Here is a 115,343-nt window from a genome sequence, read left to right on the forward strand (position 1 = left end):
GCCCACCTTGCGGCCAATCCCAAACAAACCGTAAAAACCCTGTCGATCCGCTTTGAGGGGCCAGCCCATGACGGACCTTCGACGGGTGAATGGGGGGATGTGACGGTCTATTTCAAAGCGGACTCGCGTAAATTCACCCAGACGCTCTATTGTTCCACATACGCTGGCGCACGCCATTGTGGTGTGGAATGCGACGGAGGATCCGCCGCCTTACGCTGGACGAATGCAGATACTTTGCTGTTAAAAACCAGCGGGTTTATTGTGTCAGGCGGCTGTGACGGGACTGGCGAGATCACGCGGATGGTGAAGGATGCAGGCGCAGAGACTACAACCTTTCGCCTGAACCGCGCAGCCATGTCGGCCTGCCCGCCGCTAGACGCTCAATAGGGCTGAGTTTGACTTTAGCCCCTTGGATTATTTCAATTCAACCTCGACAAAACACATGGGCGTGTTGCCGTTGTTGATGACATTATGCTTCACACCTTCCATCCGACGATAGGCTGTGCCTGCGGGGACTGTGACCTCATTTCTCTCATCATCGGGGAGTTCCAGCAGCATGTGGCAATCTGTGATCGCGGTAATCACGTAATCGAAACCGTGTGTATGCCAACCGGTTTCTGCACCGGGCGCAAAGTCAAAGCGGGTGACACGGGTGCGGGCATCGTCAATCAGTTGGGTGGCTGTGGCTTGGGGGCGGGTCATCTGTTCCCTCCTTTGAGTATTTTAGGAACATTGAAGCAGGTGTTTTGCGAACAGGCAAGCCATTCAAAAAACCCGTTCACCCTGCCCTGTTGATCGCCTAAACTGACGGGAAGTACACTTAAAGGAGCAGGGTATGAGCAGCCGTTTTGATGAGGATCTCTTTCTAAAAGGGCTAGAGCAGCGCAAAGCCACTTTGGGCGCGGAATATGTCGAGAAAAACCTTGCAGCCGCGGATGAATTCACCCGCCCGTTTCAAGAGGCGATGACAGCCTGGTGTTGGGGGTTTGGCTGGGGGGATGATGTCATTCCGGCCAAAACACGGTCCATGATGAACCTGTCGATGATCGGCGCGCTGGGCAAGATGCATGAGTGGGAAATCCACTGCCGGGGGCCTTGAACAACGGCGTCACCGTCGAAGAAATCCGCGCGATCATTCATGTGATCGGGATTTATTGCGGTGTGCCGCAATCCTTGGAATGTTTCCGTGTCGCACGCAAAGTGTTGGAGGAAGAGGGGCTATTGTAAGCACAGGCTTTCGATTTGCTATTGCCCGCTGTTTCGGATCAAAGCCCGCACCGGCTTGTGCCTTATTTTCCAAAGGAAAATACTTGGCGAATCACACACGGATGAATTTTGATTTTATTTGTGATCACATAATTTTCGCGTGTGATCACAAAACCATCAAATTGCCGTGCAAACTGGAAAATTGTCGTTTTTCCCTTCTAACGGGGCGCTTAATGTGCGACCAAAAGGATGAATTATTCGCCTAGAGGACAGCTCGCATGAACATTCACGAATATCAAGCCAAGCAACTTTTGAAAGAATATGGGGCTCCGGTGTCGGACGGTCGTATCGTCTTGCGCGCCGAAGACGCCAAATCAGCCGCCGGAGAACTGGACGGACCGCTGTGGGTTGTCAAAGCCCAGATCCACGCTGGTGGACGCGGAAAAGGCTCTTTCACCGAAGCTGCTGCTGGCGATAAAGGCGGTGTGCGCCTGACCAAATCGGTTGAAGAAGCCGCCGAAGAAACGCGCAAAATGCTGGGGCGCACGTTGGTGACACACCAAACCGGCCCTGCTGGCAAACAAGTGAACCGCGTTTATATCGAAGACGGTTCTGGCATTGAAACCGAATTGTATCTGGCCCTGCTGGTCGATCGCGTCAGCAGCCGCGTGTCATTTGTAGCCTCGACCGAAGGCGGCATGGACATCGAAGAAGTTGCGGCAAACACCCCTGAAAAAATCGTGTCTTTTTCCGTTGATCCGGCATCTGGCCTGTCTTCGTTCCACGGCCGTCGCGTTGCCTTTGCTTTGGGTCTGAAAGGCCCGCAGGTCAAACAATGTGTGCAGTTGATCAGCAATCTTTACAAAATGTTCATCGAACGTGACATGGAGATGCTGGAAATCAATCCGCTGATCGTGACCGACAAGGGCGACTTGAAATGTTTGGACGCGAAAATGGGTTTCGACAGCAATGCGCTGTACCGCCAAAAGGCCATTCTGGACCTGCGCGACGAGACCGAAGAAGACCCCAAAGAACTGGCGGCCAGCAAGTTCGACCTGAACTACATCGCGCTGGATGGTGAAATCGGCTGTATGGTGAACGGTGCCGGTCTGGCGATGGCCACCATGGACATCATCAAACTTTACGGCGCGGAGCCTGCCAACTTCCTGGATGTTGGTGGCGGTGCGACCACTGAAAAAGTGACCGAAGCGTTCAAGATCATTACCTCTGATCCCAACGTCAAAGGCATTCTGGTGAACATCTTTGGCGGTATCATGCGCTGTGATGTGATCGCCGAAGGTGTGGTTGCGGCTGTGAAAGAAGTCGGCCTGCAAGTTCCGCTGGTTGTGCGTCTTGAAGGTACAAACGTGGCAGAAGGCAAAAAGATCATCAACGAAAGCGGTCTGGATGTGATCGCGGCGGATGATCTGGGCGATGCTGCACAGAAAATCGTAAAAGCCGTAAAGGGCTAATGCTTGGCGGGGGCTTTCCCCCGTTTCGCAAGACCGGCGGCGTGAACCCCGCCCTACGCAAATTACCAAGGGACCAAACATTATGGCCGTACTCGTAAACAAGAATACCAAAGTCATCTGTCAGGGCATCACCGGCTCTCAGGGGACGTTCCACTCGGAGCAAGCCATTGAATATGGCACACAAATGGTGGGCGGTGTGACACCTGGCAAAGGCGGCACAAGCCACCTTGGCCTGCCCGTTTACAACTCTGTCCACGAAGCAAAAGCCATGACCGAGGCCAATGCCAGCGTGATCTACGTTCCCCCGCCTTTCGCGGCAGATTCCATTCTGGAAGCCATTGACGCGGAAATGGAACTGATCGTTTGTATCACCGAAGGCATTCCTGTGCTGGACATGATGAAAGTGAAACGTGCGCTGGAAGGGTCCAAATCCCTGCTGATCGGGCCGAACTGCCCTGGCGTTATCACACCGGGTGAATGTAAGATCGGTATTATGCCGGGCCACATCCACAAAGCCGGTTCTGTTGGCATCGTTTCCCGTTCAGGCACGCTGACCTATGAAGCGGTTGGTCAAACAACGGCTGCGGGTCTGGGCCAGTCTACGGCGATCGGCATCGGTGGTGACCCGATCAAAGGGACTGAACACCTGGATTGTCTGGAAATGTTCCTTGCGGACCCTGACACACAGTCCATGATCATGCTGGGCGAAATTGGCGGATCTGCCGAAGAAGAAGCTGCACAGTTCCTGAAAGACGAGGCCAAACGCGGTCGTTCCAAGCCTTGTGCCGGCTTTATCGCTGGCCGCACGGCGCCTCCGGGCCGTCGTATGGGTCACGCCGGCGCGATTGTTGCCGGTGGTGTTGGTGGTGCCGAAGACAAAATCGAAGCGATGAAATCTGCGGGTATCATCGTGGCTGACAGCCCTGCTGGACTGGGCGAAGCTGTTCTGAAAGCGATCGGCTGATGTCACCCTGCCCCGTAGGCTGCGTGACTTCCACGCGCCATTCTTTACACGGCGGCACATCTACCGCATGGCGCGCCCGTCGCGCCATGCTTGGTCTCTTTTTTGCATCTCTGGCCCCTGCTGCCTTTGCAGCCTCGGCCAATGCGTTTGAAGCAGACCCCTGTCTTTCCCCCGCCCATCACATTAGCGTTCTGGAAAACAGCTTTGCCGAACAGGGCTGGGCTGTTGTGGATACGCCAAACGCCCCCGTGATTGACGCACTGGCCTGGATTGGCATGCCCCAGTATTTTGCGGGCGACAGTGGCGGGCAAACCAAAACCTATGTTCTGGACCTGAAACGCAAGACCGCTGCGGGGTATTTCCGCAAGAAAGACCTGCCAAACGCCCAGACCCGCATTCTGAACCGCAAAACCGATGCGGGCCCCGAAGTGTTGCTGGTGTCATGGCTCAAAACCTCGTTAGAGCATATCAACATCACCTGCGATTTCGCGGTATCCCCCGATACAGCCTCCGAAATCCGCGCCAAACAACCGCCCCCCGTTTACAAAAGCGGTTTTTCCCGCCTGCCCACAGTGACTGAAATCTCGATCAACCGCAGCAGTGCTGTGCAAATCGTGTTTCTGGACAGGGCCGCGTTGGAAAAACAGCTTAATACCAAAGTCCCTGCCTCCGCTATCGTATCAACCTCCCTGAGCTATAATGCAAAGGACATCAAACCATGACCGAACATCCCTCTAACGACCAGTTCCATGCAGAAAGCTTTCTGCAAGGCCATAACGCTGAATATATCGAACAGCTTTATGCGCGTTACACCCAAGACCCTACGGCCGTTGATGCGGCTTGGGTGGATTTTTTCAAATCCATGGGCGACGCGACGGGTGATGTTCAGGCTGAGGCAGCCGGACCAAGCTGGGCGCGCCCTGACTGGCCACCGCAGCCAAATGATGATCTGACAGCGGCGCTGGATGGGCAATGGGGCGTTGACCCAAGCGTTCACGCAGAGAAAAAGATCACCGAAAAAGCGGCTGAAAAAGGCGTGGTGGTGTCTGAATCCCAAGTGCGTCAGGCGGTGCTTGATTCCGTGCGCGCCTTGATGCTGATCCGCGCGTATCGCATTGTGGGCCATCTGGCAGCAGACCTTGATCCGCTGAACATGCGCAAAACCGGTGATTTGCCGGAATTGCAGCCGCAAAACTATGGCTTTAACGAAGCCGACATGGATCGCCCGATCTTTCTGGACAACGTTCTGGGGCTGGAAACAGCCACCATGCGCGAGATCCTTGAAATCGTGAAACGCACCTATTGCGGCACATTTGCCCTGCAATACATGCATATTTCCGATGCAGAACAGGCCGCTTGGTTGAAAGAACGGATTGAAGGCTACGGCAAGGAAATCCAATTCACCAAAGAGGGCCGCAAAGCCATTTTGCAAAAGATGGTTGAAGCCGAGGGATTTGAAAAATTCCTGCATGTGAAATATTCAGGCACCAAACGCTTTGGTCTGGATGGCGGCGAAAGCCTGATCCCTGCCATGGAACAGATCATCAAACGGGGCGGCGCACTGGGTGTGCGCGATGTAATCGTTGGCATGCCCCACCGTGGGCGTCTGAACGTTTTGTCCAACGTGATGCAAAAACCTTTCCGTGCGATCTTTAACGAATTTCAGGGCGGCAGCTTTAAACCCGAAAGCGTTGATGGTTCAGGCGATGTGAAATACCACCTTGGCGCGTCGTCCGATCGGGAATTTGACGGCAATTCGGTTCACCTGTCCCTGACAGCCAACCCGTCCCACCTTGAGGCGGTGAACCCTGTGGTTCTGGGCAAGGCCCGCGCCAAACAGGAACAGCTTAACGATACCGAACGCACCAAGGTTCTGCCGATCCTGTTGCACGGCGATGCGGCTTTTGCTGGTCAGGGTGTTGTTGCAGAATGTTTCGGCCTATCCGGTCTGAAGGGTCACAAAACCGGCGGCACAATCCACTTGGTAGTGAACAACCAGATCGGCTTTACCACAGCGCCCCATAACTCGCGGTCCAGCCCCTATTGCACCGACATCGCCCTGATGGTCGAAGCGCCGATTTTCCACGTGAATGGCGACGATCCCGAAGCGGTGGTTCATGCGGCGAAAGTGGCCACCGAATACCGTCAGAAGTTCCACAAAGATGTGGTGATCGACATCATCTGTTACCGTCGTTTCGGTCACAATGAAGGCGACGAGCCGATGTTCACCAACCCTGAAATGTACACACAGATCAAAGGTCACAAAACCACGCTGGCCGTGTACACCGAACGACTGGTGCGCGACGGTCTGATCCCTGAAGGAGAGATCGAGGACCAAAAAGCCGCGTTCCAAGCCTATCTGAACGAAGAATTCGAGGCGGGGAAAACCTATAAACCCAACAAGGCCGACTGGCTGGACGGGCGTTGGTCCCATCTGGACAAACGGGGCGAGGATTATCAGCGAGGGGCAACTTCGGTTGATGAAGACGCGCTGCGCAATGTGGGTGAAGCCCTGACCACCCTGCCCGAGGGTTTCAATGTGCACCGCACTGTCGCGCGGCTGCTCGAAACCAAAAAAGAGATGTTCTCTAGCGGGAAAAACATCGACTGGGCCACCGCTGAGGCTTTGGCCTTTGGTTCGCTGCTGCGCGAGGGCTATCCTGTACGCCTGTCGGGGCAGGATTCCACCCGTGGTACATTCAGTCAGCGCCATTCGGGAATTATCGACCAGAAAACCGAAGAACGGTTTTTGCCGCTGAACCATATTTCTGACAAACAGGCGAAATACGAAGTCATCGATTCAATGCTGTCGGAATATGCGGTGCTTGGCTATGAATACGGCTATACACTTGCAGAACCGAACGCGCTGACCCTGTGGGAAGCCCAATTCGGCGATTTCGCCAATGGTGCGCAGATCATGTTTGACCAGTTCATCAGCTCTGGCGAAAGCAAATGGCTGCGGATGTCCGGTCTGGTCTGTCTGCTGCCCCACGGCTATGAAGGTCAGGGACCAGAGCATTCCAGCGCCCGTTTGGAACGGTTTTTAACCATGTGTGGCGGCGACAACTGGATTGTGGCCAATTGCACAACCCCTGCGAACTATTTCCACATTCTGCGTCGTCAGATGCACCGGACCTATCGTAAACCGCTGATCCTGATGACGCCGAAATCCCTGCTGCGTCACAAAATGGCTGTGTCTACTTTGGCTGAAATGGCCGAAGGCTCCAGCTTCCACCGTGTGTTGTGGGATGATGCCCAATACGGCAATTCCGACACAAAACTGGCCGCAGATGATAAAATCAAACGGGTGGTTCTGTGTTCGGGCAAGGTCTATTATGATCTGCTCGAAGAACGCGACAATCGGGGTATCGACGATATTTACCTGCTGCGGGTCGAACAGTTCTACCCCTTCCCCGCCCATTCCATGGTCACGGAGTTGCAGCGCTTCCCCAATGCAGATTTCATCTGGTGTCAGGAAGAGCCTAAAAACCAAGGCGCTTGGTCGTTTATCGAGCCAAATATCGAATGGGTGCTGACCCGTTTGGATCACACAAACAAGCGTCCTGTCTATGTGGGTCGCAACGCCTCGGCGTCGCCAGCAACCGGACTGGCCAGCCAACACAAAGCAGAACAACAAGCGCTGGTGAATGAAGCGCTGACAATAGAGGATAAATAATCATGGCCGACGTAAGAGTACCCACCCTAGGCGAAAGCGTAACCGAAGCAACGATCGCCACATGGTTCAAACAACCCGGTGACAGCGTGGCCGTGGACGAAATGCTGTGCGAGTTGGAAACAGATAAAGTCACCGTCGAAGTACCCTCGCCAGTGGCGGGCACTTTGGGTGAAATCGTCGCGGCCGAAGGGGAAACAGTGGGCGTAGATGCACTGCTGGCCGTGATCAGCGAAGGCGGAGAAGCAACCGCCGCCCCCGCCAAGGACGCCCCAGAAAAAGAGCCTGCTAAGGACTCTGCCCCGGCATCTGATGCGTCTGACGAAGGCGAACATGTGAATGTGATGGTTCCAGCCCTTGGCGAAAGCGTGTCCGAAGCCACGGTTGCCACATGGTTCAAAGCCGAAGGCGATGAAGTTGCCGCCGATGAAATGCTGTGCGAGTTGGAAACCGATAAGGTTTCGGTCGAGGTTCCAGCCCCAGCTGCCGGTATCCTGTCAAAAATCTACGCCGGCGACGGAGTGACAGTTGAAGCAGGCGGCAAACTGGCGCTTATTACCAGCGGCGGTGCAAGCCCAGCGGCGAAACCAGCAGCGCAACCGGTTGCAGCAACAGCCGATGCTAAAATCACCAAAGACGGCATGAAAAACGCTCCATCCGCTGAAAAAATGATGGCAGACAAGGGCCTTAGCGCTGATCAAGTCACCGGCACAGGCCGCGACGGGCGTATTATGAAAGAAGACGTGATGAAAGCAGCTTCCGGCGCTTCGGCCCCTGCAAAATCCCAAGCCGCCCCTGCTGCGCGCGCCGTTGCCCCTGCTGCACCCGTTGCCGCAGATCAGGCAGCCCGTGAAGAACGGGTGAAAATGACCCGTCTGCGCCAGACCATCGCGCGCCGCCTGAAAGAAAGCCAGAACACCGCCGCCATGCTGACCACCTACAACGAGGTGGACATGACCGAGGTGATGGCCCTGCGCAACGAATACAAAGACCTGTTCCTGAAAAAACACGGCGTCAAACTGGGCTTTATGTCCTTCTTCACCAAGGCCTGTAACCACGCCCTGCGTGAAGTGCCCGAAGTGAACGCTGAAATCGACGGCACGGATGTAGTGTACAAAAACTACGTCAACATGGGTATCGCAGCGGGTACGCCTACGGGTCTTGTTGTACCAGTTGTCAAAGACGCCGACAGCATGTCATTCGCTGAAATCGAAAAAGAAATCGCCCGTCTGGGTGGTCTAGCCCGTGACGGCAAACTGTCTATGGCCGATATGCAGGGCGGCAGCTTTACCATTTCCAACGGTGGTGTGTACGGCTCGCTGATGTCCTCGCCTATTCTGAACCCGCCGCAATCGGGTATTCTTGGGATGCATAAAATCCAGGACCGCCCTATGGCGATCAACGGAGAGGTCGTGATCCGTCCAATGATGTATCTGGCCCTGTCCTACGATCACCGCATCGTGGACGGCAAAGGCGCTGTGACTTTCCTTGTACGCGTCAAAGAAGCCCTAGAGGACCCACGCCGCCTGCTGATGGATTTGTGATTGTGGCGGGATGAACTGCGCCCTACCGTAAAACGTAGGGTGGGGTTCATCCCACCACTTAACCCAAACCAAGGAGAAGACCCATGACCTCCGAACTTTCAATCCTCGCACTCTATGGCCTTCTTGTTATCCTGGTCCTTGTTGTTCAGGCGCTTTTCGGTGCGGCACAATTGGGGCTGCCGTATCTGGCAACCGCCCGTGATGAAGGGCGCAAACTTTCTGGCATGGGGGCGCGTGTTGAACGCAGTCTGAACAATTCTATCGTGGCGCTGGCGCTGTTTGCTCCTGCGGTTCTGATCCTGACGACCACATCGGCAACCACAGCGAACAGTTTGCTGGCGGCGCAAATCTTTCTGATCGCGCGGGTGATCTATGCGCCGCTTTACTGGTTTGCGATCCCGTGGCTGCGCACCGCGGCTTGGGCGTCCGGATTTATTGCAACCATTTATCTTTACCTTTTGGCCGTCTAAACAAAATCATGGCCTACCTCGACCCGAAAACCCTGCGCTGTCCCAAATGCGACTATCAAACTGACGTGACAATTGTTGTCGGGGTCGGCCCCCACTCCAAATCCGGTGATACCCCCTACAGGCGGCACCAGCGCAGCACTTCAGGGGTTGAGGGGAACACAATCACCTGCCCCAACGACGGCACCGTCCTTTGGACAGATATTGCAGGACACAGCGCATGAGCAGTGAAATTACCATTCTGACCTATGCGGCCCTGCTGCAAGTCATCCAGTTCGCGCTGATGTCGATCACCGCCAATCTGGACGTGGGGCCTGCGCGCACCCTGTCGCCGCGCGATCCGTCGCGCCTTGGCAAACCGGTAAACGAACTGTTATCCGAAAAACCCGGACGTCTGTTTCGCGCCTTTAACAACCATTTTGAAGCCCTGATCATATTCACCATCGCGGTGGTGGTTGTGACCCTTGGCAATCAATCCAGCCCTGTGACCGTGACCTGCGGCTGGATCTATCTGGGCGCGCGGGTGCTGTATATTCCCGCCTATTACTTTGGCTGGACGCCGTGGCGATCCGTGATTTGGTTTATCGGGTTTGGCGCAACTGTGCTGATGCTGCTGGCAACATTGGTATGATTGCGCTGGATCATATCGGGCTGGCGGCAACCACGCTGGAACAGGGCATTGCTTATGTGTTTGAACGCACTGGCATAACCGTGCCCTTGGGCGGCGCGCACCCCGGCAAAGGCACCCATAACGCGCTGACCGCCACGGGCGATAGCAGCTATCTTGAAATCATCGCGCCCGATCCCAGTCAAGCTGAACCTGAATTTCCCCGCATGTTCGATCAGGATTCCACCGCTACAAAAGCCGCGCTGATGGACGGGCCACGCATCCAGACCTATCTGCTGCGCACCGACAATATTGAACGGGACATGGCAATTTACCGCGAACACGGCTTTGATTTGGGCCAATCGGTTAGCGCGGCACGAGGCGCCCTGCGCTGGCAGATCGCCCTACGGCCCGATGGCAAGTTGAACGCACAAGGCGCGGTTCCCGTGCTGCTGCAATGGCCCGATGGTCCCCACGTCAGTGATGGTATGGACAATCAAGGCCTGCGCCTGCAAAACCTGACCCTGCGCACCCCGCAGGCCGCCAAAATATCCGCGCTGTTCGCAGCGCTTGGATTTCACGACACCCGCATTTCAGTGACACAGGATGCAACCCCCCTGATCACTGCGACCTATCAAACACCCAATGGCCAACTGGTTACATTGGGCGACTGACCCTTAGAAGGAGATCTCACATGGCAGACTATGACGTAATCATCATCGGCGGTGGCCCGGGCGGCTATGTCTGTGCCATTCGCTGCGCACAACTGGGCCTGAAAACCGCCGTTGTCGAAAGCCGTTCAACTCTTGGCGGCACCTGCCTGAATGTAGGGTGTATCCCCTCAAAAGCCCTGTTACATGCGTCACATATGCTGCATGAGGCCGAGCATAACTTTGCCAAAATGGGTTTGAAGGGCAAAAGCCCGTCTGTCGATTTCAAACAGATGATCGCCTATAAGCAGGAAACTGTAGACACAAACACCAGCGGCATCGCCTTTCTGTTCAAAAAGAACAAAATCGACCACATTCATGGCTTTGGCAAAATCACCGCAAAGGGCGAAGTGACCGTCGGGTCAGATGTTCACAAAGCCAAAAATATCGTGATCGCCACTGGCTCCGAACCCTCAACTCTGAAAGGTGTTGAAGTGGACGAAAAGGTCGTTGTGACCTCCACCGGCGCGCTGGAACTTGGCAAGGTTCCCAAAACCCTAGCCGTGATCGGCGCAGGCGTGATCGGGCTGGAACTTGGCTCTGTTTATGCCCGTCTTGGCAGTGAAGTTACGGTGATCGAATATCTGGATCACATCACCCCGGGCATGGATAAAGAAACTGGCAAAGCCCTGCAACGGATGCTGAAAAAGCAGGGCCTGAACTTTGTCCTGAACGCGGCTGTGCAAAACGTCGAGGCGACAAAAACCAAGGCCAAACTGACCTATGAAGACCGCAAGAAAGGCGACTCTGTCACCATTGATGCGGATGTAGTTCTGGTGGCAACAGGGCGTAAACCCTTTACCGACGGTCTGGGCTTTACCGAACTGGGCGGCGAAATGACAGAGCGGGGCCAGATCAAGACCAACGCCACTTGGGGCACCAACATTGACGGCATCTACGCGCTTGGGGATGTTATTGTGGGGCCAATGCTGGCCCATAAAGCCGAAGACGAAGGCATGGCTGTGGCCGAACAGATCGCGGGCAAACATGGTCATGTGAATTACGGCGTGATCCCGGGTGTGGTCTACACCACCCCCGAGGTGGCATCCGTGGGTAAAACCGAAGAACAGCTGAAAGAAGAGGGCGTTTCTTATAAGGTTGGCAAATTCCCTTTCATGGGCAATGCGCGGGCCAAGGCAGTGCATCAGGGCGACGGCTTTGTGAAACTGCTGGTGGATAAAGACACAGACCGGATTTTGGGCTGTCACCTGATCGGGCCATCCGCAGGTGATCTGATCCATGAAATCTGTGTGGCAATGGAATTTGGCGCCTCGGCGCAGGATGTGGCCATGACCTGCCACGCCCACCCCACGTTTTCAGAAGCCGTGCGCGAAGCTGCACTGGCCTGTGGCGACGGCGCAATCCATGCGTAACCGCCGATGGAATTAGCCTTTTTAGCCGCCGGCGCTCTCGCCGGCGGTTTTGTGAACGGGCTGACTGGATTTGGCTTTGCGTTAATGTCAGCGGGATTCTGGCTGATCATTTTGCCGCCCACCACAGTGGTGCCCCTTATGGCCGCCTGCATGACCTGCAGCCAGCTGATGACCCTGCCCCGTGTCTGGCGGATGATTGATGCCAAACGGGCGGTTCCCATGACGCTGGGCGGTTTGTTAGGCGTACCCATTGGAATCGCCATTCTGCCGCTGGTGCCCCTGCCTCAGTTCAAATTCGGCGTGGCCTGCCTGATCTGCCTGAACCTGATCTATGTACTGACCCTGCAATCCCGTTTAACCCTGCCCCGAACCGCGGAAAAATACCACTTTGTCACCGGTTTTATCAGCGGCATCTTTGGCGGGATTTCTGCATTGTCGGGCGTCGTCACAACTATCTGGGCGGGGCTGTTTGGCTGGACCAAACAGGAAAAGCGCGGCGTGTTTCAGGCGTTTAACCTGTCGATGGGCGCATTTTCCCTGTGTCTGTTCGGCTATGGCGGCTATCTGGACCGCCAGTTCGTCTATACCGCATTGATCGTCGTGCCGATGACCCTGCTGGCAGCCACTATCGGCCTGCGGGTGTTTGAACGGATGGGCAATGCAGGGTTCACCAAACTGATCAACATCCTTTTGGGCCTGTCTGCGCTGAACCTGTTTATCTCGGTCCTGTTTTAACGGGGTTAATTTCCCAACATTCGCAACCCTTGGGTCACATCTGCGCGAATGGCCAGCTTCAGCCCCGGTTCATCCCCCGCCCGCAGCGCGGCAATGGCAGTGCGGTGGTTCCCCGCCGCATTGGGCCGTTGCAAGCGGGCGTAAAGCGCGCTCATGGTCGGGCCAAGCTGCAGCCACACGGTTTCCACCATGGCCAACATGGCAGGCGCTTGGGCGCGCAAATACAGCGTGCGGTGAAATTCCAGATTGCTGCGGATATAGCCCACAGCATCCTTTTTCACGATCATCTGCTCAATCGTGATGTTGATATTCTGCAACCGTTCAATCAACGCCAAATGCGCCCGAGGCTGCGCCCGCGCCGCCAGTTCCGGTTCCAGCAAGGCACGGATAGAGGCCAGTTCCTCAATCCGTTCAGTGCTGAGTTGCGGGGCCGAGACACGCCCCGTTTTGGACAGGGACAAGGCCCCTTCGGCTGTCAAACGCCGCACGGCTTCACGCGCTGGGGTCATAGAAACACCATAAGTCTGGGCAATGCCCCGAATGGTCATGGCCTGCCCGGGGGTGATTTCACCGTGCATGATTTCCGATCGCAAAGCGCGAAAAACACGTTCATGGGTCGGCCCTGACAGATCGACAGGGCGTTCGGGGGGCCGTTCAGCTGGTGGCGTGGGTTTGTTCATGGGGTTTTGTGATCACAGTTTAGGCTTCTGTCAACGGCAGAAATGGCACCGCCTGCGTTCAATCGACCAAAGCCCTATAATACAAATCGATGCAGCCTTGGCCCATTGTCCCGTAACCATTGGCGCTGTGCCTGATAATCAGGGTAGATCGCCGCCACTTGCGCCCAATACGCCGCCGAGTGGTTCATTTCCACCAAATGACACACCTCATGGGCGGCAACGTAATCCTGCACTGCACGGGGGGCCATAACCAACCGCCACGAATACATCAGATTGCCGTCACTGGTACAAGACCCCCAGCGGGACCGCGTATCGCGCAGGGTGATCCGCGACACCTGCCGCCCGACTTGCGCTGCATAGCGTTCTGACGCCTCGGCCAGCCGATCCCGTGCCAGAGTTTTGAAATAGGCCCGCAGCTTTGCTGCAAGCTGATCCTGTGATCCGGGTACATACAAATCAGACCCGTCCAACATGACACGCCGCCCCTGCCCCTGAAGCAAACGCACGTCACACCCGTCCAGCAGAATCATCCCGCCAAACACCGGATGCAACCGTGCGGGCTGGCGTGACAGGTTTTGGCGCAGCCAGCCTTCCTGGGCCTGTGCAAAAGCCAGCGCATCCCGTTTGGCGGCCCGCAGCGGCATGGTCAGACTGACCACCCCGTCCACATTGGAAATCCGCAATGAAAACCGCCGTGCCCGCGCTGATTTTTTCAGCACGACAGCAATGGGAGGGGCACCGATTTCATAGGTCTCTGACATGACCATATCCTTACTATTCCCCACAAAAGAGGCAATCCAAAAGCAAGCCAGCACAAAAAAGCCTATTCAACCTTTGACAAGCCTGCATCTCTATGGCAGTTGGCTTCGATACTCGAAAAAACAGTGTACCAAGGGGTAAACTATGCCAAAAGAAGAATGGGGTGTGAAACGTGTTTGCCCGGAAACCGGTAAACGCTTTTACGATTTGGGCAAAGACCCGATTGTCAGCCCCTACACCGGAAAAGAATATCCGCTGTCCCATTTTGTTTCGGATAAATCCAAAACAACCATGGCCGACAAGGAAGATAAATCCGCGATCAAAAAAGCCACTGAAGATGACGAATCTGATGACATCGACGTGCTCGATGACGATGATGACGTGGATGTGGATTTGGGCGATGATGTGCTTGAAGACGATGACGACGACACAGTTCCGCTCGAAGAAATCGCCGATGTTGCGGCACCGGACGACGACACGTAATAAAGTTTATCAAACATTGGATTTTCCGCTTGCAAGCGCGAGCGGGTTTTCCTAAATACCACAAGCGCACAGAAATGAGCGCGATGGGGCCTTAGCTCAGCTGGGAGAGCGCTTCGCTGGCAGCGAAGAGGTCAGGAGTTCGATCCTCCTAGGCTCCACCAAAACCTTCCTATATTTTGATAGCGTTTTGAGTGGGTTACAGGGTGGCCAGCACCCTTTCCCATGTGTTCGCTCCCCCCCTTTGGCCTGACACATCCAGTTAGAAAGCTGCATGAAAGCTGGTGATGCAAAGGCCAGTTCAGATCTTTTGTAAACAGTTCCGCGCCACTCCCGTAGTTACTGGTGATGCTTAATCGTTATTGTCGTTGATACAATTAGCAGCCTTTCATCGCGGCCTTTCAAAATGCCCATTGGAAACTGTCTTCTCCAGAGTGATTCTCAGATTACCCGCCACACACCCTAGCCTGTTCAGCCGCTAAAAGTCATCGAAATCGGGCACATTTCCGATCCGGACGATGAACTCCGGTGAACTAGTTTCACCTGAAAGGAGATCTTCTACGATGATGTAGGCATCAGCCCCTGCGCAATCATCGGATTGGCTGGCCCGTTCGGCACGGCTTTGCGCCTCTGCTGCGGATGAATACTGAAATTGTTTGTCAATTTTCACCCCCGCTTGCGCACCTTTTGCCCCTTTGGTCTGGACGTAAGTCTGACAAATATAATGAGTCTTTGAAGAGTCGTTGTCGTTTGACATTGTGTGATCCTAAATGCGTCTTTGGAAACATAGACAGCAATACGCACAGCTTTGAAAGCCCGCGATTCATCACAACCCCAAAAGGGCAGCACTTAATACATAATGAGGCTTAGGCTTTCCGTATTCGGGCATTTGGGCTTTGGCGGCCCGTTCAGCGCCCCTTTTATTTTGACGCTATTCTTTATCTGCTTTCACAAAGCCGCCAGAGGCATTAGGCATCGCTAACTTTGCAATTCCAGGAAAAACCATGGCGCAAAAAGCCACTATTTATAAAGTAGAACTGTCTGTCTCGGATATGGACCGTCATTATTATGAGACCCATAAACTGACCGTTGCCAAACATCCGTCTGAAACGGACGAACGCCTGATGGTGCGCCTTCTGGCTTTTGCGCTAAACGCCCATGAGCAGTTGGAAATGACCAAGGGCATTTCTACCGACGATGAACCGGACATCTGGCAGAAAAGCCTAAGCGACGAGTTGGAGTTATGGGTGGCTTTAGGGCAGCCGAGCGAAAAGGTTGTGCGTCAATCCAGTGGCAAGGCCGATGCGGTGATTGTCTATTCATACGGGGGTCGGACTGCTGAAATGTGGTGGGATAAGATCAAAAACAGCACCACCCGTTTTGGTAATCTTCAGGTAGTAAATTTCTCTGAAAACGACACCAGCGCGCTTGGAAAGCTGGCGAACCGCTCTTTGCGGATGCAAGTGAATATTCAGGACGGCGATGTTATGGTCAGCGTTGATGATACCATTGTTTATGTGACGCCAATTATTTGGAAAAATGCGGATCAGTAACCGCAGCACAGCGCCAAGGCACAAACAGCGTCAAACCCCTAGTCATCCAGGGCTGGATCATCCGGCGTGGTGTTCAGAAAGATGCGCCCGATTGATTTCACCAAAGGTATGTTCACAAAGACAACAATGCCCGCAGAGATTAGAAGTCTGAGCCATATGCTGACCGGCATCGGGTCCGTTTCATCCGCATAAAGCATGATGATGAAAGTGATCACCACAAACCAGACGGCCAAGGCGCACAGGTTTCGCAAAACGAACTGCTTTGTAGTTTTTGACACGCTGCGTCCCCGATGAATTGATCTTTCCAATGCAACTATCCAAAGACTATGCCGCGTCGCAAGGTTGATTTGATATTGGCGGCTAAATTTCGTGCGTCTGGTCCAGTTTATGGACACATGGATCAGACTAAATTTTCAATTCCGCTACCTGACGCAACCGCTGCAAAATCTAAAACTTGATCTTGCGGCATTCTTTTGCGACTAGGGCGTTTGACGTTCCATAAGCGCGGTCCTGCGGGTCGCCTTTCCACCAGATTACCTTTCGGAGTGCCCCTATGACCATCACCCACCTTGTCACCCATTCCGGGGGCTTTCATGCGGACGAGCTGCTGTCTTCTGTTGTGCTCACCCGTCTGTTCCCGCAGGCCGAATTGCGCCGCAGCCGTGACCCAAAGTGGGTCACCCCCGCAGCAGACAAGATCATTTTTGATGTAGGCGGCCAGCACGATGCTGAAGCGCAGATCTTTGACCACCACCAACGCCCCAGCCCCCTGCGCGAAGACGGGCAACCCTACAGTTCCTTTGGCTTGATCTGGGCCCATTACGGGCAAAAGTATCTGGCGGCGCTGGATGTACCTGCGGATGATATTGATGCCATTCACACAAAATTCGATGCCAAATTTGTGCTGCCCATCGACCTGCTGGACAATGGCGCGATGGAACCATCGGTGGCGGGGCCGCTGTCTATCCTGACCCTGCCGTCCTTGTTGGGCAGTCTGAAACCGGTTTTTGACGATGCGTCGCCCACCGCGGATGACGATGCGTTTTTATCTGCTCTGCCCATCGCCCGCACCTTTGTAGAAGCGCAGATTCGCAATCTTGCGGCCAAAGCCCGCGCACAAAGCCTTGTGCAAGAAGCTATTGAAAAGGCTGGCACCTCGGCCATTCTTGAACTGCCCATGGGCATGCCCTACCGCTCGGCGCTTGATAAGGCTGCGGCCGATCACATTCTGTTCGTGGTTAATCCACGCGGTGACACATGGACAATTGGCGGCATCAAACTGTCAAACGACACCTTTGAACAGCGCGCCGATCTACCCGCCGCCTGGGCCGGATTAAGTGACGCCGCGCTCGAAGAAGCAAGCGGCGTCAAGGGCGCAAAATTCTGCCATAATGCCCGTTTTATAGCTGTGGCCAACTCCCGAGAGGCCATTTTGAAAATGGCCGAACTGGCGGTTCAAGAGGTTCAGCAAAGTCAAACCGCCCCCCTTACCGCCGCACCTTAAACCATTAGTTAAAGCGCCCGATCCTGTTGCAGATCGGGCGCTTTACGTTTCACCCCAGCAAGGCATTCAAAAAGATCCGCGGCAGCTTTAAGATGCTGGGCCGATGTTGAAAACGGGTCAACAACATGCCTACTTTATGCTGTTTTTTGTTTGTCACAAACCACGGCGGTTTTGGCAGCAGGGTCATTCCCCCAGACAATAGATTGCGGGGAAATGGGCGCCATGGGGCTTGGACGATCACCCGCTCTGCGGCGTCAAACATATAGGTGTTATGGGCAAAGCCGATACCGCTTTGCACGTCTTGCAAGGTGTGCCCGGGAAACGCTCCCCACGGGCAGGCGGGGGTCAGAAAGCCAAGACCGCTCCATGTGTTGATGGCGATTGTTCCATAGTGGAAATCTGCAATGATTTCATCAAAGCGTTTTTTGCCGATCTGTTTGATGGTTTTGGGGTGAATAATGATATTGCTGCCCAAAGTCCCGTAAAGGCTTTCATTTGCAAATTTGATTGCTGCCCGCAAATAGGCTTCGGGGTCTGATTGCGCGATTTCATGGGTGGTCATGGCAGGAGCAAAAACCTCTTCCATGCGGTAGGTGCTGTCCGACGACGAGGTGTCAGTGCCGACCAGACAGGCGGGAACCGGACCACGGTCGAACCGGACCACATTGTCTGCGGTAGCTTCGAACTTTGACAGCCGATCCGCCGCGCCCGGATAATAGGGCTGGCGCGGGTCCATACTGCCAATGATTTTTTGAATCGTGTCCAGCAGGCTTTGCCTTTTGTCCCAACTTTTGGGCAGGATCAGCATCTGGCAGGCCACACAGTTGAACCCTGAATTGTGCATCTTTTGCGTGGCAATGTTTTCCGCCTGAAATTTAAGATCAGCCGCCGTCCATGGACCGGGCACTACGATTGTCGGGCAAACGGCACCCAGTTCTGATGTGATCGGCTTGGTCAGTTTGGGCGTATTCGCCGCTTTGTTTCGCGCGCCCTCTTCGCCACGCCCCCAAACGATCATGTCATGGGATGCGCCTGACCCTGTGATGTGGATTTCGTCAATATCGGGGTGGTCGCACAGATACCCCCCCACATCCGCTCCGCCTTTGACAATTCGCAAAGCGCCGAAATCAATCAAAGGCTTAAGCGCATCTGACAGGAAATCCGCCAGATATTCGTTCACGGGGTTCATTTTCAAAATGGTCACGCAGTGATCATTGAACAGCTTTTGCAGCACGTCCAGCGGTGCGATGGCTGCGATATTGCCTGCCCCCAACACCAGTGCAACCTTGCCAACACGTTCACTGGCCGGTGCGTCGTAAGCCTGTGCCGTATTCTGTGCAAGGTTCTGGGATGTAACGCCTTTTTCCATCCACACTTCGGCCGAGACTCCCGATAACAACAAATGATCCCAGATTGAATGGGGCAGCACCTGCACAGCAGTCTGGCCACTTGCGGTTTCACGTTTCTTAAGGGAATTAAGAAAGGTTTTCCCGTCCATCTGTGACAGGGTTTGCAACAACCCGTTGCAAGCTGACATGACGGTATAGGGGCCGGAAATCCATTCCTCCCCCACCAGTGGGGAATCTTCGGGGATGCCTTTCATTCGCGCAGCCGTTTCGGCCCAATCTTTGGACAGGGGCAGCAATCTGTCTTTGATTTCACCCAACAGGGCAATGCGTTCTGGGGTGCTGGTGCGCGCCCATTTGTCTTTGGCTGCGGTCAGGTCAGCAAGTGCTGCATCCATCGTTGGATTTTGCGGGGTCGCTTCGGATGTCTTGGGGTTAAGCATTGCTTTTTTGTCCTTCCATAAGGCGATTGCCGAACTGTTTGCGCAGTTCATTCTTTTGGATTTTTCCTGTGGCCCCCATAGGCAGCGCATCTACAAAAATCACGGCATCGGGCACCTGCCATGTGGGAATCTTACCTTTGTAAAATGCCAGAAGATCAGACTCGGTTAGGGTCGCATTCGGCGTTTTGATCGCAATCACAATCGGGCGTTCATCCCACAGGTCATGGCGCGCGGCGATAGCAGCGGCATTGGCTACTTCGGGATGGGCGATGGCGATGTTTTCCAACTCGACGGTGGAAATCCACTCACCGCCAGATTTGATGATGTCTTTAGATCTGTCCCGAATGACCATATAGCCATCCGCGTCGATTGTGGACACATCGCCCGTATCAAACCAGCCATCGTCCGTCAGCGCATCAGTGTCTTTGCCAAAGTAACGTTTCACAACCCAATGGCCCCGCACTTGCAGATCGCCTTGGGTTTTACCGTCATGGGGTAAAATCGCACCGGTTTCATCCAGCAATCGCAGATCCACGCCGTATAAAGGCCGTCCCTGCCCTGTGCGCAGTTCGGTTTTTTCTGTGTCAGACAGTTGTTTGTGACGCTGCAAAAATTGGTTCAGTGTGGCCACGGGGGATGTTTCGGTCATACCCCAAGCGTGCAATAATTCAACGCCGTAAGCTGCGAATTTCGGGATCATTGACGGGGGTAAAGGAGCACCGCCAACCACGGTGCGGGTCAGGCTCGGCAAAGTTGATTCTGATGCTTCAAGTGCAGCAAGCAGGTTCATCCAGATGGTTGGCACCCCCAGCGCCAGAGTGGTTTCGGTTTCGTCAATCAGGTTCAAGATCGCCTCACCGCCCAAATTTGGCCCCGGCAGGACCAGCTTACACCCGTTCGCCGCCGCGATATAGGGCACGCCCCAAGCGTTGACGTGGAACATGGGCACCACAGGCAACACCGTGTCTTGCGCCGAAATGGCGATGCCATCTGGCTGATTGCCGACCAGAGTATGCAGCACAGTGGATCGGTGCGAATACAAAACGCCTTTAGGGTTTCCTGTGGTGCCAGATGTGTAACACAGGCTGGACGCGGCCCTTTCATCCACATCAGGCCAAGGCGCATCTGCGTCCCCTGTTTCAAGCAGTTCATCATAAAACAACAGTCCCGCGATCTGATCAGCTGCAGCGTCATCACGCGCGCCCATCAGCACAAAGTGCTTAACGGTGTTCATCTGGGATTGAATTTTCGCGATCAGAGGTAAAAAGCTCTGCTCAAAGAATATCACCTGATCCTGTGCATCCTCTGCCACAAACACCAGCTGTTCGGGGGCTAGACGCGGGTTGATTGTATGACAGACCATCCCCCCGCCCGACACACCGAAATAGATTTCCAGATGACGGCGGTTGTTCCAGGCGATGGTGGCACACCGTTCCCCGTCACTTACCCCCAACAGACGCAGGGCCGAGGCTAATCTGCGGGCGTTCCCGCCCACTGCGCCCCAATTCGTAGTGGTCCGTTCACCCGAAGTTTCAACAGACACGATTTCGGTCTTGGTGTGATAGCGTTCTGCGTGTTCAATGAGGCTACCAATGGTCAATGGCATCTCCATCATGAGTCCTTGCATCAAGGTGCTCCTTTATATGTGTGGTTCGGGTGTGGGTGTGGTGGCTGACCGGTTGCCCCAGCCAGCCCCCCAAGCCGCCCCCCGCTGTGCAGGGCTGCGGCCAAAGGATACAGACCAATCAGGCCGAACGGATCAGATCAGCGCATTTTTCACCGATCATGATCGACTGCGCATTTGTATTCGCGTTAATGATGCTCGGCATGATGGACGCATCGGCAACACGCAGGCCGTTAATGCCATGCACCCGCAGTTCATGATCCACCACAGCCATATCATCATCGCCCATTTTACAAGTCCCAACGGGGTGATAGATGGTCTGGATATATTTGTTGATATAGGCCTTCAGATCCGCATCCGATTGTACCGCAGGGCCGGGCAATACTTCTTCGCCGCGCAATTCGTCCAGTGCGGGGGCGGCAAAAATCTCTCGGGCGATTTTTACGCCTTGGATCAGAATATCATAATCCGCATCATTCTGGAACACATTGGGATTGACCTTTGGCTTCACGTTTGGATCGCCAGACACCAGTTCAACCGAACCTGTACCCTTGCTTTGCACCAAAGATGGCAGGATCGTCATCCCATCAGAACCGTCTGTCGGATTGCCCGCCCCATCCAGCACAAAATATCCGGGGCAAAAGTGGAATTGCAAATCAGGCGCGGGGCTGTCTGGATTGATGGTCAGAAACCCGCCAGCCTCCCCGATGTTAGAGGTCAGCAAGCCTTTGCCTTGGGCAAACAGCGCGCCTTGTTCTTCGGTGCCCGCTTGGGTCAGGCTGATCTTCTGCGTGCAAGTATAAACCACTGGCATCATGTAATGCTCTTGCAGGTTTTGCCCAACGCCTGGTAGATCATGCACCACTGTAATGCCGTGCTCTTCAAGCTGCGCTTTGGGGCCAATCCCTGACAGCATCAGGATTTGCGGCGAGTTGAATGATCCACCCGACAGGATGATTTCCTTGCGCGCCGTGGCCGTGTGTTCGCTGCCGTCCGCCACAAAGGTCACCCCCGTTGCGCGACCCTCAGTGGTTTCGATGCGCTGGACCATGGCTTCAGCCTGCGCTGTCAGGCGACCCGCCTCAATAGCTGGATGCAGATAGCTGACCGCAGCCGAGGCCCGATGCCCGTTCTTTTGCGTCACCTGATACATGCCAAAGCCGGTCTGATCCCCGTCGTTGAAGTCACTATTCAGCGCATAGCCAGCTTCACCAGCGCCTTTGACCATCGCCAGAGAGATCGGATTTGGATCGTTCAGATCCGTGACGCTCAGCGGCCCGTCTGCGCCGTGAACGTCAGACACGCCGCGCGTGTTTCCTTCGGATTTAAGGAACAAAGGCAACAGATCGGCATAGCTCCAACCCGCATTGCTTGCCCCCCAGGCATCATAGGTCGAACTGTGCCCGCGCTGATAGATCATCGCATTCATCGACGAGCAGCCGCCAAACATTTTGCCCCTTGGCATATACAGCGTGCCGCCGTCCAGCTTGGTTTGCGGTTCGGATGTGTAATCCCAGTCCAGTTCCGTTTTGAACAACAACGGGAACGTTGCGGGGATGTGAATATATTGGTTGGTATCGGCAGGACCGGCTTCCAAAACCAAAACCTTATTGGCGGGGTCTTCGGACAGCCGCGCTGCAACCGCACAACCAGCTGATCCCGCGCCGATGACAATATAGTCATATTCTGCAGCAGATGTGGTTTGTGCATGGGCTGCACCTAAAAACAACGGCGCTTGTGCCGCGATCCCAAGCGCTGCTGCACGGCGCATGAACCCGCGCCGCGAAATCTTGCCTGCATTAAAATCCCGATGCAGTTTTTCCTCTGGTGAATGTGTCATATCTTCCTCCCTGATGGTGTAACAGCCGACGAATATTTGGCCATAACCCGTGATTCCACACTGGCGGGACAGCACAGGGTCCGTATTGCCCCTGCGTGCATATTTTTTGTCACTCCGTGCAAAAATGCGGTTTTTCCCTGAAACCAGCGCAATTTTGACTTCTTGCCTGACACAAAATTTTCGCCTAGCATCCAGTGCGGGAGGAGTCATATGGTGTTTGAGCAACCATTTTGTGCGGGCGCAGATTGTGTTTCGCCCCTGTCGCATGTCACCACAAATGATGTAGGCACATTCGCCAATGCGCTGGAAACAAGTCTGGCGCGTCTGGATATGACCCCCACGACCAAGTCGTTCAACGCAGGAATTACGTCTTGTCGCACCCCGTCAGCATCATCAGCTTTGCTGCATGTAAGCCCTGCCATGGCCGAACGAACGGGGGATATTGTTGACGATAGATCGAACGAAGATATCTGCAAACTGGTCTGGCAAATCGGCGGGCGCAGCGACATCGAGCAAGCTGGCCGCTCGGTCACGCTGCAACAGGGAGACATCGGGCTATACGATATTTCCACCCCCTATAAATTCCGCGTAAGCGGCGATTTCAAATTGCTTATCTTAGGGTTTTCAAGGTCGTCGCAGGCATTTTCAGATCGCGTTCTGGTCAGCGAAAGTGACGGGCATATCCTATCCTCGACCGGAATGAACGCGCTGAAATCCATGTTAATGACCCTGCTGAACGATCCTGACACCACCGATGAAGGCGGCCATATTATGGAATGCGCCAGCCAGCTTGCCAGCCGCTTGTTGACCGAACGTAGCGCCCCGATGGACCTGCCGTTCAAAATGGATATCGACATGGGTAAACTGCCAGCGGCATGGCATCAAAAGATACTAAGTCTGCAAACGGACCCAGATCTGACACCTGACAAACTGGCCCATGAATTTGGCGTTTCGCGGCGTAGCCTATACAATAGTTTTGCAGTGATGGGTGCGACACCAGCAGCCTATATCCGGTCGGTACGGCTGCAATCCTGTCGTAAGATTCTGGAAAGCAAAACCGGTGCCGGTGAAAATCTGGCAGGACTTGCGCTGGATTTCGGCTTTAAAGACCAATCCCAATTCACCCGTGCCTTTCGCCGCGAATTCGGGGTTTCACCTGGGCAATTCAAACGAGCTTCCCCGCGGGTTTAAAACCGCATAGCCCCCAAAAAGTCGGCCAAGGCTCTTCCAAAACGTGTTGCCTTGCTGCGCCACACAACTTTCACTAGCGAAAACTGTTCTCATTTTATCAACCTGCGACAAACCATCTTGACCGGTTCTTAAGCTGTATTTAACTCTTCTTGCCAGATGCAGAAATTACTCTGTATGTCGGGAGAGAATAAAGTGATATTAAAAGAAAAAGCCAATCAATCCATCATTGCCCCCGTTGGCGCAGGCAGCAACTTTGGCGAGGTTATTGGCCTAAAGAACGGCGGCTTTATGGTTGTCTGGTCCCAGTTGGTTTTGGACATTCTGCCAATTCCAGGCGTAACAGACACCGATGGCACCGCCCTTTTAGCCCGCATCTATGGCGCAGACGGCAAACCTGATGGCAAAGTCTTTCAGATCAACGAAAAGGAATCCGGCGGCCAAGGTCAGATTGATATGACTTTGCTGAAAAACGGCAATGTTGTTGTGGCTTGGACCGATGGCCCTGCGATCAGCGATTTTGACGTGGATGCGCGCGCGGCGATTGTCTCCCCCCAAGGTAAGATCGTGGTCAAGGAATTCGAACTGGCAAAAAATACAGCCAACGAGCAAAAACTGCCACAAGTTGATGCGCTGGACAATGGCGGGTTTCAAGCCGCGTGGCTGGATGAACAAGACGGCTACGGAGACCGCTGGTTCACACAAGCCTATGACGCAAAAGGAAAGACTGTTGGACCGGAACTGCCGCTGAACACGGATGGTGGCGAAGACGCCAACCTGATTGTGCTGCCAAACGGGGTTAAAATCCTGACAGGCAACATGTGGAACACTGATATTTTTGCATGGACGGGCACAAAAACCGAGCAACCCTTTCCGTCAAGTGACTATAAAGTTCTTCTGGACCTCGATTACCAACAAATTTCCGGTGAGGGCCATACCGGTTTTGAAAGCGATGCAGCGGCGGCGGGGGACAACAGGATTGCGGTGCTGCGGCAGGACGCTTCAGGGGTAAAACTTAGCTTTTTCAAGACCGACCCCAAGGGCAACAACGGCAAGGTTGATATTACGGCCTATGATGCCGCTGCAACCAACTATGCCAGTCAAGGCAATGATGTGGTTCTGTGGGATTATTATGTGGACAATCCCTCGGGCTATACCACAACCCCGCCAACCTATTTCCGCCCCTTTACAGAGTTGTTGGAATTGAAAGACGGCAACCTGTTGGCGCTTTGGACTGTTGTGACCAAAGGCGATTCCGATGCAACCGCGCGGTTTTCGATCTATGCCCAAGCCTTTACAAATGACGGCAGTCCGCTGGGCGAGCGGCAGGAGATAGAAAAGAACCTCAAACCCTCGGCAGAAATCGGGATCAACTGGCCCTTTGCCGCGCAGGGAAAAAACGGCGACATTTTCCTTGGGTATACGGTAGAAACAGACCGCAACGGCGAAGGCACACGGGAAATCAGCGGCGGCACTTATAAGCTGAATTTGCCAAAACCCGATATGAAAGCCACCAACGGCGACGATACGCTATACGGCTCTGATAAGAATGACAAAATCTCAGGCGGGTCCGGGGCCGATGTGGTTTATGGCCTTGGCGGGGATGACATCATTGACTTTAGCGTGGGTAAAGACCGCGTGTTTGGTGGTTCAGGTGATGATATTTTTGTAAGCGAAAGCCTGTTTGATTTTAACGGCTCGGGTGCACTCATTCCAGTAATCGACGGGGGGGACGGGCTGGATCGGCTGGACCTGCGCGGCCTGCCCCAAGGGGCTGAATTGATGCAATCCGGCCTGTCCAACATTGGCACATATGGCAATGCAAAGCTCCGCAACCTTGAACAGGTCGTTATGACCGATTTCGACGACAAAGCCTATGTGGGCAACGGCACCTTCGGGCTGAAACTGGAAAAAGTCTGGCTGATGGGCGGCAACGACAAGGCACATGCTGCGCCCGGCACCTATTGGATTGATGGTGGCAAGGGCATCGACACCGTCGATTTTTATCAAACTAAAGATCAGATAGAAGTGAACAAAATCGGCAAAGCCAAATATGTGGTCACCTATGACGACCCCAATTACGATTCCAATGATATCAAGGTGACATTAACCAAAGTAGAGTTCCTGAAATTCAGCGATGGCACCGAGATGAAACTGGGCCAGACCCGCGGGTTAAAAGCCCCGACTGAGGTGGATTTTGGCGGATTGCCTGGCAAAGACGGCAACAACAAGAACAACACGTTGATCGGAACCAACAAAGACGAACGCTTTGAAGCAGATGCCGGAAATGACACGGTGCGCGCCAAAGGCGGCGCGGATCAGCTGTTGGGCGGCGCTGGCAACGACAAATTGTTCGGCGATGACGGGTTTGACCTGATCATTGGCGACGCTGGCAATGACAAAATGTATGGCGGGAATGACAATGACACGCTGGATGGCGGCCTTGGCAATGACAAGTTGTTTGGCGGTGCCGGCGATGATCTGCTGAAGGGCGGGGCTGGCAACGACAAGCTGGTTGCAGGCAATAACGCCGAATATGGCGACACATTGATCGGTGGCGCGGGCAATGACAAAATGACCGCAGGCGACGGGCGCGACACCTTCCAGTTTGCACCGGGTATGGGCAAGGATAAAATCCTGAAGTTCAACGCCGAGGCTACAGTCGCAAACGGTTTCAGCCGCGATGCCTTGCAGTTCCTTTATGAAGCCTTTGACCCTGACATTACTGACGGGCAGTCTTTCGTGGATAAATACGCCTCGGTTGAGGGAAAGAACATCGTGTTTGATTTGCCCGGTAAAGACAGTTTGACCTTGGTCGGCGTGAATGATCTTGACGATGTGGCAGCCAGTATCTGGTTTTACAATTAACCAGATTGCATTTGGGGAATGCCCCAATAAAACACCCTGCCCAAAGGGGCTGACGGCGCTGGATTTAAACGTTCCAGCGCCATTTCTTTTGCAGCAGAGCGACTGCGATCAATCCCGCGCGCGCAACACCCGCGCAGGGGCTGCAGATAAGGGCCGCCATGCAAATCCCAAGCCCGCCAGCAATGATGCCAGCACGCCGCCGCCAATAATCAGCACGGCATTGGCCCAGATCACAGTGTAATGGGTTTCCATGATAAAGATTGAAACCGCCCAACTTCCTAGAATACCAGCGCCCAAGGCTATGATCCCCGCGGCAAGCCCCAATAGTGCAGCGCGTAGGGCAAAGCTGGCCATGATTTGCGCCCGCGACGCTCCTATGGTCTTTAGCACGGCGGCTTCATAGGCCCGCGCCCGCTCCCCTGCCGCCGCAGCGCCAATCAGAACAAGAAAACCTGTGACAAGGGTAATTAACGCACCATAGCGGGTGGCCGCGGCGATCCCTTCGACCAATTCAACCACTTGGGCAATGGCGTCGCGAATGCGGATTGCGGTGATGTTGGGATAGGCGGTGGCCAGATCGCGCAGGATGGCTGCTTCGGCCTGTGGTTCTGCATAGACCGTTGAAATCCAGCTATGGGGGGCGCCCGCCAGTGCGTTTTCGTCCAAGGTCATGACAAAACCGATGCCTGCATTTTCCCAACTGACCTCTCGGAAGTTGGCGACGGTGGCGGTAATGTCGCGGCCCAGAATGTTGACGGTGATTTCATCGCCCAGATCCAAACCGATCTCGGCAGCTTCTTCTGCCGCAAAGCTCAGCAGTGGCGGGCCAGTGTAGTTTTCGGGCCACCATTCACCTTGCGTGACGGTGGTGCCTTCGGGTTGCGCGCCTGCATAGGTCAGACCGCGATCGCCGCGAATGACCCAATGGCCACCTGCAACCTCTTCGGCGGGGCGGCCGTTGATCCGTGTCACCACACCGCGCAACATTGGTGCGCTTTCCACTTTACGCACCAGCGGGTCGGTGGCCAGTCGGGCGCGGAACCCGTCGATTTGATCGGGTTGGATATCCACAAAGAAATAGCTGGGGGCAAGTTCTGGCAGTTCGTTGGCAAAAGAATTGCGCAGGTTGCCGTCGATTTGTCCGACAGCCGCCAGAACGGTCAGGCCAAGGCCTAGGGACAAGACAACGGATGTGGCCTCCCCGCCCCTTGCGCCAATCGCCCCAAAAGCCAACCGCAGGGCAGTATGACCCCGCGTGGGACGGCGCATCAAACGGGCGATCCCGCGAATAGAAAATGAAGCGAGCACCAGAATAACCAGCGATCCCGCAATCCCGCCTGCCGTCCAAAGGGTCAATTGCACCGTACCTGAAAACCAGACAGCAAGGCCGACCAGAACCGCAACCAACCCCACCAGTGCCATCAGATAGCGGGGGGCTGGCAGGGTGTTGGACCCCGAAAAAGCATCGCGAAACAAGGTAGCCGCGCGGATATCTTCGGTCTTGGCCAACGGCCAGAGCGTGAAGATCAGGGACGCCAACAGGCCATAAACCGCTGCCTCTATCAAGGGGGCGGGATAGATGGCGAATGCGGCGGGAATTGGCAGTTGTTCTTCGATCAAAGGCGCAAACAACAGGGGCAAGCCTGCCCCGATCACAACCCCGATGACCACACCGATCAGGGTCAGAACAGCGATCTGCAGGAAATAGGTCAGAAAAATCGTCTGCCGTGTGGCCCCAAGGGTTTTCAGCGTGGCAATCACATTGGTTTTACCCGCCAGATAGGCCCGCACCGCCGAGGCAATGCCAACCCCGCCCACAGCCAGCCCCGACAGGCCGATCAGGATCAAAAAGGCGCCGATCCGTTCGACAAAACGTTCCGCCCCGCCTGCCCCGCGCCGGCTGTCGCGCCAGCGCAGACCGCTGTCGCGGTAGCGGGTCTCGGCCTGTTCTTTCAGAGATTGCAGATCAGCTTCGGGCGGCAGATCAAGGCGGTATTGGGTTGAAAACAGCGTACCCTCGGTCAGCAAACCGGAATTCTCCAGTGCTTCGGTGCGCAGAATTGTGCGCGGCCCAAGACCAAAGCCGCCAGAGGCATTGTCGGGGTAGCGGGCAAGGATGGCACTTAGTGTAAAATCTTGCGCCCCTAGCCGAAACGTATCGCCTGCGGCCAGCCCCAGCCTGTCGGCCAGAACCCGCTCCATCACCGCACCCTGCCCCGCCAAAGCATCGGCCAGCAGCATATCTGGTTCCAACTGCACCGCGCCAATCAACGGATAAGCCCCGTCCACCGCGCGAATTTGGGTCAGCCCCCGCTCGGCCCCTGCGGCGCGGTCCACTACAACCATCGACCGGAAATCAACGGTTTGGGAAATCGCGTCTGATATTTCCCCCAGCCACGCCCGTTCTGCATCACTGGCAAAACGGTTGGTAAATTCCACTTCGGCATCGCCGCCCAACAAGGCAGCGCCGTCCCGTTTTAGCCCCGCTTCAATGCCGGATCTAACCGTACCAACAGCCGCAATCGCCGCCACACCAAGTGCGAGACAGGCCAAGAACACCCGAAACCCGCGCAAACCGCCGCGCAATTCCCGACGGGCAAAAGTCGCCGCGATACGCAGGCTCATTCTGCTGCCTTTGTTTCTGCGGAATTTGCTTGCGCGGTTTCAACCCGCCCGTCGCGCAAACGCACCACGCGGTCGCAGCGCACCACCAGATCATTGGCGTGGGTGACGATGATCAATGTAGCCCCGTGGCGATCACGCAAACCAAACAACAGATCCATAATCGCTTCACCGTTGGTTTCATCCAGATTTCCTGTGGGTTCATCCGCCAGCAATATGCGTGGGCGAGGCGCCGAGGCACGGGCCAGCGCCACACGCTGCTGTTCGCCTCCTGACATTTGACTGGGATAGTGATCCATCCGATCCCCCAAACCAACCGCACGCAATTCAGCCTCGGCCCGATCAAAAGCATCCCGCGCGCCCGCCAGTTCCAGCGGGGTTGCAACATTTTCTAACGCCGTCATTGTCGGTATCAGGTGGAAAGATTGGAACACCACCCCCATATTATCCCGACGAAAGCGTGCAAGCTGGTCTTCATTCATCGCAGTCAGGTCCTGGCCCAAAGCCATGATCGTGCCGGATGTGGCCTGTTCCAGCCCGCCCATCACCATAAGGAGCGATGATTTGCCTGACCCACTTGGCCCGACCAGCCCCAGAGTTTCCCCTGCTGCCACCTCTAGCGACACATCATGCAGGATATCGACCCGCCCCGCGTTTCCATCCAATGACAGGTTTGCATGGGTCAGGGTAAGAACTGGGTCGGTCATAAGAGCTGCCTTTAATCGCTTGGTCAGTCATGGATATGGGGCTTTGGGGCAGCTTCGCAACCTTGGTTTCGCCCTTTTTGTGACTGTCAGCGCAGTTAATGCGCAAACCGTGACGATAGCCGCCTTGGGCGACAGTTTGACAGCCGGCTACGGGTTGGCACGCAGTGACGGGTTTGTACCGCAACTTCAGGCTTGGCTGGCTGCACAGGGCGCCGATGTTAAGGTAAAAAATGCCGGCGTTTCAGGGGATACCACGGCGGGCGGGCGGGCAAGGGTTGCATGGACCCTGACCAACGATGTAGACGCGATGATCGTGACCTTGGGCGGCAACGACTATCTGCGCGGCCTTGATCCTGCCGTCAGCCGTGCCAATCTCGACAGTATCCTAGCCGCAGGACAACAGGCTGGTGTGCGTATGCTGTTGATCGGGATTGTGGCGGGGTCGAACTATGGCGCGCAATACAAACAGCAATTTGACGGCATGTATGTGGATTTGGCAGCCAAATACGATGTGCCGCTGTATCAGGACTTTTTTGGTGGGCTGCGCAGCGTGATTGATACGCAAAACCCATTGGCCACTTTCATGCAGGCCGATGGGATTCACCCGAATAAACAAGGCGTCACTGCGATTGTCGACGGAATTGGGCCGTTCGTGTTGAAACTGGCCCAACCTGCTGAATAGCAGACAAAAAAGAAGGATGGGTTGCCCCATCCTTCAATCCGTTTCGAAATTTCGCGGGGCCTAACATCCCCGCGAAACTCAACCCGTTTTTAGAAGCCCAGAACCAAAGACAACCCGATTGTGTTGTCAGTGGATTGCAGGCCCGCTGTCGGATCGGTGTTATAATCGGTCCGCAAGCTGACGCGGGTAGACAATCTATCAGATACCTTGAAGTTGACCCCCGCATCGTTGGACAAGACGGTATTTACGCTAGAGCCCAGAATATCTGTATCCATTGTGAAGGAAACAGTATCTGTGAAGGCATAAAAGTACCGTGATGACGCGATAAAGCCGACTTCTGTATCAGACACGCCATTGGCGTCTTTGAAATACCGCGCACCCGGGCCCGCTTGAACGCGCCATGTGTGGTTGGCATTGTTGATCACACGGTAGCCAGGACCAAAGCCCAAAAACGCATCTGTTTCCGAACCCGGCAGAACCGCACCAGCATTGTTGGTCAGCAGACCATCGTACTGAAAACGACCAAGGCCGAACATGTAAAATTCAGGCGAGAAGTAGCGGCTTGCTTCATAGGTGCCAAAGAATTTCTCTTCATTGCGCACGCCATTGGCTTCGCCAAATTCTACTGCAAAACCAACAAGGTGGTTCCAAGAGCCAACGCCGAATGTCAAACGCCCTGCGCCAGACAATTCACCTGTGTCTGTGTTGCCGGATGTACCAGAAGCGGTCAGCGCGAACGAACCGCGCCAGCCTTGGGCCACGCCATTCGGTCCAAAACGCTCGTCGTCTTGGCCACGGCGTTGATCGCGTTCGACCTCGGTTGTGATATCGTCGATTTGGTCATTCAAAGCCTGAACACCTGTCAGTGTATTTTGTGCCAAAACAGGGTTTGCAACGATAACTGCCAGCACGGATGCGCCTGCAAGTTTAAGAACTGTGTTCATGGGATTATCCTTTCCCCAAAAAGGTGATCCGCGCCGAGTGTTGGGGCGGAAGCATCTCTGCTGAGGGTGGTATAAGGCCCGGCTTAACAAGAGTATAATTCAGATTAATCAGGCATAATCCGAGAATTACTCACTTGCCTTTATATCCATTTGATACCGGGTAAAATCAGTCATGGCTTCTAAATCCTCCACCAGGTTTTCCTGTTCGATTTCAGCCGCTTGCACCACTTCTGACAAAGTGGAACGGGCAAGCGCCGCTAGATCTTCATCCAAATCTTCGCGCAGAACCATCCAAGACGGGTAAGGAAACCGTGGTGCATCTGCCACAACGTGCAGTTTTCCACTGGTTAGATAGCGCTGCACCGAACGCGCGGGCAGATAAGCCGAGGCGCGACGGTTCACGATATATTCGGCCGCAAGCGCCCCAAGCGCCATTGAACGACCGGAATCGGTTAAATGCGGCACCGCAATGGCCAGCGCATGGGTAAATTCCGGCCCCCAATCCACCGCCACATAGTCTTTTTTATCCGCAACCGAACCATCGGGATAGGACGCGACTAAAATCAATTCGTCATCCAGCGCAGGTTCTACAATCAACCCCGGACGCAGTTGCGGGGTGTATAAAAGGGCTGCGTGAACCACGCCCTCGATCAGAAACCGTGTGATCCGGTCCGGCATCCCCAGTTCGGCATGAAAGCTCAGCTCTGGCATGGCCGATTGCATGGCATCAAGCCAGCGAAACCCCAACCGCGGCCACAAGGAATATTGCGCACCAACGAAAAACGCACGGGAATAGCCCTCGGGGATGGCGATTTGCTGGCGGGCTTCTTCCCATATTTTTAAAAGACTAAGGGCGTATCGTTCAAACTGCTCGCCAGCAGGCGTCAAAATCGCCCCTGCCTTTGAGCGGATAAACAACGGGTGGCCAAGACTGTCTTCCAGCCGCTGAATCCGTAAGCTGACAGCGGATTGGGTGACAAAAAGACGATCGCAGGCCGATACAAACGATCCTGCGTTGGCGACTTCGATAAAGGTTTTGATAAGTGTGATGTCCATGGCACGACTATCGACGCGCACATGTCCAAAAGCAATTGCAGTGTTGCTGGCAGTGTTAGCAGCGGAGTTAGCGTTGTGTCATTTACCCACTGGAATCGGGTTCAAATAGACACTGGATCGCCCCAAAGCAGCTACGTTCCGCATTTATAATCCAAATTACTGGATGAGGATCCCCGTATCAAACCGACCGCTAATGTCTTTACAGTCATTTGGATCAGGCTCTCCTGAAAGTTCTTTAAGCAGGCATATTTTCGCTGCGAATTGCCCCGTCACACGTCCGGGGTTTTCACCATCTTCCAATATTTCGATGGATACGTTCGGCGTGGCTGCCACGCCGTCACTTGTATAAAACGGGTTTCGAACCCCTTCAGTCAGGTAGACGACCTCTGTGGAGATCGGGTTTTTTCCAGTTTCATAAGCGCCATAATAAGTTAGCGTCAGGCTGAGCACTTTTTCCGCTGAATAGGCCGGTTCGGGATGGGCCTGAATGCTTAGACTGGACAGGCTGGAATTGTTTGTGAAGGTTGCCGTAGCGGACAGATCAGCCCCGCTGCTGTTCGCAATCGTGTACCAGGTTTGCGTTTCTCCGTTCAGAGACAGGCCAACCGTACCAAACGCATCAGCACTGGCAAAAGCGGGGAAAAAGGCAGCACAACATGCTGCTGTGGTGAAAAGGTTTTTCAAAGCGACAATCCCGATAAATGATTTCGCTTCTACGTTGGCACAGTGCCGCCCCACTGGTCAACCAGCCCGCCTAGCCGGTTAATGCTTGCCTTTGAGGGGGCTCAGCAGGTGTCACACAAGGCACAATTTCATAGGCGATCTGCGCGGTTTTTAACGCCTTCACCCCGGCCAGAACCCCGTGGTCCGCTGCGTGATCTGCGCTGTACAAATACACCACTCGCAAGCCCTGACGGGCGGCTGCGATCAAAACGCCTGTGGTTTTGTCAGTCGGCCAGTGCTGCCCCGCAACCGCGCCGCCAAGCAACACCCGTTCCGCATCCCGTCGCGCCAGTTCCAGGATTTCCGGCGCAACCAACCTGTCGTAATAAATCACATCCGCCTCTTGTAGCCGTTGCACAGCGCGCAGGGTCATCAGGTCTGTATCCCTTGACCCTGCCCCGATCAGTACCACACTCCCGCTGCCACCGTCCGTTTGACCGAAACGCGCCGTGTCGATGGCCTGTTTGATCATCATCGCGGCCTGCCGTTCTGCCCCAGTTCCATGGGCGCGGCGCACGGGGCCGTTAAACACCCAGCGCCACAAATCGCGCCTTTCGCGCGGGGCCAGTCGTGCCGCAGCGCGGTCTCGCATCCGCCCCGCGATGGTTGCCAGATCACCCAAACGTGGCTCCAGCAATTCCTCCATGCGGGTTTTGATTTGCCGCGCCAGTACGGGGGCAGTTCCTTCGGTTCCGATGGCCACAACCACGGGGCTGCGATCCACAATGGACGGTGTGATTGCGTCGCACAGATCAGGTTGGTCTACCACATTCACCAAAGCTCCCGCCGCCTGTGCTATGCCATGAAGCGCTGCATCCGCACCGGGACAGCCCGTGGCGATAAACACAAGTGCCGTATTTTGAAAATCTGCCGCCGCAATCGCGCCTGTCTGCCAGTCGATCCGCCCCTGTTTGTGTAAATCCGCCAGTTCAGGCTCTAGGGCTGGGGCCAGCACGGTGATCACAGCTTGGGTTTTCAGGATCAAACGGCATTTCTGCGCTGCCTGTTCACCGCCCCCTACAATAACCACGCGGCGGCCCTGCATTTGCAAAAACATTGGAAAGGTTTTCATTCGGTTTCCCTTTTATGTGCATTTCGCCCAGCCCAAAGCCCCCGGGCCATGGTTTCGGCTTTGGCAATGCTGTCCTGTGCCCCCAAGGTCCACAGCGCCAAACTCGCCGTTCCGATCACAGTGTCCACCGCAAAGGGATCATCGGCCTGTCCGGACCAAAGTTCCCCCAGCCCCACAGCGCGGTCAGGTTCATGCAAACGGCGGCTTTCATCAATTAACGTCAGGGCGGTTTCATCCAGTTCCACACCGTTTTTCAGCCCGAACACGGCGATATCTTTTCCCGGATTGCGTTCAAATTCCCCACCGCCGCCTTTGATCACGGTCAATGTTTCATCCCCAAGCAAAGCCGCCGCACGAGATTGCAAACCACGGTAGGACGGGTGAAACACCCCCTGCACCATCGCCTTGGCGTGGGTCGGATTCCACATGCGCAACACGGTGTTAATGCAAGAGCGCAGGTTGAACGTGTCGCGTAATTTTAACACATCCAGCGCCACGGGGCTTAGGTCTTCGAGCGGATAATACTGCAATCCGCCGCCGATCAGGCCAGTGTCGTTTAAAGCGGTTCGTAAATCAGCCGACCCGTCCTGATGCGAGTTCCAGCCGTGCATCGCCACTGTATACCCCGCTTGCGTCACCAGTTTAGCGGCCAGCGCAAACAAAGGCGCACCGCGGGATCGCCCTGCGGCGTAACAGGGCCAGTCAAGATCGGCTTGGGGAAGGTTTACCACCGAATTGGCCCGCAAAGCTGCGGTAAATCCTGCAATTTCCGCATCGGTTTCGCCGCGCAGGCGCAGCACCATCAACAACGCACCGATTGCCTCGGGGGCTGCCGTGCCAGACAGGATAATCCCCATCGCCTCGCAGGCCTCATCTTGGGTTAAGGCACGGGCGCGGCCTTTGCCTTGGGCAACGATACGGACAAACGGAGCAAGGGTCATTCTGCGGCCATCGGGATCTGGATTTGCGCCAAAAGCGCTGCCAGTTCAGGCTTGCAAGACCCGCAACTGGTGCCTGCACAGGTGACGGTGCCCAAGGATTCTACCGAGTTAGCCCCTGCGCTCATCGCCGCGCGTAGGGTGTTGATCCCCACGTTCATACAAGCACAGACGGTTTGCCCCGGATCCGGCTGATCCGCCCCGCTGCGCCCTGCAAGCGCCTGCAAAGGCGGCGTATCGGTTCCGATCAGCGAAACCGCATAAGAGCGGGCCAAAGACACAGGGGCCGGCCCTGCAAAGAACAGGCCTGCCAGAATGCCGTCCTGATGGATTGCAATGCGTGTTTGATGTGTGTTTTGATCCTGCATAATCGCGATTTCACCCTGTTCAAGCCCTAAGATTTGCCGCGCCAGAGACTCCCAATCTTGGGGGGTGTCAGTGCCGGCAAATTCACCCTGCCATCCCGTCAAACTGCGTGCAATGGCGGCATAACTTTGAGTGGGCTGCATTTGGAGTGTTGAAGCGGCAAAGCCATACCAACGGGGCGAAAACTTGGTGATTGTACTTGTGGCGGCTTTTAGGGCGGGTTGGCCTGAAATCGGGTCAACCACGGGCGGGGTCAGGCTGTTGATTGTGCCCGCAGAACTGCGCTGGCGAGTCCAGTGCATTGGCGCAAAAACCTGTCCTTGCGGGGTGCGATCGGTGATCAGAACCCGCAGAATTGCGCGGCCTTGGTGATTTTTCAACGCTGCAAGATCCCCCGCTTTTAGCGATAAATCCGCCGCGTCTTGGGGGTGAATTTCAAGGTAGGGTTCGGCAAGATGCGCGCCCAAACGAGGGGATTTTCCGCTGCGGGTCATCGTGTGCCACTGATCGCGGTTGCGCCCCGTATTCACCTTAAAATCAGTGTATCCTAGTGTTTCTGGCGCTGTAACCGGCAGCATCCGCGCCTTGCCATCGGGATGGAAAAACCGACCGTCCGCAAAGAAGCGACTGTCATTTCGGGGCCATTGTGTCGGCAACAACGCGGCATAATCTGCATCCGCAAAAACCGATAGGTCAAGGTCTTTGCCAAAATCACGGGTCTGGTCCGAAAGCGCCACATATTCAGCAAAGATTTCGGCAGGGGATGTGTAATTGAACCCCTCTGCAAACCCCATGCGCTGGGCCACGCCACAAATGATCTGCCAATCAGGACGCGCGGTTCCGGGAGCGGGCAAAAACGCCCTTTGGCGGGAAATGCGGCGTTCGGAATTGGTGACGGTGCCGTCCTTTTCGCCCCAGCTTGTTGCGGGCAGCAAAACATCGGCCAGATCGCCGGTATCCGTGCGCGCCATAATGTCAGAGACCACCACAAACGGCACCGTCCCAATGGCGGCGGCCACGGCATCTGCATCGGGCATACTGACGGCGGGGTTGGTGGAAATCACCCAGAGCGCCTTTATTTTTCCATCCGCGCAGGCTTGGAACATATCCACCGCTTTCAGGCCCGCCGTTGTGCAAATAGTGGGGCTGTTCCAGAACCCCTGCACCCTTTCGCGGTGGTCTTGATTTTCAATATCAAGATGATTTGCCAACATATTGGCCAGCCCACCAACCTCGCGTCCTCCCATGGCGTTGGGCTGGCCCGTGACGGAAAACGGACCGCATCCTGACCTGCCAATCCGCCCTGTGGCGAGGTGGCAATTCAGGATAGCATTTACTTTATCTGTACCACTGGCCGATTGGTTCACCCCTTGGGAATAAACCGTCACGACCTTTGGTGTGGCGGCCCAAAGCTGGTAAAACTGCGTAAGCTCTTGCGGGGATAGGCCGGTGTCTGACGGATCACAGTACCGCGCCTGATCCACGGCGGCTTTGCAGCCGTTCACATGATCGTGGATATAGGCCAGATCAAGGGTGTTTGTGTCTGCAAGATAGGCCAGAAGCCCGTTGAACAGGGCCACATCCCCGTCGGGTTTGACGCGTAAATGCAAATCCGCCAGCGCAGATGTAGCGGTTTTGCGCGGGTCAATATTCACCACTTTCATATCAGGCCGCGCCGCTTTGGCTGCGGCAATCCGCTGGTGCAGCACCGGATGGCACCATGCAAGGTTCGATCCCACCAGCACGATCAAATCGGCTTCTTCCAGATCGGCGTAGGTTCCTGGCACGGTATCCGTACCAAAAGCCCGCTTATGGCCCGCCACCGATGATGCCATGCAAAGGCGGGAATTGGTGTCGATATTGGCCGAGCCGATAAAGCCCTTCATCAGTTTGTTGGCGACGTAGTAATCTTCGGTCAGCAACTGACCGGACACGTAGAATGCCACGCTGTCAGGCCCGTGGTCGCGGATCGCATCGCTGAAACGTGACGCCACCAGATCAAGCGTTTCGGGCCAATCCGCATCTTGGCCTTTGATCTGCGGATGTAGCAAACGTCCCTGCAAATCAATGGTTTCGCCCAAGGCGGCCCCTTTGGAACACAAGCGCCCGAAATTCGCGGGATGATCAGGATCGCCTTGGATCGTGCCATCCGCGCGGGCCAGAACCCCGCAGCCGACACCGCAATAAGGACAAGTGGTGCGCGTCAGGGTCATGCGACGGCACGCCGGCGCAAACGAGAAGCCTCGACCCAGATGCGGCCATCTTCAACCCGTGCAGGGTATGTGGCAACCTGCCCTTCATCCGCCCCTTGCACCTCGCCTGTTTCCAGTGAAATCACCCAATTGTGCAGCGGGCATGTGACGGCATTGCCATGCACGATCCCTTCGGCCAAGGGACCGTTTTTATGGGGGCATGCGTTGTCGAGCGCAAAAACCTCGTCTTTGGCGGTGCGAAATACCGCGACGCAGCCGTGGATTGTGCGTAGCAGACGTGCGCCCCGTTGCGGAATTGCGTCCAGAGGGGAAATATCAATCCAGTCGTTCATGAGGGTACTCATTCTGCTGCCTCCAATGTCAGATCGCCAAGGGTTTGATAGCTGTCAGCTTTTTTCACATGCTCGGCCCAAGGGTCTTTGCGATAGATGGATTGGGACAGCTCGAACCGTTCGGCCAGAGCTGTGCGGTTTTCAAGGTCGTCAATCTGTTCCTTGATCCAGTCGAGCCCGACTTTCGCCATCCATTTATAGATCCGGTCCAAATATTTGGCGTTTTCACGGAACAGTTGGGTCATGGCCATGACGACCTGCATCACCTCGGCCTCGGTTTCGACCTGACATAGCAGTTCTGTTTCGCGCACATCCATGCCCGCAGCCCCGCCGATACTGATCTGAAAACCGCTGTCTACGCAGACAATGCCGATGTCTTTGCAGGTGGCTTCCGCACAGTTGCGCGGGCAGCCTGATACGCCAAGTTTAAGTTTATGAGGCGTCCAGGACCCCCAAAGTGCCTTTTCCAGCTTGATGCCAAGTCCGGTGCTATCTTGAGTGCCAAAGCGGCAATGATCGGTCCCAACGCAGGTTTTCACCGTGCGCAGACCTTTGGAATAGGCGTGCCCTGACACCATGCCTGCCTTGTTCAGATCATCCCAGATCGCCGGAAGGTCTTCGCCTTTCACACCCAGCAAATCAATCCGCTGACCACCTGTCACCTTGACCGTCGGTACTGCGAATTTATCGGCGGCATCGGCAATGGCGCGCAATTCGTCAGGCGTGGTGATCCCGCCCCACATGCGCGGCACCACACTGAAAGTGCCGTCCTTCTGGATATTGGCGTGTTTGCGTTCGTTTACAAAACGGCTTTGCGGATCGTCGTGGTATTCCACAGGCCAGTCGGCCAGCAGGTAATAGTTCAACGCAGGGCGGCACACATGGCAGCCACAGGATGTTTTCCACCCGCAGGCCTGCCAAACCGCTGGCATGGATTTCAGCTCTTGGCTTTTGATCATGCGGCGCAGGTCTTCGTGGGTCATATCTGTGCACCCACATACCGGCTGGCTGGTGGGCAGTACAAAATCATCCCCCAGCGTGACAGCCAGAACCTGTTCTACCAACCCCGTGCAAGTACCACAGGACCCTGATGCTTTGGTAACGGCGCGCACGGCGCCCAGATCATGCGCCCCCCCATTGATTGCGTCTTCGATCTGGCCTTTGCAAATGCCGTTACACCCGCAAATTTCCGCATCACGCGGTAAGGCTGCAACGGCTAAGAGCGGGTCCGCGGCGGACCCTCCTTGAAAGGACGGACCAAAGATCAAGGTTTCGCGCATTTCTGCGACTTCGGTTTTGTCGCGGATCAGGCCAAAGAACCAGTTGCTGTCGGTGGTATCGCCGTACATTACCGCCCCGATCAGGCAGTCCTCTTCAAGCACCAAACGGCGGTAGACTCCACGGCCCGGATCGCGAAACACTATATCCTCGCGCCCCTCGCCTTCGGCAAAATCGCCAGCGCTGAACAGATCACAGCCCGTGACTTTCAGCTTGGTGGACAGTTCTTTTGATACAAACACAGCGGGTTGATCCAGCAGGGTTTGCGCCACAACTTTGGCTTGATCGTACAGCGGTGCCACAAGGCCAAACAATGCGCCGTTGAATTCAACACATTCCCCCACAGCCAGAACATCGGGATCCGATGTCTGCATTTGCGCGTTCACTTCGATCCCGCGATTAACATCCAGCGCCGCATCATTGGCCAGACGGGTTTCAGGGCGAATGCCCACCGCCATCACCACCAAATCCGCCTCAAGTCCGGTGTTATCCTCCAGCATCACACCTTCCACGTGGGTTTCCCCCAGAATGGCAGCGGTTGACGCGCCGCACATCACCGTGACGCCCTTTTGTTCCAGATCGCGGCGCAGCAAAAAGCCCGCAGATTCATCCAGTTGACGTTCCATCAGATGGCCCATCAGGTGTAAAACCGTGACTTCCATCCCCCGTTCCGCCAGCCCAGCCGCCGCTTCTAGCCCCAGCAGGCCGCCACCGATCACAACGGCTTTGCCGCCTTTGCCAGCCGCTTCGATCATCGCGTTGGTGTCGTCCAGATCGCGGTAGGTGATGACGCCCTGCAAATCCTTGCCCTGTACGGGAATGATAAAGGGCGCAGAGCCTGTGGCGATCAGCAGTTTATCATAGTCAACCGTACCGTTCTGGCCGACCACCTGTTTGGCCTCGCGGTCAATTTTCACCACATGTTCGCCAAACCGGCAGGTGATGTTGTGAGTGGCGTACCAGTCGTCGTCATGGGTGACGATTTCGGCGTAGGTTTTATCCCCCGACAACACGGGGCTTAGCATTATGCGGTTATAGTTTCCGCGGGCTTCTGCGTTGAAAATGGTTATGTCATAAGCCTCTGGGTTTTGCTCCAGAAGATGCTCTAACACACGGCCAGAGGCCATGCCGGCGCCGATCACGACGAGTTTCTGTCTCATGGGGTTACTCCGCTGCCATGGCTTTGGGTTTCGGTTTGGCGCCGTGTTCGTATTCCTCAAGGAAATCAAGAACTTCAGCGCGGTAGTTGTAGTAATCAGGATGTTCCAGCAGCGCCTTGCGGGTGCGCGGACGCGGCAGGTTTACATCGACAATTTTGCCGATTGTGGCTTGGGGACCGTTGGTCATCATCACCACGCGATCCGCCAGCAAGATGGCCTCGTCCACATCATGGGTCACACAGATTGCGGTGACTTTTGTACGGGACCAAACCTCCATCAGGACTTCTTGCAATTCCCAACGGGTCAGGCTGTCCAGCATCCCAAAAGGTTCATCCAGCAACAGCAGTTTGGGCGACAGGGCAAAGGCCCGCGCGATACCGACCCGCTGGCGCATTCCGTTGGACATGGACGCGGCCAGTTTATCCATCCCATCGGCCAGCCCGACCCGTTCAAGGTAATATTCCACCACATCCTGACGTTCACTTTGGGACGCGCGGGGATAGACTTTATCCACCCCGATGGACACGTTTTCCTTGGCGGTCAGCCAGGGAAACAGGTTGGGCGATTGAAACACCACGGCCCGTTCGGGATCGGCATCCACAACATGGGCCCCGTCCAGAACGATAGACCCTTTGCTGATCGGGTTTAGCCCCGCAGCCATGGTCAGCACCGTGGATTTACCGCATCCCGAATGGCCAATAAGCGAGATAAATTCCCCCCGATTGACCTTAAGATCAAAGTCTTCGACCACGGTCAGCGGACCTTTGGGTGTCGGATAGACTTTGTGCAACTGGCTGAATTCCAGATAGCGATGTTCGATCATGCCCTTTTGCGCATCGGCGACCGCCGCAGGGACGCCGTGGATCGGGGTCACATCGGGCAGCGTGCGGGTGTCTTCGACCTTGGCAGCGATGCCCACATCCATCAGATATCCGGTAATTTGTGCCCGTAGCGCCTTAAATCCTGCGTCATGGTTCATCGCCCCGCGATCCCGAGGGCGCGGCAGCGTGACAGATACAGGATCGGCCAATGTGCCATCAGGATTCAGCGGAATGATCCGATCCGCCAGTAAAATCGCCTCATCCACGTCATTGGTGATCAGGATACAGGTCTTTTTGTCGGTTTCCCAAATATCAAGGATTTCATCCGCCAGATTGGCCCGTGTCAGCGCATCAAGTGCCGACAGGGGTTCATCAAGCAGCAGCATTTCAGGGCTCATCGCCAAGGCGCGGGCCACAGACACCCGTTGCCGCATCCCCCCTGACAGTTCCGCAGGACGCCGTGTTTTGGCGTGGGACAGGCCAACCATACCCACATAATGGTCGATTTTGGACTCGCGCTCGGATTTGGACAGTTTGGGGAAAACCGCATCCACCGCCAGCCCCACATTGCCGCCAACTGTCAGCCATGGCATCAGGGAATAGCTTTGGAATACCAGCCCCCGCTCTGGCCCCGGCCCCGTGATCGGCTTCCCTTTGAAGGTAATGTTGCCGCTATCGGGTTGTTCCAGCCCAGCAATCAGGTTCATCAGCGTAGACTTGCCCGTGCCTGAAAACCCGAGGATGGCCACAAACTCCCCCTCTTGCACATCAAGATTGATGTCGCGCAGCACCTCTATGCGGTGGGTGCCTGTGCCAAAACCTTTGGAAACCGTGTCGAAGTTCAGAATGCTCATGGGGATCACCGGTTTTCCGAGAATGTGAACATGGATTGCAGCGCATACATCACCCGATCCAGCAGAAAGCCGATCAGCCCAATGGTAAAGACTGCAACCATGATTTTGGCCAGCGATTGGGACGATCCGTTCTGGAATTCATCCCAGATGAATTTGCCCAGACCCGGGTTCTGCGCCAGCATTTCAGCGGCAATCAAGACCATCCAGCCCACACCAAGGGACAGACGCAGCCCTGTAAAGATCAATGGCAAAGCGGATGGCAGCACCAGTTTGGTGATCTTGGAATAGGTGCTCATTTTCAGAACCTTGGACACGCTCACCAGATCCTTGTCGATGGATGACACCCCAAGGGAGGTGTTGATCAGCGTCGGCCACAGCGAACACAGGGTCACGGTAATGGCAGACACAAGGAAGGATTTCGAAAACATCCCGTCGTTGGTGGCATAAAGTGCGGATACAATCATCGTCACAATCGGCAACCACGCCAGTGGGCTGACGGGTTTGAAAATCTGGATCAGCGGGTTGATCGCGGCATTGGCTGTTGCCGACAGACCCGCCATAATCCCCAGTGGAATAGCCACAGCCGAGGCGATCAGAAACCCGAAAAACACGGTAATAATAGATGTGCCAATCTGTTGGTAATAGGTGGGCTTGCCCGTATAGACACGCTCTTTCACACGATCCGCCTTGCCATCCGCAATCAGCTTGGCGTTACGTACATCCTGGCGGTCATAAAATGCGGCTTCTTTGGCCCGTTCGCGGATCGCGTCACTGTTCAGGTTGACGGCTTGTTCCCAGACTTGCCCCGGCCCGGGGATCGCCCCAAGTGAGGTTTGCACTTTGGGGGCCAGCGTGCCCCAAGCCACCAGAAAGACCAAAATTGCCAGCACAGGGACCCCCAAAAGGCGCCAGATTTCAGAAAGCTGGCCCTTGGGGTTATCGCCCGCGGCGGCTTTCAGGATGGGTGTCACCCACGCCAGACCAAGCACTTGGAACCAAGCGTCAGCTTTGTTGATACGGGTGAAAAGCCGCGCGCGGCGGGCTTGCGATTGGAGGCTGTCCGGGTCGATAGCTGTCATTTTGAAACCTGTAAAATCCGGGGCCTCTCTGACGTTTCCCGCCAGAGAGACACCTGTGAGTTAGCCTTGAACTTTGGAACCGACGACGATCTGCTGGCCCTTCAGGCCGATCGGCAAACTGTCGAGATAGGCATTGGGGCTGCGCCCGTCATAGGGAATGGCGTCGATCACATCCTCGGCGGGTGTGGGGGCTTTGAAACCGTCACTGTCCCAAGGGAAATCCGCTTCATTGGCCAGATCTTCATCCACCAGCAAACGGGCGGCTTTCAGATAGATGTCAGGGCGATAAACGGATTTCGCGGTGTCGATGAACCAGTCATCTGTCTGGGGTTTGGCAATCTGCCCCCAACGGCGCATCTGGCTTAGATACCAGATCGCATCCGAATAGAACGGATAGGTCGCATAATGGCGAAAGAACACGTTGAAATCAGGCACATCACGCACGTCACCCTTTTCATATTCAAAAGTGCCAGTCATGGAATTGGCGATCACTTCGCGGTCCGCGCCCACATATTCTGAACGGGACAGGATATCGACCGCCTCGGGGCGGTTGCCGTTGTCGTTTTCATCCAGCCAGATTGCAGCGCGGATCAGGGCTTTGGTCAGGGCCAGCGTGGTGTTTGGATAGTCTTGGGCAAATTCTGCGGTGATCCCGAAGACTTTTTCAGGGTTGTTCTTCCACAGTTCATAATCTGTGATCACAGGCACGCCGATGCCTTTGAACACTGCCTGCTGGTTCCACGGCTCGCCCACGCTATAGCCGAAAATTGTGCCGGCTTCCATTGTGGCGGGCATTTGGGGGGGCGGAGTGACGGACAGATAAACATCTGCCCCGATCTGACCGCTGACATCCTCGGGGGAATAATAGCCGGGCTGCAATCCACCTGCTGCCAACCAGTAACGCAACTCATAGTTGTGGGTGGAAACCGGGAAAACCATACCCATGTTAAAAGGCGTGCCCTGATCTTTGTAGCTTTCCACCACGGGTGTCAGGGCTGCTGCGCTGATCGGGTGTTGCGGGCGTCCATCGTCCATCAACGGCACGTTGGGTTTCATTTGTTCCCAGATGTCATTGGAAACGGTGATGCCGTTGCCGTTCAAATCCATCGAAAACGGCGTCACGATATGGGCCTTGGTGCCATAGCCGATGGTCGCGGCCAGCGGCTGGCCTGCCAACATATGCGCCCCGTCCAATTGCCCGTCAATCACGCCATCCAGCAGAACTTTCCAGTTCGCCTGCGCTTCAAGCGTTACAAACAAGCCTTCATCTTCAAAGTAGCCCTTTTCATAGGCCACGGCCAAAGGGGCCATATCAGTCAGTTTGATGAAGCCGAATTTCAGCTCGTCTTTTTCAACATCCAGCATTTCAGCTAATGCAGGCGAGGTAGATAAAACGGTGGAGGCCAGCAGCCAAATAATTTTCTTCATTGTTTTTCCCTGTCAGATCGCAAGTGTCAGAACGCAAAAAAGCCGCGCGATTGATACATGCACAATTGGATTGCATGTATGAATCGAGCGGCTTTGCTCTTCTTGTCGGTGCTAGCATCGTTGCTGGCATCATCAGGCTTCGTTGCCCTGACCCTGTTGTTGCATTCAAGCGGCTGGCTTGCAAGTTTCAACCCATGCTTGCGCCTATTTTTTCGCCGCAATGCAGCATTTGCCTAATTTCCGACCAGTTTTTCCGAACCAATGTCGAATAAAGCGCCATCAAAGAAAGTGTCGGGGCCGAGAATCATCTCGCCCTTGGTTGAGGCTACGGCGGTTTGATGGGTCATCGACCCTTCGACTTTTTCCGAAGCACCCGGCATATCCACCCCGATAGGCGCCAAAGCGCGGCGGTACAGATCGCTGCGGAAACTGGCACGGGCGGTGGCGCGGGCATGGGCCTGATCCAAACCGTGCCACGCCGCAATCCGGTCCGCGATCCAGCAGGCCTGACTGCGCCACGGAAAGTTGGCGGCGCTGTCGTGAAAGGTTAAAAACCGACGGGTTTTGGTCAGCGCTGCCCCTGCACTGGTCTGGATGTTGCCGCTTAGCGCTGGATCAATCGCATGATCCGGCAGGTCCAGATGCTGGCTGCGGGCAAGGATTTCCACCGCCAAAGGCATGTTGTCAGGCTGTCCCAACCATTTCGCCGCCTTATAGACCACCCGCATCATCGCATGGCACAGTTCGGGGTTCTGGGTGACCCAGTCATGACGCGCGCCCAGAACTTTTTCAGGGGCAAATTTCCAGATACTCGCCCCCGGCAAGGCCAGAACTGCCCCGTTTTGTTGTGCCGCAACGGATCCCCACGGCTCTCCTACACAAAACATATCCAGCATTCCGCTGCGCACAGCTTCGGCCATTTTAGGCGGGGCAATCGTGATAATGTCCACACGATCAGCCTGAAATGCGGGGTCTTGGGCCAGCCAGTATTCCAACAACATACGGTGCATGGAAAACGGAAACGGCACGCCGATCCGCAACGGTTTGCTGCTGGCGGCAAACACCGCTGCCGAGGTTTCTTGTGGGTTGTCAAAGCTGTTGACCCAGCCCGCCTGCCCCATCCGTGCCGCAAGGTCAGTAGATGTGCCAATCACCGTACCATTCACCGACAAAACCATCAGCGCATCAATTTTTGGGAAAGCCCCGCCCAACCCCAGCGACATAGCAATGGGCATGGGCGATAACATATGGGCGAAATCAATATGCCCGAAAACCAGCCGATCCCGCAGGGCCGACCAGGACGGCTGTTTGACCAGATGCAGATCCAGTCCTTCCTCGGCGGCGAATTTCAATTCTTGGGCAATAATCAAAGGAGCGCTGTCGATCAGGGGAAGATAACCGCAGGCGATTGGGGTGGTGGTCATTGCAACAAATCCGCCGCGGTGACCAAGGCCGTGGCCACCTCAATCACTTTGCGTCCCTGCCCCATCGCGGTCTTGCGCAGCAGGTTGTAGGCTTCGTCTTCAGAGATTTTACGGGCCTGCATTAACAACCCTTTAGCACGATCAATGGTTTTGCGATCTGAAAGCGCACGTTTGGCAGCGTCCAGTTCGGATTGCATCTTTTCAAACATGCGAAACCGCGCAATGGCAGTTTCTAGCACGGGTTTGATCCGGTCCATCTGCAAGCCGTTCACCACATAAGCGCTTAGCCCTGCGGAAATCGCCGCCTGTGTCATGGCTTCATCCGTGTGGTCCACAAACATCGCCACAGGGCGGGATTTGGCATTGGACACAAAGCTAAGATGTTCCAGCGTGTCGCGATCCGGATTGGCCAGATCAATCAGCACGATGTCAGGGTCTTGCTTTTTCAGAGTCGTTACCAGCGCCTCGGCCGATCCAATGACGGTCACATCAGACCAGCCGCCATCCATCAGCGCGTCGATGATCTCACGCGCTTTGGCAGGTTCAGGTTCGACGACCAGTATTTTCAGCTCAGTTTGCACAGGCTGTGCTTACGCGTGATACGGTGCATTTCGCCAGCACCAAACCGTGCAATTGAAGACCGCAGGCCGAAATTGCCTAAAAACCCACAGGAGCGGTGAAACTTGCCCAATAAAGCGGCGATACAAGAAACCTGCCGTGGGCCAAGCCGCTGCCAGGCCCACATGAATGTTGCACTGATTGCTTAACGCCAGCGGGTTATCCGCACCGACACCCCCATCACAGTGCCATAGACCACCGTTCCGCAGCCGATGGCCGCAAAGACACCCTCTACCCCCCAATCGGTGAAGTTGGTCATGATCAACGCGCCACTAAAAGCGACACTGATGCGCACCAGACTGCCGATCACTGGCCAGCCCATGCGGTTCGCCCCTTGGCTCGCGAAATACAGCGCCAGTCCCAGACCGAAAAAACCATAAAACGGGGCAACAAGGCGGAAATACCAACGCCCTGCGGCCAGCGCCTCGGTGTCTTGGGGGTCAAGGAAAATGCCCAGCCACAGGTCTGGCGCAAAGGCCACGATCGCACCGATGCTGCCCACAATCGCCGCCGCTGCAAATGAACCCGTCCATGCCACGCGCAACGCCCGTTCCTTGTTGCCCGCACCTATATTGGCCCCGACCATGGTGGTCATCGCAGCGCCGATACCAAAGACAACAGGGATCATCAGGAATTCAAGACGTGCGCCCAAACCATATCCCGCCAGTGCCGCAGCGCCGTGCCGCCCGACCATGCCGACCATCAGAACGATGGTCAAAACCGTCAGGAAGGAATTAATTGAAGCAATGATACCAACGCTCAGGATATCGCGGAACAAGGCGCTGTGCAGACGTTCAGCTTGCAGGCTTAACCCTGCCCGTCCCGATACGATATACCCCACCGCAACCAGTGTTCCCACACCATAAGAAATCACCATCCCCGCCGCCAGTCCCGCCATACCAAGGGCAGGAAACGGCCCCCACCCCAACGCCAATGCACCAGACAGCGGGATCGTGGCCAGTGACACCAGCAACAGCAGGATAGACGGCGTGCCCATATTCCCTGTACCGCGAATGACGCTTAGGGTGGAATGGCACAGCCACAGGGTAATGCAGCCCGGAAAGAACACAGAGGCATAGGTAACGGCAGCGTCAACCACGGTGCCCCCGCCCCCAAGCAGACCAAAAATAGTCGCCCCGAACAGGGCCATCAGGATAGCAGACAGCGCCGCGATTACAATCGCGATGATCCACGCAGCCCAAACCAGCCCACCAGCCCGCGCCGTATTGCCTGCCCCAAGCGCGCGCGCCACAGCCGAGGAAATCGCACCCCCCATTGATCCCGCCGACAACATTTGTGTCAGCATCACCAAGGGAAACACCAGCGCCAGCCCCGCAAGGGCCGTTACACCCAATCGGCTGGCAAACACGCCCTCGGCAATGCTCATGGCGGCTTGCACCAGCATGGCCAGAACATTGGGCGCGGCCAGTTTGGCCAGTGTTGGCCCGATCGGACCGTTCAGCAACAATTTCGTGCGCCCCGCCCGCGCCGCCGCAGAAGCAGCAGCACGGGTTAACGCTGGGGAGTGAGCAGCGTTTGGGGCATTCGCATTAGAAAGGGGGGCTTGGGCATCCGAAGGGGTCATAAAACTATTCGCTTGTGGGTTTCAGGGGGAACAGGAAACAAGTTGTGGATCCATGGGCATATAATTTACCGTCTTCTTTGCCGATAATACGGCCTTCGGATGTGGCCATACGACGGCCGCGGTGGATCAGGTTGCCTTCGACCAACAGGCGCCCGCTGCTTGGCAGAATGGCGCGGGTGTAGTTGATTTTCAACTCGGCGGTGGTGAAGCCCATGCCCGGCTCCAGGGTGGTGTGCACTGCGATCCCAAGCACGGAATCCAGCAAGGTGGCTGCAAAACCGCCATGAACCGTGCCCATGGGGTTTAGCAGATAATCGCCCGGTTCAGCCTCGAGCGCGGTTTTTCCGTATTCCAGCAGATGGGGCGGGATCATTCCCATTGTGTTGTTGATCGACGGCTCCGCGCCGATTTCACCCGCCACAAGGGCACGCATGTAGTCCAGCCCGGAAAGCCGCACCGCCGAGGCGGGATCAAATCCCACATCCGCATATTCATAAGTCCGCCGCAACATGGCCCCCATTTTGAAACCCTCCTCGAAGTTTCTGTGTTTCAAATCTTGTGTCCGATGTGACTCTATGGTCACTAAGTTCTTTTTTGGAACTCACTCTTAGTAAGTTCCCTTTCAGAACCTGTCAACATAAGCTAGGATCACGAAATGAAATGGGACACCCTTGAAAACGAACCCTGCCCTGTGGCCCGCGGACTGTCTGTTCTGGGGGATCGCTGGACCATGATGGTGGTGCGCGACTGCTTTTTGGGCATCCGCCGTTTTGACCAGATGCAACAGCGTTTGGGCATCACCCGCCATGTGTTGGCCGACAGGCTGCGCAAGCTGGAAACCGCTGGCGTATTGCGCCGAGACCCCTATCAGGACAGGCCTGTGCGCTATGAATACCGTCTTACCGAGCAGGGCAAGGCGCTGTATCCCATTCTGGTTACGCTGATTGATTGGGCCGAGGAAAACGTGCCCCCAAAAACCGTAACGGCCATGACCATTCTGTCACAGGAAACAGGCCGTCCGATTGACCCGATATTGGTGGATTCAAACACCGGAAACCCGATTACCCACCGCAATGTGACGGTGCGTAAAACAGGGTGATACGGCGGTTATACGGGGCTGATGCGGGGTGCTTTCGCTACTCAGAGACAACTAAAGGCGGTTCATAACCGATAACAACCAAGCCCAGAATCATATCCACCACCCGCTGTTTCAACCGCGCCTGCCCCTGTGCGGTGTAAAGTGTGTCACCGAACGAGGTGGAAAAGGTCTCTTTGTTCGAAACATTGTAAAAACTCGACGAGCTGATCAGCCAGTGCAGTTCCAGCGGATCGGCATTGGCACGAAACAACCCCGCTTCCTTCCCGCGCTGGCACACGTCATCCAGCTTGTCGATGATCGAGCGATTCAAGCCCGGAATAATTTCCGAACGACGCAAATAAGCTGCGTTGTGAATGTTTTCAATCATCACCAGCCGAATGAACAGCGGCGTGTTGGCGTGGGCTTCAAAGGTGGCTTCCACCAGTCGCGACAGGGCAGCCACAGGGTCTAGATCACCGACCTTCAGGGCGTCTTCGTTTTCACGCAAAGTGGAATAGACCCGTTCCAGAACCGCCTGATACAGCCCGTCCTTATCGCCGAAATAGTAATAGATCATCCGCTTGGAAGCCTCTGTCTTGCGGGCGATTTCGTCAATACGCCCCCCCGACAGGCCGTGGGCAGCAAATTCTTCGGTAGCCACCCGTAAAATGTCTTCTTTCACGCCATCCGGGTTCTGTTTCCAATGCGCTTTGCGCGTGTTGGCAGGTTTTCGTGACGTGTCTCCCATGTGGAAAAGCCCCTTAATTTCGTTTGATTCTAACAGTGTAATACCACACAATGTACCAGTTAGTACATTTATGTTGACAAATTAACCGTATCGTACATTTTACAGAGGTTCCCGTCGATCCGCACAACGATTCGGATGGCTCGACGGTTGTTGACACAAAGGGAGGACCATGATGTCTCGCAAATTACTTGGCGCGATTGTTGCGCTTGGCCTAAGCACGACTTTTGCAACCGCACAGGATTATCCAGCAAAAGAGATCCAAGGGATCATTCAATGGGGGGCCGGTGGGTCAACCGATACGGTGATGCGCGCCGTGACACCCCACGCCGAAAAGGTTCTGGGCGGCTCGGTTGTCATGCAGAACATGACAGGCGGCGTTGGCGCGATTGCGCTGAACCACGTAGCTGGCACCAAAGCTGACGGCTACACCCTGTTGATGGGCGCAGAAAACCCGATGCTCTATAAGATCATGGGCTTTGGCAATAAAGACTATACAGACTTCACACCTGTGAACCTGCTGGCACGGGGCACACCTATTCTGGTGGCCAACCCTGACGCGCCCTTCAACACCTATCCCGAAATGCTGGACTATATCGCCGCCAACCCGGACGAAGTGCGTTTCGGGTCAACCGGCCCGGGTGGTGTTCCATCTGTTGTGACCGCAATGATCACATCCGAAACCGACCTGCCGGTGATTTTTGTCCCGTACGACGGTGACGGCCCAGCCCTGACCGCCCTGCAAGGCGGCGCTATCGACGTGATGCCCGCTGTTTTGGGCGCCGCAGTTGAAGGCATCCGCGCAGGTACCATGAAGCCGATCGCGCTGTTTGACACAGCCGCCAGCCCAGCCCTGCCGGACGTTCCCGCCATCACATCCACAAACCCGGAGTATGAAAAATACCTGCCTTGGGGTCCGTTCTTTGGCGTCTTTACCCCAAAAGGCACACCCGATGATGTGGTAAGCAAACTGCAAGCTGCCTTTGCGGATGCGGCAACCCAGCCTGATTTTGTGAAACTGATGGATGGCCGCGGCTTTACCATGATGAACATCTCTGGCACCGAGGCGCAGGACTTCCTGACCAAATGGCAGCGCAACACAGCCTGGCTGATGTTTGACGCTGGTCTTGCAAAAAACTCTCCCGAAGATTTCGGCATCGAGCGCCCGTAACGGGTGCGGTCGGGGGCCTTACCGCCCCCGACCCTATTTTTCTATTCTTTCAAAAATCTGTATGCGCCGCCCTGCTCTGGTGAATTGGACGACGCCATCTTAACCACGGACACGGGTTTTCCTGTCCGAACCAAGAGGTCATGATGCAACATCCCGAACACCGCAAACCCGGAGAGCTGATATTTGCAGTTTTCCTGACCTGTGCCAGCCTGTTTCTGCTGTACAGCGCCTATGGCATTTCCGGATTAGAGGCCCTAAGCGCCCCCGGAGCCATACCAATCGCCACAACCCTTGCCATGGTCGTGACCTCTATTTTGGTACTGATCCGCACGTTCCGCGCCACACCCGAAGGGGAAGGACGCTTTTTTGTGGACGTTCTACCCGCCCGCATTGCGGTGATTGCAGGTCTGTTGATTGCCTATGCCTTTGCCCTGCAACCCCTCGGCTTTCTGCCCACCTCGGCGATTTTCCTGATCCTTACGATCAAATACCTCAGCCAGAAATCATGGGTGTTTTCCATTGGCATCGCCCTGTTCAGCCTGATCGCCATTTATTTGGTCTTCCGCATTGTTTTCACCGTTCTGATGCCCGCAGGGATCGTCCCCGAGGGCGAGATACTTGCTTTCATCCGCGCCCTACTGTCCGGAGGCACCTAAGATGTACGAGACCCTTTTGGCTTTCCTGACTGTCTGGACCCAACCGCAATTGCTGTTGCTGGTAGGGCTTGGCACACTTGCAGGCATCTATGTGGGGGCGATCCCCGGCCTGTCGGTGACAATGGCTGTGTCGATCCTGATTTCATTCACTTTTTCATGGGATGTTTACCCGGCGATTTCCTTGATGATCGGCATCTATATGGGCGGCGTCTATGGCGGTTCGCGCACAGCGATCTTGCTAAATATTCCGGGCGCGCCCTCGGCCATTGCCACAGCGATGGACGGCTATCCCATGGCCCAAAAGGGCGAGGCCGGCGTTGCCATTGGGGTGACAACTGTCATGTCGTTTTTTGGCGGGTTGATTGGTATCAGCGTGCTGGCCCTTGCAGCCCCCTTCGTGTCAAATTTTGCGCTGGGCTTTCAACCGCGCGATTATTTCCTGCTGGCCATTCTGGGGATCCTTCTGGTCGGCTCGCTTTCAGGCGGCAGCCTTGTCAAAGGCATCTTTGCAGGCGCGTTCGGCATCGGGCTTGGGGCTGTAGGCATGGACCCGCTGACCTTTACCCAACGCTTCACCTTTGACATCCCAATCATGCAAGGCGGTATTTCCTTTATCGCAGTGATGATCGGGATGTTCGGTGTATCCGAGGCCTTGCAACAGTTGCACCACGTTGACACAGCTGCGGTGAAACAAAAGGTCGGGCGGATTGTCCCGTCGTGGCGCGTTATTCGCAAATACCTGCCACTCTCGCTGCAAACATCCAGCATCGGGGTGATCATCGGCGCCCTTCCCGGTACGGGGGGCGATATTGCGGCGCTGATGGCTTATGACCATGCCAAACGCATCACCAAAGATCCTGAAGTCCCCTTTGGTGAAGGTGCGATGGAGGGATTGGTTGCCCCTGAAACCGCCAATAACGCCGCTGTGGGCGGGGCCTTCATCCCGATGATGACCCTTGGTATTCCGGGCGATGCGGTCACCGCCATCATGATCGGCGCGCTGTTTATTCATGGGCTGAACCCCGGCCCGATGCTGATGATCGACAAGCCCGATATGTTCTGGTTCATCGTTGGCGCCTTGGTGATGGCCAATTTCTTTATGCTGATTTTCGGCCTGACCGGCATTCGCGTCTTTACCAAAATCGTGGAAATGCCCCGTTCTGTTCTGATCCCGCTGATCTTTTTGCTGTCCATCGTGGGGGCATATGCGGTGAACAATTCCATCACCGATGTTTATTGGATGCTGGGCTTTGGGGTCTTGGGCTATTTCATGAAACACTACCGGTATCCGCTGGGTCCGGTGATCCTTGGTGTGATCCTGTCGCGCCTACTGGATGATAACTGGCGGCGGGCGATTATCTCAGAACGGGAAAGCCTGCCCAAATTGCTGGAAGGCATCGTCACCAGCCCGCTGTCCCTAGTTCTGTTCCTTGCGGTTATTCTGATTTTCGTCAGCCAGACACCGCTTTGGGGCAAGATGAAACGCCGCTTCTCCCGAAAGGAAACATCATGACCGCCCCCCAAGCCAGACGTGTGAAACTGGGGCTGATCGGGGATAATATCACCCGCTCGAAATCCCCGCGCCTGCACCGCACGGCAGGGGAATTGACGGGACTGGATGTGACCTATGACCGGCTGATCCCCAAGGACATGGGCCTGACCTTTAACGAGGTGTTCGATCAGGCGCTGAACAGCGGCTATCGCGGCATCAACGTGACCTATCCTTATAAAGAACTGGTGACCGCCAAAGTCACCGTTGCCGACCCGCTGGTGCGGGCGATTGGGGCGGTGAATACGGTGGTTTTTGACCCAGAAGGGCCAAAGGGTTTTAACACCGATTACACAGGTTTCATGCACGCCTACCGCGCCGAACGGGGGGACAAACCCGCAGGGATCGTTTGTTTGATCGGCACTGGCGGTGTGGGCAAAGCGGTGGCGTTCGGGCTGATCGGCCTGAAGGCCCAAGTGATCCGCTGCGTTGATCTGGACGCGGATAAAGCTGAAACACTGGCGAACGCCCTGCGCGCGCTTGGAACCGACACGCAAATCGAAACCTTCACCGATCCGCAACAGGCCGCAAAAGGCGCGGATGGGATCATCAACTGCACGCCCCTGGGCATGGTCGGGATCGGCGGAACCCCCCTACCCGCCAGCGCCATGACCAGCGCGGCTTGGGCCTTTGATGCGGTCTACACCCCCGTTGAAACCCAATTCCTGCAAGACGCCACAGCCGCTGGTTTAAACGTGATTTCTGGCTACGAGTTGTTCTTTGGCCAAGGCGTTGATGCTTGGGCGATTTTCACCGATGTCCCGCTGGACACAACCGCCCTGCGCCACGGAATTGAAGGAGACGCATTATGAAAACCTCTATCGCGACAGTGTCGATTTCAGGCAGCCTGCCCGAAAAACTGGACGCCATTGCTTTGGCGGGCTTTGACGGGATTGAAATCTTTGAACAAGATTTCATCGCCCATGACGGCGCACCCAAAGATGTGGGCAATATGATCCGCGACAAGGGGCTGGACATCACCCTGTTCCAGCCTTTCCGCGATTTCGAAGGCCTGCCCGATCCGCAACGGGCCAAAGCCTTTGACCGCGCAGAGCGTAAATTTGACCTGATGCAGGAACTGGGCACCGATCTGGTGCTGATCTGTTCCACCACCCATCCTGCCGCTTTGGGCGGCATTGACCGCGCCGCCGCTGATTTTCATGAATTGGGCGAACGGGCGGCAAAACGCGGGTTGCGTGTGGGGTATGAGGCGCTCGCTTGGGGCACCCATGTCAACGACCACCGCGATGCTTGGGAAATTGTGCGCCGCACGGATCATCAAAACGTCGGCCTGATCCTTGACAGTTTTCACACATTGGCCCGCAAAATCGACCCTGAAACCATCCGCCGCATTCCCGGCGACAAGATCTTTTTTGTGCAACTGGCCGATGCCCCTGCCATCGAAATGGACCTGCTGTACTGGTCCCGCCATTTTCGCAACATGCCGGGTGAAGGCGATCTGGCCGTGGCCGATTTCACCCAAGCGGTGATGGCCACAGGCTATAACGGCCCGATTTCACTAGAAATTTTCAACGACCAGTTTCGCGGCGGCAATGCGCGGACCATCGCCAAAGACGGATATCGTTCGCTTGTGGCTTTGATGGATGACGTGTCCCGCGCGGAACCAACCCTAAAGGTTGCCACCCCTGCAATGCCCGCCCGCCGCACGGTGGAAGGCGTGTCTTTCATCGAATTCGCTTCACGCGATGAAGAAGCCGCCGAGTTGGAAACCATGTTGCACAGTTTGGGCTTTGCACAGTCCGGCACCCATATTTCCAAAGAGGTTTCCTTATGGACCCAAGGCGACATCCGCATTGTGGTGAACCGCGAAACCTCGGGCTATGCCAGCAGCGCCTATACCATGCATGGCACAACGGTTTGTGACATTGGACTAACGGTAGATAACGCCGCTGAAACCGTAGCGCGGGCCACTGCCCTTGGCGCAAATATCTTTTGTCAGCCTGTGGAACCGGGTGAATTGAACATCCCTGCGATCCGTGGACTTAGCGGCAGCGTGCTGCATTTCATCGACGAAACCAGCGGCCTTCGGGATGTCTGGTCGGTTGAATTTGAAAAGTCCAAGACCAATGACGCGGGCGCTGGCCTGCGCGGGATCGACCATCTGGCGCAGACCATGGGCTATGACGAAATGCTCAGCTGGTCGCTGTTTTACACAACCCTGTTCAACATGGACAAATCCGCAATGGTCGATGTGGTGGACCCGGACGGGCTGGTGCGCAGTCAGGCTTTGGAAACCACAAACGGCGCTTTGCGCATCACCTTGAACGGAGCAGAAACCCACCGCACAATGGCGGGTAATTTTCTGGCAGACAGCTTTGGCGCCTCGGTTCAGCATATTGCGCTGACCACGGATAATATCTTTGCCACTTCAGATGCGATGATAAAACGCGGCTTCCAACCCCTTGAAATGTCAGACAACTATTATGCTGACCTGATCGCGCGGTTTGACCTGTGCCCGGATGTTCTGGCCCGCCTGAAAGCTGGGAATATCCTTTATGACGAAGACGCAGAGGGCGGGTTCTATCAATTTTACTCCCGCCCGTTCGCGGGGGGGATATTTTTTGAAATCATCCAACGGCGCGACGGGTATAAGGGATATGGCGCACCAAACGCGCCGTTCCGCATCGCTGCCCAAAAACGTCTGATGCGCCCCAAAGGGATGCCAAAGCTTTAAGCGCCCCAAAACCGCCGCGATCCAGCAAAGACTTGCCCAAAACACAGGACACGGGCAAGATAGCAGCAGAGCGTCCCGTTTGGGAAAGCCAACTTCACCTGATGGCAGACCCAGCGGGACATTTTGATGAAAACCTTTTTAAACACGCGGCCTTCACCGCATATAACGGGTAAACCGCACCCACGCACCCTGCGTTCAAGGCTGATTGGGGCCTGCTTACCCGCAATAATCGGCTGTCTTTTTTCACCCGCTCCTGCCTGCGCACAACCAACTACACTGAACGAACTGCGTGGCGGCGGGGCGTTTGATACGGTTGATATTGCTGGCTTTCTTGTGCGAATTGACGATCTGGCAACGCTCCACGCCGCCAATATCCTGCGCTTGAACGACCAGACAAAACGCTTTGGTTTTACCAAACATATTGGCTCTGAACGGGCACTGAAGCGGGCGTTACGGCAAACTTCACTTCAGGACCAACGCACTGTGCTGGAACTGTACCGCGCTGCCAAAGTCCCGCTGCCTAACGGGGCGAGCCATACCCTGACCGTACCCTCTGCCTATGGGCCTGCCGCCTTTGTAACCCAAAACAGCCGCCCTGCCCTTAGCGTCAGTTTTGGCGGCGTGTCCCGCGTGCCTTACACCAATAAACCGGACGGCGGCATCGGCCTTGGTCTGTCTTTTGGCAACGCCTTTGACACGCTCGGTGTGTCCATTGGAGTGTCGCTGAATGATCTGTCCGACCTTGGAAACACCGACCGCATGTCCTTTGGCTTTGCGCTCAGCCGATATCTGACAGATGGTCTTTCCGTAGCCATTGGCGGCGAAAACCTGTTCGTGCAAAAGACCGATGGACAATCCAGCTTCTATGCGGTGGCCAGTCTGGCCTTTGACGCTGACAGCTCCTCTATGCCGTTCGATGGCGTGCTTACTTTTGGCGCAGGCACAGGCCGTTTCGCCGAAAAAACGCCTCGCGATATTGCACAGGGGCATGGCGTCAATGGGACTACCCTGTTCGGCGCACTGGCAATAGAACTTAACGATCACACGAACCTGATCGCCGATTGGAACGGACGCAATCTAACCGTTGGGGCTGCCTTTAGAATCCCGCGCACAGGTGTTTCCCTGCGGTTTGGGGTGCGAGATTTGACCGGCAACTCGGGTGACGGGCCGCGCCTCACCGGATCAATCGGCTTTACTTTGGCGCGATTTTGAATATCCTGCTCCCATATTACACAAAATTTGGAAAAACGATGCGAAATTCCTTGACCCTTTGCACCGCAACAGTTTTGGCCCTTACGCTGGGATCTGCCACAGTCGCACAAAACCGCGACTCTGACGGAGAGGTGATCTCGATTATTTATGGCCACTTAGGCGATGACAATCTGATCTATTTCAAACGCAATCTGGTGAGTGATTTCAAAACATCAACACGCCCCACCACGCAAACAGCCCACTCCAGTGACGCGCTTTTGAACACCACAGGCCTGCGTGTACAAATGCGCCAAAAACAACATCAGGACGCGCGGGTTAACCCACAGTCTTTCGCGCTGGATTAATCCACCGCAACACGCTGAAAAACACCTGTAAAATTCCACCCGCCCCCCTTGCACCCACGAGGGGGGATCATTACCTGCGTAACCACATGTGTCTTCTGACGTAAATGAGGTTACCTTTGGGCCAATCAATGATCTTTCTTCTCTTGGCTCTTCCTCTCTGTCTGGCGGTTGTCGTTGTTTCCGCTGGGTATTTCGTCAAAGGTGCTGTCGCGATTGCGCAACGCCTGTCTGTGCCCGAATTTATTGTCGGCTCGGTCATCGTCGCCATCGGCACATCCGCGCCAGAGGTGGCGATCAACGTGTCAGCCGTGCTCGAAAACGCAGGCGACATCGTGATTTCCAACATCATCGGGTCCAATATCGTTAACATCGGACTGGGCATCGGCGTTGCTGGGCTGTTGCTGCGATTTGATCGGGCCCGCCCAGAATATCTGCGCAGTATCATCGTCGGCCTGTTCGCCACCGTGGCCCTGCTGATCAATACTCTACTTAGCAATGACGGCTATTTCTCGTCATACTTCAGCCTCGCTTACAGCCTCGCAATTCTGGCAGCCTTTGCCTATTACATGTACAGTTCGATCCGCAGCGCCGACGGATCAGACGACGAGGAATACGACGCCAGCACAGGCCTGTGGCTGGCCGTAACCTTCGTTGTAGGTGGCGCAATCGCGATGGCTTACTTCTCTGATCTCGCCGTCTATTTCGCCGTATCCCTATCCAACCGCATCGGCATATCCGAGGCCGTGATCGGCGCTACAATCATCGCCGCTGGCGGCAGCCTGCCCGAGGTTTCATCCTGCATCGCCGCCGCTCGCATCAAGCGCCCGAACCTGATCCTTGGCAATGTGGCAGGCAGCCAAATCTTTAACATTTTGGGGATTCTCGGCCTGTCGGGCGCGATCAAAACCTTTCACTATTCCACCATTCTTTGGGTCGATATGGCTATTTTGATCCTTATGACCGTGATCCTGCTGGCCTGTATCCGCATCACTGTAATGCGCCGTTTCATTGGCGTGCTGCTGCTGGGCGCTTACGGCTGCTACGCGCTCTACCTGATCAGCATCTCAGCCTGATCAAAGCCGCCCCGCGGCTTCTTCTTTCCAGAAATATCCCCGCCGGAGGCACCTTTCAAAACCCTCTAATAACAACGAAGCGCCCGAAGGCGCTTCACTTTAGTCTGATAGGTTTAGTCCAGATGAACGCCGCGCCGTGCGGCCAGATCAACCACATATTGCCAGGCCACGCGGCCTGAACGGTTGCCTCGGGTCTGCTGCCACTCTATCGCTTCGGACCGCAAATCGTCGTGCGAAATCTTAATCTTATAGGCGTCGCAATACCCACGGATCATCGCCAGATATTGGTCCTGATCACAGGGATGAAACCCGAGCCACAGCCCGAACCGGTCCGAAAGCGAAACCTTCTCCTCTACCGCCTCAGACGGGCTGATCGCAGTTGAGCGTTCGTTTTCAATCATATCGCGTGGCATCAGGTGACGGCGGTTCGACGTTGCATAGAACGAAACGTTTTCGGGCCGCCCTTCAATGCCACCGTCTAAAACCGCTTTCAGGGATTTGTAATGGGCGTCATCATGACCAAAGCTAAGATCGTCACAAAACAACAAAAACCGCTCGCTGGCAGCCCGCAACACATTCAACAAACGCCCGATGGACGGCAGGTCCTCGCGCTGGACTTCCACCAGTTTCAAACCGCCAACAACGCGGTTTGCTTCGGCATGGGCGGCCTTCACCAATGATGATTTCCCCATGCCCCGCGCGCCCCACAACAGAACATTGTTAGCCGGCAAGCCACGGGCAAATTGCAAGGTGTTTTCCATCAGAATATCCCGTGACCGGTTTATGCCGACCAAAAGCCCGATATCGACGCGGTTCACTTTGGCAACAGGTTCCAGCCGATCCGGCCCCACATGCCACACGAAAGCATCCGCTTGTGAAAAATCAGGGGCGGGCATCGGGCGCGGGCTGATGCGTTCCAATGCCTCAGCGATCCGCGTCAGAGCGTCTTGGTTCATTCCATTTCCTCAGGGTGTTTTGTGTCGTCCTCGTCGGCCAAGCCTTCTTGGCGCAGACGTTCTTCTTGTTTGCGTTCCACCATGACCACCAGCCAGATCGAAATCTCATACAGCATGTAAACCACTGTAAACAAAATCATTTGAGTGATGACATCTGGCGGCGTCACAACTGCGGCCAGTACCAGAATGCCAACAACCGCATATTTGCGCACGGATCGCAAACCGGCAGAACTGACCAATCCCGCCATCCCCATCAGAGTCAACAAAACAGGAAGCTGGAAACAAATCCCAAAGGCAAAGATGAATTTCAGGGTCAGATCAAGGCTCTCTTTGATCGACGGCAGAATAACGGTTTTGATGTCAGAAGTATCCGCTGGAATTACGTCCGGATCACCGCCTGCAATCACATCTGCAAGGGCCGGAATAATATCGGCGAAACCCACAAAGAACCGCATGGCAAGTGGCGTCACCACAAAATGCGCGAATGACGCACCCAGCAAAAACAATAGCGGCGACGCAACCATAAAGGGCAAAAAAGCGCCCTTTTCATTCTTATAAAGCCCCGGCGCCACAAACCGCCACAGTTGATAAGCCACCATGGGGAAAGCAATCATAAAGCCGCCCAAAAAGGAGATGCGGAAGAAAGCAAAGAATTTTTCTTGGGGGGAGGTGAAGATCAGCGTCGGGTCTTGCCCGTATTCGATCAGGATTTTTGCCAAGGGCCGTACCAGAAAATCCAGCAGCGGATCGGCGAAATAAAAGGTGATCACCACGCCTGCCAGCAAGGCAAGAACAGAATTGATCAACCGCGTGCGCAATTCTGCCAGATGCTCGATCAAAGGGGCCGAGCTGTCTTCGATATCATCCGTGCTCATGTTTTGGTCTCAGCCGCCTTAGTGGGTTTCTTGGCCGCCGGTTTTTTCGCCGCAGCTTTCTTGGGTGCGGCTTTCGTCGCGGATTTCGCTGGTGCCTTGGCTGGCGCTTTGGCAGCAGCAGGCTTCTTTGCAGCGGTTTTTGGGGCCGCAGGCTTTTTAGTCGCCGCTTTTTTGGCCGCAGGCTTTTTCACCGCAGCCGCCTTCGTCGCAGGTTTGGCTGCAGGCGCTTTTGTGCCTGTCCCCTCCTCCACAACTTCAGAGTTTTCAACCACGGGCACACCCTCGGGTGGCCATTTGGAAGCGGCTGCATTGGCATCCGCAACCGCAGCATCACGACGGGCTTTTTCAGCCGCTGCGTCTACTTTTTCAGGCTCGAAACTTTTCTGATAGTTCTGAAAAGATTTAGTCGCCTCATCCAAACCAAGGTTCTTCATAGAAGTGACTTTTTTCAGGTCGGCTGCGATGTCATTCACACCCGTTCCATCCGCCGCCTGTTCCATTGCCCGTTGGAAATCCCGCGCCATTCCGCGCGCTTTTCCAACAAACTGCCCCACTTGGCGGAACATTTGCGGCAGGTCTTTTGGCCCGACCACAATCAGCGCCACAACGCCGATCACGACCATTTCCGACATGCCAATATCAAACATACAGGCGCTCCACGCTGATCACAAAGGTCAGGATTTGTCTTTTTCAGGTGTGACGTCTTTGGCGTCGTCCATTGCAGCGGTTTCCAGCTCGTCTTTGCCTTCAGCAACGCCTTTTTTGAACGATGTGATGCCTTTGCCCACTTCGCCCATAAGGTTGGAAATTTTGCCACGGCCAAACAGGACCAGCACAACAACAGCAATCAACAAAAGGCCAGGCAGGCCGATGTTTTGGATGAACATAGGTGTAGGTAGCATTTTAAGTCTCCGAGTGCGGCGCGATCCAGCGCGCCAGTGCAGTACGGGGTACATTTAATATTTTTGGAAAGGGGTTCAAACCCCGAAACGGCGGCATTCGGGGGGATTCAGACGGAATTTTCTATCAGATCGCGCCATTTTCGCGCTGGACCGCACCAAAGGCACGGTCCAGCTGCGGGTGTGACGGGGCTGCATCACGCATAGACCACCGCTTTTTGATTGCAATTGTCCCCAGGCAAATCCAGACGATCTGGATCAAGGCCGAAGCTAGATTGAAGTTTTGTGTCAAGCTGATCAATACAAATGTCGCCGCCATAGTGTTCAACGAAAAGAACAACAGCCCGCGACTGTCGATCCGCTGAAAGGTCACCATGGTATAGTTTGTCATGTAAATCATGAAACCCAGCACCCCGATCCCGTTACAAATCAGGGACATAACCGGAATACTATTTGGGTCGCGCGCTATACCTAAAAAATCAGACACTTTATTCTCCAAACGCAATCAATGGATTGAGTTAGCCTGCGAATTTCGAATGGAAAAGTGACAATAATCACAGTTAGGGACGGTTTCACGAGTTTACCCAAGGGAACCGCATTATTCACGTAAAACTGACGCCCGTTTCACAGCGCCTTCACACCTTTGGGAACTACCTAGGTTTTGGGAAACACAAAACAGCGGTCACGGCGCATGGACAGCCACAACGCACGTCCGGCTTCGGGCAGGAAAACGCCCGGCACCGTCACCTGCAAACTGGACCCGTCATAATCCATGGTGAATTCCACCAGTGAATGATGCCCCAGATACCGCGCACGGCTGACGATACCGCGTGCGGGGGTGCCCTCTTCCACTGTCGGGTTCGGCCCGCGCCCGTTCCGGTCAAAATCAAGCCGCAGATGCTGGGGGCGAATGATGATTTCAACGGCGTCACCGTCCTTGGATCCGGGTACCAGAAACTGACCAAACGGCGTTTCTGTCAGCGCGTTTTTCACCACGCCCGACACCACATTCACATCTGAAAAGAATGCTGCCGCTGCGCGGTCCACAGGGGCGTTGTAGATATTATAGGGCGCGCCCATTTGCACCACACGGCCATCGCGCATCAGCGCAATCTGGTCGGCCATTCGCATGGCCTCAACCGGTTCATGGGTTACGAGCAGAACCGCCGTGCCCTCGTCTTTCAACAGTTCCAGCGTGGAATCCCGAACCTCGTCGCGCAGACGGTCATCAAGGCCGGAAAACGGTTCATCCATCAGCAAAACACGGGGTTTGGGCGCAAGGGCGCGGGCCAAAGCCACCCGCTGTTGTTCGCCGCCTGACAATTCATGGGGGTATTTCCCACCATAGCCCTGCAGGTCAACCCGCTCTAGCAAAGCGCCAATCCTTGCGGTTTTTTCAGCCTTTGAACCGCGCAAACCGAAGCCCACATTACCCGCCACATCCAAATGGGGAAACAGCGCAAAATCCTGAAACATCAACCCGATAGAACGGTTTTCCGGCTCTTGATGGTGGCGGTCATCCGACACAATCGCCCCGTCAATCAACACCGCGCCACCGCTTTGGCGGTCCACGCCCGCCGCAATCCGCAAGGTCGTCGACTTGCCACAGCCCGATGGACCAAGCAGGCAAATCACCTCGCCCGCTTCAAGGGTAAGCGACACATCCGCCACCGCCGTCTGCCCGCCAAAACTGCGGGTGATCTGCTGTAATTCTAACCGAGGTGGGTCTTGGACGGCCAAGGGGCACTCCGCTTCTGGTATCCTATGATTTTGGTCAGATAACAGCGCAACAGCAGGTCAGCAAGTCCACTTTACGCTAGGGCGCAGTCAGATCAAAACAGCCCGCCCCCCGTTCCACCCCGTTAATCTGCACCAAAACCGCATGCTCCCCCGCATACAGGCGATACGTCGTCGCATCCGCTTTCAGCCGGTGCCGTTTGCGCAAAACCACGGTTTCCCCGGCCTTCAAGGCCAGTTGTTTCAGCTTGAACACTTTGGGTTTGCGCTGCCCATCCGCTTTGACAAACCCGATGGCGTAATCCACCAGCAGCTGTGCTGGCGCTGAAGCCGTCACCGTCATCTCAAATTCAAAAGCCTCACCAAATGCGATGCTAGGCGGTGTCACCCGCACTGCAGACAGGGTTATCGGCGGATCAGGCACATACCCCAACAAGGCCATCGCCTGTGGGTCGCCCTGTTTAATCAACGTGCGCAGGGCATGGCGGATGATCCAATCCATTTCCCGCGGCTCTTGGCGACCCTCTCGCTGCCAACGGGCCAAAGTCTCCACCACCAGCCCTGCATCCAGCTTGGCAATATCATTCAAATGGTTCGCCACTGACCGCGTCACATAACGCGTGGGGTCACAATACAACTGGTCCAACAAAGGCAGCGGCGCCCCATATGCCAAGCCAACCTTCTTGCCCCATGGCAGACGGGGCCGCGTGCCCTCGCTTACCAAACGCCGCAAATGATAATTCCCATCCACGGCCCATTCCGCCAGAACAGCCACAACCCGCGCTTCATGGGCATTCAGAAAAGGACGCAGGGTGAATTCCATGGAAAACCGCTTGGTCAAAGCACAAATCGCCTCCATCGAGCGATCAAAATGCCCCAAGCCGTGACTGGAAACAAACTCTCCAAAGGGCGCAAAGATAAAATCACCAAAATCATCGTCGGTTTTCAAAGGATCGAGTTCAGGCGGCAAGGCCCGTAAAATAACGGCCACTGCATCATCAAAATCATCTGGCAGATACACCGCCAAAACCCGTGCAATCAAATCAATCCGTTGCTTCAACTCTAGCGACAACAATTCTGCCATCACATCGCGCGTGAACCCAGCCCCGTCAAACCGCGGATCCGCACCTGCCAAAAGCCCTGCCAGATAAGCCACTTTTTGTTGATTAAACAACGCATCCTTCAAACTAAACCGCTCTTCCACCCAGTCCGTTCCCCGCTTCAATGTTCCCCAAATACTCAAAAATCCGACCGCGCAGCCCGCGATCGGATTTTCAATTCTTAACAATCCGCTGCTGACAAAACCTGTCTGCAGTAAGACGGCTCATTCCTTACATGGTGGAATTCACCGCGCCACCGTCCAGCAGGATATTCTGCCCCACGATGAAGCCCGCATGTTGCGAGCACAGGAATGCACACATGGCACCGAATTCGGCAGAAGTGCCATAACGCCGCGCCGGAATCGTCTCACACCGCTGCACCTTAGCCTCTTCAACGGAAATACCCTGCGCCGCCGCCGCGCCACCATCCAGTGAAACAGCGCGGTCCGTGGCATGAATTCCCGGTTGCATGTTGTTAATCGTCACCCCAGAAGGCGCCACCTGCCGAGAGGTCCCGGCCACATAACCTGTCAGACCCGCACGGGCAGAATTGGACAGACCCAGAACCGGAATAGGCGATTTCACCGATTGGGAGGTAATATTAACGACACGTCCCCAACCCTTTTCCATCATGGCAGGCAGACAGGCTTTCATCATGGCAATCGGGGCCAACATGTTGGAATCAAGCGCTTTAATGAAATCGTCCCGATCCCAATCGCTCCACATGCCCGGGGGGGGGCCACCGGCGTTATTAACCAGAATATCGACAGAACCATCCGCCGCAGCCAGAACAGCCGCCTGACCCTCAGCCGTGCTAATGTCAGCCGCAACAGCCGTCACCTTCACACCAAAGCCGCGCAACCGTTCAGCTGCTTCTTGCAAGGGCCCGTCAGAGCGTGCGTTGATCACCAGATCCACGCCTGCCTGTGCCAAAGCCTCGGCACAGCCATAGCCCAAGCCTTTGGACGCCGCACAGACAATCGCCCGTTTTCCTTTGATCCCTAAATCCATCACCGAATCTCCTCATTTCGTGTTAGGCGTAAGGTACGAAGACGCGGCGGGTAACACAATCGGACTTGGGGGCAGACTTGCAGGTTTCACAAACCGACACAGATATGACAGGCGCTGCCCGCAGCAGCCCCAACCGATGGACCCGCTGATGCCCAGCCCGACACGACCCATTTTTAAAAGTGCCTTGGTGTCGGGACTGGCTTTTCTGGCCGCCTGCACATCGCCCCCACCCAGTGATATTCCACAACAAACCGCGCCAGTGATTACGCCAGAAACAGGCACCCGACCGCTTGGCGAAGGACTCGCCGCCTTTGGCCGCGTTCACAAACGTATTTTACCTGTGGCAAAAGCTGCCTGCCGCCGCGCCCACCCGGGGCAATCAGAAACCCGCTGCGCTTTTCAGTTTGTGGTCGCGCTGGATCGCGGCCAGCCGCCAGACGCAAAATTCACCCGCGACCCGACCGGCCGCCCTGTGATCTTGTTCAATCACGCCATGGTACGGTTTCTGCGCAGCGACGATGAATTTGCTATGGTCATGGCCCATGAGATGTCTCATCAAATTGCCGATCACATCACCCGTGGCCAGACCGAGGTGATGCGCGGCGCTTTGAAAAGTGCAGAAGCCGCCAAAAAAGAAGGGCGCGACGTGAATTTAGCCGCCCGTGCAGGGGCCGAAACTGCACTGGTCGCCTATTCCAAACAGTTCGAACTTGAAGCAGACCGCAACGGCACCATCCTGATGATGCTGGCGGGCTATAACCCGGATGAGGCCATCACCCTGCTGTCCCGCCTGCCCCGCTCCACGGGCCGCCTAAAACGTCATCCCTCTGATCCGGACAGAATCACCCAAGTCCGCGCCGTCGCACAAGAATTCCGTGCCGCACGTTTAGGCACACAGCAGGCTGCATTGTCGTTCTAACCGCTTTAACCCGCAGCAATTGTTGACAGGGGCTGCATCCGCGCCGCAGAGTTCAAGCAGAGTTCCGTTTGAAGAAATGCAGGAGAATCCCATGCCCGATGGCCAGCCGCTCGTCTCGTTTGAAAACCTGCGTGTCGAGTTCGAGACCAATTCAGGGGTCGTTGTCGGCGTTGAAGATGTGACTTTTCACATTAATCCCGGCGAAACCGTCTGTGTTGTGGGCGAAAGCGGGTCTGGCAAGTCTGTGTCGTCGCTGTCTTTGATGCGTTTGGTAGAATATGGCGGCGGAAAAATCGCATCGGGCAAATTGAATTTCACACAGTCTGACGGAACAGTTAAGGATTTAACCACCGCAGACGCTGATCTGATGCGCACCATTCGGGGCAACCAGATCGGGATGATTTTCCAGGAACCGATGACCTCGCTTAACCCCGTGTTCACGGTGGGGCGGCAACTGACCGAAGGTTTGCGGGTTCATAAAGACCTGTCCAAGAAAGAGGCCGAAGCCCGCGCGTTCGAGCTGTTGCAGCGGGTGCGGATACCTGAACCGGAACGGCGTCTGACCCAATACCCCCACGAGTTATCAGGCGGGATGCGTCAGCGGGTGATGATCGCCATGGCGCTGGCCTGTGAACCCCGCCTGCTGATTGCCGATGAACCGACAACTGCGTTGGACGTAACAATTCAGGCTGAAATTCTATCCCTTATCAACCGCTTAAAGGAAGAAACGGGCACCGCGGTTCTGTTCATCACCCATGATATGGCGGTGGTTGCGCAGATGGCAGACCGTGTGGTGGTGATGTATCGCGGCAATCTTGTCGAAGAAGGCTCGGTCACGGATATTTTTGAAAACCCCCAACAGGATTACACCCGCGCCTTGCTGGCAGCAGTGCCAAAACTGGGGGAAATGGCGGGCAAACCCAACCCCGAACCTATGGCCATCATGGGAGAGGTGAACGCCAAAACGCCACAGCCGATCATCGCGGGGACTGAAATCCTGCTAGAGGTAAAAAACCTGACCACGCGCTACCCCGTCAAAGGCGGGTTGTTGCGGCGCACGGTGGCCAATGTACATGCGGTTGAAGACCTGTCCTTTACCCTGCGGCGCGGGGAAACCCTGTCGCTGGTGGGCGAAAGCGGTTGTGGGAAATCATCCGCAGGACGGTCGGTTTTGCGCCTTGAAGAACCGCTGAGCGGGCAGGTTAATATCAACGGCGTTAACATTCTGGACATGAACGGCAGTGAACTGCATGACGCGCGGCGCAATATGCAGATGATTTTTCAGGATCCGTTTGCCTCGCTCAACCCCACCCGCAAAGTGGTGGATCAAGTGATAGAGCCGATGATAAATTACAACATCTGTCCGCGATCCGAAATGCGGGATCGGGCGCGGGAATTGTTCAACCGTTGCGGTTTGAATGACACGTTCCTCGATCGCTTCCCCCATGAATTTTCCGGCGGTCAACGCCAGCGGGTTGCCATCGCCCGCGCCTTGGCCCTGCGCCCCAAACTGATTGTATCAGACGAGGCCGTGTCTGCCCTTGATGTATCAGTGCAGGCGCAGGTGTTGAACCTGATGATGGAACTACAGGCGGAAATGGAACTGTCCTATCTGTTCATCAGCCACGACATGGCCGTGGTGGAACGGGTGTCCCATCAAGTGGCGGTGATGTATCTGGGGCGGATCGTTGAAATCGGTCCGCGCGCGGCGATTTTTGAAAACCCGCAGCATGATTACACGCGCACCTTGCTGTCGGCTGTGCCCCGCCCTGATCCACGGGACCGCCAGATCGACAAAGAGCTGAATTTCAAACCGATTCCCAGCCCGATCTTTCCGGTCAGCCACACACCAGCCCCCTCGCGCTACCGCGAGGTATCGCCCGGTCATCGGGTGCTAGAGCCGCTTGAATAGCTGGTTTTAAGGGGAAATCTTTTCGGCTGGCCCGCTTCTAGGCGCTGGCCGAAGGTACTCACTACGCGACACAACTAAAATAGGGCAATAGATGGCCAGCGCCCCCGTCACGTAATCGCGACGAGTACGTCATCAACCCTATGTGACAGGGCAATAACAACGCAGTTTACGTGAATGGCATGGCTTGCTTCGTGAATGGTATGGCGACGCAAGGTAAATCAAAAAGAATCCACTCATAGTTGATTTCCCTTTATCGAATAGGTAAAATGTTATTGATAGATCAACACGTTACGTGGCATCCCCATTGCTTTGGCAGCCAGACGCCACCAGAATTTAAGGCAATATCCGATCGAAATGCTGTTTGAAATAGGCATGATCTGCAGATGAACCTGCAAGAAAACGCCCCAAAGGACCGCGTTACCCTGTCCCGTGTTTTTCGCGGAACGTACCGGCAAATGCGCCATCCCCTGACCTTTATTGTCACGTCTGCAAGTGCCGGGGTCTGCGCCTTAGTTGGGCCGTTTGACACTTATAGCACCGATACATTCGTGTTTCGGCTGTTCTTTTGGGGTGTCATTGCCTTTAGTTCGTGTTTTTGGGGAACGGTGGTGGCGATCTGGACGAATCTGCGTTTTCCGGACCAGCTTTTCTGGGTGCGCGCGGCCATCGGGGTGGGGCTATTCTCGCTGCCCTATTTCTCGCTCGCCTGGAGCTTTGCCTTGGCATTTTACCCCCATGATGAACTGCCCCATCCGGCAATTGTTTTCATTCTGGTCATGGTCGTGGATATTTTTGTGTATCTTGGTATTTGGGTTTGTCATGCGGTCGTGGACCAGCAGGCAGCACAAATCACCACTAGGCCTGCATCTGTAGAACCAGCGCCGATAGAACCCGATCCGGCCCGCGCAACGGCTCCTGAACCTGTGGAACCACCGCAACCCCACGCGCCCCCTAAAAACTGTCCATTTCTCAAACGGCTTGGCCCGAATGGGGGCAGTTATTTGATCCGCCTGTCCATGAGCGACCATTACATTGAGGCATATACCGACACGGGAATGCACATGGTCTACATGCGCTTTGGCGATGCCATTACCGAGTTGAATCCCCAAGCCGGCGCCAAAGTTCACCGCTCCCATTGGGTCAGGTTCGCCGAAATTTCTGAAGTGATCCGCGAGGGACAGAAAGTATCATTATTGATGTCTGACGGTGTCACCGTTCCGATTTCGCGCAGCCGTAAGAAAGTTTTGCAGGACAAGGGGATCATTTGACCCCCCGTCCCTCCTCTATTCCCTTTACGACATAACCGTCTATTCCACGCCATGGGCCTTTCGCAGCGTGGACAGGCTGGCTTGCAACTCTTTTTCAAGTGCCGCCAACTGCTTTTTGGTATAAGCCCCGCCGCCCCCTGCCTGAACCTCTTTCAACTTTTGCAGCAAAAGATCCTCTAGCAAGGTGTGGTCCTTTGGACCGACCGAATCCGCATCCCAATGGGATTTAACCAAACCCGATTGCAACGCATGCCAGTAGATCCGCAAGATCGAGTTGATACGCGCCTCAAACCCTTCTCCGAATTTGCGAAACCATTTCAAAAGGTCTTCGTCCAACGACAGGGTAATTTCGGATTTTGGCGGGTTCAAAGGGTGTAACACCGGAATTTCATTCCAACCTGTCGGAAGCGAACCATCAATCCATTTGCTTTGAAAATCAGATTGTAGTTTTTTCAATTCTACGATCAAATCTGCGCGGGCGATTTCTTGTGCTTTTGTAGGCATAATTCACCTTAAAATGAGTTAAAGAAAGCGTCTAACTTACGAAAAACTGGTTAAGGCCCCGTAGCCGCAGCGCCCCTATAGTCTTGCATCTGCCGCGTCAGGGCGGAATAACGCGGATAACTTGCCAGAACCTGCCCCAAACCGCGCAGTTTTCTTGCCACGCCCGCAAACACTATCTATATGCACGCACATGTTAGATCGCACCTCAAACCAGCCTGTGCTGCCACCGGAAATCGACCGCCGCCGCACCTTCGCAATTATCTCGCATCCGGATGCGGGTAAAACCACGTTGACGGAAAAATTTCTGTTGTATGGTGGCGCGATCCAGATGGCGGGCCAAGTGCGTGCCAAGGGCGAGGCCCGCCGCACCCGATCCGATTTCATGCAGATGGAAAAAGACCGCGGGATTTCGGTATCTGCCTCTGCCATGTCGTTTGAATTCCGCGAGTTTTGGTTCAATCTGGTGGACACGCCCGGTCACTCGGATTTTTCCGAAGATACTTACCGCACGCTTACCGCCGTGGATGCAGCGATCATGGTGATTGACGGCGCCAAAGGTGTGGAAAGCCAGACGCAAAAGTTGTTTGAAGTCTGCCGCATGCGCGACATGCCGATCCTGACTTTTTGTAACAAGATGGACCGTGAAAGCCGCGATACATTTGATATTATTGACGAAATTCAAGAAAATCTGGCGATCGACGTCACCCCTGCCAGCTGGCCCATCGGCATGGGCCGCGAGTTTCTGGGCTGTTACGATTTGCTGAATGACCGTCTGGAACTGATGGACCGCGCTGACAGAAATGTGGTGTCGGAATCCATTAAGATCAAAGGTCTGGATGACCCAAAACTGGCAGACCACGTGCCCGCGCATCTGCTGGAAAAGTTTCTGGAAGAAGTGGAAATGGCCCGAGAACTGCTGCCAACTTTGGACCGGCAAGCCTTTCTTGACGGCACCATGACGCCAATCTGGTTCGGCTCTGCAATCAACTCGTTCGGTGTGCAGGAATTGATGGAAGGAATCGGCGAGTTCGGCCCTAAACCGCAAATCCGCCCCGCCGCAGAACGCCCAGTTGCCCCTGATGAAACCAAAGTTTCGGGATTTGTGTTCAAGGTTCAGGCCAATATGGACCCCAAACATCGCGACCGGATTGCCTTTGTACGTCTGTGTTCGGGCCATTTCAAACGGGGTATGAAACTGACCCATGTGCGCACCAAAAAGCCCATGGCCATCGCCTCGCCGATGCTGTTTCTGGCGTCAGACCGAGAGTTGGCCGAGGAAGCCTGGGCAGGTGACATCATCGGCATTCCAAACCACGGACAATTGCGCATCGGCGACGCCCTGACCGAGGGCGAAGCGTTGCATTTCGCAGGCATCCCGTCTTTTGCCCCGGAATTGCTGCAATCGGTCCGCGCGACTGACCCGATGAAAGCCAAACATCTGGACAAAGCCCTGAACCAATTCGCCGAAGAAGGTGCCGCCAAACTGTTCAAACCCGTGATCGGCGCAGGCTGGATCGTCGGGGTGGTTGGCGCCTTGCAGTTCGAAGTTCTGGCCAGCCGGATCGAACTGGAATACGGCATCCCCGTGCGGTTTGAACCGACACAGTTCAACTCTGCCCGTTGGCTGAACGGGCCACAGGAAAAGATTGACACCTTTGTAAGCGTCAACAAAGGCCATGTTGCCCATGATCACGACGGCGACCCCGTCTATATGACCCGATTACAATGGGATATCGACCGCGTTGAGCGGGATTACCCAGAGCTGAAACTGACGGCCACCAAAGAAATGTTGGTAGCATAAAAGACAACGCTAAAAGCGGGCTGAACAGGCTCGTTTTTGGTTAGCCGGATTTGCTCTTTTTCTTTTTCACGTCGACTTTTTCCAACTCCCGAGAGCAATTGATGACAGGATTGTGGTAGAAACTGATCTTCTCGCCCAGATCTTCGGCTGTGGCGTTTTCGTTCAGTTTAAACTGACCCAAACGGGGTTTAAGCACTTTATACTCTTTCAGGAAGTCTTTGTTTTTTAACTCTTTATTTCCTTTCACCCAAACTGCCATAGCGCCGTAACATTTATTGAGCGGCTTCATCATTTTGGGAAATTCCGAATTCCATTTCTTAACATCCTGCTTCTTTTCAATCGCTTCCATCCACTTGAAAAACGCTTTGTAATGCTGATCTTCTTTCTGTTGCAAAGCCAAAACACCCTTGGCCGATTTCTCTGCCTTGGCCTCTTGCCCCTTAATTTCCTGCGCCATGCCTTTGACCTGACTTTCGGTCTGATCCACCAGCGCCTGCAAATCGTCTGTCAGGGATTTATAAACTGAATCAAAGGTTTTCTGCTGAATCTTAACCTTGGGCCGGTATTTGTTAAAATTTGACTTCAACTTTCCTGCGAAAGTTTTGTGGGATGAAACGCATTCCGCCACCGCCCCAGTGTAAGGTTCTAGAAACGGTTCTTTATTGGAATCCCGCGCCATGGCAAAACCGTTGATCAGCTTGTCAGCCTTCTTCAGGTTTTCCACCACGCGCTTGTGTTCTTTCAAACTGTCGGTGAATTTTTTGTCGATATTCAGCGCAGCATAGGTTTTGGGAAAATCGCTAATCAAAGAGGCATAGGTTTTGCCCCAACTGCCAGACATCAGTCGCATGGTGTTTCCTTTATGACTTTTGAAAATACTTAATTGGGAAAACCATACATCAGTCAGCCATTTCCTAAAACATATTCCAGCGTGCGAAAGATCACGCTTTTCAGCTTTTTTTTGTCACGCAAATGGCAACAAACGGCCAAAATACCTGATATTGTTGCGAAACGTGACCGCCACGTTGACTCCGCTGGAAAATCATTTAAGGAAGTGCCCAGAGGAACGGGCCCAATCCGGGGCCCCAGCCGCAGCCAATTTTGCGGTATGAATCAACGCCGTAACAATAAGGCTCTAATGATAAAATTTTCCGATCTGGACCTGGACCCTAAAGTCCTAAAGGCCATTGATGAGGCTGGGTATGTATCCCCGACCCCAATCCAAGCCGCCGCCATTCCCCTTGCGCTGCAAGGCCGCGATGTACTGGGTATTGCCCAGACAGGCACAGGTAAAACCGCCAGCTTTACGCTTCCGATGATCACAAAACTGGCCAAAGGCCGCGCACGGGCCCGCATGCCCCGATCGCTGGTGCTGTGTCCCACACGGGAACTGGCTGCGCAGGTTGCCGAAAACTTTGAAGTTTACGCAAAACATCTGAAACTAAGCATGGCTTTGTTGATTGGTGGCGTCAGCTTTAAAGACCAAGACCAAAAGATTGACCGTGGTGTCGATGTTCTGATTGCCACGCCGGGTCGTTTGCTTGACCACTTCGAGCGCGGCAAACTGATGCTGAACGGCGTACAGATCATGGTTGTAGACGAGGCAGACCGCATGCTCGATATGGGGTTCATTCCCGATATCGAACGCATTTTCAAACTGACGCCTTTCACCCGCCAGACCCTGTTTTTCTCGGCCACGATGGCGCCTGAAATTACGCGGATCACGCAGGAATTCCTGCAAAATCCGGAGCGGGTAGAAGTGGCGCGTCAGGCGACAACAGGTGAAAACATCACGCAGAAAATCTGCATGTTCACCCCGTCGAACCGCACCAGCGAAGCCAAGGAAAAGCGCGAAGTTCTGCGCGAGATCCTAAAGGCTGAAGGCGATGCCATCACCAATGGCATTATCTTTTGCAATCGCAAATCCAGTGTAGATATTGTGATGAAGTCTTTGAAAAAGCACGGTTTTGATGCGGGCGCCATTCACGGAGATCTTGATCAAAGCGTCCGGATGAGGGTTTTGGACGGGTTTCGCGGCGGTGATTTGAAATTGCTTGTGGCCTCGGATGTGGCAGCGCGCGGATTGGATATTCCAGCCGTAAGTCACGTGATCAACTTTGATGTTCCGATCCACTCTGAAGACTATGTTCACCGGATTGGCCGCACGGGCCGTGCGGGGCGTGATGGTAAGGCGATCACTCTGTGTATGCCGTTTGAACAAAAGTATCTGGATAAGATCGAAGAACTGGTCGAAAAACAGATCGAACGTATGGACACGCCTGCCCTGTCGTCCGGATCAAGCAAACCTCGTTCGCGCTCTGAAAAACCGGCGTCAACTGGGGATAAGTCTGAACAACGCACTGAAAAGCCAGCTCCTCGGACACGTAAAAAGCCAGAGCAGGCAAAACCTGCTGCGCAACAGGCTGAAAAACCCGCGGCCCCAGCGGCCCCGAAAACCGAAGCGCCGCGGCGCGGGCGTTCAGAACCAAAGAACCAGACTGTTGGCATGGGCGAGCACGTTCCAGCCTTTTTGTTGCGTCCGCTGGAAATTACCCGCGCAAAAACAACAAAAGAACCTGCGAAATCCTCGCGTAAAACAGCTGAAAAGCCTGCTTCCAAAACCAAAACCGCTGCTAAAAAGCCAACAGCGAAATCCAAAGAATCTGACGCCTCTGTGTCCGAGCCCGTGAGCGAAGAAACCGGCGACGTGTGATATTGTCAGGCGCCGCCCTATTTTGAGGCGGCGTCCGATTTAGAAAGTTGGGCTTGTTAGTCAGCACTTCCTAGGCATAAAAAAAGAGCGTTTCGGCTTTCGTCGAAACGCTCTTTTTCTTTGTGATGTCAGTGTTCTACTCGACCAGACGGTTGATCAGAACTTTCACAACGGGTTTCTTGCCAACCAGATCTTTGCAAACCCGTGACACAGTGCGCAGAACCGCCTTCTCCACTTGATCGTCATCCGCCAGCAGGCCCCGTTTGGCTTTGCCGAGTTCCGCATCAATTTCACGCTCAAGTGTTTCTTGCAGCGAGGGTTGGTTCGATTCAGTTTCTGGCAGGCCCAGAACCTCGGCCCAGCTTTCACCGATTTGTTGATTGTCTTCCAGCAGCAGGCTAACAACAACCCCGCCTCGCATGGCCAGACGCATCCGTTCCAGAACGACGCCGTCAAAGGCACCGATCAGGCGTTTTCCGTCCAGATACAGGCGACCTGTCTGGATATTCTCTACGATTTTGGGCTTGTCGCCGCCCAGATCCACCATGGCCCCATTGGCCGCGATGATCGAGGCAATGCCTTTGGCTTCCGCCAGTTCACTATGGGCGCGCAGGTGGCGGTGTTCGCCGTGCATCGGGATCAGCATCTTGGGTTTGAAGATACCGTGTATTTCTTCCAGATCAGGCCGGTTTGCGTGGCCAGACACGTGGTAGTCGCCAGAGTTGTCATCGACAACTTTCACGCCCATCTCGCTGTAACTGTTGACGATTCTACCGACACCGATTTCATTTCCCGGGATGGTTTTACTTGAAAACAGGAAGGTATCACCTTCGCGCATTTCCAGCCCCAGATATTTGCCATTGGCCAGTTGTGCAGATGCAGCACGCCGTTCGCCCTGACTGCCAGTGACCAGCAACATCAAGCTACCGCGCGGAATATCGCGGGCGTCCTCTATATCCACAACGGGGGGGAAACTGTCGATCAGGCCCGCAAAATTTGCGTACCCCAGCATCTTTTTCATGGCACGCCCCAGCACCACAACCGAACGTCCAGAATCCACACCCGCCTGCGCCAGTGTTTTCAACCGTGCCACGTTTGAAGCAAAGGTCGTGGCCACAACCATGCCTGTGGCGTCTTTCATCAGTTTGGTGATGTTGTCGCCCAAGCCGGATTCAGAGCGCCCCGCGATAGGCGAAAACACGTTTGTGCTGTCACAAACCAGCGCCTGCACGCCGCCTTTGGCGATTTCGCGGTAAAGTTCGGGGTTATACGCCTCGCCCACGATGGGATCGGGGTCGAGTTTGAAATCGCCCGTATGCACAATGCGGCCTTTGGGAGTGTCGATCACCAGACCCGATGCTTCGGGGATTGAGTGGGCAACAGGCATGAAGCCAACTTTGAACGGGCCCAGCTCAACTTGTTCCGGCCATTTGCCAATCACTTCTACTCGGTCTGAATTCTGACCGTGTTCTTCCATTTTGGCCCGCGCCACAGCACCAGTGAATTTACGGGTGTAGATCGGCACATCAAGGCGGCCATACAGATGGCCAAGGGCGCCGATGTGGTCTTCGTGGGCATGGGTGATAAAGATCGCTTCAAGTCGGTCTAAACGGGCCTCAATATAGGCGGTGTCGGGCATGATCAGGTCAACGCCGGGGGTGCCATCCATGGTTGGGAAGGTCACGCCCACATCCACCAGAATATACCTCTCTTTGCCCGCTGGCCCATAGCCGTAAAGATACATATTCATTCCGATCTCTCCTGCGCCCCCTAGGGGCAGGAAGATCAAGCGGTTGGTTTTACTCATTTATTCGCCTCGGTTTTTATCTGCTATCAGGACGAGCCCGTGCATGGTTAGATCACCGTCAATACTGTCAAAAAGGTCGGTGCCCCGTTCAAACAGGCCCGCCAGCCCCCCCGTGCCGATGATTTTCATCGGGCGCGGATGCTCTTCGCGGATTTTCTTGCATACCCCTTCTACAAGGCCGACATAGCCCCAAAACACCCCCGCTTGCATACAGGCAAGGGTGTTGGTGCCGATCACATGATCGGGCATGGTAACGTCGATATGGGGCAGCGCAGCGGCGGCCTCATGAAGGGCTTTAATAGAGAGATTGACACCGGGGGAAATCACGCCGCCGATATAGGCGCCGTCCTGATCCACAACGTCAAAGGTGGTGGCCGTGCCGAAATCCACCACGACCAGATCGCCGCCATAACGGTTATACGCCCCCACGGTGTTGACCAGTCGATCCGCCCCCACCAACGTGCCCGCATCAACACGGACAGGTACGCCCAGATCGACCTCGGGTTTGCCCACAACCAGCGGGCGGCATTTGAAATATTTGTCGCACAACACCCGCAGGTTAAACACCACTTGGGGCACCACGGATGAAATCACCACACGGTCAATATCCGGCTGGATATCATTCAACAGCATCAGATTGCGCAGCCAGACGTAGTATTGATCGGCCGTGCGCGGATGTTCCGTTGCACAGCGCCATTCAGACAGAAAAGACGTCCCGTCGTGAATTGCAAAAACAGTATTGGTATTTCCGACGTCGATAGCCAGCAGCATATGCGATCCTTAGAATGAAATGTCGGCAGCCGTGATCACGTGCTGACGGTCTGTTGCTTGTAGTATAAGCGCGCCTGTTTCGTCCACCGTCTTGAAAATACCCACGATGTGTTGATTGGGCAGTTTGGCGGTGATGGTCTTACCCATATTGGCAGCTTTGGACAACCACGCCTGACGGATCGGGGCAAAGCCATAGGTTTGCAGTGTGTTCTCCCAATTGGCGTAGGACACAGCCAATGCGTTCAGAAAGGATTCCGGTGTGATGGTCAGGCCGGTTTCTTGCGACAGGGATTTAGGTGGCAGAGCTGTAGCTTCCAATGCACCAGCGCTTGGGATGGATTTAAGGTTTACACCGATACCGATGATCAGCGCATAGCGATCCGGCCCCTCTGCCAAGGTTTCCAGCAGGATGCCCGCAAGTTTACCGCCGTTCAACAACACATCATTGGGCCACTTCAGCGCAAATATATCGGCCCGCCCTGTGCATTCCACCAGCGCGTCATAAAGAGCAAGTGCCGCCACAAAACTGCGCAGCGCCAGTTTGTCGGGTGTAGCTTCTGGGCGGATCAGCAGCGAGGCTGCGAAGTTACCATCCTGACTGTCCCAAGGGCGCCCGCGACGCCCCGTCCCCGCAGTTTGCACATGAGCCAAGAACCAAGCAGCCCCCGCGATTGCAGGGGCTTGCCGACGTGCTTCGGCCATCGTGCTGTCGATGGTGTCAAAGACGAATTTCTCTGTGCCGTCTGGCCAGTGCTGCATTATTTCAGCAGCGATTGCGCGGCCATAGCAGCGTATCCTTCCAGCCCGAACGGGTTGATGATGCCGATCAGCATAATCGCCGCAGCCCCCATCAGCGCAACATAGTGCAGGCCCGGCATTTTGCCGTCCAGACCGTCTACATCTTCGCCAAAGTACATGTAGTAGATGATCCGCAGATAGTAAAACGCACCGATGACCGACGCAACTACCCCAGCAACAGCCAGCCAAGCCATATCGGCCCCAACCGCAGCGCGCAGCACATACAGCTTACCAATGAAGCCCACCATCGGCGGAATCCCCGCAAGCGAGAACATCAGGATCGCCAGCGCCGCCGCACGACCCGGTGCCGCTTTGGAATACTGGCCAAGGCTGCGAATATCTGTTACCGCACGACCGTCTTTTTCCATATTCAGGATAAAGGCGAATGTGCCGATATTCATCACCACATAGATCGCCATATAGATCAGCAGCGCCTTGACGCCCTCTTCTGTGCCAGCAGCAAGCCCCATCAGGGCGAACCCCATATGCGAGATCGAGGAATAGGCCATCAGACGTTTGATGTTGGTTTGTCCGATCGCAGCAACCGCACCAAGGAACATCGAAACCAGCGACAGGAAGGCCACAATCTGGGTCCAGTCTGCTTGCGCACCATCAAAGGCGTCAAACATCACGCGGGCAAACAGACCAGCCGCCGCAACTTTGGGGGCGGTTGCAAAAAACGCTGTAACCGGAGTGGGCGAGCCTTCGTAAACGTCAGGGGTCCACATGTGGAACGGTGCAGCCGAGATTTTGAACGCCATGCCAACGCACAGGAACACCAGACCAAAGATCAGGCCGAGTTCGAGCGGCGCACCGCTGTGGATTGTTGAAGCAATGCCTGCGAAATTTGTCGTGCCTGTGTAACCATAAACAAAAGACGCACCATAGAGCAGCATACCCGAGGACAACGCCCCGAGAACGAAATACTTCAGGCCAGCTTCGGTTGATTTCAGGCTGTCACGACGGAAAGCCGCGATCACATACAGCGCAAGGGACTGCAATTCCAACCCCATATAGAGAGACATCAGATCGCCCGCCGACACCATCATCATCATACCCAAAGTCGCCAGCGCGATCAGGATCGGGTATTCGAATTTGAACATATCATTGCGGCGCAGATAGTCTTGGGACAGCAGCAACATAATTGCACTGGCCCAAAGCATTATAACCTTGGCAAAGCGGGAAAACCCGTCATCCACAAATGCGCCATTAAACGCGGTGCGGTTTTCCATCGGCGTAAAGGCAATCCATAGCCCAAGAACAATCATCACCCCTGCTGTGGCCCAAGTCACAAGCGGCGCGGTTTCGTCCTTTTTGGTGTAGACGGCAAACATCAATGCCGCCATCGCAAAGGCCGCGAGGATCAGTTCTGGCAGAACAATATTCAGATCGCTGGAAATCATCTTATTCCGCTTTCGTTAGTGGCTGGGCGCAGTGACAACCGCAGAAACGGCGTCAGGCGTTGCAAGTTGGATATGGTCGACAAGGTTTGTGACAGTCGGCCCGATCAGATCGAGCACCAGTGCAGGGTACACCCCCAGCACCAAAGTCATCACCACCAGCGGGGCAACCATCAGGCGCTCGCGGGTGTTCATGTCGGTTATGGTTTTAAGGCTTTCCTTGATCAGATCACCAAAGACCACGCGGCGATACAGCCACAGGGCATAGCCTGCTGACAGGATCACACCTGTGGTGGCCAAAAAGGCGATCCATGTGTTCACCTGAAAGGCTGCGGAGAGTGTCAGGAATTCCCCGACAAAGCCCGAAGTCCCCGGCAAGCCCACATTGGCCATGGTGAAGAACATGAAGATCATCGCATAGACCGGCATCCGCACCACGAGACCACCGTAGGCGTCGATCTCGCGTGTGTGCATACGGTCATAAATCACCCCGACCGACAGGAACAAAGCACCGGAAATAAAGCCGTGGCTGATCATCTGGAAAATCGCGCCGTCCAGACCTTGCTGGTTCAAAGCGAAAATCCCCATGGTCACAAAGCCCATATGGGCGACCGAGGAATAGGCGATCAGTTTCTTCATATCCTGCTGCATCAGCGCCACAAGGGATGTGTAGATGATCGCAATCACCGACAGGGTCATCACAAAGGTGGCCAGATAGTCACTAGCGACAGGGAACATAGGCAGGTTGAAGCGCAGGAAGCCGTAGCCACCCATTTTCAACAGGATTGCCGCAAGCACCACAGAACCCGCTGTCGGGGCCTGCACGTGGGCATCGGGCAGCCATGTATGTACTGGCCACATGGGCATTTTCACCGCAAAACTGGCAAAAAACGCAAGGAACAGCAGGGTTTGCAAACCGCCAAAGATTTGAAACCCCAGCAGCGAAATCGAGTCTGATGAAAACTGGTGGTTCAGCAATGTCGGAATATCGGTTGTGCCCGCATCCCACCACATGGCCAGCATCGCAACCAGCATCAAAACCGACCCGAACAGCGTATACAGGAAGAACTTAAACGCTGCATAAACGCGGTTTTGACCACCCCAGATACCGATAATCAGGAACATCGGGATCAAGCCTGCTTCGAACACCACATAGAACAACACCAGATCCAGCGCGCAGAACACGGCGATCATAAGGGTTTCAAGGATCAGGAACAGGATCATGTATTCTTTGACGCGGTCCGTCACCACCCAACAGGCGCCGATCACAATCGGCATCAGGAATGTGGTCAGCAGCACAAACAGAACCGAAATCCCGTCAACGCCCACTTTATATTTCAGCCCGCCGAACCAGTCGTATTCCTCGACCAGTTGGAACCCCGTGTTTGACGGGTCAAATTCGGTGTAGATCGCGATGGAAATCACGAAGGTTGCAAGGCTTGCCACAAGCGCCAGAATTTTGGCGTTGCGCTGCGCTGCATCATCTGTGCCGCGTAGAAATACTGCAAGGATCAGGGCTGCCAGCAAAGGCAGGAAGGTAACGATAGATAGAAGATTGTCCATCAGTGTGCGCCTCCGCCGATCGCAAACCATGTAATAAGTGCAGCCAGTCCAACGAACATCGCAAAGGCATAGTGGAACAGATAGCCGGATTGTGCGCGACCCGCCAATTTGGTGAACCAAGGCACGATGCCCATAGCCAGACCATTCAGCCCGCCGTCAATGATAGACCCGTCCCCCTTCTTCCAGAGGAAGGTGCCAAGCCGTTTTGTGGTGCGTACAAAAATCACATCGTAGATTTCATCGAAGTACCATTTGTTCAGCAGGAACTGATACAAGATGTGCTGTTGCGCGGCCAGCTTTTTAGGCAGCTCTGTGTTTTTGATATAGAACATCCACGCCACGATAAAGCCAATCAACATCGCAATGAACGGGCTGACTTTGACCCAGTTGGGCACAGAATGCGCATCGTGGATCACGTGGTTGGTTTCATGGTTCATATAAACCGCGCCTTCGAACCAGGTCTCTACGTTGTGACCGAAAAAGTCTTCGTACCAGATAACACCGGCAAAGATCGCCCCAAGTGCCAGCACTGCCAGAGGAATGACCATAACCATCGGGCTTTCATGGGCGTGTTCATGGGTGTGATGATCGCCCCGCTCCTCGCCGTAGAAAGTCATAAAGATCAGGCGCCAGCTATAGAAACTGGTAAACAGTGCGGCAATGACCAGCATGATAAAGGCATAGGTCGCAACTCCGGTGCCACCCGCAAAGGCGCTTTCGATGATGGCATCTTTAGACAGATAGCCTGCGAACCCGATATGGGTCAGCGGAATGCCAACACCTGTGATCGCCAATGTGCCGATCATCATGGCCGCGAAAGTGTAAGGGATTTTCTTACGCAGGTTGCCGTAATTCCGCATGTCCTGTTCGTGGTGCATCGCGTGGATCACACTGCCTGCGCCAAGGAACAACATCGCCTTGAAAAACGCGTGAGTGAACAGGTGGAACATTGCAACCGGATAGGCGCCAATCCCTGCGGCCACAAACATATAACCAAGCTGGGAACAGGTTGAATAGGCGATCACCCGTTTGATGTCATTCTGCACCAGACCAATGGTCGCCGCAAAGAACGCCGTTGTGCCGCCGATAAAGACGATAAAGTTCGGAGTGAACGTGGCATATTCCATCAGCGGAGACATGCGGCACACCATGAACACACCAGCGGTAACCATGGTCGCGGCGTGGATCAAAGCAGACACAGGGGTCGGGCCTTCCATCGCGTCCGGCAACCAAGTGTGCAGGAACAATTGCGCCGATTTCCCCATCGCGCCGACAAACAGCAGGAAGGTGATGATTTCCAGCGCATTCACATTCCAACTCAGGAAGTGCAGGGTTTCACCCGCGATGTGATGGGCGTTTTCAGGGTCCAGAATTTCCGAAAAGTTAATGCTGTCGGAAAAATAATACAGGCCGAAAATGCCCAGCAAAAAGCCGAAATCCCCGACGCGGTTAACCACAAACGCCTTGATATTCGCGGCATTCGCGCTTGGCTTGCGGAAGTAGAAGCCGATCAGCAGGTAGGATGCAACGCCCACGCCTTCCCAGCCAAAGAACATTTGCAGCAGGTTGTCTGCTGTCACCAGCATCAACATGGCAAAGGTAAAGAACGACAGGTAAGCAAAGAAACGCGGGCGATAGCTTTCGCCCTCTTTGAAGTTTTCGTCATGGGCCATGTAGCCTAGCGAATACATGTGAACCAAGGCGGATACGGTGTTGATAACAACCAACATAATCGCCGTCAGACGGTCAATGCGGATCGCCCAGTCCGTGGACAGAGACCCGCTTTCGATAAAGCGGAAAATCGGTGTGACCTGAACGCCGTCATGGGCATCATAGCTGAAGAAAATGATCCAAGACAGAACCGCCGCCAGCATCAGCAATCCGGTAGACACATAGGTCGCCGCCGTTTCGCCCAACACCCGCCAGCCAAAGCCGCAGATCAGCGCGCCCACCAGCGGGGCAAAGAGGAGAATAGTTTCCATTGGTACGTTCTACCCCTTCATCACATTCACATCTTCCACCGCGATCGTGCCACGGTTGCGGAAGAAACAGACAAGTATTGCAAGGCCAATGGCGGCCTCGGCTGCGGCTACAGTCAGCACAAACAGCGTGAAAATCTGCCCGACCAGATCCCCCAGATGGGTGGAAAAGGCCACAAGGTTAATATTGACCGACAAAAGGATCAATTCGATGGACATCAAAATGACGATCACGTTCTTCCGGTTCAGGAAGATGCCGAAGATGCCGATAACAAACATCAATGCGGCGACTGTGAGGTAGTGCTCGAGGGTGATCATCACAATGCTCCGGTTTTAGATGTGGCAACAGTCATCACAACCCCTGCCCCGATTTAACGTCTTTAAGTTCCATCGCCTTGGCCGGATCGCGGTGCATCTGCTGCATCACATTCTGGCGTTTGATGTCTGTACGGTGGCGCAGGGTCAAAACAATCGCGCCGATCATTGCCACCAGCAGGATCAAACCGGAGGCCTGAAACAGGTAGATGTAATCGGTGTAGATCAATTGCCCCAGCGCTACAGTGTTATGGGCTTGCGACAGTTCCGGGGTCGGCGACTGCAGCAACGCATCGGCGTTTTCTGCCATTTGCCAATGGCCAAACACCAGACCCAGTTCGATCAACAGGATCAAACCGATCAACAGGCCCAATGGCATGAACCGCTGAATCCCGCCTTTAAGTTCGGCAAAATCCACGTCCAGCATCATCACCACAAACAGGAACAACACCGCAACCGCGCCCACATAGACGATCACCAACAACATGGCGACAAATTCTGCCCCCATCAGGATGAACAGGCCAGCGGTGCTGAAAAACGCAAGGATCAGCCACAAAACCGAGTGAACCGGATTGCGTGCAATCACCACCAGCAAGGCAGAGGTCACGCCGATAATAGCGAAGAAATAGAAGGCCAGTGCAGTCGCGGTCATTTATTTGCTCCATCCATGGCAAAGGCGGACATGGCGGTCATCATCGCTTTTTGAACGCCGGTCACAGCGCCAACGCTGGTCATTTGCAAGATTGTCTCGGTGATTTCGCGCTGGGACGCGCCTGCAACCAAAGCGGCCTTGATTGCCGCCGTCAGAACAGCCGTATCCTCGGCCCCTTTGGCAGTCAAACCGGCGATGGTTGCCAATGCACGGGTTTGGGCGTCAAGCCCCTCTCCGACCATGCCTTTCATGGCATCGGCCATACCCTCGGGCATGAAATCCTGCATCTGATCCAGCCAAGCCGTTTGGGCCTGCGCAAAATCCTTGCCGATTTTCTCGGCCATGTCCTGGCTTTGTTTGATAAAGCCTTCAAAGAGTTTGTTGAAATCGTTCATCGGTACGGCGCATCCATTTCGATGTTACGGGCAATCTCGGCTTCCCAACGATCCCCGTTCGACAGCAGTTTTGCCTTGTCGTAAAACAGCTCTTCGCGGGTTTCTGTGGCGAATTCGAAATTCGGCCCCTCAACAATTGCATCCACAGGGCAGGCTTCCTGACAGAAACCGCAGTAGATGCATTTGGTCATGTCGATATCATAACGCGTGGTGCGCCGTGACCCGTCATCGCGGGGTTCGGCATCAATTGTGATTGCCTGCGCGGGGCAGATTGCTTCACACAATTTACACGCAATGCAGCGTTCTTCGCCATTGGGATAGCGGCGCAGCGCATGTTCACCGCGAAAACGCGGGCTCAGCGGCCCTTTTTCATGGGGGTAGTTCAGCGTTGCCTTGGGTTTGAAGAAATACTTCAAGCCCAGCTTCATGCCCACAAAGAAGTCTTGCAGCAGGAAGTATTTCGTTGCGCGTCCATAGTCAAAAGCCATTAGTTTGACGCCTCCACTTGCCAGCGTGCCCAAAGGCCGCCGAGATTACGTTCGTCGCCGTCTGAAAATGCGAGGATCGACACGATCACAACCCAGATCAAAGACATCGGCAGGAAGACTTTCCAGCCAATCCGCATCAACTGGTCATAGCGGTAGCGGGGTACGATGGCCTTTACCATGGCAAACAGGAAGAAGAAGAAAGACATCTTCACAACCAGCCACAGCGCGCCGTCCGGCAGGCCTGGGATAGGCGACAACCAGCCCCCAAAGAAGAAGATCGACATCAGGGCGCACATCAGCCAGATGGCGATATATTCCCCCGCCATAAACAGCAGGAACGGCGTGGATGAATATTCAACCTGATAGCCCGCAACCAATTCGGATTCAGCCTCGGGCAGATCGAACGGGGGGCGGTTTGTTTCAGCCAACGCGCTGATAAAGAACAGGAAAACCATCGGGAAATGGGGCAGCCAGTACCAGTTGAACAGGCCCCAATTGCCCTCTTGCGCCTTAACGATATCCACAAAGCTAAGCGAGCCGGTCGAGATGATAATCCCAACGATGATAAAGCCGAGCGATACCTCATATGAAATCATCTGCGCCGCAGAGCGCAGCGAACCCAGAAACGGATATTTAGAGTTGGACGCCCAGCCCCCCATGATCACGCCGTAGACCTCAAGGGAGCCGATGGCGAAAACATACAGCACCGCAACGTTCAGATTGGCCAGAACCATATCTTCGGAAAACGGAATAACCGCCCATGCGATCAGCGCAAGGATGAAAGACATCAAAGGCGCCAGCAGGAAGACGGTTTTGTCGGACCCGTCGGGGATCAACACCTCTTTGAAGATGTATTTCGCCGCATCCGCAACCGTTTGCATCAGGCCCCAAGGCCCAACCACGTTCGGGCCACGCCGCATTTGTACGGCTGCCCAAATTTTACGGTCGCCATAGACCAAAAACAGCAGGCTAACCATCACAAAGGCCGTGACCAACAGACACTGGGCGATGATAATCACCAGTGTTCCAAGGTTGGTTGCAAAAAATCCGTCCATAAGCCGCCTCTTAAACCATCGGAATGTTGTTTGCACGGCATTCAGCCGCCGTGACTTCTGCGTCTATAATATATCGACCACCCGGATGGATCTTTGACAGGGTGTAAACGCCCTGCCCCATCCAGACCCCACGGTGCCGATCTACGTCATTGCGCACGCGGCGCACAAAACCGTCGCCACGGATCAGCGCATATTGGGCCGCAACACAATCGCTAAAGGCCAGAACATCCGCATCGGATGTGGCCCCGCGCATTTGCACATCAAAACTGACCAGATCGCCTTCCAGCAACTTGGTCTGAACCGACCCGTATTCAGGCACAACGCCACTGTCCACATCCGGCGTTTCGCCGGTTGTGCAGGCGGACAAAGCCGCGCAAGTGGATATCATCAGTGCCATTTTCACCTATTACTCCGCAGCCAGTTTGCTGGCTCTGCGGGCGGCTGCATTCGCAGCCAACTCCGCCATAACCTGACTGGCACGCGCAATCGGGTTGGTTTGGTAATGCTCGCGAATTGCGTTCACCAAAGCCCCTTTTCCCAGTCTTTTGCCGGTCACAGGCTGCCAGTCGTTTTCTGCAACTTGGTCAATCGCACCCAGATGCGGAACCGCGCCCATCATGGCCGCGCGCAAGGCGGACAGGCTGTCAAACGGCAGAGTGTGGCCCAGTTCCGCAGACAAAGCCCGCAGAACCGCCCAGTTTTCCCGCGCATCCCCCGGTGCAAACCCGGCCCGGATCGTCATTTGCGGACGCCCTTCGGTGTTTACAAAGATGCCACTTTCTTCGGTATAGGCAGCGCCCGGCAGGATCACGTCAGCGCGGTGCGCACCCCGATCCCCGTGGCTGCCCTGATAGATCACGAAAGGACCATCGGCGATTGTGGTTTCATCCACACCAAGGTTGAAAACAACATCGGCTTTGGCAACCAAAGCCTCGGCACCTTCTTCGCTGGTGCAGCCCAGATCCATCGCGCCCACACGGCCAGCGGCTGTATGCAGAACCATGAACTTGCTGCCGGTTTTCTCTGCCAGTTCCATTGCGGCGGCCAGAACATCGGCGCCATTGTCACCCTGCAAGGCACCCTGCCCGAGGATGATCAGCGACGGCTTTTCCAGCACGTCTTTGAATTTCAGGTCCAGCAAACCTGCCAGATCGGACGTGTCTGTCCCTACATGGGCATAATCATAAGTCAGATCGACAGCTTCGCCCACCAGACCGATATTCGCACCACGCAGCCATGCCTTGCGCAAACGTGCGTTCAGCACAGGTGCTTCGGCGCGGGGGTTGGTGCCGATCAGCTGGATCATCTCGGCGGAATCAATGTCTTCGATCGTGGCGGTGCCCACATAGGCCGAGCGGTTGCCCGCTGGCAGCTTGGCACCATCCACGCGGCACTCCACTTCCCCGCCCAGTGAACCGACCAGCGATTTCAGAGCAAATGCGGCCTCTGTGCTTACCAGATCTCCGATCAAACCCGCGACCTTTTTGCCTTCAACAGCAGTTTTAATCGCGGCAAAAGCCTCACCCCAAGTGGCCGGAGACAGTTTACCGTTCACCCGCAGATAAGGTTTATCCAGACGTTGGCGGCGCAGGCCATCCCAGATGAAACGGGATTTATCGGACAGCCACTCCTCGTTCACACCGTCATGGTTGCGCGGCATGATCCGCATCACTTCACGGCCCTTGGTATCCACACGAATGTTGGACCCAAGCGCATCCATAACGTCGATGGTTTCGGTTTTCTTCAACTCCCAAGGGCGCGCGGTAAAGGCATAGGGTTTGGATGTCAGCGCGCCGACAGGACACAGGTCAATGATATTGCCCTGCAATTCCGAATCGAGCGTTTGATTCAAATAAGTCGTGATTTCAGAATCTTCACCGCGACCTGTTTGGCCCATCTGGGTGATTCCAGCCACTTCACTGGTGAAACGCACGCAGCGGGTGCAGGAAATACAACGGGTCATCTGCGTGCCCACAAGCGGGCCAAGATCCAGATCGTCCACAGCGCGTTTGGGTTCGCGGAACCGCGAGAAATCAACGCCGTAAGCCATCGCCTGATCTTGCAAATCACATTCGCCGCCCTGATCGCAGATCGGGCAATCCAGCGGGTGGTTGATCAACAGAAATTCCATGACCCCTTCACGGGCCTTTTTAACCATAGGAGACTTGGTTTTCACCACTGGAAGCTGGCCTTCGGGGCCGGGGCGCAAATCACGCACCTGCATGGCACAGGAGGCAGCAGGTTTTGGCGGGCCGCCAACCACTTCGACCAGACACATGCGGCAGTTGCCAGCGATGGTCAGACGTTCGTGATAACAAAACCGTGGAATTTCGACGCCAGCCACTTCGCAGGCTTGGATCAGCGTCATTGCGCCATCCACTTCTACTTCAGTATCGTCGATGATGATTTTGCGCAAATCGGTCATGCCGCCTCCCAAGTCGAGCGGAGTTCGCTCTGGGCTTACTTTTGAGAACAGCGGTCTAACACCGCCGTACTGCCAGATACCGCAGCTTGGCGCGGGCCTCAACCAAAGAAAAGCAATTTGGGGGGTAAAAACGTGACAAAATTCCATTTCAAGGGGTTCTGGCCCCTGAAACGGAATTATGCTTGTTTTTTAACCTATTGTTGAGTTTTTTACTAGGTCAATTTTCATAAAGCAAAGTGCCAATTTCACTTTGCTTGGCAATCTCTTTACGCCCCAAAGCACACATGGACTGAGGGTCGCTTTGACTTGCCCCATTGGCCTTCAAATAGGTTTTCCCCCGCGCTTTCAGGCGGTTTTTCTCGGCGCGATCATCCACGAAGGTTTCAATTTCATCTTTGCTGTACCCCATATCCAGCGCCAGACGGTGAATCGAACGTAACCGCCCTATGCCCTTGAAGATACGGCCGGAAATACCATCACAGGTTTTGCGAATCTCATCGGCCAGCCCCACATAGAGCAACCCGTCGTTGATCTGCTTTACCTCGCGCAGTGGCGGGTTCGCCATTGCGGTGCTGGCCATCAAACTTGTCAGTGCTGCGATCAGTAAAACGCGCATGATCTTCTCCTGTAATTGTTCGGCCCAGTTTGGCCTCTGCTGGAACAGAAGATGGGTGCAAGGGGGATGTTATGCAATAACCAGCGGAGTCACGGGCTGTTTCAGCCGTGAAACATCACTTACCTTCGGGGCGTAAGTGGTTCCAGCCAAAGGCAAAATCAGAATCGCCTTGGGTTTGCAAATGGCTGAACCGTTCCATGCCTTCAGTCACGCTGGGCCGGTGCCCCACTGGCACCCACCACATGACAATATTGCCATTACCTTTCGCGTCATACCATTCCGCGCGGCGGTCATAGAACCGCCGATGAACAGTTTTCCAGACGAAACCCCACAGGCTGTCAAAGTCTTCCCAGACAGAAAGGGTCGAGGCTGTGCGCGGGTTGGCAAACACACCGCCTTCATCTGTTTGCGCGGCTTCCATTGCGGCGTCATCCAGACGCCAGACAAAGCCGGGGCTGCGGGCGGCAAGCCCGTTTACGCGGTCTAAATTGTTCTGAAAATCTGCGATCCTTGGGTCGTCCCAATCATGCCGCAAGGTGCCGAAATTGAATTCGGCCAGATGATGGTCAACCGCCATAAGATTATGCAGCGGTTGGCCGTGGGGTGTTGGCAATCAGCACGGAACCGATTGCCAACAAAGGTTTATTCCGCTGCAACAGCACTAACTCGGCCAGAACGTTTGTGCTTGATCCGGTCTTCGATTTCATCACGGAAGTGACGGATCAAACCTTGGATCGGCCAAGCCGCAGCATCGCCAAGCGCGCAAATTGTGTGACCCTCGACCTGTTTGGTCACATCCAGCAACATGTCGATTTCCTCGACTTCAGCCTCGCCTTTGACCAGACGATCCATGACCCGCATCATCCAGCCAGTGCCTTCACGGCACGGGGTGCATTGCCCACAGGATTCATGTTTGTAGAAAGCAGACAACCGCCAGATCGCTTTGATCACATCGGTGTTCTGATCCATCACGATTACCGCAGCGGTCCCAAGACCGGAGCGTTGTTCGCGCAGCCAGTCAAAATCCATGATCGCTTCGTCACACATGTCTTTTGGCAGCAACGGCACAGATGCACCGCCAGGAATAACCGCTTTCAGATTGTCCCAACCGCCCCGAACACCGCCACAATGACGGTCGATCAATTCGCGCAGGGGCGTGGACATGGCGTCTTCAACCACACAAGGGTTGTTCACATGACCTGAAAAAGCAAACAACTTGGTGCCTGCGTTATTGGGACGGCCAAAACCTGTGAACCATTCCGCACCACGGCGCAGGATTGTCGGCACAACAGCAATGGATTCAACGTTGTTCACCGTGGTCGGGCAACCATACAGACCCGCGCCAGCAGGGAAAGGCGGCTTCATCCGCGGCATACCCTTTTTACCTTCAAGGCTTTCGAGCAAAGCTGTTTCTTCGCCGCAAATATACGCGCCCGCCCCGTGGGACAGGTACAGATCGAAATCCCAACCGGATTTAGCGGCGTTTTTACCCAACAGACCCGCGTCATACGCCTCGTCTATGGCGGCTTGCAGGGCTTCGCGTTCGCGGATGAATTCACCGCGGATATAAATATAACAGGTGTTCGCGTTCATGGCGAAACTGGCGATCAGCGCGCCTTCGATCAGGGTGTGGGGATCATGGCGCATGATCTCGCGGTCTTTACAGGTGCCGGGTTCGGATTCATCGGCGTTGATCACCAGATAAGACGGACGCCCGTCGCTTTCTTTGGGCATGAAAGACCATTTCAACCCTGTCGGGAACCCTGCCCCGCCACGGCCCCGCAGACCGGATTTTTTCATCTCGTCGATGATCCAGTCACGGCCGTTTTGGATGATCTTGGCCGTGCCATCCCAATGGCCCCGCTTTTGCGCGCCTTTCAGCGTGCGCTCATGCATACCGTAAAGATTTGTAAAGATGCGGTCCTGATCAGCGAGCATCGTCTAGTCCTTCATGTGCTGGCGTTTACGCCAGGCTTGATACAATACAACCAACGCCCAAAAGAACGCAGCCAAAGCGGCGAAGTCGAACAGAAACGCAAACCGCGTTGGCAGTCCAACCATCCCGCCAATCCAACTGGCCCCCATCCAGAAAACCATCGTCACGATTATGACGATAGAGGCGATCCGTATTTGCGCGGACGCCGGATCAGGATGGTCCTTGGCCAATCAGTCTTCCTTTCTTACGAACGCAGTCAAAAGCCTGCGCCCTGCCCCACACACAGGTGGGAATTACCTGTCGCTACCAGAAGATAGCGATTTTGCTTGGGAAATCCAATCATCCCGCGTGATGCGGCCTTTGAATTTCAGATTGCCATCGACCCAAGCGATATTTTCTGCGGTCCAGACAGCGATTTGGGCGTAGGTGTAAATGCCCAGCTCATTCAGGGTCTTTTCCAGCGCAGGCCCGACACCTTTGATCTTTTTCAGATCATCTGACGCGCTTGGCGTTGCGGTATAGAGTGCTGGCGTATCGCCTTGGGCTGCAGCCAATCCATCCGGTTGTTCGACCGGCGCTTCGGCAACCGGATCGCTTTGAACATCTGCTGTATGCACCGCCGCTGTAGTCACCTCTGCGGGATTTGTTGCAACAGGCGCTGCATCAACCCGCGTATCCGGCTCACCTATCTTTTCTGCCAATACAACCGAGTCTGTTTTGATACCGTCACAAAAATAACTGCTCAGAACCCAAAAAGCCCCAAGCATACCGATCAACCCGAGCACAAGCGCAACAAGAAGTGCCATGCCAGCGCAACTGGCCATGAAAACCACAACCAAAACACCGAACACAGCCGACAACATCCAGCAAATGCCGGTGCAGGAAAACAGTCCTTTGTCGTTTGTGTCAGTCATTGCCTACGGTCCGTTGACGGGGTGCGATTACTTGGTGGATTTCTTTGAAAACTCGGTTTCGCCACCTGCGGCCAGAATGGTGGCTTGTTCGATCCAGCCATCCCGCTCAATGCGGCCTTTGAATTTCAGACGGGTGTCTACCCAAGCGATTTCAGCAGCAGACCATTTGGAAATCTGGTCGAAATGGTAAAAACCCATATCGTTCAGGGTTTCTTCCAATTTTGGCCCGACACCTTTGATCAGCTTGAGGTTATCCGCCCCTGCCTTGCGTGGCGCCGCCATGGTGCGCGGTTTTTTTTCCGCCACTGGTGTATCAGTTGCAGAGGTGGCTGCCTCAGCCGCTTTGGCGGGCGCTTTGGCTTTTGGCTTGGCTTTGCTTTCAGCAGCTTCAGCTTTGGTCTTCACCGCAGCAGAAGGGGCTTTGGCAGCGGCCTTGGGTTTTGCTGCCGCTTTCGGCTTTGCAGCTTTCGCCGCTTTGCCTGTACCGCTGTTCAGCCAAGGTGTGAGGATCGGAACCTCGTCCCCTTGGATGCGCTTCACTGTGTCGCCAATGCCATCCGCCAAGGCAACCGAGGCGTTGTATTTCACTTTGCCCGCTTCATAATCGACCAACGCTGTGGCACCGCCTAAAGGCTCTGCCGCATAACGTCCGTTTTGCGGACCCGGCGTCGGCACTTTTCCAGCCGCGAATTCTTCGATGATTTCCGCGAACCGAGCGGTTGTCAGGTCTTCGTAAAAATCCTTGCCGATTTGAACCATTGGCGCGTTGGTACACGCGCCCAGACATTCGACCTCTTCCCAACTGAATTTACCATCAGCAGAAATAGCGTGGGGCTGTTTGGCGATTTTTTCTTTACAGACCCCGATCAGGTCTTCAGCGCCGCAAATCATGCAGGACGTGGTGCCGCAAACCTGAATATGCGCAACAGAACCAACAGGTTGCAACTGAAACATAAAGTAGAATGTCGCCACTTCCAACACACGGATATAATCCATGCCCAGCATATCGGCCACAGTTTCAAGGGCTGGTTTGGACACCCAGCCTTCTTGTTCCTGCGCGCGCCACAACAGCGGGATAACCGCGCTGGCCTGACGCCCTTCGGGGAATTTCGTCATTTGCCCTTCCGCCCATTTTTTATTCAGGGGGGTAAAGGCAAAACTGTCGGGTTGTTCGTGGTGCAGACGGCGTAGCATTAGCGGTCAATCTCTCCGAAAACGATATCAAGTGTTCCGATAATGGCCGCAACATCAGCGAGTTGGTGGCCCTTGGATATGTGGTCCATCGCGGCCAGATGCGGATACCCCGGCGCGCGAATTTTAGCTTTGTACGGTTTGTTAGATCCATCCGAAACAAGGAATACACCGAATTCGCCCTTGGGGGCTTCAACACAGGCGTAAACCTCACCCTCGGGAACGTGGAACCCTTCGGTATACAGTTTGAAGTGGTGGATCAAAGCCTCCATCGAGGTCTTCATCTCGCCCCGTTTAGGTGGCGTGATTTTACCCCGTGCCAGAACATCGCCCGGCCCTTCTGCGTTCAGTTTTTCAACGCATTGGTGGATGATCTTGATACTTTCCAGCATTTCCTGCATCCGGCACAAATAACGGTCATAACAATCGCCGTTTTTGCCCACAGGAATCTTGAAATCAAACTCGTCATAGCATTCGTAAGGCTGCGAACGGCGCAAGTCCCACGCCATGCCAGAGCCGCGCACCATCACACCAGAGAACCCCCAATCGAGCGCCTCTTGCTGCGAAACAACCGCGATATCCACGTTGCGTTGTTTGAAAATCCGGTTTTCGGTCAGCAGGTCTTCGATGTCTTTCAGGATCGCTGGAAATTCCGTCGCCCATTGTTCGATATCGTCGATCAGATCCTGCGGCAGATCCTGATGCACCCCGCCCGGGCGGAAATAGGCCGCGTGCAGCCGTGCGCCGCAAGCCCGTTCATAGAAAATCATCAGTTTTTCGCGCTCTTCAAACCCCCAAAGCGGCGGCGTCAGCGCGCCCACGTCCATGGCCTGTGTGGTCACGTTCATCAGGTGGTTCAAAATGCGGCCGATTTCGGAATAGAGCACTCGGATCAGGCTGGCGCGACGGGGGACAACAACCCCTGTCAACTTTTCAATAGCCAGACACCAAGCATGTTCCTGGTTCATCGGGGCTACATAATCCAACCGGTCAAAATACGGCAGGTTTTGCAGGTAAGTGCGGCTTTCCATCAACTTTTCAGTGCCACGGTGCAGCAGGCCAACGTGCGGGTCGCAGCGTTCTACGATTTCGCCGTCCAGTTCCAGCACAAGGCGCAACACCCCGTGGGCTGCAGGGTGCTGCGGGCCAAAGTTGATGTTGAAATTACGGATGCGCTGTTCGCCAACTTGGGCGTCATTGAAATTGCCGTCCATCATTTCGCAGCCTCTTCTTTTTTCTTCTCATCACCGGGCAGGATGTATTCGGCACCTTCCCACGGGGACATGAAATCAAACTGGCGGTATTCTTGCACAAGGCTGACAGGCTCATAGACAACCCGTTTTTCCACCTCGTCATACCGCAGTTCGGTATAACCTGTTGTCGGGAAATCCTTGCGCAGCGGATAGCCGCGGAATCCGTAGTCTGTTAGCAAACGGCGCAAATCGGGATGCCCCGAGAACATGATACCATACATGTCAAACACCTCCCGCTCGTACCAATCGGCAGAGGGGTGGATGGATGTGATGGAGGGAACCACCTCGTCCAGATGAACACTGGCTTTGATGCGGATGCGTTGGTTCGTGTACATGGACAGGAAATGATAGACCACATCGAACCGTTTGTCGCGGCTTGGGTAATCCACGGCGGTGATGTCGATCAGCGTAGAAAACCGCGCATCGTTTTCGGTTTTGATGTAGTCAATGAAATCGGGCAGTGATGCGGCGGATACCTGCACAACCAATTCGCCCGTTTTGGTCACTTCGGTGGCCAGCACAGCATCGCTGCGGCTTGCGGCCAATGCGGTGCCCAATTCTGTAAGAGCCTCTGTCATTCCAGCGTCTTCCTTTCGCAGCTTAGCGAACAATAGTGCCTGTGCGGCGGATTTTGCGTTGCAGTTGCAGGATACCGTAGAGCAGCGCCTCGGCTGATGGGGGGCAGCCCGGCACATAAACATCTACAGGTACGATCCGGTCACAGCCGCGCACAACGGAATAGCTGTAATGATAATACCCGCCCCCGTTTGCGCAAGATCCCATAGAGATCACGTAACGAGGCTCGGGCATCTGGTCATAAACCTTACGAAGCGCAGGTGCCATCTTGTTGGTGAGGGTGCCAGCGACAATCATAAGGTCTGATTGACGGGGGGAGGCACGGGGTGCAGTGCCAAACCGTTCCATATCATAACGCGGCATGGCGGTGTGCATCATTTCCACAGCGCAACAGGCCAGACCGAATGTCATCCAGTGCAGCGAACCTGTGCGCGCCCAGTTGATGATATCCTCGGTCGAGGTCAGCAGAAAACCTTTGTCCTGCAACTCGTTGTTCAAGGCACGGGTTGCAACGTCTTTATCCACACCAGCGGTGTTGGCAGTTGTGCTCACTCCCATTCCAGTGCTCCTTTTTTCCACTCATATGCAAAGCCAATTGTCAGAACACCCAGGAAAACCATCATCGACCAAAAGCCCAGAACGCCCAGATCCTTGAACGACGCGGCCCAAGGGAACAGGAAGGCAACTTCCAGATCGAAAATGATGAACAGGATGGAAACCAGATAGAAGCGGATGTCGAATTTCATCCGCGCATCGTCAAATGCGTTAAAGCCACACTCGTAAGCCGATGTTTTTTCTGCATCGGGGTGACGCACCGCGATGATCACCGCTGCAAGGATCAGCACAAGGCCAAGGGCCAAAGCTATCCCCAGAAACACCAAAATCGGCAGGTATTCTCTGAGCAGGTCTTCCATGGGCGACTCCTTCGCGCAAATCTGGTTGTCGGCATCGTTTAACTATCCCTGCCCCGAACCAAGGTCAACCAATCGCCAGCCCGTTTTGACGCCTGAGGCCAAAGAAAGTGGCGAATGTCCGACGACAGGCGGTCTTGGTGCGGTCAGAGAGCCGAAATGCCTTGTTCCCACAATGACGATTGCGTAGCCTTTTATGCAAGTCCCAAGCCTAAAAAGAGCGTTGAATTGGCCGAAAACCTTGCAATTTTAAAAGGCCGTACCTTTTTTCTGGGAGTGGGTGCGCAAAAAGCAGGCACAACATGGTTGTCTTTCTATCTGCGCGACCATCCAGAGGTCTATTTTTCCCCGATCAAGGAAATGCACTTTTGGGGCAATCGCAACCGCGATGACAATTGGCCCCAATCCATGTTTCGCAAAAAGCTGGCCAAACGCGAGTCCGAGATGCTGGACAACCCCGATTTGCCGCAAAAAGGCGCGGTTGCCCTGCGCGACCGCATCAGGATGGGCACCAGCATCGGGGGCTACCGCCGTTTTTTCCGTCGCCGCGTCACCAGCGAACAGGTTTTTGGCGAAATTACCCCCGCCTATTGCGCGCTGGACCGCGAAGAACTGGCCTTGATCCGGCGCGAATACCCCAGTGCCAAAATCATCTTCCTGCTGCGCAATCCGGTGGATCGCATGTGGTCGCAACTGCGGTTTTCCGAAAAGTTTGAAACTTTGGAAGAACTTGAGCCCAAAATCGACGGGGCGTTTGACAAAAAGCTGTACACAGAGCGGTATGACTATGTGCGTGCCATACGCAACCTGCGGGCAGAATTCTCAGCGGAAAACCTGCATTTTCAGTTCTATGAAACCCTATTCACGCCAGCGGCCATCAACGGCATTTGCAGCTTTTTGAATATTCAGCCCCTGCCCGCAAAATTTGAACGCTCGCGCAATGTCTCGGTAAAAATGCCGCTTAGCCCCGAATTGCGCGCGGAAATGATCCACCGTCTGGCGGATCAATACACCTATTGCCGCGATCTGTTTGCAGGGGATTTGCCTGAAAGCTGGCTGAAAGACCTAACCCAGCTGGAATAGCCGCCTATTGCGCCCAAGGTGCCTTTTCTTTGGCAAAAAACGCATTAATCCCGTCTGATGCCTCTGAATCCTCCCAAGCCTCGACCAGCGCCGCAATGCTGGCGTCGATCTGGGCTTGACTGATCTCGCCTCCTTGCCCGCGGATCAACCGTTTGGTTTTTTCCACAGCGCGTGGCGCCACCCCCAGATAGGGTTTGATTTCAGCCTCAATCGCGTCGTCCAGCGCATCCACAGCCACAACCCGCGCCAACAGACCAAGGGTCTGCGCCTCGGCACTGTCAAACAAGCGGGCTGACATCATTACACGGCGCGCCATCGGTTCCCCCATGCGTTTGATCACATAAGGCGAAATCGTTGCGGGGATCAGACCCAGCCGCGTTTCTGTCAGGCCGAATTTTGTATCTGGCACGCCAATGGCAATATCACAGACCGACATCATCCCGATGCCACCGCCAAACGCCTGCCCCTGTACCCGCCCGATCAGCGGTTTTGGCAATGTGTTCAACGCCCCCAGCATCGTGGCCAATTCACGCGCGCCAGCTGCCCGCTGATCCGCCGTTGCGGCCATTTGATCCTTCATCCAGCCCAGATCACCGCCCGCACAAAAGCTGCGCCCTTCGGCGGCAAGAACAACCACACGGATCGCAGCATCCGCAGCAATCTGCGCCGCGGCCACCGTCAATTCGTTAATCATCTGCGCATTCATCGCGTTATGTTTTTCCGCCCGCGCCAGCGTCAGCGTTGCAACACCACGATCATCAGTCTTTAGCGTAATAGTTTCAAACACGTTAAGTCCTCAAAGTTCGGGCGAAATCCGCCGCTTTGGCCAAGGCCGTCAGGTCAATTCCTGTTTCAAACCCAGCGGCTTGCAAAACATCAGCCACTGATTCCGTTGCCACATTGCCGGATGCACCCGGCGCATAGGGGCAGCCGCCCAATCCCCCTGCAGAGGCATCAAACACCTTCACCCCCAGATCAAGAGAGGCGCGGATATTTTCGAGCGCCCGCCCCGATGTGTCATGGTAATGCCCTGCCAGTTTAACGGCGGGAACCTCTGCCAGAACCGCCTTTAGCATTGCGATAATCGTTTCAGGGGTCGCCTGCCCGATGGTGTCACCCAAGCTGATTTCATAGCAGCCGAAATCCCGCAGCGCGGCGGCCACTTTGGCCACTATTGCAGGCGGCGTAGGCCCGTCAAACGGGCAATCCGTGACGCAGGAAATATAGCCGCGCACGGGAATACCCGCTTCTTTTGCCGCCTCAACTACGGGCACGAACCGTTCGATGCTTTCCGCCACAGAACAATTGATATTCGCCTGACTGAATCCCTCGGAAGCAGAGGCAAAGATCGCGATTTCATCGGCTTTGGCCGCTTTCGCCCCATCAAACCCACGCATATTCGGGGTCAAAGCCGCATAGCTGCACCCCTTAGCCCGCGATATCTGCGCCAGCACATCCGCACTATCCGCCATTTGCGGCACCCATTTTGGCGACACAAAACTGGCCACCTCAATCCGCCGAAAGCCGCAGGCAGATAACATATCCACTAGTTTCACCTTATTAGCAGTTGAAATCATTACCTTTTCATTTTGAAGCCCGTCGCGGGGACCGACCTCAAATATCTCGGCATGATGGGCCATTATGCGGCCTCCTCTGCTGGGTCTTCCATGCGGATCAGCAGCGCACCGTCCATGACCTGCCCGCCTTTGACAGCCTGCACCTCGGCAATTATGCCATCAAACGGCGCTGTCATGCGGTGTTCCATCTTCATCGCCTCAAGAATCGCCAGCGTATCGCCCTTGCTGACGGTATCACCCGCAGCCACCATCACATCCTTGACGGTCCCCGGCATTGGCGCAAAGATTGTACCCGCGCCCTGTTCTTCATTTGCGCCACGATCCAGCAGGTTGTGCAAGGTAAAGTGATGGGTCTGCGCGCCGAACAGGCTGACGCCCGTGGCATGGGCAACAGGATTGATATCGGGTTTCAATCCATCCACCAACCATCCCGCAGTGGTCTGCACCTCTAGAACCTGATCCTCAATCGTACAGGACACCAAATCCTGCGCCAGACAGCGCAGCACCACATCTTGCGATCCCGTTTTGTGATCCAGACGCACCGTCCGCGCCAGCGGTTCCCAAACAGAGAACCCCATTTGCAGCCCTCGTTGATCCAGACCTGTCGCCTTAATCGCCGCGATGGCCCAATGCAGCGCCGTGGGGGCATCCTCGGCCACAAGCATTTCCTGATCGCGCCCGATCAGACCTGTATCCACACGCCCTGCCGCGAAATCTGTGTGTCGCGTTAACGCGCCCAAAAATCCCAGATTCGTGGTGCAGCCCGCAACTTCGGTTCGCGCCAAAGCTTGTTCCAACTTACCAAGCGCCTGTGCGCGGGTCGCCCCATGCACCACCAGTTTGGCAATCATCGGATCATAATGGGGCGTGATCGCATCCCCTGCCCGCACGCCAGTATCTGCCCGCGCAGTGGTCGGAAACTCCAAATGGCTTAGCGTCCCAATAGAAGGTAAGAACCCTTTGGCAGCGTCTTCTGCGTAAATCCGTGCCTCAAAAGCCCAGCCATTGATTGACAGTTCATCCTGCGTTTTCGGCAAAACCTCACCGCTGGCCACACGCAATTGCCATTCCACCAGATCCTGCCCCGTAATCGCCTCGGTCACAGGGTGTTCCACTTGCAGGCGCGTATTCATTTCCATGAACCAGAACCCGTCCTCGCGCAGCGGGCCAGACCCGTCCACGATGAATTCAATCGTACCTGCACCAGAATAGCCGATCGCCTTAGCCGCCAGAACAGCCGCCTGCCCCATGGCTGCGCGAACAGCGTCTGGCATATCAGGCGCAGGCGCTTCTTCGATCACCTTTTGGTGGCGGCGCTGAAGCGAGCAGTCCCGTTCAAACAAATGCACCGCATTGCCGTGGGTATCGCCAAACACCTGAATCTCGATATGACGCGGGTTTTGAACAAATTTTTCCACCAACACGTCAGAATTGCCAAAGGCAGTTGCGGCCTCGGATCTGGCAGAGCCCAAAGCCTCAACAAATTCGCCAGCCGACTCAACCAGACGCATGCCTTTGCCACCGCCGCCAGCGACCGCTTTGATCAGCACAGGATAGCCGATTTGACCCGCTTGTTCCGCCAGAAACCCGTCGTCCTGATTGTCCCCATGATAGCCCGGAACCACCGGCACACCTGCTTTTTCCATCAGCGCCTTGGCTGCATCTTTCAACCCCATCGCGCGGATTGCATCCGCACTTGGCCCGATAAACACCAAACCCGCATCCGCCAGTTTTTGTGCGAAATCAGGGTTTTCCGACAGGAACCCATAACCCGGGTGGATCGCCTGTGCCCCTGTATCCAGCGCCGCCTGAATAATCGCATCGCCCCGCAGATAACTTTGCGCAACAGGCGCTGGCCCCAGCCGCACCGCTTCATCTGCCATCGCAACATGGCGGGCCTGCGCATCCGCATCGGAATACACCGCCACAGTGGCCACACCCATCTTGCGACAGGTTTCAATCACACGACAGGCGATTTCGCCCCGATTGGCTATTAAAATCTTGTTAAACATCCCGACACCGTCTCCAATTTTGCCCAAAAGCAAGGTCTTCTTTTGAGCCGAAATACCTCTGGGGTGCGGGGGCTGGCCCCCGCGTGATCATTTAATGCGTTGAATTACATGCGGAACACACCGAAGCGGGTGTCCTCAATTGGTTTGTCCAGACAGGCCCGCAGCGACAAAGCCAGCACATCGCGGGATTTGCGCGGGTCGATCACTCCGTCATCCCACAACCGCGCCGAGGCATAAAGCGGATGGCTTTGTACCTCGAACATATCAAGGGTCGGCTGTTTGAACGCCGCTTCTTCGTCCTGTGACCAGTCTTCGCCGCGCCGCTCCATTCCGTCCCGTTTCACCGTGGCCAGAACCCCTGCCGCCTGTTCTCCGCCCATCACGGAAATCCGGCTGTTGGGCCATGACCACATAAACCGCGGCGAATAGGCCCGCCCCGCCATGCCGTAATTGCCCGCCCCGAATGACCCGCCAACCACCATGGTGATTTTGGGAACAGACGTGGTCGCCACGGCTGTCACCAGCTTGGCCCCGTGGCGTGCGATGCCTTCGGCCTCGGCCTTTTTACCGACCATAAAGCCTGTGATATTTTGCAAAAAGATCAGCGGCACTTTGCGTTGGGAACAGAGTTCCACAAAATGCGCGCCTTTTTGTGCACTTTCGGAAAACAGAATGCCATTGTTGGCGATAATACCACAGGGCATGCCCTCGATATGGGCGAAACCACAGATCAGTGTGGTGCCAAAACGGGCTTTGAATTCATCAAACACCGATCCATCCACAACCCGCGCAATCACGTCGCGGATGTCATAAGGGGTTTTAAGGTCGGCTGGCACCACATCAAGGACCGAAGCTGGATCAAATGCTGGGGCTTTGGGCGCGCGTTCAGCCAGCACTGCTTTTACTGGCGGGGCAAGCCCTGCCACGGCTTGACGGGCCAGCGCCAGCGCATGGGCATCATCATCAGCCAGATAATCCGCAACACCGGACAGACGGGTGTGCACATCACCACCGCCCAATTCCTCGGCACTGATCACCTCGCCTGTGGCGGCCTTTACCAATGGCGGTCCCGCCAGAAAGATCGTGCCTTGTTCTTTGACGATGATCGACACATCGGACATGGCTGGCACATAGGCCCCCCCCGCCGTGCAAGACCCCATCACCACGGCGATCTGGGCGATGCCTTTGGCGCTCATCTGTGCTTGATTGAAAAATATCCGGCCGAAATGGTCGCGGTCAGGGAAAACCTCGTCCTGATTGGGCAGGTTCGCGCCGCCACTGTCCACCAGATAGACGCAGGGCAGATGGTTCTGTTCGGCTATTTCCTGCGCGCGCAGGTGCTTTTTCACCGTCATCGGATAATAAGTGCCGCCTTTTACGGTGGCATCATTACAGACCACCATGACTTGGCGGCCATGAACCTGACCCACCCCCGCAATCAGCCCCGCGCATGGGGCAGCGCCATCATACATGTTATGGGCCGCAGTTGCGCCGATTTCCAGAAACGGCGATCCCGCGTCCAGCAGGTTGGCAACCCGGTCCCGCGGCAACATTTTGCCCCGTGACACATGGCGTTCACGGCTTTTGTCACCGCCCCCTAGGGCTGCGGCTTGTGCCGCCTGTGCGATGGTCTCTAGCAAGGCCAGATGGGTTTCTTTGGCATCCATTAGTCAGTTTCCTCGTTCTTTTCCGGAGGTGGCAACAAGTTACGCGCCATCATCCAGCGCAGTGAATAAGCATAGCGGGCGGCACGGGCGACATCGGTTTGAAAACTGGCGTTGACCGTGGCCCCGACAACACCGCCGACCACTGGCACCACCTGCCCCATTTTGCGCCCCACAAGGGACACACCCAACTGGCGGGCAATGCGGTCAACCACCTTGCTGCCCACCCAATCAAGCGAGCTGTCAACAGCCTGACGCAGCACTGGATCAGACAGGGTTTTGGCGGCTTTGTTCATGCGGTTCAACGTGGCCTCGCGGTTTTCAGAGGCACCGGAACTGGCAACTTCCAGCACCATCAGACGAAAAGCCCGCTCATCAGCACCATCCCCGTCAAACCCATAGGCAGCCCCCGTGGCCCGCACAGTACGTGCCGCCAGAACCAGCGTAGCGGGCACATCTACAGCCAGCCCCGCAGCCCCCCAAACACCTGCCGCAAAACCGGAAGAAGCATTCAGTCCCTGCGCCCAAGCCTGCACCTTACGGGCGGCGGCGTCACAATCGTCCAGAACCTCAAAATCATGGGAAATCACTGGCAAAGTATAAGACGCCGATGCATCAGATGCATCAATCGCCATGCGTACCCATTCAGGTTTCACAAACCTACCCACCATCGGGCCGAACAGTGACGTAGCCCATTCCGTGCCCCGCCCCAACCGCGTCGGGCGACGGGATTCGTAATCGCGCTGACGGGCGATCACCCGATCAAGCGAGGCTTGCATGGATTTGGCGGAAAGTGGTTTATCTGCCATCTGCAACTACTCTTTCAAGGTGCAATAGGGCGACGTGGAATCGCCCTGCAAGCAGCTGTCAAATTCTGTGGCCAGCCCCGCAAATTCGCTGATTTCACAGCCAAGCATCGCCGCATCGGCGCTGATGTCTGCTTTGGCCTGCGCTACGGCACTACATTTATTGCCCACAAAGCCGAACCACTGGCCCAGAAGTTCACTTAACTGGCCTGATCCCTCTGGTGTCAGTCGGGCATTTAAGACTTCCGTTTTGGCATCCAGATGCCCGCGCCAGTCGGTCTTTTGAACTTGCAGGCAGGCCAGATGGGGCGCTGACCCCACCGCGTCTTGTGCGCAGGGTTCAAATAGCGCCCCACGGCATTGATCCCAAGTGGTTTGCGCGCCCATAGTAGAAAGACAAGCGACCGCCTGATCCTGTACAGAACCTTGAGCAGCCGCACCGCCCCCCTGTATAACCGTCAAAGCGGTCACTGCTATGATTGCGCGCGCACGCATTATGCGTCTTGCAACTTCATCAGTTCACGGCCACACAACATGCGACGGATTTCTGATGTGCCTGCACCGATTTCCATCAGCTTGGCATCGCGCATGATCCGGCTAAGCGGGCTGTCGTTCAGGAACCCTGCCCCGCCCATAGCCTGCACACCCTGAACGGCAACCTCCATCGCCTTTTCCGACGCATACAGAACACAGGCGGCTGCGTCCTGACGGGTCACTTGCCCCCGATCACAAGCCGAGGCCACCGCATAGACATAAGCCCGCGCCGAGTTCATCGCCGCGTAAATATCCGCAATCTTGCCCTGCATCAGTTGAAAACTGCCAATGGGCTGGCCGAATTGTTTGCGTTCCACCATATAGGGCATGATGTGATCCAGCACCGCATGCATGGTGCCAACACCGATGCCAGACAGAACCACCCGTTCATAATCAAGGCCGGACATCAGCACATTCACGCCTTTGCCTTCTTCGCCCAGAACGTTTTCGAAGGGGACTTCTACATCGTCAAACACCAGTTCAGCAGTGTTTGATCCACGCATACCCAGTTTGTCAAAATGGGCGCTGGTGGAAAAACCCTTCATCTCTTTTTCGATGATAAAGGCGGTCATGCCTTTTGGCCCTGCTTCGGGGTCGGTTTTGGCGTAAACCACCAGAGTATTGGCGTCAGGGCCGTTGGTGATCCAGTATTTGGTCCCGTTCAGCGTGTAGTAACCATTCTTCTTTTCCGCCTTCAGCTTCATGGAGACAACGTCAGAACCAGCGCTAGCCTCGGACATGGCCAAGGCACCGACATTTTCGCCGGAAATCAGTTTTGGCAGGTATTTGTGTTTCTGTTCCTCGGTCCCGTTCAGGTGGATCTGGTTCACACACAGATTGGAATGGGCGCCGTAAGACAAAGACACACTCGCCGAGGCCCGTGCGATTTCTTCAACCGCAATCGTATGGGCCAGATAACCCATATCGACACCGCCGTATTCTTCTTTGACCGAAATGCCCAGCAATCCCAGATCGCCCATTTCACGCCAGAGTTCATTAGGGAAAGCGTTGGTCTTGTCGATTTCAGCGGCCATTGGCGCAACCCGCTCTTGTGCCCAACGATGGACCATATCGCGCAGGGCTTCGATTTCCTCGCCACAGGCGAAATTCATTGAAGAGGTGAACATGCGGGCTCCCAGAAGATTAATTGAACAGTTGTTCACATAATAGGAGCGGGATTTGCGTTTGTCTAGTCAGAATAGAATGACTTGAAATGCCCGTTCTGGGGGACGGGGCGGAATTGGATATTTGACCCAAAAAGAGGCTGGGGTTCGGGTAAGGAGTATTTAGCGAGTGCGGGGTTAGCCTGCCTGAAACAGCAGGCTGACCTCCTCGCGAATGATCCGAGCCAGCAGATCGCAATCGTCTAGGGAAAAGGTTAGCGGCAGCCGCATATCCATCAACCCTGCAAGGATTCTATCGGTTTGTGGCAAGTTTTGCGCGGTCACATATTGCCAACTGTCATGGCGCGAGGTGAAGCCGACGGGCTGATCCGCGCCAAACCATTTTAATTCAACACCACGCTTGGCCGTGCGCTGCTGGAGGGCGGACATTTGTGCAGCGGTAAAATCAGGGCATAAAAACTGAAAGGATGACATGACATAGGATTCAGCGTCAGGGCGTTCGATCAGTTGCAGGCCCGGTGTGTGACGCAAGCCTTGTTCAATCCGTTGATAGCGCGCGTTCCATGCAGCGCATTGGGTGTTCAGATTGCGCAATTGCGGGCGTAATATAGCTGCGCGTAGGTTGTCCATGCGGCCTGAACAATTGGGGGTTTCCAGTTTGATACTGTCAAACACCGACGCATCTGGCCCTGCCGAGTGGCGCTCAAACAGCATGTAACTGCCCGATAACATGATGGCTTTTGCCGCCAGTTCAGCATCATCGGTGACCAGTAATCCGCCCTCGCCCGAGTTGAGGTGTTTGAAGGTTTGTGTGGAATAACAACCCGCAATTCCGTGGCGACCGCTGGGGGTGCCGTTCCATGCGGCCCCCATGGTGTGGGCGCAATCCTCGATCACTTTGACGCCAGCAACATCACAAATGGCCATCAGCGCATCCATGTCGACGATATGGCCGCGCATATGGCTGAGCATCAGGAATTTCGCACCGCTAGAGGCAATTTTGGCCTTCAGATCAGACAGATCCATCACCAGTTGCTCCGTGACCTCTACAAAGACAGGGGTGCAGCCTGCGTTGGCAATTGCCCCTGGCACCGGGGCCAGTGTAAAGCCGTTTGTCAGGACCGTATCGCCTTGTGATGCCCCGGCCGCCCGCAGCGCCGCCGCCAGCGCATAACCGCCAGAGGCCACCGCGAGGCAGTATTTTGCCCCTGTAAACGCAGCAAATTCCTGTTCCAACAGGGCGGTTTCACCCAACTCTCCTTCAGCTAGGTTATAGCGGTGCAAACGCCCGTGCCGCATGACTGCAATTGCGGCTTGGATCGACTCCTCGGGCAGGGATTCTTGTTGGGTGAAATTTCCAGTGAAGTTTTGCGTCATGGCTGTGGACCTTTTCCTGTGATCGCAACCAACAGGATCACCACGCAAAGATCAATGGCGCGGGTCTTGATGTGATACATTTCAAAGCTGGCTTCGGGATATGTGAAAACGGATTGCTACCGGATCAGTTGATCCGCCAGATCGGGCAGGTTGTCATAGTGATCCAGCAGCGCCTCTGGCTGCATGTCTGACACCGCCTGCCCCGTTGGCCCAAATGTGACCAAGACGCTGGGAACATTGGCATTTCGTGCAGCAGACCGGTCGTTATCCGTATCCCCGATCAGCGCGGATCGCCCCAGATCGCCGCCCACACGGCGAATGGTTTCCCACAGATGTTCAGGATCAGGTTTGCGCACGGGCAATGTATCTGCCCCCAGCAAGGCGGCAAACATGTCGCGCACGCCAAGCTGGCCCATCAGAGTTTCGGCCAGACCTTCGGGTTTGTTGGTGCAGATGCCAAGCAGATAACCGCGCCGTTTCAATTCTTCGAGCGCGGGCACAACATTGGGATAAAGCCGCGTGTGCACTGCGATATGATCGGCGTAATACCCCAGCAGCACGGGATATTGCGCATCCACCATCGGTTCATTCCAGTCAACCCCAAGCCGTGAAAACCCCAGCCGCAGCATGGCGCGCCCACCGTGAAAGGCCGTCAATGCATCTGTATTTGCATCCAAAGGCGTGCCCTGCCCCATGGCATCAAAACAGGCATTAGCCGCCGCGATTAAATCCGCGCTGGTATCCGCCAACGTGCCATCAAGATCAAAAATTACCGACTTCATAACATCCCCTTTTCCGCCCACATGCCACAGCTTGTAACGCATTGAAAGTTTTCTTGAGCCGTGCCCCCTTTTTGTGCAGGTTTATTTAGGCTAGGTGACACAGAACAATAAATTCAGCAGGGGGCAAAATGCCTGTAGCAGTGGTAATTCTGGCGGCCGGACAAGGCAGCCGCATGAAATCGGACCTTCCCAAAGTTTTGCACAAAGTGGCCCATGCCCCCTTGCTGGTACACGCTATGCGGGCCGCACAGTCGATTGATGCGGAACGTATTGTTGTGGTCACGGGGCATGGCGGTGAACAGGTGGCTGAAGCCGCGCGGGATTATGCCGCTGAAACTTTGTTGGTGTCACAGGACGAACAACTCGGCACTGCCCATGCGGTGCAACAAGCCGCAGAAGTTCTGGCAGATTTCGACGGGGATGTGGCGGTGCTTTACGGGGATACGCCGTTTATCCGCGAAGAAACCTTACAAAATATGATGGACGCGAGAGCCAAAGGCGCTGGCGTGGTGGTTCTGGGATTTGAAGCAGCCGATGCTGGACGCTACGGGCGGTTGGTACTGGACGCGGATGGCGGCTTGCAAAAGATTGTTGAAGCCAAAGACGCGACACCTGAAGAAATGGCTATAACGCTTTGTAATTCCGGCGTAATCTGCGCTGATCGTGCAGTGCTGTTTGACCTGATTGCAGCGGTGGAAAACACCAATGCCAGCGGTGAATATTACCTGACCGATGTGGTTGGACTGGCCCGCGCCCGCGATCTGCCCTGCGCGGCCATCACCTGCCCCGAAGCGGAAACAATGGGAGTGAATTCTCGCGTTGATCTGGCCGCCGCCGAAGCCACTTTTCAGGCCCAAGCGCAGTCAGAGGCGTTGGAAAACGGCACCACCCTATCAGCCCCCGAAACCGTGTTTTTCGCCTATGACACCTATGTGGGCCGCGATGTGATTATCGAACAGAACGTGGTTTTCGGCCCCGAAGTGACCATCGAAAGCGGCGCTTTGATCCGGGCGTTTTCCCACCTTGAAGGCTGCCACGTCAGCCAGCAAGCGATCATCGGCCCCTATGCGCGCCTGCGCCCCGGTGCGGAAATCGGCAATGGTGCCCGTGTGGGGAATTTTGTTGAAGTAAAAGCCGCAATCGTTGGTGAAGGCGCCAAAATCAACCACCTGTCTTATGTGGGCGATGCAGAAATCGGCGATGACGCTAATATCGGCGCGGGCACGATCACTTGCAACTATGACGGCGTGTTCAAACATCAAACGGTGATCGGGGCGCGGGCCTTTATCGGGTCAAACACCGCCCTTGTTGCCCCTGTGCGGGTTGGGGATGATGCAATGACGGCCTCGGGGTCAGTTGTCACATCCGATATCCCCGATGCGGACCTGGGGATTGCCCGTGCGAAACAGGTGAATAAAGCGGGTTTGGCCCTGCGGTTGATGAATAAATTACGTGCGGCCAAGGCTGCGCAAAACAAGGACGAATAAGATGTGTGGAATTGTTGGCATCCTTGGCAATCACGAAGCAGCCCCTATTCTGGTGGATGGCCTGCGGCGTCTGGAATATCGCGGCTATGACAGTGCGGGGATCGCCACGGTCCATAACGGCAAGCTGGATCGCCGCCGCGCTGTGGGCAAGCTGGTGAACCTGTCCGATCTGCTGGTGCATGAGCCGATCCGCGGCAAGGCTGGCATTGGCCACACCCGTTGGGCCACCCACGGTGCGCCGAATGTGCAGAACGCCCACCCCCACCAAGCGGGCGATGTGGCTGTGGTTCACAACGGAATCATTGAGAACTTTCGCGAATTGCGCGCTGAACTGTCCGCGCAGGGCGTCACTTTTGAAACCCAGACTGATACAGAAACGGTTGTTAAACTGTGCGAAACGCTTTTGAAACAAGGCATTGCCCCGATTGAGGCTGCCCGCCAGACAGTCGCCCGTCTGGACGGCGCTTATGCTTTGTGCTTCCTGTTTGACGGTCACGAAGACCTGCTGGTGGCCGCACGCAAGGGGTCTCCGCTGGCGATTGGTCATGGGGACGGGGAAATGTTTGTGGGCTCTGACGCGCTGGCGCTGGCCCCGATGACCCATAAAGTCACCTATCTGGAAGAAGGCGACTTTGCGGTTGTGACCCGTCAGGGCGTAGAAATCACCGATGCCTCTGGCGCGCTGGCCAACCGCGAAATGCGCGAAATTTCCCATGGGGCGATCAGTGCCGACAAAGGTATTTACAAACACTTTATGGCCAAAGAAATCGCCGAGCAGCCTTCAGTTCTGGCAGAGGCGGTGAAACATTACGTGGCGCGGGATGGCAAATCCATCCGTCTGCCCGACGCCGATCTGGATTTTTCAAAGATTGAGAAAATCACTATGGTGGCCTGTGGGACCGCCTATCTGGCCTGTAATGTGGCCAAATACTGGTTCGAACAAATTGCCCGCCTGCCCGTAGAATTGGATGTAGCGTCCGAATTCCGCTACCGCGAACCGCCATTAAGCGCAAATTCGTTTGCATTATTCGTCAGCCAATCCGGTGAAACCGCTGATACTTTGGCTGCCCTGCGGTATTGCAGCGAAAATGTAGATAAAACTGTCGCTATCGTGAATGTGGCGGAAAGTTCGATTTCACGCGAGTCGGATATTTCCCTGCCAATTATGGCTGGTGTTGAAATCGGCGTTGCCTCGACCAAAGCCTTCACCTGTCAGCTAACGGTTCTGGCCGCACTTGCCATTCAGGCGGCACGGCAACGGGGCAAAATTGATGCGTCGCAAGAGGCTGAATTGGTCACGGCCCTGTATGGTTTACCGGGGATTTTGAACCTTGCGTTGGAACAGGAAACCACCATCAAAGCCACCTGTGCGCAGCTGGTTCATTCCCGCGACGCGCTGTTTTTGGGGCGCGGATCAATGTTCCCACTCGCCCTTGAAGGTGCGTTAAAACTCAAAGAAATCAGCTATATACACGCCGAAGGTTATGCAAGTGGAGAGTTAAAACACGGCCCCATCGCATTGGTTGATGAAAACATGCCGGTGGTGGTTCTGGCACCACGGGACGATCTGTTCGACAAGACAGTTTCCAACATGCAAGAGGTCATGGCGCGGGGTGGTAAGATCATCCTTGTCACCGACGCCCAAGGCGCGAAAGAAGCAGGTGAAGGCACCTGGCAGACCATCATAATGCCCACTGTACACCCCATGTTTGCCCCCATCGTTTACGCGGTTCCCGCCCAATTGCTGGCCTATCACACGGCAGTTTACAAAGGCACCGATGTAGATCAGCCGCGCAATCTGGCTAAGTCGGTGACAGTCGAATGACCCCACAACAGGCACTTGCCCAACTCGAAGCCTTAGCGGAACCGGTCAAAGCGGCTGAAATGGCCGCTTATCACAAACGGGAGCGTCCCTATCTGGGTGTTTCAAACCCGCAAATAGACGTTTTGTACAAAGAGTGGCGCAAGGAAACAGACATCCCGCAACGAATTGAAATCGCGGCCTTTCTTTGGGATAGCAACATCCATGAGGCCCGTATTGCCGCTGCAAAACTGCTGACGCAGGCGCGGATCAATCCCGATGATGCGGTCTGGGATGAAATCTGCCGCTGGGTGCCCCAGTTTGACGCTTGGGCCATCGCGGATCACGCCTGTGGTGCGGGCGCGCGGCGGTTATTTTTGAACGCAAAGCGGCTGGATCAGGTGGAAAGCTGGACGGAAGATGAAAATTTCTGGGTGCGCCGTGCGGCCTTGGTCATCACCTTACCTTGGACAAAATCCACCCACCCCAAGCCCGCAGAACTGGCCCAACGGGAACGAATCCTTAGCTGGGCTGGCGAATATGTGGCTGATTCTGAATGGTTTATCCAAAAATCCGTCAGTTGGTGGCTGCGTAGTCTGTCCAAACACGACCCGGACAGGGTTCGCCATTTTCTGGAAACCTTTGGTCCGGCAATGAAACCGTTTGCCCGTAAGGATGCTGCCGTTTACCTGTAGCGGCACGCGCCCCCTATCAACCACCCATGAAAAAGCCGATGCAATCTGCATCGGCTTTAATGTTTTTTAAGATTTATCGGCGATCAATCGTCGCGATGAACTTTTTCTTTGCGTTCGTGACGTTCCTGCGCCTCTAGCGATAAGGTGGCGATTGGGCGCGCGTCCAGACGTTTGAGCGAGATAGGCTCGCCTGTGTCTTCGCAATACCCGTAGGAGCCGTCTTCGATGCGCCGTAAAGCACTGTCAATTTTTGCAACCAGCTTGCGTTGGCGATCCCGTGTGCGCAGTTCCAACGCACGATCCGTTTCTTCGGATGCGCGATCAGCCACATCGGGAATGTTCCGCGCGCCTTCCTGCATACCTTCGATAGTTTCTTTGCTGTCTGACAACAGATCCGACTTCCATGCCTTCAATTTGCGACGGAAATACTCTGTTTGACGCTCGTTCATAAACGGCTCGCTATCAGCCGGACGATAGTCGGCAGCAAGAATGACTTCGGCTTTCATTCTTTTCTCCCTTGATAATTCATTATGTAATGCCATGACGCTCTCACCCAACGTTTGCGCCTCCAATATCCGAGTCGTAACGTATTGTCACCCCACTTCCTTCTCGTCTTGCAGCATTGTGAAGGGGGCATTAGATTGCGCCTAAGCTATCAGGGAAAATCAGAAAAATGAAGTTTGAAGGTACGCAACAGTATGTTTCCACCGATGATCTAACCGTCGCGGTCAATGCCGCCATCGCGTTAGAGCGCCCTTTGCTGGTCAAAGGCGAACCGGGGACCGGCAAAACAGAACTGGCCCTGCAAGTGGCCGCGTCACTGGGTTTGCCGCTGTTGGAATGGAACATCAAATCCACCACAAAAGCCCAACAAGGCCTGTATGAATACGATGCCGTCAGCCGCTTGCGTGACAGCCAGTTAGGTGATGAACGTGTTCACGATGTTAAAAATTACATCAAAAAAGGTAAGCTCTGGCAGGCTTTTGAAGCCGAAGACCGCCTTGTGTTGTTGATCGACGAAATTGACAAAGCCGACATCGAATTCCCCAACGATCTGTTGCAGGAATTGGATAAGATGGAATTTTACGTCTATGAAACAGGCGAAACCATCAAGGCAAAACAACGCCCGATTGTGATCATCACGTCAAACAACGAAAAAGAACTGCCTGACGCCTTTCTGCGCCGTTGTTTCTTTCACTACATCCGATTCCCTGAAACTGAAACATTGAAACAAATCGTCGATGTTCACTTCCCAGGCATCAAACCCGCCCTTGTGGCCGAGGCATTGACCCAATTCTACGACATCCGTGAAACGCCGGGCCTTAAGAAAAAACCCAGCACATCCGAGGTTCTGGACTGGCTGAAACTGCTGCTGGTCGAAGACCTTGACCCTGCGGATATGAAACGGGATGGCAAAGATGCCCTACCCAAACTGCACGGCGCACTGTTGAAAAACGAACAGGACGTCCACCTGTTTGAACGTCTTGCCTTTATGGCGCGGGGCAACCGATGACCGCCATCGTTCGTTATGTCACCGCCGCGGATGAACCTGTCTGGCGCGAACTTTGGGCCGATTATCTGGCGTTTTACGAAACCACCCGGGAAGAAGACGTCTATGCCGAAAGTTGGCGGCGCATTCTGGACCCTGACGTAGGCATGTTCGCCATGGTTGCCGAAACACCTGAAAACGGCGTGGTTGGAATTGTGAACTTTCTGTACCACACGTCATTTTGGGAAAAAGAAAACCGCATCTATCTGAACGACCTTTACGTGCGCCCTGAAATTCGCGGAACAGGTGCGGGAAAAGCCATGATCGACGCGGTTGAAACCCACGCAAAACAGCACAATTGTTCCCAAGTCTGGTGGATGACCGCCAATGACAATGCTGTGGCGCGCAAACTTTATGACGGCGTTGCCAAACTGGCCCCCTTTGTGAAGTATCAGATCATATGATGGGATGGCGCGGCGTAGCTTTGGGTTTGACAACATCGGTTTTGGTGGCCTGTTCGGGCCCCAACTCTACAGCCGTTACCAAGCGATCCGACCCCACGGCTGCCTTTCCCGCCATGAAGGTCTTCACCACGCCGCCCAATGACGCAGGGGTGGCGCGGTCTAACGTGGATATTTTCCAAGAGTTTCTGGACCTGACCTTTGCGCTGGAAAGCGGTCAGGATCTGGCGCGACTGTCCCGTTTTGAAGGCCCGATTGCTGTGGCTTTGGTGAATGCCCCCAACCAAGTGGTCGGGCGGGATTTGGACAAACTAATCGAACGCCTACGCACCGAGGCCAACCTGCCAATCAGCCGCGTTTCAACAGCGACAGCGGCAAATATCGTGATTGAAATGGTGCCTAAAAAACAGCTGTACCGTGCAGCGCCCAGTGCAGCCTGCATCGTGGTGCCCCGCATGGGCAGTTGGGCCGAATTCCGCAAAAACCGCTTTAACCGCCGTGCCGATTGGACATCCCTTGACGTGCGCAGTCGTGCGGCCGTTTTCATGCCGATGGATATTTCACCCCAAGACGCCCGCGATTGTCTGCACGAAGAATTGGCACAGGCAATCGGGCCGCTGAATGATCTGTATCGTCTGCCTGATTCCGTTTATAACGACGATAATTTCCACATCGTTTTGACGCCCTATGATATGATGATCCTGCGTGCCATGTATGCGCCGGAATTGCATTCTGGCATGGCAAAACACGAAGTCGCCGCCGTGTTGCCACGCATTCTGGCCCGTGTGAACCCCCAAGGCGCGGGGCTTGCGCCCAAGCGTTTGCAGGAAACGCCCGGACCTTGGGTCAAACAAATCGAAACCGCCCTTGGGCCACGCGCCCCCACGGCCACGCGGATCGCCGCGGCAGATAAAGCGGTTCGAATTGCCCAACGGGCGGGGATCACCGACCACCGATTGGGATTCAGCTATTACGCGCGGGCGCGGGTGAATGCGGGGGAAAACGGCGCCGAGGCTGCAGGGGATTACGCCCGCGCCTATGCCAATTTCGCCCAGAATTTCGGCCCTTATGACATTCACACCGCGCAAGCAGGCTTGCAAATGGCCTCGCTTGCTATGTCTGCTGGCGAATTCCGTCAGGCGTTGTTGTTCATCGAAAATGGCCTTGTGGCGGCGAAAACCGCCCAGAACGGCCGTTTGATGTTCAGCTTGCTGGCAATGAAATCCGAAATATATAAAATCGGTGGGCGCATTCCCGAAGCCAATGCCCTGCGCAAAGAAGCTATCGCTTGGGGCCAATACGGCATCCACCCCGCCAGCGAAATCAACAAACGGCTAGAGATCATCGCAAAGCTCCCGCCCCGTTTGCCGCAAAAAGAAAGTTAACAAATGTTCACAATACCAGCGTTTTTAATCGGTGCGATTGTCGGTTGGTTCCGCGCCAGAAAGTTCGGCGGAAAATTGGCTGACAAGATCCAATATGCAGCGATCCACGGAATTTTCTTCTTTTTGGTGGCCCTGATTGCAACGGTTCTGGCCGACTGGCAGGGTTGGGTCTAGATGTTTCTGCGTTTCTTTGAAGCCCTTCGCGCCGCCAAAATCCCAGTGTCCCTGCGGGAGTATCTGTCTTTTCTGGAAGCCATGAAATCCGGTCTGGTTCTATACGACGTTGAGGGGTTTTATTTTCTGGCCCGCGCCACGATGGTCAAGGATGAACGCAACCTTGATAAGTTCGATCTGGTGTTCGCCGATGTGTTCAAAGGCATGGAAAATCTGTCTGTCGGGGATATCCTGAACGCAGTTGATGTGCCGGACGACTGGCTGACCAAACTGGCAGAAAAGCATCTTACCCCTGAAGAAATGAAAGAAATCCAAAGCCTTGGCGGTTTTGACAAGTTGATGGAGACCCTGAAAGAGCGTCTTGCTGAACAGGAAAAGCGGCATCAGGGTGGCAATAAATGGATTGGTACGGCGGGCACCTCGCCTTTTGGGGCTTACGGCTATAACCCCGAAGGGGTGCGCATCGGGCAAAACGAAAGCCGCCATAAAAAGGCGGCCAAGGTCTGGGATAAGCGGGATTTCAAGAACCTCGACGACAGTGTGGAATTGGGCACGCGCAACATCAAAGTCGCGCTGAAACGACTGCGCAAATGGGCCCGCGCGGGGGCGGATGATGAACTGGATCTGAACGGCACCATTCGCGCCACTGCCGAACATGGCTATCTGGATGTGATCACCCGCCCCGAGCGGC

109 protein-coding genes, 1 tRNA gene and 1 pseudogene (2 of these 111 cut by a window edge) are annotated in these 115,343 nt (G+C 55.1%); 42 read left to right on the plus strand and 69 right to left on the minus strand.

Going from position 1 to position 115,343, the window contains the following annotated elements; translation table 11 throughout:
- Positions 1-387, plus strand: the 3' portion of a protein-coding gene (locus GGE09_RS06510; protein WP_309745106.1) for a hypothetical protein. Its footprint begins 102 nt before the window's first position; only the last 387 of its 489 coding nucleotides appear in the window; its start codon lies beyond the left edge, outside the window; it ends in the stop codon at positions 385-387.
- 27 nt (positions 388-414) lie between these two features.
- Here the strand turns inward: GGE09_RS06510 and GGE09_RS06515 are convergent, their stop codons facing one another.
- Positions 415-702, minus strand: coding sequence for a cupin domain-containing protein (locus GGE09_RS06515; RefSeq protein ID WP_309745108.1), 288 nt, complete (start codon positions 700-702; stop codon positions 415-417).
- A 133-nt stretch (positions 703-835) separates the two neighbouring features.
- Here GGE09_RS06515 and GGE09_RS06520 point away from each other — a divergent pair.
- The 11 genes and pseudogenes from GGE09_RS06520 to GGE09_RS06570 all read left to right on the plus strand — a co-directional run bounded on the left by GGE09_RS06520 (position 836) and on the right by GGE09_RS06570 (position 12,751).
- Positions 836-1,227, plus strand: a pseudogene (locus GGE09_RS06520) (carboxymuconolactone decarboxylase family protein).
- Positions 1,228-1,484: 257 nt separating this feature from the next.
- Positions 1,485-2,678, plus strand: a complete 1,194-nt coding sequence (sucC, locus tag GGE09_RS06525) for an ADP-forming succinate--CoA ligase subunit beta (protein WP_309745110.1) — start codon at positions 1,485-1,487, stop codon at positions 2,676-2,678.
- A gap of 82 nt (positions 2,679-2,760) precedes the next feature.
- On the plus strand, positions 2,761-3,642 hold the full coding sequence (sucD, locus tag GGE09_RS06530) for a succinate--CoA ligase subunit alpha (protein ID WP_309745112.1): 882 nt from the start codon (positions 2,761-2,763) through the stop codon (positions 3,640-3,642).
- Positions 3,642-4,364, plus strand: coding sequence for a hypothetical protein (locus tag GGE09_RS06535; RefSeq protein ID WP_309745113.1), 723 nt, complete (start codon positions 3,642-3,644; stop codon positions 4,362-4,364). Before sucD ends, GGE09_RS06535 begins: the two co-directional genes overlap by 1 nt.
- Complete coding sequence (locus tag GGE09_RS06540; protein ID WP_309745115.1) at positions 4,361-7,318, plus strand: 2-oxoglutarate dehydrogenase E1 component; 2,958 nt, start codon at positions 4,361-4,363, stop codon at positions 7,316-7,318. Before GGE09_RS06535 ends, GGE09_RS06540 begins: the two co-directional genes overlap by 4 nt.
- Entirely contained in the window at positions 7,318-8,859 is a 1,542-nt protein-coding gene (gene odhB, locus GGE09_RS06545) for a 2-oxoglutarate dehydrogenase complex dihydrolipoyllysine-residue succinyltransferase (protein WP_309745794.1), read from the plus strand. Before GGE09_RS06540 ends, odhB begins: the two co-directional genes overlap by 1 nt.
- 83 nt (positions 8,860-8,942) lie before the next feature.
- Positions 8,943-9,329 (plus strand): MAPEG family protein, encoded by a 387-nt coding sequence (locus GGE09_RS06550; RefSeq protein ID WP_309745117.1) that lies wholly within the window; start codon positions 8,943-8,945, stop codon positions 9,327-9,329.
- 217 nt (positions 9,330-9,546) lie between these two features.
- Positions 9,547-9,957 carry an MAPEG family protein gene (locus GGE09_RS06555; RefSeq protein WP_309745119.1) on the plus strand — a complete coding sequence of 137 codons (411 nt, stop codon included), beginning with the start codon at positions 9,547-9,549 and terminating at the stop codon, positions 9,955-9,957.
- Positions 9,954-10,607: a VOC family protein gene (locus tag GGE09_RS06560; RefSeq protein WP_309745121.1), complete on the plus strand. Its 654-nt coding sequence runs from the start codon at positions 9,954-9,956 to the stop codon at positions 10,605-10,607. Before GGE09_RS06555 ends, GGE09_RS06560 begins: the two co-directional genes overlap by 4 nt.
- Positions 10,608-10,627: 20 nt before the next feature.
- A complete protein-coding gene (gene lpdA / locus GGE09_RS06565) occupies positions 10,628-12,016 on the plus strand; it encodes a dihydrolipoyl dehydrogenase (protein WP_309745123.1) in 1,389 nt (462 codons plus the stop codon).
- Positions 12,017-12,022: 6 nt separating this feature from the next.
- Positions 12,023-12,751, plus strand: a complete 729-nt coding sequence (locus GGE09_RS06570) for a sulfite exporter TauE/SafE family protein (RefSeq protein WP_309745125.1) — start codon at positions 12,023-12,025, stop codon at positions 12,749-12,751.
- 5 nt (positions 12,752-12,756) lie between these two features.
- On the opposite strand, the gene GGE09_RS06575 is transcribed toward GGE09_RS06570, so the two are convergent.
- Both GGE09_RS06575 and GGE09_RS06580 read right to left on the minus strand, forming a co-directional pair.
- Entirely contained in the window at positions 12,757-13,431 is a 675-nt protein-coding gene (locus GGE09_RS06575; protein WP_309745127.1) for a GntR family transcriptional regulator, read from the minus strand.
- 74 nt (positions 13,432-13,505) lie between these two features.
- Entirely contained in the window at positions 13,506-14,192 is a 687-nt protein-coding gene (locus GGE09_RS06580) for a SprT family zinc-dependent metalloprotease (RefSeq protein WP_309745129.1), read from the minus strand.
- Positions 14,193-14,334: 142 nt separating this feature from the next.
- Between GGE09_RS06580 and GGE09_RS06585 the strand changes: the two genes are divergently transcribed.
- Positions 14,335-14,673 carry a TIGR02300 family protein gene (locus GGE09_RS06585; protein WP_309745131.1) on the plus strand — a complete coding sequence of 113 codons (339 nt, stop codon included), beginning with the start codon at positions 14,335-14,337 and terminating at the stop codon, positions 14,671-14,673.
- Positions 14,674-14,758: 85 nt separating this feature from the next.
- Positions 14,759-14,834: transfer RNA gene (locus GGE09_RS06590), tRNA-Ala, on the plus strand.
- 314 nt (positions 14,835-15,148) lie between these two features.
- Here the strand turns inward: GGE09_RS06590 and GGE09_RS06595 are convergent.
- Entirely contained in the window at positions 15,149-15,427 is a 279-nt protein-coding gene (locus GGE09_RS06595) for a hypothetical protein (RefSeq protein ID WP_309745132.1), read from the minus strand.
- Between the two features lie 247 nt (positions 15,428-15,674).
- On the opposite strand from GGE09_RS06595, the gene GGE09_RS06600 reads away from it, so the two are divergent.
- Positions 15,675-16,223: a YaeQ family protein gene (locus GGE09_RS06600; RefSeq protein WP_309745134.1), complete on the plus strand. Its 549-nt coding sequence runs from the start codon at positions 15,675-15,677 to the stop codon at positions 16,221-16,223.
- A 38-nt stretch (positions 16,224-16,261) separates the two neighbouring features.
- Here the strand turns inward: GGE09_RS06600 and GGE09_RS06605 are convergent, their stop codons facing one another.
- A complete protein-coding gene (locus tag GGE09_RS06605; protein WP_309745136.1) occupies positions 16,262-16,501 on the minus strand; it encodes a hypothetical protein in 240 nt (79 codons plus the stop codon).
- 275 nt (positions 16,502-16,776) lie between these two features.
- Between GGE09_RS06605 and GGE09_RS06610 the strand changes: the two genes are divergently transcribed.
- A complete protein-coding gene (locus GGE09_RS06610) occupies positions 16,777-17,727 on the plus strand; it encodes an MYG1 family protein (protein ID WP_309745138.1) in 951 nt (316 codons plus the stop codon).
- A 49-nt stretch (positions 17,728-17,776) separates the two neighbouring features.
- On the opposite strand, the gene GGE09_RS06615 is transcribed toward GGE09_RS06610, so the two are convergent.
- The 3 genes from GGE09_RS06615 to GGE09_RS06625 form a co-directional block, all read right to left on the minus strand.
- The gene (locus tag GGE09_RS06615) at positions 17,777-19,516 is read right to left on the minus strand and encodes an aldehyde dehydrogenase family protein (protein WP_309745140.1); all 1,740 of its coding nucleotides are present in this window, start codon (positions 19,514-19,516) and stop codon (positions 17,777-17,779) included.
- Positions 19,509-21,143, minus strand: a complete 1,635-nt coding sequence (locus GGE09_RS06620) for a long-chain fatty acid--CoA ligase (RefSeq protein ID WP_309745142.1) — start codon at positions 21,141-21,143, stop codon at positions 19,509-19,511. Before GGE09_RS06620 ends, GGE09_RS06615 begins: the two co-directional genes overlap by 8 nt.
- Positions 21,144-21,261: 118 nt before the next feature.
- Positions 21,262-22,980, minus strand: a complete 1,719-nt coding sequence (locus GGE09_RS06625; RefSeq protein ID WP_309745144.1) for a GMC family oxidoreductase N-terminal domain-containing protein — start codon at positions 22,978-22,980, stop codon at positions 21,262-21,264.
- 210 nt (positions 22,981-23,190) lie between these two features.
- On the opposite strand from GGE09_RS06625, the gene GGE09_RS06630 reads away from it, so the two are divergent.
- Both GGE09_RS06630 and GGE09_RS06635 read left to right on the plus strand, forming a co-directional pair.
- On the plus strand, positions 23,191-24,171 hold the full coding sequence (locus GGE09_RS06630; protein ID WP_309745146.1) for a helix-turn-helix domain-containing protein: 981 nt from the start codon (positions 23,191-23,193) through the stop codon (positions 24,169-24,171).
- A gap of 192 nt (positions 24,172-24,363) precedes the next feature.
- Positions 24,364-27,036: a calcium-binding protein gene (locus GGE09_RS06635; protein WP_309745148.1), complete on the plus strand. Its 2,673-nt coding sequence runs from the start codon at positions 24,364-24,366 to the stop codon at positions 27,034-27,036.
- A 108-nt stretch (positions 27,037-27,144) separates the two neighbouring features.
- Here GGE09_RS06635 and GGE09_RS06640 read toward each other — a convergent pair whose 3' ends face one another.
- Positions 27,145-29,661, minus strand: a complete 2,517-nt coding sequence (locus GGE09_RS06640) for an FtsX-like permease family protein (RefSeq protein ID WP_309745150.1) — start codon at positions 29,659-29,661, stop codon at positions 27,145-27,147.
- Positions 29,658-30,365, minus strand: coding sequence for an ABC transporter ATP-binding protein (locus tag GGE09_RS06645; protein WP_309745152.1), 708 nt, complete (start codon positions 30,363-30,365; stop codon positions 29,658-29,660). The genes GGE09_RS06640 and GGE09_RS06645 overlap by 4 nt, the downstream gene beginning before the upstream one ends.
- Positions 30,366-30,408: 43 nt before the next feature.
- On the opposite strand from GGE09_RS06645, the gene GGE09_RS06650 reads away from it, so the two are divergent.
- Positions 30,409-31,047, plus strand: coding sequence for an arylesterase (locus GGE09_RS06650; RefSeq protein ID WP_309745154.1), 639 nt, complete (start codon positions 30,409-30,411; stop codon positions 31,045-31,047).
- 89 nt (positions 31,048-31,136) lie between these two features.
- Here the strand turns inward: GGE09_RS06650 and GGE09_RS06655 are convergent, their stop codons facing one another.
- The 15 genes from GGE09_RS06655 to GGE09_RS06725 form a co-directional block, all read right to left on the minus strand.
- A complete protein-coding gene (locus GGE09_RS06655) occupies positions 31,137-31,991 on the minus strand; it encodes a DUF481 domain-containing protein (protein ID WP_309745156.1) in 855 nt (284 codons plus the stop codon).
- Between the two features lie 126 nt (positions 31,992-32,117).
- Complete coding sequence (locus GGE09_RS06660; RefSeq protein WP_309745158.1) at positions 32,118-33,047, minus strand: LysR family transcriptional regulator; 930 nt, start codon at positions 33,045-33,047, stop codon at positions 32,118-32,120.
- Between the two features lie 156 nt (positions 33,048-33,203).
- Positions 33,204-33,731: a hypothetical protein gene (locus GGE09_RS06665; RefSeq protein WP_309745160.1), complete on the minus strand. Its 528-nt coding sequence runs from the start codon at positions 33,729-33,731 to the stop codon at positions 33,204-33,206.
- A gap of 70 nt (positions 33,732-33,801) precedes the next feature.
- Positions 33,802-34,842, minus strand: a complete 1,041-nt coding sequence (locus GGE09_RS06670) for an NAD(P)-dependent oxidoreductase (RefSeq protein ID WP_309745162.1) — start codon at positions 34,840-34,842, stop codon at positions 33,802-33,804.
- A complete protein-coding gene (locus GGE09_RS06675) occupies positions 34,839-35,783 on the minus strand; it encodes a glycosyl transferase family protein (RefSeq protein WP_309745164.1) in 945 nt (314 codons plus the stop codon). The genes GGE09_RS06670 and GGE09_RS06675 overlap by 4 nt, the downstream gene beginning before the upstream one ends.
- Positions 35,780-38,359: a molybdopterin-dependent oxidoreductase gene (locus GGE09_RS06680; protein WP_309745166.1), complete on the minus strand. Its 2,580-nt coding sequence runs from the start codon at positions 38,357-38,359 to the stop codon at positions 35,780-35,782. The genes GGE09_RS06675 and GGE09_RS06680 overlap by 4 nt, the downstream gene beginning before the upstream one ends.
- Positions 38,356-38,691: a nitrite reductase small subunit NirD gene (nirD, locus tag GGE09_RS06685; RefSeq protein WP_309745795.1), complete on the minus strand. Its 336-nt coding sequence runs from the start codon at positions 38,689-38,691 to the stop codon at positions 38,356-38,358. Before nirD ends, GGE09_RS06680 begins: the two co-directional genes overlap by 4 nt.
- 8 nt (positions 38,692-38,699) lie before the next feature.
- Complete coding sequence (nirB, locus tag GGE09_RS06690; RefSeq protein ID WP_309745167.1) at positions 38,700-41,129, minus strand: nitrite reductase large subunit NirB; 2,430 nt, start codon at positions 41,127-41,129, stop codon at positions 38,700-38,702.
- Positions 41,130-41,133: 4 nt separating this feature from the next.
- Positions 41,134-42,804 carry an ABC transporter ATP-binding protein gene (locus GGE09_RS06695; protein WP_309745169.1) on the minus strand — a complete coding sequence of 557 codons (1,671 nt, stop codon included), beginning with the start codon at positions 42,802-42,804 and terminating at the stop codon, positions 41,134-41,136.
- Positions 42,805-42,809: 5 nt separating this feature from the next.
- Entirely contained in the window at positions 42,810-43,883 is a 1,074-nt protein-coding gene (locus GGE09_RS06700) for an ABC transporter permease (RefSeq protein ID WP_309745171.1), read from the minus strand.
- A 60-nt stretch (positions 43,884-43,943) separates the two neighbouring features.
- On the minus strand, positions 43,944-45,311 hold the full coding sequence (locus GGE09_RS06705; protein WP_309745173.1) for a CmpA/NrtA family ABC transporter substrate-binding protein: 1,368 nt from the start codon (positions 45,309-45,311) through the stop codon (positions 43,944-43,946).
- Positions 45,312-45,544: 233 nt separating this feature from the next.
- A complete protein-coding gene (locus GGE09_RS06710; protein ID WP_309745175.1) occupies positions 45,545-46,735 on the minus strand; it encodes a CmpA/NrtA family ABC transporter substrate-binding protein in 1,191 nt (396 codons plus the stop codon).
- The gene (locus GGE09_RS06715; protein WP_309745177.1) at positions 46,732-47,316 is read right to left on the minus strand and encodes an ANTAR domain-containing protein; all 585 of its coding nucleotides are present in this window, start codon (positions 47,314-47,316) and stop codon (positions 46,732-46,734) included. The genes GGE09_RS06710 and GGE09_RS06715 overlap by 4 nt, the downstream gene beginning before the upstream one ends.
- A gap of 182 nt (positions 47,317-47,498) precedes the next feature.
- Complete coding sequence (locus tag GGE09_RS06720) at positions 47,499-48,938, minus strand: MATE family efflux transporter (protein ID WP_309745179.1); 1,440 nt, start codon at positions 48,936-48,938, stop codon at positions 47,499-47,501.
- Between the two features lie 4 nt (positions 48,939-48,942).
- On the minus strand, positions 48,943-49,458 hold the full coding sequence (locus GGE09_RS06725) for a PaaI family thioesterase (protein WP_309745181.1): 516 nt from the start codon (positions 49,456-49,458) through the stop codon (positions 48,943-48,945).
- Positions 49,459-49,593: 135 nt separating this feature from the next.
- On the opposite strand from GGE09_RS06725, the gene GGE09_RS06730 reads away from it, so the two are divergent.
- Positions 49,594-50,037, plus strand: coding sequence for a helix-turn-helix domain-containing protein (locus GGE09_RS06730; protein ID WP_309745183.1), 444 nt, complete (start codon positions 49,594-49,596; stop codon positions 50,035-50,037).
- A gap of 37 nt (positions 50,038-50,074) precedes the next feature.
- Here GGE09_RS06730 and GGE09_RS06735 read toward each other — a convergent pair whose 3' ends face one another.
- Positions 50,075-50,764 carry a TetR/AcrR family transcriptional regulator gene (locus GGE09_RS06735; protein ID WP_309745185.1) on the minus strand — a complete coding sequence of 230 codons (690 nt, stop codon included), beginning with the start codon at positions 50,762-50,764 and terminating at the stop codon, positions 50,075-50,077.
- 172 nt (positions 50,765-50,936) lie between these two features.
- Between GGE09_RS06735 and GGE09_RS06740 the strand changes: the two genes are divergently transcribed.
- The 8 genes from GGE09_RS06740 to GGE09_RS06775 all read left to right on the plus strand — a co-directional run bounded on the left by GGE09_RS06740 (position 50,937) and on the right by GGE09_RS06775 (position 59,461).
- Positions 50,937-51,932 (plus strand): tripartite tricarboxylate transporter substrate binding protein, encoded by a 996-nt coding sequence (locus GGE09_RS06740; protein WP_309745187.1) that lies wholly within the window; start codon positions 50,937-50,939, stop codon positions 51,930-51,932.
- A 143-nt stretch (positions 51,933-52,075) separates the two neighbouring features.
- Positions 52,076-52,588 carry a tripartite tricarboxylate transporter TctB family protein gene (locus GGE09_RS06745; protein WP_309745189.1) on the plus strand — a complete coding sequence of 171 codons (513 nt, stop codon included), beginning with the start codon at positions 52,076-52,078 and terminating at the stop codon, positions 52,586-52,588.
- Between the two features lies 1 nt (position 52,589).
- The gene (locus tag GGE09_RS06750; RefSeq protein ID WP_309745191.1) at positions 52,590-54,101 is read left to right on the plus strand and encodes a tripartite tricarboxylate transporter permease; all 1,512 of its coding nucleotides are present in this window, start codon (positions 52,590-52,592) and stop codon (positions 54,099-54,101) included.
- Positions 54,098-54,949 carry a shikimate dehydrogenase gene (locus tag GGE09_RS06755; protein WP_309745192.1) on the plus strand — a complete coding sequence of 284 codons (852 nt, stop codon included), beginning with the start codon at positions 54,098-54,100 and terminating at the stop codon, positions 54,947-54,949. The genes GGE09_RS06750 and GGE09_RS06755 overlap by 4 nt, the downstream gene beginning before the upstream one ends.
- Complete coding sequence (locus GGE09_RS06760) at positions 54,946-56,832, plus strand: TIM barrel protein (protein WP_309745194.1); 1,887 nt, start codon at positions 54,946-54,948, stop codon at positions 56,830-56,832. The genes GGE09_RS06755 and GGE09_RS06760 overlap by 4 nt, the downstream gene beginning before the upstream one ends.
- A gap of 333 nt (positions 56,833-57,165) precedes the next feature.
- Positions 57,166-58,044 (plus strand): hypothetical protein, encoded by an 879-nt coding sequence (locus tag GGE09_RS06765; RefSeq protein ID WP_309745196.1) that lies wholly within the window; start codon positions 57,166-57,168, stop codon positions 58,042-58,044.
- Between the two features lie 38 nt (positions 58,045-58,082).
- Positions 58,083-58,388, plus strand: a complete 306-nt coding sequence (locus GGE09_RS06770) for a hypothetical protein (RefSeq protein ID WP_309745198.1) — start codon at positions 58,083-58,085, stop codon at positions 58,386-58,388.
- 128 nt (positions 58,389-58,516) lie between these two features.
- The gene (locus GGE09_RS06775; RefSeq protein ID WP_309745200.1) at positions 58,517-59,461 is read left to right on the plus strand and encodes a sodium:calcium antiporter; all 945 of its coding nucleotides are present in this window, start codon (positions 58,517-58,519) and stop codon (positions 59,459-59,461) included.
- 113 nt (positions 59,462-59,574) lie between these two features.
- Here the strand turns inward: GGE09_RS06775 and GGE09_RS06780 are convergent, their stop codons facing one another.
- The 8 genes from GGE09_RS06780 to GGE09_RS06815 form a co-directional block, all read right to left on the minus strand.
- Complete coding sequence (locus GGE09_RS06780; RefSeq protein ID WP_309745202.1) at positions 59,575-60,417, minus strand: ATP-binding protein; 843 nt, start codon at positions 60,415-60,417, stop codon at positions 59,575-59,577.
- A complete protein-coding gene (tatC, locus tag GGE09_RS06785) occupies positions 60,414-61,292 on the minus strand; it encodes a twin-arginine translocase subunit TatC (RefSeq protein WP_309745203.1) in 879 nt (292 codons plus the stop codon). Before tatC ends, GGE09_RS06780 begins: the two co-directional genes overlap by 4 nt.
- On the minus strand, positions 61,289-61,939 hold the full coding sequence (gene tatB / locus GGE09_RS06790) for a Sec-independent protein translocase protein TatB (protein WP_309745205.1): 651 nt from the start codon (positions 61,937-61,939) through the stop codon (positions 61,289-61,291). Before tatB ends, tatC begins: the two co-directional genes overlap by 4 nt.
- Before the next feature lie 27 nt (positions 61,940-61,966).
- On the minus strand, positions 61,967-62,194 hold the full coding sequence (locus tag GGE09_RS06795; protein WP_309745207.1) for a twin-arginine translocase TatA/TatE family subunit: 228 nt from the start codon (positions 62,192-62,194) through the stop codon (positions 61,967-61,969).
- A gap of 124 nt (positions 62,195-62,318) precedes the next feature.
- On the minus strand, positions 62,319-62,678 hold the full coding sequence (locus GGE09_RS06800) for a hypothetical protein (protein WP_309745209.1): 360 nt from the start codon (positions 62,676-62,678) through the stop codon (positions 62,319-62,321).
- A gap of 167 nt (positions 62,679-62,845) precedes the next feature.
- Positions 62,846-63,931 (minus strand): ABC transporter ATP-binding protein, encoded by a 1,086-nt coding sequence (locus GGE09_RS06805; protein WP_309745211.1) that lies wholly within the window; start codon positions 63,929-63,931, stop codon positions 62,846-62,848.
- 76 nt (positions 63,932-64,007) lie between these two features.
- On the minus strand, positions 64,008-65,102 hold the full coding sequence (locus tag GGE09_RS06810) for a hypothetical protein (protein ID WP_309745213.1): 1,095 nt from the start codon (positions 65,100-65,102) through the stop codon (positions 64,008-64,010).
- Between the two features lie 157 nt (positions 65,103-65,259).
- Complete coding sequence (locus GGE09_RS06815; RefSeq protein ID WP_309745215.1) at positions 65,260-66,039, minus strand: SDR family oxidoreductase; 780 nt, start codon at positions 66,037-66,039, stop codon at positions 65,260-65,262.
- 148 nt (positions 66,040-66,187) lie between these two features.
- Here GGE09_RS06815 and GGE09_RS06820 point away from each other — a divergent pair, with 148 nt between their 5' ends.
- The 3 genes from GGE09_RS06820 (at position 66,188) to GGE09_RS06830 (ending at position 70,138) form a co-directional block, all read left to right on the plus strand.
- Positions 66,188-66,958, plus strand: coding sequence for a M48 family metallopeptidase (locus GGE09_RS06820; protein WP_309745217.1), 771 nt, complete (start codon positions 66,188-66,190; stop codon positions 66,956-66,958).
- A gap of 91 nt (positions 66,959-67,049) precedes the next feature.
- The gene (locus GGE09_RS06825) at positions 67,050-68,870 is read left to right on the plus strand and encodes an ABC transporter ATP-binding protein (protein WP_309745219.1); all 1,821 of its coding nucleotides are present in this window, start codon (positions 67,050-67,052) and stop codon (positions 68,868-68,870) included.
- 383 nt (positions 68,871-69,253) lie between these two features.
- A complete protein-coding gene (locus GGE09_RS06830; protein ID WP_309745221.1) occupies positions 69,254-70,138 on the plus strand; it encodes a LytTR family DNA-binding domain-containing protein in 885 nt (294 codons plus the stop codon).
- Between the two features lie 39 nt (positions 70,139-70,177).
- Here GGE09_RS06830 and GGE09_RS06835 read toward each other — a convergent pair whose 3' ends face one another.
- Positions 70,178-70,642, minus strand: a complete 465-nt coding sequence (locus GGE09_RS06835; RefSeq protein ID WP_309745223.1) for a BrnA antitoxin family protein — start codon at positions 70,640-70,642, stop codon at positions 70,178-70,180.
- Between the two features lie 190 nt (positions 70,643-70,832).
- On the opposite strand from GGE09_RS06835, the gene GGE09_RS06840 reads away from it, so the two are divergent.
- Entirely contained in the window at positions 70,833-72,443 is a 1,611-nt protein-coding gene (locus GGE09_RS06840; RefSeq protein ID WP_309745225.1) for a peptide chain release factor 3, read from the plus strand.
- A gap of 40 nt (positions 72,444-72,483) precedes the next feature.
- Here GGE09_RS06840 and GGE09_RS06845 read toward each other — a convergent pair whose 3' ends face one another.
- Positions 72,484-73,293, minus strand: a complete 810-nt coding sequence (locus tag GGE09_RS06845) for a hypothetical protein (RefSeq protein ID WP_309745227.1) — start codon at positions 73,291-73,293, stop codon at positions 72,484-72,486.
- Between the two features lie 288 nt (positions 73,294-73,581).
- Between GGE09_RS06845 and GGE09_RS06850 the strand changes: the two genes are divergently transcribed.
- Positions 73,582-75,156, plus strand: coding sequence for a DEAD/DEAH box helicase (locus tag GGE09_RS06850; protein WP_309745229.1), 1,575 nt, complete (start codon positions 73,582-73,584; stop codon positions 75,154-75,156).
- A 136-nt stretch (positions 75,157-75,292) separates the two neighbouring features.
- Here GGE09_RS06850 and GGE09_RS06855 read toward each other — a convergent pair whose 3' ends face one another.
- The 23 genes from GGE09_RS06855 to GGE09_RS06965 all read right to left on the minus strand — a co-directional run bounded on the left by GGE09_RS06855 (position 75,293) and on the right by GGE09_RS06965 (position 96,204).
- The gene (locus tag GGE09_RS06855; protein WP_309745231.1) at positions 75,293-76,963 is read right to left on the minus strand and encodes a ribonuclease J; all 1,671 of its coding nucleotides are present in this window, start codon (positions 76,961-76,963) and stop codon (positions 75,293-75,295) included.
- Positions 76,964-77,734, minus strand: a complete 771-nt coding sequence (locus tag GGE09_RS06860; RefSeq protein ID WP_309745233.1) for a type III pantothenate kinase — start codon at positions 77,732-77,734, stop codon at positions 76,964-76,966. It lies immediately after the preceding gene.
- A 9-nt stretch (positions 77,735-77,743) separates the two neighbouring features.
- Positions 77,744-78,493: a biotin--[acetyl-CoA-carboxylase] ligase gene (locus tag GGE09_RS06865; protein ID WP_309745235.1), complete on the minus strand. Its 750-nt coding sequence runs from the start codon at positions 78,491-78,493 to the stop codon at positions 77,744-77,746.
- Positions 78,493-79,935 (minus strand): NADH-quinone oxidoreductase subunit NuoN, encoded by a 1,443-nt coding sequence (gene nuoN / locus GGE09_RS06870; RefSeq protein ID WP_309745237.1) that lies wholly within the window; start codon positions 79,933-79,935, stop codon positions 78,493-78,495. Before nuoN ends, GGE09_RS06865 begins: the two co-directional genes overlap by 1 nt.
- A 15-nt stretch (positions 79,936-79,950) precedes the next feature.
- Entirely contained in the window at positions 79,951-81,495 is a 1,545-nt protein-coding gene (locus GGE09_RS06875) for an NADH-quinone oxidoreductase subunit M (protein WP_309745239.1), read from the minus strand.
- Positions 81,495-83,477 carry an NADH-quinone oxidoreductase subunit L gene (gene nuoL / locus GGE09_RS06880; protein WP_309745241.1) on the minus strand — a complete coding sequence of 661 codons (1,983 nt, stop codon included), beginning with the start codon at positions 83,475-83,477 and terminating at the stop codon, positions 81,495-81,497. The genes GGE09_RS06875 and nuoL overlap by 1 nt, the downstream gene beginning before the upstream one ends.
- A gap of 9 nt (positions 83,478-83,486) precedes the next feature.
- A complete protein-coding gene (gene nuoK / locus GGE09_RS06885; RefSeq protein ID WP_309745243.1) occupies positions 83,487-83,792 on the minus strand; it encodes an NADH-quinone oxidoreductase subunit NuoK in 306 nt (101 codons plus the stop codon).
- Between the two features lie 34 nt (positions 83,793-83,826).
- The gene (locus tag GGE09_RS06890) at positions 83,827-84,441 is read right to left on the minus strand and encodes an NADH-quinone oxidoreductase subunit J (RefSeq protein ID WP_309745245.1); all 615 of its coding nucleotides are present in this window, start codon (positions 84,439-84,441) and stop codon (positions 83,827-83,829) included.
- On the minus strand, positions 84,438-84,836 hold the full coding sequence (locus GGE09_RS06895; RefSeq protein ID WP_309745247.1) for a carboxymuconolactone decarboxylase family protein: 399 nt from the start codon (positions 84,834-84,836) through the stop codon (positions 84,438-84,440). The genes GGE09_RS06890 and GGE09_RS06895 overlap by 4 nt, the downstream gene beginning before the upstream one ends.
- Positions 84,833-85,324 carry an NADH-quinone oxidoreductase subunit NuoI gene (nuoI, locus tag GGE09_RS06900; protein ID WP_309745249.1) on the minus strand — a complete coding sequence of 164 codons (492 nt, stop codon included), beginning with the start codon at positions 85,322-85,324 and terminating at the stop codon, positions 84,833-84,835. Before nuoI ends, GGE09_RS06895 begins: the two co-directional genes overlap by 4 nt.
- Positions 85,324-86,379 carry an NADH-quinone oxidoreductase subunit NuoH gene (nuoH, locus tag GGE09_RS06905; RefSeq protein WP_309745251.1) on the minus strand — a complete coding sequence of 352 codons (1,056 nt, stop codon included), beginning with the start codon at positions 86,377-86,379 and terminating at the stop codon, positions 85,324-85,326. The genes nuoI and nuoH overlap by 1 nt, the downstream gene beginning before the upstream one ends.
- 10 nt (positions 86,380-86,389) lie before the next feature.
- Positions 86,390-86,776, minus strand: a complete 387-nt coding sequence (locus GGE09_RS06910) for a hypothetical protein (protein ID WP_309745252.1) — start codon at positions 86,774-86,776, stop codon at positions 86,390-86,392.
- Positions 86,777-86,785: 9 nt separating this feature from the next.
- Positions 86,786-88,804 (minus strand): NADH-quinone oxidoreductase subunit NuoG, encoded by a 2,019-nt coding sequence (nuoG, locus tag GGE09_RS06915; RefSeq protein ID WP_309745254.1) that lies wholly within the window; start codon positions 88,802-88,804, stop codon positions 86,786-86,788.
- A 217-nt stretch (positions 88,805-89,021) separates the two neighbouring features.
- Entirely contained in the window at positions 89,022-89,420 is a 399-nt protein-coding gene (locus tag GGE09_RS06920) for a DUF5333 domain-containing protein (protein WP_309745256.1), read from the minus strand.
- A gap of 115 nt (positions 89,421-89,535) precedes the next feature.
- On the minus strand, positions 89,536-89,997 hold the full coding sequence (locus GGE09_RS06925; protein WP_309745258.1) for a DUF3291 domain-containing protein: 462 nt from the start codon (positions 89,995-89,997) through the stop codon (positions 89,536-89,538).
- A gap of 65 nt (positions 89,998-90,062) precedes the next feature.
- Positions 90,063-91,358 carry an NADH-quinone oxidoreductase subunit NuoF gene (gene nuoF, locus GGE09_RS06930; protein ID WP_309745259.1) on the minus strand — a complete coding sequence of 432 codons (1,296 nt, stop codon included), beginning with the start codon at positions 91,356-91,358 and terminating at the stop codon, positions 90,063-90,065.
- 3 nt (positions 91,359-91,361) lie between these two features.
- Positions 91,362-91,586 carry a DUF5337 family protein gene (locus GGE09_RS06935; RefSeq protein WP_309745261.1) on the minus strand — a complete coding sequence of 75 codons (225 nt, stop codon included), beginning with the start codon at positions 91,584-91,586 and terminating at the stop codon, positions 91,362-91,364.
- Positions 91,587-91,649: 63 nt separating this feature from the next.
- Positions 91,650-92,270 (minus strand): hypothetical protein, encoded by a 621-nt coding sequence (locus GGE09_RS06940; RefSeq protein ID WP_309745263.1) that lies wholly within the window; start codon positions 92,268-92,270, stop codon positions 91,650-91,652.
- Between the two features lie 27 nt (positions 92,271-92,297).
- Positions 92,298-93,464 (minus strand): NADH-quinone oxidoreductase subunit E, encoded by a 1,167-nt coding sequence (locus tag GGE09_RS06945; RefSeq protein ID WP_309745265.1) that lies wholly within the window; start codon positions 93,462-93,464, stop codon positions 92,298-92,300.
- Complete coding sequence (locus tag GGE09_RS06950) at positions 93,464-94,675, minus strand: NADH-quinone oxidoreductase subunit D (protein WP_309745796.1); 1,212 nt, start codon at positions 94,673-94,675, stop codon at positions 93,464-93,466. The genes GGE09_RS06945 and GGE09_RS06950 overlap by 1 nt, the downstream gene beginning before the upstream one ends.
- On the minus strand, positions 94,675-95,292 hold the full coding sequence (locus GGE09_RS06955) for an NADH-quinone oxidoreductase subunit C (protein ID WP_309745267.1): 618 nt from the start codon (positions 95,290-95,292) through the stop codon (positions 94,675-94,677). Before GGE09_RS06955 ends, GGE09_RS06950 begins: the two co-directional genes overlap by 1 nt.
- A gap of 22 nt (positions 95,293-95,314) precedes the next feature.
- Positions 95,315-95,848, minus strand: a complete 534-nt coding sequence (locus tag GGE09_RS06960) for an NADH-quinone oxidoreductase subunit B family protein (protein ID WP_309745269.1) — start codon at positions 95,846-95,848, stop codon at positions 95,315-95,317.
- On the minus strand, positions 95,839-96,204 hold the full coding sequence (locus tag GGE09_RS06965) for an NADH-quinone oxidoreductase subunit A (protein WP_309745271.1): 366 nt from the start codon (positions 96,202-96,204) through the stop codon (positions 95,839-95,841). Before GGE09_RS06965 ends, GGE09_RS06960 begins: the two co-directional genes overlap by 10 nt.
- A 156-nt stretch (positions 96,205-96,360) precedes the next feature.
- Between GGE09_RS06965 and GGE09_RS06970 the strand changes: the two genes are divergently transcribed.
- On the plus strand, positions 96,361-97,284 hold the full coding sequence (locus tag GGE09_RS06970; protein ID WP_309745273.1) for a sulfotransferase: 924 nt from the start codon (positions 96,361-96,363) through the stop codon (positions 97,282-97,284).
- A gap of 4 nt (positions 97,285-97,288) precedes the next feature.
- Here GGE09_RS06970 and GGE09_RS06975 read toward each other — a convergent pair whose 3' ends face one another.
- From GGE09_RS06975 to GGE09_RS07015, 9 genes are all read right to left on the minus strand, one after another.
- Positions 97,289-98,071 (minus strand): crotonase/enoyl-CoA hydratase family protein, encoded by a 783-nt coding sequence (locus tag GGE09_RS06975; protein ID WP_309745276.1) that lies wholly within the window; start codon positions 98,069-98,071, stop codon positions 97,289-97,291.
- Between the two features lies 1 nt (position 98,072).
- Positions 98,073-98,924: a hydroxymethylglutaryl-CoA lyase gene (locus tag GGE09_RS06980; RefSeq protein WP_309745278.1), complete on the minus strand. Its 852-nt coding sequence runs from the start codon at positions 98,922-98,924 to the stop codon at positions 98,073-98,075.
- Positions 98,924-100,873, minus strand: a complete 1,950-nt coding sequence (locus GGE09_RS06985) for an acetyl/propionyl/methylcrotonyl-CoA carboxylase subunit alpha (RefSeq protein WP_309745280.1) — start codon at positions 100,871-100,873, stop codon at positions 98,924-98,926. Before GGE09_RS06985 ends, GGE09_RS06980 begins: the two co-directional genes overlap by 1 nt.
- A 104-nt stretch (positions 100,874-100,977) precedes the next feature.
- Complete coding sequence (locus GGE09_RS06990) at positions 100,978-102,540, minus strand: carboxyl transferase domain-containing protein (RefSeq protein WP_309745283.1); 1,563 nt, start codon at positions 102,538-102,540, stop codon at positions 100,978-100,980.
- On the minus strand, positions 102,540-103,346 hold the full coding sequence (locus GGE09_RS06995; RefSeq protein ID WP_309745285.1) for an EcsC family protein: 807 nt from the start codon (positions 103,344-103,346) through the stop codon (positions 102,540-102,542). Before GGE09_RS06995 ends, GGE09_RS06990 begins: the two co-directional genes overlap by 1 nt.
- Positions 103,347-103,352: 6 nt before the next feature.
- Complete coding sequence (locus GGE09_RS07000; RefSeq protein ID WP_309745287.1) at positions 103,353-103,838, minus strand: hypothetical protein; 486 nt, start codon at positions 103,836-103,838, stop codon at positions 103,353-103,355.
- Positions 103,838-105,004 (minus strand): isovaleryl-CoA dehydrogenase, encoded by a 1,167-nt coding sequence (locus tag GGE09_RS07005; RefSeq protein WP_309745289.1) that lies wholly within the window; start codon positions 105,002-105,004, stop codon positions 103,838-103,840. Before GGE09_RS07005 ends, GGE09_RS07000 begins: the two co-directional genes overlap by 1 nt.
- Positions 105,005-105,178: 174 nt before the next feature.
- On the minus strand, positions 105,179-106,378 hold the full coding sequence (locus tag GGE09_RS07010; protein WP_309745291.1) for a DegT/DnrJ/EryC1/StrS family aminotransferase: 1,200 nt from the start codon (positions 106,376-106,378) through the stop codon (positions 105,179-105,181).
- 116 nt (positions 106,379-106,494) lie between these two features.
- Positions 106,495-107,160, minus strand: a complete 666-nt coding sequence (locus GGE09_RS07015) for an HAD hydrolase-like protein (RefSeq protein ID WP_309745293.1) — start codon at positions 107,158-107,160, stop codon at positions 106,495-106,497.
- 128 nt (positions 107,161-107,288) lie between these two features.
- On the opposite strand from GGE09_RS07015, the gene glmU reads away from it, so the two are divergent.
- Genes glmU through GGE09_RS07030 form a run of 3 tightly spaced genes read left to right on the plus strand, consistent with a single transcriptional unit; the run spans position 107,289 to position 111,143 of the window.
- Positions 107,289-108,647, plus strand: coding sequence for a bifunctional UDP-N-acetylglucosamine diphosphorylase/glucosamine-1-phosphate N-acetyltransferase GlmU (gene glmU / locus GGE09_RS07020; RefSeq protein WP_309745295.1), 1,359 nt, complete (start codon positions 107,289-107,291; stop codon positions 108,645-108,647).
- Position 108,648: 1 nt separating this feature from the next.
- Positions 108,649-110,472 carry a glutamine--fructose-6-phosphate transaminase (isomerizing) gene (glmS, locus tag GGE09_RS07025; protein WP_309745297.1) on the plus strand — a complete coding sequence of 608 codons (1,824 nt, stop codon included), beginning with the start codon at positions 108,649-108,651 and terminating at the stop codon, positions 110,470-110,472.
- Complete coding sequence (locus GGE09_RS07030; RefSeq protein ID WP_309745299.1) at positions 110,469-111,143, plus strand: DNA alkylation repair protein; 675 nt, start codon at positions 110,469-110,471, stop codon at positions 111,141-111,143. Before glmS ends, GGE09_RS07030 begins: the two co-directional genes overlap by 4 nt.
- 83 nt (positions 111,144-111,226) lie before the next feature.
- Here the strand turns inward: GGE09_RS07030 and dksA are convergent, their stop codons facing one another.
- Entirely contained in the window at positions 111,227-111,649 is a 423-nt protein-coding gene (gene dksA / locus GGE09_RS07035) for an RNA polymerase-binding protein DksA (RefSeq protein WP_309745301.1), read from the minus strand.
- Positions 111,650-111,816: 167 nt separating this feature from the next.
- Between dksA and GGE09_RS07040 the strand changes: the two genes are divergently transcribed.
- The 5 genes in view from GGE09_RS07040 to GGE09_RS07060 are tightly spaced (at most 3 nt apart) and all read left to right on the plus strand, a layout consistent with a single transcriptional unit that may run on beyond the window.
- Positions 111,817-112,656 (plus strand): MoxR family ATPase, encoded by an 840-nt coding sequence (locus GGE09_RS07040; RefSeq protein ID WP_309745303.1) that lies wholly within the window; start codon positions 111,817-111,819, stop codon positions 112,654-112,656.
- Positions 112,653-113,096, plus strand: coding sequence for a GNAT family N-acetyltransferase (locus GGE09_RS07045; RefSeq protein ID WP_309745305.1), 444 nt, complete (start codon positions 112,653-112,655; stop codon positions 113,094-113,096). The genes GGE09_RS07040 and GGE09_RS07045 overlap by 4 nt, the downstream gene beginning before the upstream one ends.
- Positions 113,093-114,478 (plus strand): DUF2927 domain-containing protein, encoded by a 1,386-nt coding sequence (locus GGE09_RS07050; RefSeq protein WP_309745307.1) that lies wholly within the window; start codon positions 113,093-113,095, stop codon positions 114,476-114,478. Before GGE09_RS07045 ends, GGE09_RS07050 begins: the two co-directional genes overlap by 4 nt.
- A 3-nt stretch (positions 114,479-114,481) precedes the next feature.
- Entirely contained in the window at positions 114,482-114,652 is a 171-nt protein-coding gene (locus tag GGE09_RS07055) for a hypothetical protein (protein ID WP_309745309.1), read from the plus strand.
- Positions 114,653-115,343: the 5' portion of a VWA domain-containing protein gene (locus tag GGE09_RS07060; protein ID WP_309745310.1), read on the plus strand. Its footprint extends 494 nt past the window's final position; 691 of the gene's 1,185 nt are visible here — the first part of the coding sequence; it begins with the start codon at positions 114,653-114,655; its stop codon lies beyond the right edge, outside the window.

The organism is Roseobacter sp. N2S (assembly GCF_031454055.1).
Taxonomy (GTDB): domain Bacteria; phylum Pseudomonadota; class Alphaproteobacteria; order Rhodobacterales; family Rhodobacteraceae; genus Amylibacter.

Excerpts from the sequence above, each read along its gene's own strand:
- nuoL (WP_309745241.1), bottom strand. The coding sequence starts at position 83,477 with ATGGAAACTATTCTCCTCTTTGCCCCGCTGGTGGGCGCGCTGATCTGC.
- GGE09_RS06655 (WP_309745156.1), bottom strand. The coding sequence starts at position 31,991 with ATGAACACAGTTCTTAAACTTGCAGGCGCATCCGTGCTGGCAGTTATC.
- GGE09_RS06630 (WP_309745146.1), top strand. The coding sequence starts at position 23,191 with ATGGTGTTTGAGCAACCATTTTGTGCGGGCGCAGATTGTGTTTCGCCC.
- GGE09_RS06995 (WP_309745285.1), bottom strand. The coding sequence starts at position 103,346 with ATGGCAGATAAACCACTTTCCGCCAAATCCATGCAAGCCTCGCTTGAT.
- GGE09_RS06700 (WP_309745171.1), bottom strand. The coding sequence starts at position 43,883 with ATGACAGCTATCGACCCGGACAGCCTCCAATCGCAAGCCCGCCGCGCG.
- GGE09_RS06980 (WP_309745278.1), bottom strand. The coding sequence starts at position 98,924 with ATGGCCCATCATGCCGAGATATTTGAGGTCGGTCCCCGCGACGGGCTT.
- GGE09_RS06835 (WP_309745223.1), bottom strand. The coding sequence starts at position 70,642 with ATGCCTACAAAAGCACAAGAAATCGCCCGCGCAGATTTGATCGTAGAA.
- GGE09_RS06620 (WP_309745142.1), bottom strand. The coding sequence starts at position 21,143 with ATGCAAGGACTCATGATGGAGATGCCATTGACCATTGGTAGCCTCATT.
- nuoN (WP_309745237.1), bottom strand. The coding sequence starts at position 79,935 with ATGATTTCCAGCGATCTGAATATTGTTCTGCCAGAACTGATCCTCGCG.
- GGE09_RS06940 (WP_309745263.1), bottom strand. The coding sequence starts at position 92,270 with ATGACTGACACAAACGACAAAGGACTGTTTTCCTGCACCGGCATTTGC.
- GGE09_RS06600 (WP_309745134.1), top strand. The coding sequence starts at position 15,675 with ATGGCGCAAAAAGCCACTATTTATAAAGTAGAACTGTCTGTCTCGGAT.
- GGE09_RS06730 (WP_309745183.1), top strand. The coding sequence starts at position 49,594 with ATGAAATGGGACACCCTTGAAAACGAACCCTGCCCTGTGGCCCGCGGA.
- GGE09_RS06830 (WP_309745221.1), top strand. The coding sequence starts at position 69,254 with ATGAACCTGCAAGAAAACGCCCCAAAGGACCGCGTTACCCTGTCCCGT.
- GGE09_RS06575 (WP_309745127.1), bottom strand. The coding sequence starts at position 13,431 with ATGAACAAACCCACGCCACCAGCTGAACGGCCCCCCGAACGCCCTGTC.
- dksA (WP_309745301.1), bottom strand. The coding sequence starts at position 111,649 with ATGAAAGCCGAAGTCATTCTTGCTGCCGACTATCGTCCGGCTGATAGC.
- GGE09_RS07000 (WP_309745287.1), bottom strand. The coding sequence starts at position 103,838 with ATGCGTGCGCGCGCAATCATAGCAGTGACCGCTTTGACGGTTATACAG.
- GGE09_RS06850 (WP_309745229.1), top strand. The coding sequence starts at position 73,582 with ATGATAAAATTTTCCGATCTGGACCTGGACCCTAAAGTCCTAAAGGCC.
- tatB (WP_309745205.1), bottom strand. The coding sequence starts at position 61,939 with ATGTTTGATATTGGCATGTCGGAAATGGTCGTGATCGGCGTTGTGGCG.
- GGE09_RS06965 (WP_309745271.1), bottom strand. The coding sequence starts at position 96,204 with ATGGAAGACCTGCTCAGAGAATACCTGCCGATTTTGGTGTTTCTGGGG.
- GGE09_RS06705 (WP_309745173.1), bottom strand. The coding sequence starts at position 45,311 with ATGAAGAAAATTATTTGGCTGCTGGCCTCCACCGTTTTATCTACCTCG.
- GGE09_RS06910 (WP_309745252.1), bottom strand. The coding sequence starts at position 86,776 with ATGGCACTGATGATATCCACTTGCGCGGCTTTGTCCGCCTGCACAACC.
- GGE09_RS06625 (WP_309745144.1), bottom strand. The coding sequence starts at position 22,980 with ATGACACATTCACCAGAGGAAAAACTGCATCGGGATTTTAATGCAGGC.
- GGE09_RS06710 (WP_309745175.1), bottom strand. The coding sequence starts at position 46,735 with ATGACCACCACCCCAATCGCCTGCGGTTATCTTCCCCTGATCGACAGC.
- GGE09_RS06640 (WP_309745150.1), bottom strand. The coding sequence starts at position 29,661 with ATGAGCCTGCGTATCGCGGCGACTTTTGCCCGTCGGGAATTGCGCGGC.
- GGE09_RS06960 (WP_309745269.1), bottom strand. The coding sequence starts at position 95,848 with ATGGGAGTGAGCACAACTGCCAACACCGCTGGTGTGGATAAAGACGTT.
- GGE09_RS06550 (WP_309745117.1), top strand. The coding sequence starts at position 8,943 with ATGACCTCCGAACTTTCAATCCTCGCACTCTATGGCCTTCTTGTTATC.
- GGE09_RS06515 (WP_309745108.1), bottom strand. The coding sequence starts at position 702 with ATGACCCGCCCCCAAGCCACAGCCACCCAACTGATTGACGATGCCCGC.
- GGE09_RS07045 (WP_309745305.1), top strand. The coding sequence starts at position 112,653 with ATGACCGCCATCGTTCGTTATGTCACCGCCGCGGATGAACCTGTCTGG.
- GGE09_RS06595 (WP_309745132.1), bottom strand. The coding sequence starts at position 15,427 with ATGTCAAACGACAACGACTCTTCAAAGACTCATTATATTTGTCAGACT.
- nuoG (WP_309745254.1), bottom strand. The coding sequence starts at position 88,804 with ATGACCGATTTGCGCAAAATCATCATCGACGATACTGAAGTAGAAGTG.
- GGE09_RS06865 (WP_309745235.1), bottom strand. The coding sequence starts at position 78,493 with ATGCAGCACTGGCCAGACGGCACAGAGAAATTCGTCTTTGACACCATC.
- GGE09_RS06570 (WP_309745125.1), top strand. The coding sequence starts at position 12,023 with ATGGAATTAGCCTTTTTAGCCGCCGGCGCTCTCGCCGGCGGTTTTGTG.
- GGE09_RS06840 (WP_309745225.1), top strand. The coding sequence starts at position 70,833 with ATGTTAGATCGCACCTCAAACCAGCCTGTGCTGCCACCGGAAATCGAC.
- GGE09_RS07010 (WP_309745291.1), bottom strand. The coding sequence starts at position 106,378 with ATGACGCAAAACTTCACTGGAAATTTCACCCAACAAGAATCCCTGCCC.
- GGE09_RS07055 (WP_309745309.1), top strand. The coding sequence starts at position 114,482 with ATGTTCACAATACCAGCGTTTTTAATCGGTGCGATTGTCGGTTGGTTC.
- GGE09_RS06580 (WP_309745129.1), bottom strand. The coding sequence starts at position 14,192 with ATGTCAGAGACCTATGAAATCGGTGCCCCTCCCATTGCTGTCGTGCTG.
- GGE09_RS06615 (WP_309745140.1), bottom strand. The coding sequence starts at position 19,516 with ATGCTTAACCCCAAGACATCCGAAGCGACCCCGCAAAATCCAACGATG.
- GGE09_RS06725 (WP_309745181.1), bottom strand. The coding sequence starts at position 49,458 with ATGGGGGCCATGTTGCGGCGGACTTATGAATATGCGGATGTGGGATTT.
- GGE09_RS06955 (WP_309745267.1), bottom strand. The coding sequence starts at position 95,292 with ATGACAGAGGCTCTTACAGAATTGGGCACCGCATTGGCCGCAAGCCGC.
- lpdA (WP_309745123.1), top strand. The coding sequence starts at position 10,628 with ATGGCAGACTATGACGTAATCATCATCGGCGGTGGCCCGGGCGGCTAT.
- GGE09_RS06925 (WP_309745258.1), bottom strand. The coding sequence starts at position 89,997 with ATGGCGGTTGACCATCATCTGGCCGAATTCAATTTCGGCACCTTGCGG.
- GGE09_RS06645 (WP_309745152.1), bottom strand. The coding sequence starts at position 30,365 with ATGACCGACCCAGTTCTTACCCTGACCCATGCAAACCTGTCATTGGAT.
- GGE09_RS06795 (WP_309745207.1), bottom strand. The coding sequence starts at position 62,194 with ATGCTACCTACACCTATGTTCATCCAAAACATCGGCCTGCCTGGCCTT.
- GGE09_RS07050 (WP_309745307.1), top strand. The coding sequence starts at position 113,093 with ATGATGGGATGGCGCGGCGTAGCTTTGGGTTTGACAACATCGGTTTTG.
- GGE09_RS06950 (WP_309745796.1), bottom strand. The coding sequence starts at position 94,675 with ATGGACGGCAATTTCAATGACGCCCAAGTTGGCGAACAGCGCATCCGT.
- sucD (WP_309745112.1), top strand. The coding sequence starts at position 2,761 with ATGGCCGTACTCGTAAACAAGAATACCAAAGTCATCTGTCAGGGCATC.
- GGE09_RS06560 (WP_309745121.1), top strand. The coding sequence starts at position 9,954 with ATGATTGCGCTGGATCATATCGGGCTGGCGGCAACCACGCTGGAACAG.
- GGE09_RS06770 (WP_309745198.1), top strand. The coding sequence starts at position 58,083 with ATGCGAAATTCCTTGACCCTTTGCACCGCAACAGTTTTGGCCCTTACG.
- GGE09_RS06755 (WP_309745192.1), top strand. The coding sequence starts at position 54,098 with ATGACCGCCCCCCAAGCCAGACGTGTGAAACTGGGGCTGATCGGGGAT.
- GGE09_RS06855 (WP_309745231.1), bottom strand. The coding sequence starts at position 76,963 with ATGAGTAAAACCAACCGCTTGATCTTCCTGCCCCTAGGGGGCGCAGGA.
- GGE09_RS07040 (WP_309745303.1), top strand. The coding sequence starts at position 111,817 with ATGAAGTTTGAAGGTACGCAACAGTATGTTTCCACCGATGATCTAACC.
- GGE09_RS06535 (WP_309745113.1), top strand. The coding sequence starts at position 3,642 with ATGTCACCCTGCCCCGTAGGCTGCGTGACTTCCACGCGCCATTCTTTA.
- GGE09_RS06985 (WP_309745280.1), bottom strand. The coding sequence starts at position 100,873 with ATGTTTAACAAGATTTTAATAGCCAATCGGGGCGAAATCGCCTGTCGT.
- GGE09_RS06740 (WP_309745187.1), top strand. The coding sequence starts at position 50,937 with ATGTCTCGCAAATTACTTGGCGCGATTGTTGCGCTTGGCCTAAGCACG.
- GGE09_RS06970 (WP_309745273.1), top strand. The coding sequence starts at position 96,361 with ATGCCTTGTTCCCACAATGACGATTGCGTAGCCTTTTATGCAAGTCCC.
- nirD (WP_309745795.1), bottom strand. The coding sequence starts at position 38,691 with ATGAACGACTGGATTGATATTTCCCCTCTGGACGCAATTCCGCAACGG.
- GGE09_RS06610 (WP_309745138.1), top strand. The coding sequence starts at position 16,777 with ATGACCATCACCCACCTTGTCACCCATTCCGGGGGCTTTCATGCGGAC.
- GGE09_RS07015 (WP_309745293.1), bottom strand. The coding sequence starts at position 107,160 with ATGAAGTCGGTAATTTTTGATCTTGATGGCACGTTGGCGGATACCAGC.
- tatC (WP_309745203.1), bottom strand. The coding sequence starts at position 61,292 with ATGAGCACGGATGATATCGAAGACAGCTCGGCCCCTTTGATCGAGCAT.
- nuoH (WP_309745251.1), bottom strand. The coding sequence starts at position 86,379 with ATGGACGGATTTTTTGCAACCAACCTTGGAACACTGGTGATTATCATC.
- GGE09_RS06680 (WP_309745166.1), bottom strand. The coding sequence starts at position 38,359 with ATGACCCTGACGCGCACCACTTGTCCTTATTGCGGTGTCGGCTGCGGG.
- GGE09_RS06720 (WP_309745179.1), bottom strand. The coding sequence starts at position 48,938 with ATGACCCCTTCGGATGCCCAAGCCCCCCTTTCTAATGCGAATGCCCCA.
- GGE09_RS06555 (WP_309745119.1), top strand. The coding sequence starts at position 9,547 with ATGAGCAGTGAAATTACCATTCTGACCTATGCGGCCCTGCTGCAAGTC.
- GGE09_RS06825 (WP_309745219.1), top strand. The coding sequence starts at position 67,050 with ATGCCCGATGGCCAGCCGCTCGTCTCGTTTGAAAACCTGCGTGTCGAG.
- GGE09_RS07005 (WP_309745289.1), bottom strand. The coding sequence starts at position 105,004 with ATGTTCACCTCTTCAATGAATTTCGCCTGTGGCGAGGAAATCGAAGCC.
- GGE09_RS06585 (WP_309745131.1), top strand. The coding sequence starts at position 14,335 with ATGCCAAAAGAAGAATGGGGTGTGAAACGTGTTTGCCCGGAAACCGGT.
- nuoI (WP_309745249.1), bottom strand. The coding sequence starts at position 85,324 with ATGGCTTTTGACTATGGACGCGCAACGAAATACTTCCTGCTGCAAGAC.
- GGE09_RS06745 (WP_309745189.1), top strand. The coding sequence starts at position 52,076 with ATGCAACATCCCGAACACCGCAAACCCGGAGAGCTGATATTTGCAGTT.
- GGE09_RS06760 (WP_309745194.1), top strand. The coding sequence starts at position 54,946 with ATGAAAACCTCTATCGCGACAGTGTCGATTTCAGGCAGCCTGCCCGAA.
- GGE09_RS06815 (WP_309745215.1), bottom strand. The coding sequence starts at position 66,039 with ATGGATTTAGGGATCAAAGGAAAACGGGCGATTGTCTGTGCGGCGTCC.
- GGE09_RS06820 (WP_309745217.1), top strand. The coding sequence starts at position 66,188 with ATGCCCAGCCCGACACGACCCATTTTTAAAAGTGCCTTGGTGTCGGGA.
- GGE09_RS06660 (WP_309745158.1), bottom strand. The coding sequence starts at position 33,047 with ATGGACATCACACTTATCAAAACCTTTATCGAAGTCGCCAACGCAGGA.
- GGE09_RS06670 (WP_309745162.1), bottom strand. The coding sequence starts at position 34,842 with ATGAAAACCTTTCCAATGTTTTTGCAAATGCAGGGCCGCCGCGTGGTT.
- nuoF (WP_309745259.1), bottom strand. The coding sequence starts at position 91,358 with ATGCTCGCTGATCAGGACCGCATCTTTACAAATCTTTACGGTATGCAT.
- GGE09_RS06750 (WP_309745191.1), top strand. The coding sequence starts at position 52,590 with ATGTACGAGACCCTTTTGGCTTTCCTGACTGTCTGGACCCAACCGCAA.
- GGE09_RS06775 (WP_309745200.1), top strand. The coding sequence starts at position 58,517 with ATGATCTTTCTTCTCTTGGCTCTTCCTCTCTGTCTGGCGGTTGTCGTT.
- GGE09_RS07030 (WP_309745299.1), top strand. The coding sequence starts at position 110,469 with ATGACCCCACAACAGGCACTTGCCCAACTCGAAGCCTTAGCGGAACCG.
- nirB (WP_309745167.1), bottom strand. The coding sequence starts at position 41,129 with ATGAGACAGAAACTCGTCGTGATCGGCGCCGGCATGGCCTCTGGCCGT.
- GGE09_RS06920 (WP_309745256.1), bottom strand. The coding sequence starts at position 89,420 with ATGCGCGTTTTACTGATCGCAGCACTGACAAGTTTGATGGCCAGCACC.
- nuoK (WP_309745243.1), bottom strand. The coding sequence starts at position 83,792 with ATGATCACCCTCGAGCACTACCTCACAGTCGCCGCATTGATGTTTGTT.
- GGE09_RS06860 (WP_309745233.1), bottom strand. The coding sequence starts at position 77,734 with ATGCTGCTGGCTATCGACGTCGGAAATACCAATACTGTTTTTGCAATT.
- glmU (WP_309745295.1), top strand. The coding sequence starts at position 107,289 with ATGCCTGTAGCAGTGGTAATTCTGGCGGCCGGACAAGGCAGCCGCATG.
- GGE09_RS06990 (WP_309745283.1), bottom strand. The coding sequence starts at position 102,540 with ATGGATGCCAAAGAAACCCATCTGGCCTTGCTAGAGACCATCGCACAG.
- GGE09_RS06675 (WP_309745164.1), bottom strand. The coding sequence starts at position 35,783 with ATGACCCTTGCTCCGTTTGTCCGTATCGTTGCCCAAGGCAAAGGCCGC.
- GGE09_RS06695 (WP_309745169.1), bottom strand. The coding sequence starts at position 42,804 with ATGAGCATTCTGAACTTCGACACGGTTTCCAAAGGTTTTGGCACAGGC.
- GGE09_RS06890 (WP_309745245.1), bottom strand. The coding sequence starts at position 84,441 with ATGACCGCGACTGCACTGGCCTTCTATTTCTTCGCTATTATCGGCGTG.
- GGE09_RS06875 (WP_309745239.1), bottom strand. The coding sequence starts at position 81,495 with ATGGACAATCTTCTATCTATCGTTACCTTCCTGCCTTTGCTGGCAGCC.
- GGE09_RS06780 (WP_309745202.1), bottom strand. The coding sequence starts at position 60,417 with ATGAACCAAGACGCTCTGACGCGGATCGCTGAGGCATTGGAACGCATC.
- GGE09_RS06540 (WP_309745115.1), top strand. The coding sequence starts at position 4,361 with ATGACCGAACATCCCTCTAACGACCAGTTCCATGCAGAAAGCTTTCTG.
- GGE09_RS06735 (WP_309745185.1), bottom strand. The coding sequence starts at position 50,764 with ATGGGAGACACGTCACGAAAACCTGCCAACACGCGCAAAGCGCATTGG.
- glmS (WP_309745297.1), top strand. The coding sequence starts at position 108,649 with ATGTGTGGAATTGTTGGCATCCTTGGCAATCACGAAGCAGCCCCTATT.
- GGE09_RS06895 (WP_309745247.1), bottom strand. The coding sequence starts at position 84,836 with ATGAACGATTTCAACAAACTCTTTGAAGGCTTTATCAAACAAAGCCAG.
- sucC (WP_309745110.1), top strand. The coding sequence starts at position 1,485 with ATGAACATTCACGAATATCAAGCCAAGCAACTTTTGAAAGAATATGGG.
- GGE09_RS06845 (WP_309745227.1), bottom strand. The coding sequence starts at position 73,293 with ATGCGACTGATGTCTGGCAGTTGGGGCAAAACCTATGCCTCTTTGATT.
- GGE09_RS06945 (WP_309745265.1), bottom strand. The coding sequence starts at position 93,464 with ATGCTACGCCGTCTGCACCACGAACAACCCGACAGTTTTGCCTTTACC.